The following is a 111,469-nucleotide window of genomic DNA, read 5'->3' as shown; positions in this document are numbered from 1 at the left end:
TCGCCTGCAGATTACCGATGCGGAAGGAGGCACCGTCGGCGAACAGGCGATCGAACTGGCTGCCATCCCGCTTGAATGCAGTACCGGCATTGAAGACCTTGCCGAAGGTTTCCTGGACTGCGGTGATGTGTTCGCCAATAGCTAGCGCGCCTCCCACCTGCTCCTGCAGCCATGGAGCCGCGGACAGGTGGTCGGCATGTGCGTGGGTTTCCAGCAACCATTGCACCTGCAGGCGCTCGGCACGCACGTAGTCCACCAACGCCGATGCGGAGGAAGTGGACGTGCGGCCTGCGGCCATGTCGAAGTCCAGGACGCTGTCGATGATGGCGCACGCTGAAGAAGTTGGATCGCGCACGACGTGGCTGGCAGTGAACGTAGCAGGATCAAAGAACGTCTTCACGGAAGGCGAGGGAAGCAGGCCGGCACGCGCATCGCGGACCAGGCGCACAGCCTGCTCCAGGGGGGCGTCTACCGCTACGGATGGGATCATGACTGGCTCCAGGAGGCTTCGCGGCCTAACTATTACATCGTTACGTAAGCTATGCAACTATTGAAGCATGCTAGATTGCACGGGTTACCCATGGTGTTCGCATCACATCAGCCGCCCAAGTTGCCATTGCCTGTGACCAGCCCCCCATTCAGCCCGTCAGACCTAGCCACGATGAAGGAGCGCGTGCCCGAAGTCGCCGAGCTGCTGCGCTTCATGGCTACTCCTTCGCGCCTGTTGCTGCTATGCCAGCTCGCGCAAGGTGAAATGACGGTGGGGGGACTGGAGGAAGCCACCGGCATTCGACAGCCGGCGCTCTCCCAGCAACTGGCCGAACTCCGTCAGCGAAAGCTTGTAGCGACCCGACGGGAATCACGGTCGATCATCTACCGCATGGCAGACCCGCGCGTTGCAGCACTGCTGGGCGCGATGCATGGGATCTTCTGTGCGGACGATACATCAACTTGAAGTGGCCTAAGGCGTCTAGATGGGACGGGCTAGACTCACTGACCTAGGGGAATTTAGGCCATCGGCGTAGTCTGCCCCAAAACCAATTGACCGCAGCAGGCTCGAGGTCTGCTGCGGCCTAGGGATGTTTATCAGGGATGGGGTGGATGTCTGCTTATGGCCGCTAGAGGACATTGGCAAGCGAATCGACAGGGATGCTGCCGTCCAACTCTTGGATTAGGAAAATTTATCGGGGTTGGGGAAAGGTGACAGGCCCGGTGGCTTCTCATAGCTAATGTCTGCCGCCAATTTGGAGCCAGCTCGACGGTTGGTTTTATCAGAAGAACTGGAAACTGATCAGTGCTTCCCTAGAGGAGATGGGGGGCAGATGCCCAGTTGTGCAGAAAATCCTCTTGCTCCAATGTCTCAACGGCGCCAGGGCGTACCTCTCTCACGCGCCTGATCGCATCCTCGCTGCTCAGAGAAGTCTTGGTAGCGAGGAGAAGCATGCCGGCGACAGTGCCTGCTCTGCCCAGCCCACACTTGCAGTGGACGACAATCCTTTTTCCGTCAAGTAGCGCGTTGCATATGGGCGTCTCCACTTCCTTCCATAACTGGAGGAACCCGAAGTCGGGTGCAGCGCCATCCACAATCGGCAGTCCGTACCACCGTAGACCATGGGCTGCTGCACGCTCCGGCAGAGCGGCGATCCGAAGATCCCCGAACTCCCAAGGCTCGATTAGACTGATGAGATGACCTGCACCCCATGAGCTTATAGCTTGAAGGTCCATATCCAAGTCTCGTGACCACGATCCGGTCATAGCTACGTCTTGATGCTTGCCTGGGGCGAACGTCACTCCGATGGCCCCGCCGCAATGGCCAACCGGGAGAGTCGCTATCTGAAGAGGGTGGGAATGACTGGTCCTAGTCACGCTGTCTCCGGCTATAGAGTGGGGCGCTCTGTCAGGCAGAGTATCTAGAGTTTGCTTCGCCTGCGGCTCTCGCGCGATGGTTGCGAGCAATGCTTAGTCAGGCGAGCCAGAATGCAGCGACAGTCTCTCCCCTATGCGTCTCTGAGCGACCTGCAAACCACTGTCATTAGTAAGGTACGGTGATGCGAATAGGGGGGCTTCAACCCAGAACTTAAGTTGATCTGGGTGGATGTAGGGGCGATGGTCGTCAAGCAGAAGAGCTTGGCCAAGTAGTGGAGAAACGAATCGAAGGTCCTTGATAGAACCAGTCCATTCGACGTAGCGGACCTCTGTAAACCATCCAGGTACATTGCCTTCCTCAGTCAGAAGTGATGCGATTCTCAGCGCTATATGCCGAGGCACCGTCGTGAACAGCACAAGCTCATCAAAGGAAGTTCCAGCATAGTTCAGGAAATCCCGAAGTCCTGGTCGAGGAATCTGGCTGACTGCATTGGAGATGAGGGTTCCCTCAAGATCGAGGGCGAGGATACTGGGGCGCATGCGATAGGACCTATCTACGTTTGAGTGCGTCGCAGAAGACGCGATCTGAGTTCTGGCCCCTCTTGCTGCGCAACCAAGATGGGAGGGGCGAGCCAGTAGTTGTCGCCAATGGGTAGCAGACTCTCTAATGCAACATCGACCATCAGCGGTCGCCGCCACATAGGGTCTGGCAGGAAGCAGTAGTCAGACTTGCTTAGCGTTCCTGATGCTTGCTTGTGAGAGAGCCAGTTTGCTCGACTGCGTATCTCGCGGCTCAGCACGGTCAATGCTGCGGATTCGTCGCCGCCGGTGCTTAAGAACTCACTGGCAGCTCCTCGGACTGATGACCAGATCACGTATCGCTTGCGTCCCAAGATCAGGTCACGCCACTCTCTTTCCTGTACACATAGAATCTCCTCGGCGTGTTGAATGCCGATCCGATGCTTGCGTAGCAATGAAACGAGATAGGCAGTAGCTTCGCGGTCGGAAAGCTGACGCCAAAGCCACTGTCGGTCCTGTGCTCCAAGCGAGGGGTGCCAGGCTCTCAGCGCATGGGTCAGTGAAGTGCTCAGATCGCCAGGCAGCTGACTGCTCTCCCGATAACTCCAGCTAATGGGGTCGTAAAGAGATCGCTTTGTAGAGCCATTTGACGAGCCCGTCTTAGCTAGAACCCCTGCTGTCTTAAGGAACAGCAGCAAGTGCTGCACGGTCGCTGTGTCAGCGGCTACAGGTGCGGAAATCGAAGTGGAGCGCTCGAGCGCGCACCACGCGCACGCGTAGAACGGCCCAAGCGATGCGAGCAGCGCATCGAGGTCTGGCCACGGAGGGATGAGGGTCTGTTGGTCACGACCATAGATCACTCGATCCCCGGCAGTTCAACCGGCTCTGATGCTAGCAAGCCACCGGAAGGTCGTCTACACAATTTTCATGTAGGCCCCGGCTCGGCCATAGATTTCGTTCCGCTCCTCTAGGCGGACCCGATGGCTACCAAAACGATCTACCAAAGTGCATACCTTCGGTTGGTCGGCCTTCTCCGCGAGCGACGCGAGTCGTTGGGTATCAGTCAAACCAGGCTAGCCTCTCACTTGGGGTGGCCTCAGCAGAGAATCTCTTCCGTTGAGTCTGGAGCGCGGCGCCTGGACGTGATGGAGTTCTGCCTCATCGCCGCTGCCTTGGGATTCTCTCCCGCCGAGGTCTCTGATCAGGTCTTGAAGATGCTACAGAGCGTGCGCGGCAATCAGATCAAGGACAGGCAGTAGCGAACGATCGCAGCAGTCGCGCTAGGCCTGATGACTGGCGCGGGCTTTTCCGAGGTGCGCGACGTGCCGCTGCCGATGTTTGGCCTTGGGTCAAGCGAAGGCCGTCCTGCTGATCGACTCGCTCGACGCCTTGCGCGATCACTTCCAAGCTGCTTCATGGCGGCTCGGGGCCAGTCCAAAGAGAGCATACGTCCGTGGGTCGAACGATTGAGGTCCTCCTACTGCCTCTTGGTCCATTTCCCGGGGAGATGACCTGTCATGGAGACCGGGGGGGCTACTCCCCGCCATTTATGTACACTCAATTTTTGCTCAGGCCCCTGTATTCTTGCGCGAAATTTGCTATTTCTATCGCTTAGTTTCGTTTATGTACATTCTTCACGATAACTTACTACCGTTCTGATCGAGCGCTCGTTCGCAGCAGAAAGAAAGCCCCGCTGATGCGGGGCTTTTCTTTTTGCGCGAAGTCATCTGCGTTGTGCTTCGCAGCATCAGTTTTCGTGCACCGCGACTTGCAAACAGACAATTTCCTCCCCTATGGTGCAATCGATTGCATTGCAGTGAATCGTTGCGTTTGATACCGGTTGGGAGGCCGGCAGGTGGATGTCCGTCCATTCGATCAGACCGGCCCCGGCGACGGGGCTCACGCGGCGCGATGCGCTGCGCATCGCAGTTGCCGGCAGCATTGGCCTGGGGGCCGCGACAATCGCGGGCACGCTGCCCGCATTCGCCGCCACCGCGCCGCTCAAAGGCAACCTGAAGCACTCCGTCGCCCGCTGGACCTTCCCGCAGCTGTCCGTCACCCAGCTCTGCGCGACGGTGAAGGACATCGGCTTCGCCGCGATCGACCTGGTCGGCCCGGAAGACTGGCCCACGCTGAAGGCCCATGACGTCTACAGCTCGATGTGCAACGGCGCGGAGCTGGGCCTGACCAAGGGCTTTGCCGGCCGTGAGTTCCACGACCAGCTGGTGGAGCGCTACACGCGCCACATCGATCTGGTCGCCGATGCTGGCTACCGCAACCTCATCTGCTTCTCCGGCAATCGCAACGGCATGGATCCCCGCGACGGCATGGCCAATGCCGAGGCTGGCCTCAAGCGCATCCTCGGGCATGCCGAGAAGCGCGGCGTGGTGCTGGTGATGGAGTTGCTGAACTCCAGGGTCGATCACCACGACTACCTGTGCGATCACTCCGCCTGGGGCGTGGAGCTGTGCCAGCGGCTCGGCTCGGACAACTTCGGCCTGCTGTACGACATCTATCACATGCAGATCATGGAAGGCGACATCATCGCCACCATTGGAAAACACCACGCCTGCTTCAAGCATTACCACACCGCAGGCGTGCCCGGCCGGAACGAGATCGGAGACCAGCAGGAGCTCCACTATCCGGCCATCTGTCGCGCAATCCGCGACACCGGTTTCAAGGGGTATCTGGCGCAGGAGTTCACGCCTGCAGCGCCCGATCCCGTTGCCTCATTGCGCGAGGCGATCCGCCTCTGCGACGTCTGAAACGATATCCACCCAGGTGAGAAACCCATGGCAGATAATCACTACGACGCCATTGTTGTTGGCTCGGGAATCAGTGGCGGTTGGGCAGCGAAGGAGCTGACCGAGAAGGGCCTGAAGGTCCTGATGCTGGAACGCGGACGCAACATCGAGCACGTCAAGGACTACGTCAACGCGATGAAGGAAGCGTGGGACTTCCCGCACCGCAACCGGCCAACGCAGGCGATGAAGGCCGACTTCCCGGTGCTGATGCGCGACTACGGCCTGGCCGAGAATCTGGAAGGAATGTGGGCCAACGAACAGGACTCACCCTACATCGAGACCAAACGTTTCGACTGGTTCCGTGGCTACCACGTCGGCGGCCGCTCGCTGCTGTGGGGGCGGCAGAGTTATCGCTTCTCCGATCTGGATTTCGAGGCGAACCTCAAGGATGGGATCGCTGCTGACTGGCCGATCCGCTACGCCGACATCGCGCCGTGGTACGACTACGTGGAAAAGTTCGCCGGCATCGCCGGCACGCGCGAAGGACTGGACGTGCTGCCGGACGGCGAGTTCCTGCCGCCGATTCCCTTGAACATCGTCGAGAAGGATGTGGCCGCGCGTATCAAGAAGGCCTTTGGCGGAACGCGCCACATGATCCACTCGCGCACCGCCAACATCACCAAGCCGATGCCCGAGCAGGGGCGCGTCAACTGCCAGTACCGCAACAAGTGCATCCTGGGTTGTCCCTTCGGTGCCTACTTCTCGACCCAGGCGGCGACGCTGCCAGCGGCGATGAAGACCGGCAACCTGACCTTGCGTCCGTTCTCGATCGTCAAGGAAGTGCTCTATGACAAGGATCGCAAGCGTGCCCGCGGCGTGGAGGTCATCGACGCCGAGACCGGGCAGACCTACCAGTACACGGCCAAGGTGATCTTCCTCAATGCGTCGTCGTTCAACTCGACCTGGCTGCTGATGAACTCGGCCACCGATGTGTGGGAGGGCGGGCTGGGGTCATCGTCGGGCGAGCTCGGGCACAACGTGATGGACCATCATTTCGGTGCGGGTGCCTCGGGCCGGGTCGAGGGCTACGAAGACAAGTACTACTTCGGCCGCCGTCCCTGCGGTTTCTACATTCCGCGCTTTCGCAACGTCGCAGCCGACAAGCGTGGCTACCTGCGCGGGTTCGGCTACCAGGGCGGTGCCAGCCGAAACGGCTGGTCGCGCGAGATCGCCGAGCTGAACATCGGCGCCGACCTGAAGGAAGCGCTGACCGTGCCGGGTGACTGGCGCATCGGCATGACCGGGTTCGGTGAAATGCTGCCGCACCACGACAATACAATCCGCCTGGACCACGACCGCAAGGACAAGTGGGGGCTGCCGGTGCTGGCGATGGACGTTGCCATGCGTGCCAACGAACTGGCGATGCGCAAGGACATGGCCGCCGATGCTGCCGAGATGTTGGAGGCGGCCGGCGTCAAGGACGTGAAGATGCACGACAACGACTATGCCCCGGGCAAGGGCATCCACGAGATGGGGACCGCGCGCATGGGACGTGATCGCAAGAGCTCGGTACTGAACCAGCACAACCAGGTCTGGGATGCCCCCAACGTCTATGTGACCGACGGTGCCTGCATGACCTCCAGCGCCTGCGTGAATCCCTCGCTGACCTACATGGCGCTGACCGCGCGCGCGGCCGACCACGCGGTACGCGAACTGAAAGCGGGGAACCTCTGATGGATCGTCGCGAACTGCTGAAGATGATCGTCGCCGCCACCGGCGCGGCCATGGTTGGATTGCCTGCGCTTGTGCAGGGGCAGGCACCGGCACCGGCGGGCGCCACGAAGATCCATTTCTCCGATGCCGATGTCGGCACGCTGGACGAGATCGCCGAGACCATCCTGCCGCGGACCCGGACACCTGGCGCGAAGGACGCCGGTGCCGGGTTGTTCATGGCGACATTCGTCAGCGATTGCTACACCGCCCGGCAGCAGGCGGCGTTTCGTGCCGGCCTGGCCGACATCGACAAACGCGCAGGTGGCCGCTTCGTATCGCTCACACCGGAAGCCCGCACCGGGTTGCTGCGAACGCTGGACGCCGAAGCCAAGGCACGCCCTGCCGATGTGACCGAGACCGGCACGCCTGAAGAGGGCGAGGCGATGCCGCATTACTTCACGATGATCAAGCAGCTGGCCATCTTCGGCTTCTTCACCTCCAAGGTCGGCGCGACCGAGGTGCTGCAGTACGTCGCCGTGCCGGGGCGCTACGACGGCGACCTGGCCTATGTTCCCGGCACGCCTGCGTGGGGGACCAGTTGATGGACACCACCCTGATGATCCGTCCTGCGTTGATCACCGCCAGCCTGCTGGCCGCTGCAACTGCATTCGCCCAGGACAGTGCCGACGCTGCGCGTGACCCGAAGAAGACCGAGGTGTGGACGCCGGTGCCTGCAGTCGTGGAAACGCCCGCGGGCAAAGCGCCGTCAGACGCCATCGTGCTGTTCGATGGCAAGGACGTCTCGGCGTGGGAGGCAGAGCAGGGCGGGCGCGTGCCCTGGACCGTCGCCGATGGCGCGATGACCGTGGTGCCGGGCAGCAAAGGCATCCGCACCCGACAGCGCTTCTGCGATGTCCAGCTGCATGTCGAATGGCGTACCCCCACCGAGACGAAGGGCTTCGACGGCCAGAACCGCGGCAACAGCGGTATCTTCCTGCAGGAACTGTATGAACTGCAGGTGCTCGACAGTTACAACAACCCGACGTATGCCAACGGCCAGGCGGGTTCGATCTACAAGCAGGCCATGCCACGGGTGAACGCCTCGCGTGCACCGGGCCAGTGGCAGGTTTACGACATCATCTGGAAGGCGCCGCGGTTCTCGCAGGGCGGCGGCCTGACGTCGCCCGCGCGCATCACCGTGCTGCATAACGGCGTGCTGGTCCAGGACGACACCGTGCTGGCAGGCAAGACCGAGTACATCGGTGCGCCTTCGTACGCGCCCCATGCGTGCGCGCCGCTCTATCTGCAGGAGCATGACGCCAAGGTCAGCTACCGCAACATCTGGGTGCGCGAACTGTAGCGCCCACCCGCTATTTCGCCAGGTAGCTGGCGATGTCATCGATTTCCTGTTGCGACAGTTGCGGGAAGGGCGGCATCAATCCGCCGCCCTTCCTGATCTTGTCCTTGATCTGCGCGGGCTGCAGTCGTTTGCTGATGTCGGTGAGCGCGGGAAACGCGCCCGGCATGCCAGCGCGATCGGCACCGTGGCAGGCCGTGCAGTTTGCGCTGTAGAGCTTCGCACCGGCCGCAGGGTCGTCCTTGCACCAGGCCGTGGTCGCAAGCATCGCGCCGCACAGGACCGCGGTCAGGGTGAAGCTCAATTTCAGGCGAGTGTTCAAGCGAGGCTCCTTCGCATCAGCGCGGTGCGCGAGCAGGTTGGTCGATGGCCAGGTGTTCACGCAGGTAGTCCGCGCCGGTCTGGATGACCTTGGCCGGGTTGCGCGGCTGGTCGTGCTCGATGATGTACCAGTGCACGCCCGCGGCGGCCGCGGCTGGCAGGATCGCGTTCCAGTCCAGTACGCCCTGGCCGACGGCGGCGAATCCGCCTTCGTCTTCAGCCTGGCCCTTGGGCGCATTGTCCTTGGCGTGCACCGCGAACACGCGATCACGGAATTTTCCCAGCATCACGGCCGGGTCCAGGCCTGCACGTGCGACCCAGGCCAGGTCCAGCTCGGTCTGCAGGTCGGGGCCGGCCGCTGCGAACAGCAGCTCCAGTCCAGTGCTGCCATCGAAGTCGACCAGCTCGAAGTCGTGGTTGTGATAGGCCAGGCGCATGCCCTTGGCTCGTACCTGTTTCGCGATCCTGCCCAGCTCCTGGCCCAGTGCGGTCCAGCCCGCGGCGTCTGTCGGCCGATCCTTCGCATCCAGGTACGGCACCACCAGCGTGGTGTTGCCGATCGACCGGTTGAACGTCACCACGCCGTCCAGATCATTGCGCAGCTCGGCCAGCGGCACATGCGATGAAATGGCCTTGATCGAGTACCGGTCCAGCAGCTGCTTGAGTTCGGCGGCGCTGGTGTTCTGCGTACCGACTGTTTCCACCGCGTGGACGCCCGCGTCGTGGACGATCTTCAGCTGCTGGTCGAGCGACCCGGCGTTGCGCAGGGTATACATCTGCACCGCGATCGGTTTCTGCGTGCTGGCGGCTTCGTCTGCGAAACCCGGCAGGGCAGCGAACAGCAGGATGAGGCTTGCACTTCTACGGAAAAGGGCTTTCATCAACAGATCCTCCCGGGTTTCAACCGATGACGGTCCAGGCACGCGACCTGGCCGATGCAATGACACGGTCAACGATCTGCGCCGAGCGCAGGCCGTCTTCGAAGGTGGGCAGGCCCTGCGGCCGCTCGCCTTCAATGGCGCGATAGGTGTCGGCGACAAACGCTTCGAAGCACTGGGCGTAGCCCTGTGCATGCCCGGCCGGCAGCACGGAAAGGCGGCGTTGTTCGGCACTGCCGGCGGCTGGCCCGCGCACGAAGATCTCCTCGCGCTGGTCGGGTCTTCCGATCCACAGCCGTTCGGCATCCTCCTGGTTGAAGGCCACGCTGGCCTTTGCGCCATCGATCTCGAACCAGAGGCGGTTGTGGCGTCCGGCCGAGACCTGGCTGACCGTCAGTGACGCCAGCGTGCCGGCGCCGGTCCTGAACATCGCCGCGGCCACGTCCTCGCTCGTGACGGCCTGCATCGTGCTGGCGGCCGTTGGCGTGCTGAAGCTCTGTCCGCTGACGGCGCCGCGCTCGGCGATTACCGTGGAGAACGCCGCGCTGACCTCGGCGAAACGCTCGCCGCTGATCCACTCCACCAGGTCGCACCAGTGCGAGCCGATGTCGGCGAACACACGCGAAGTGCCTCCCAGCGCGGGGTCCACGCGCCAGTTGTTGCTGGCCGGGTCCAACAACCAGTCCTGCAGGTAGCTGCCGTGGATGAGGTGCAACGGCCCCAGTTCACCGTGGGCGATACGGGCGCGCGCCTCGCGCACCACCGGGTGGTAGCGGTAGACGAAGGGCACCGTGGCCACAAGGCCGCGCGAGGCCGCCAGCGCAGCCAACGCCTGTGCATCTTCCAGCGAGGTGGCCAGCGGCTTCTCGCAGATCACGTGCTTGCCGGCTTCCAGCGCAGCCTGGGCCATCGCGCGGTGCAGGTGATTGGGCGTGCACACGTGCACGACCTGCACCTGCGGGTCGGCGATGACCTCCTCGATATCCCGATAGGCACGCGCGACATTCCAGGACTGCGCTGCCTCATGTGAACGCTGCGGTGACGAGGCGGCCACGCCGCGTACCTCGGCACCCGCCAGCAGTGCCGCACGACGATGCACTGCGCCGATCATGCCGGCGCCGACGATGGCGATTCCAAGCTTGGGCATCGACTGGGATCCTCAGGGCGTGGAGGGCGCGGCCGTGGCCGCCGGCCGGTCGCGGAACAGCAGCAGGAAGGCGACCAGCACCACCAGTGCAACGCCTGCCGGGAACAGCCAGATCTGCTGCCAGTCGGGGCCGGCCGCAGTGGTGAAGTGCTCCACCACCGCGCCGGACAGGAAGGTGCCGATCAGCATGCCCACGCCGTAGGTGGCCAGGGTGATGAACCCCTGCGCGCTGCTGCGCGCGGCGGGACCGGCATGTGCATCGGTGTAGATCTGGCCGGTGACGAAGAAGAAGTCGTAGCAGATGCCGTGCAGCACGATGCCGATCACCAGCAGGGAGAAACCGCCGCCCGCATCGCCGAAGGCGAACATGGCGTAGCGCACCACCCATGCGGCCATGCCCACCGCCAGCATCGTCTTCACCCCCAGCCGCACGAACAGGAACGGCATGGCCAGCATCAGCAGCACTTCAGAGACCTGGCCCAGCGACTGCAGGCCCGCGGCGCCGCGCACGCCCAGGTCGTTGAGGTACGGGTTGGTGAAGTTGTAATAGAACGACAGTGGGATGCAGATGGCGATGGAGGCCAGGAAGAACACCAGATAGGCGCGCGACTTCAGCAGCCGCAGCGAATCCAGCCCCAGGATCTGCCCGAGGCCGGCATCGCGCTGCTGCGCCAGCGGCGGCGTGTGCGGCAGGGTGAAGGCATACAGGCCCAGCAGCAGTGATGCCAGCGCCGCCATCCGGAACGTCAGTTCAAGCCGATGCGCCTGTTCCCAGCCCAGCCAGCCGATCAGCACACCGGCCACGATCCAGCCGACGCTGCCGGCCACGCGCACCAGCGGGAACTGCTTCTCCGGCGACTGCATGTGCCGCATCGCCACGCTGTTGGCCAGTGCCAGCGTCGGCATGAACAGCAGCATGTAGCCCATCACGCAGGCGGAGAACGTGCTGAAGCTGTCTGCTGTGGAGGCCAGCCACAGCAGCACCGCACCGGCCAGGTGCAGCACCGCCAGGATGCGCTGCGCGGCGAAGTAGCGGTCCGCGATCAGGCCGACCAGGAACGGCGCGACGATGGCGCCGATGGACTGGCTGAGGAACGCCGTTGCCACCTGGCTGGCGCTGGCCTGCAGCGGGCCCTGCACCAGGTAGGTTCCAAGGGTGACGAACCACGCCCCCCAGATGAAGAACTGCAGAAACATCATCGCGCCCAGGCGCGACATGGCGTGCGTCATGGCTTGCCCTCCCGGGGCGGTCTTGGCTCAGATTCCCAGCATGCGGTGCAGTGATCCGGCGTCCGTGCCGCTGTCGGCAAAGTCGTCGAAGGCGCGTTCGGTCACGCGGATGATGTGGTCGCGGATGAAGGCGGCGCCCTCGCGCGCGCCGTCCTCGGGGTGCTTCAGGCAGCACTCCCATTCCAGCACCGCCCAGCCGGGGAAGTCGTACTGCGCGAACTTCGAGAAGATCGCCTTGAAGTCGATCTGGCCGTCACCGGGTGAACGGAACCGGCCCGGACGATCGATCCAGTCCTGGTACCCGCCATATACGCCGCTGCGCGCGCTGGGGCGATACTCCGCGTCCTTGACGTGGAAGATGCCGATGCGCGCGTGGTAGCGGTCGATGAAACCGAGGTAATCCATCTGCTGCAGCAGCAGGTGGCTGGGGTCATACAGGATCTTCGCGCGCGGGTGGTGATCAACCACGTCGAGGAAGCGTTCGAAGGTCGCACCGTCGTGCAGGTCCTCCCCCGGGTGGATCTCGAAGCACAGGTCCACGCCGCAGGCGTCATACGCATCGAGGATGGGACGCCAGCGGCGGCCGAGTTCGGCGAAGGCTTCTTCCACCAGGCCGGGCGGGCGCTGCGGCCAGGGATAGAAGTAGGGCCACGCCAATGCGCCGGAGAACGTGGCATGCGCGGTCAGCCCCAGGCGCTGGCTGGCCTTGGCCGCCAGCAGCAGCTGCTCCACTGCCCAGGCCTGGCGCGCGGCGGGGTCGCCGCGCTTGTCCGCTGGCGCGAAGCCGTCGAACAGGCCGTCGTACGCCGGATGGACCGCGACCAGCTGCCCCTGCAGATGGGTGGACAGCTCGGTGACCTGCACGCCGTGCCCGGCCAGCATGCCGGCGAGGTCGTCGCAGTACGCCTGGCTGCGTGCGGCCTCCGCCAGATCGAACAGGTGGGGCGCCGTGGTGGGGACTTGTACGCCAGAATAGCCCAGGCCCGCGGCCCAGCCGGCCAGCGTGTCCAGCCGATCAAAAGGAGCTGTGTCGCCGATGAACTGCGCCAGGAACAGCGCTGGACCCTTGAGCGTCTTCAACGTGATTCGCCCTCGATGCAATCGATTGCATTATCCTAGCAGGGGCTCACGCAGGACCTGTTGTGCACTGCACAGCGGGCAGGAGATCTAACGCCATGGCCACCATCTACGACATCGCAAAGCACGTCGGCGTCTCCGCAGGCACAGTGTCGCGGGCGCTTTCGCGGCCGGACAAAGTCCTGCCGGCGACCCGCGCGCGTATCGAGCAGGCTGCCGCCGCGCTGGGCTATGTGCCCAACACGGTGGCCCGCACGCTCAAGACCCAGCGCAGCGGCAAGATCCTGGTCACCGTCCCGGACATCGCCAATCCGTTCTTCGCCCAGATCCTGCAGGGTGCGGAGGACGCCGCGCAGGCCGTTGGCTACGCGGTCCTGCTGGGGGACACCCAGCATCAACCGGATCGCGAGGAGCGCTATGCGCAGATGCTCCGGCGCAACGAGGCCGACGGCATGATCGTGCTGGGGCATCGCCTGCCACCGACGGCGCGTGACATCGTCGAACAGCGGGGTGCCGCCGCGCCGGTGGTCAACGGCTGCGAGTTCGATCCTTCGCTGGGCATCCCCAGCATCCACATCGACAATGCCGCCGCCGCGCGCGCGGTGATGGAACACCTGTATGGGCTGGGACACGAACGCATTGCGGTGGTCGGTGGCCCCCCCGACAATCCGCTGCACCAGCAACGGCTGGAAGGGGTGCGGGCGGCCGGCAAGGCGCGTGGACGCCTGCGCCAGCTGAACATCGTGCCGGGTGACTTTTCGGTGGAGTCCGGCCATGCCGCCGCGATGGCGATGTTGGCCGCCGCGCCGGTACCGACTGCCGTCTTCTGTTTCAGCGACCAGATGGCGCTGGGTACCCTGGCAGCCTGCCGGGAGCTGGGCATCCGCGTGCCGGAGGACCTGTCCATCGTCGGCTTTGACGACCTGGCCTCCTCGCGCTACCTCACGCCGCCACTGACGACGATCAGACAGCCGATGCGGGAGATTGGTGAGCGCGCGGTCAACCTGCTGCTTGCCATCATCGAACACGTGGATGTGCCGCTGCAGCAGACGCTGGATTTCAGCCTGATGCTGCGAGGCTCGACGGCTGCACCCAGGGCCGGGTGAGGGCAGGACAGAGCGCGCTGCCTTACTGATTGTCGCCAGATGGCTTCTGCAACCTTGATCCCGAATTGACGCAGAGCTGTCAGACTCACCGCAGGCAGCCCGGCAAGGGCCTTGGTGGCAGCTGCGATCGCTCAAGGGGGTCGGCAATGCCGTTCTTGACGGACTCGACCGAGGTCTCGGTCGAAGGCATCGGCGCGGCACGGCGCATCGGCTGGATGCGTTTCGTGGGCAACGGGTTGGGGGCGATCCCCATTGCTTCGATCATGCTCGAACGCCAGGACGGTGCGCTGGCGTGGAGCCTGCTGCTGCTCAATGCGCTGGCCTGGCCGGCGCTCGCCCTCGTGCTGACCCATCGCTCACGGCAGCCCGCGGTGGTCCAGTTCCGCTGCATGGTGATCGATTCCTTCTTTGGCGGTGGCTGGATCGCCTTCATGGGACTCAGCGTGATGCCCAGTGCGTTGTTCGCCGCGCTGCTGGTCGCCGACAAGATCGCCGCCGGCGGGGTGAAGCTGGCGGTACGGGCCACACTGGCGCTGGCAGTCGGGTTCGCGCTCACCTGGTGGGTACTCGGGTTTCCCTATCAGCCGGTGTCATCGCAGCGCACGATCGTACTCAGTGTGCCGTTCCTGTTCGTCTACGGCATCGGCCTCAGCATCCTCAGCTGGCAGCTGGCGCGGCGGGTGAAATCGCAGAACCGCCAGTTGAAGCGGCTGAGCCGGATGGACCCGCTGGTGGAGCTGGCCAACCGCAGCTTCCTGATCGTCCGCGCGCAGCAGGCACTGGACAAGGCGCAGGGGCAGGGTGGTTTCGCCTGCCTGCTGATGCTTGATGTGGATGACTTCAAGCGCATCAATGACTCGCATGGTCATCGTGCCGGGGACGAAGTGCTGCGCCATATCGCCTCCACCTTGCGCGCCTTCGCCCGGCCCGGCGATACCCCTGCGCGGCTGGGAGGCGACGAGTTCGTCGTGCTGCTGCAGGACTGTGCGCCCATCGATGCGATGCATGTGGCAGAGCGGGTTCGTCTGCAACTTCTGGAAGCAGCACGGCAGGCAACGCCGGGCATCGAGTTCAGCGTCAGCATCGGCATTGCTGCCACGCCGCGGGGCGGCAGCGTCGAGGACTGGCTGGCATTGGCCGACCGCGCGCTCTACCACGCCAAGCGCCAGGGCAAGAACAACGCCAGCTATGGCGAATGAGTCGGCGCGGGCTGCAGCAGTGCTGTCGCAGCACGAGGCCTGATGCCCGTTCATCCTGCACCCGGAATCGTCGTCGCCAATCCTCTACCATGGGCCACCCCGCCCGGACGCGCCGCCCATGCAAGACGCCCTCTTTGCCCAGCCCAAGCCCCCCGTTCCGAGGATCGCGGCCTGGCTGATGATGCTGCTGGGCATGTGGCTGGCGTTGAAGCTGGGCCTGGTGGTGACCCTGCTGTCGGGGCTGCTGGTGTTCCAGCTGACCCACGTGCTGGCGTCGACCGTGGAAGGCAGGCTGCCGCCGGGAAGGGCGCGGGCAATCGCGGTGATCGTGCTGTCGGCGATCATCATCAGCGGACTGGTGCTGGCCGGCATTGGCGTGGCGTCGTTCTTCCGCAACGAGACCGGCGGGCCGGACGCGCTGCTGGCGCGGCTGATGGACATCCTCAATTCTTCGCGCCACCAGGTACCGGCGCTGCTGCAGCCGTATATCCCCGAAGACATGCCGGCGCTGCGTGCGGCGCTGAATGACTGGGCCGCCGAACACCAGCGCCAGCTGGGCGTGGCCGGCACGTCGGTGGTGCAGGTGGGCGTGCGCGTACTGATCGGCATGGTGCTGGGGGCGATGATCGCGCTGTATGACGAACTTCCGCTGCCGAAAATGGGGCCGCTGGCGCAGGAACTGATCGGGCGCACCAGCCGCCTGGCCACCGCGTTCCGCCAGGTGGTGTTCGCGCAGGTGAAGATCTCGCTGCTCAACACCGTGTTCACCGCCATCTTCCTGCTGGGCGTGCTGCCGCTGTTCGGCGTGCATCTGCCGCTGTCCAAGACGCTGGTACTGATCACCTTCATCGCCGGCCTGCTGCCAGTGGTGGGCAACATCATCTCCAACACGATCATCACCATCGTCGCGCTGTCAGTCTCGTTCTACGTGGCCGTGGCCGCGCTGCTGTACCTGATCGTGATCCACAAACTGGAATACTTCCTCAACGCGCGCATCGTCGGCGGTGAAATCCATGCCCGCGCATGGGAGCTGCTGCTGGCCATGCTGGTGATGGAAGCGGCGTTCGGCCTGCCCGGGCTGGTGGCGGCACCGGTGTTCTACGCTTACGTGAAACGCGAACTGGTCGACCAGCGCTGGATCTGACCCGGCGTGACCTGTCGCATCTGACCGGCTGGACGGGGGGCGCCGGCGTTGTCGGCGCGTTCGCGCGCGCTGCGCTATATCCACCCCGGCGGATCGTACGGCGCTGGCTTGGCGCCGCCGGAGCCGCTCGCTACAGTGAGCCGCACTTCAGGGGAATTCTGCATGGCCGGCAAGGCATCGCCCATCAGGTTGCGGACCTGGGTCTGGATCCTGGCTGGGCTGTTCGTGGTGTGCACGCTGCCGTTGATGGCCATCGCCCTGGTCCAGGGCACGCTGCGCTACACCGGCGCCGAAGACAACCTGACCAGCCTGCGCCAGCTGCGGCAGACCTTCGATCTCGCCAACCTGGCTTCGGCCGAGCGCGGTCCGGCCAACAGCCTGCTGGGGGCTGACCCGGCCGCCGCCGCCGAACAGGCGCGGCTGGCCGCGCAGCTGGCGGCCGCGCGCAAGCGGGTCGACACCGCCATGCTGCAGCTGGAGACCGAGTTCAAGAACGACCCGGGCGTGCTGGATGAGCGTGGCCTGCTGGCCGACGCGCAACGTCGCCTGCAGTCGGCGCGGGCTGCGGTGGACCGGGTGGCGGCGCAACCGCACGATGCGCGCCGGGTGGAGGCGGTGGAGCGTGCGATCAGTGGCATGTTCGCCGTGGTTGATCGCCTGCACCTGCTGACCTCGGCACAGATCAACGTGCTGGTCAGCGCCGACCGTGAAGCGGCGATTCCGGCGATGCAGGGCCAGGTGCTGATCGATCTTCGCGAACATGGCGGCCGCCTGGCCTCGAACGTGATGGCGCCGGTCGCGGTACCGGGGGCATGGCGCGAGGAGCAGGTACGCGCTGCACTGCAGACCGAGGGCCGCCTGCTGGAGCTGTGGCGGTTGGCGGGCAGCCATGAGTCGGTGTTCCGCAGCGACCCGGAACTGTCATGGCACTGGGACATGGCACGACGGCAGTTCTTCGGCGAATCGCTGCCGATGATCGAGCAGTTGATCGAGGATGGCCGCCGTGGTGTACCACCGCCGTGGACCGCTGCCGAATTCACCACGCGCTACGTGCCTACCCTGCAGTCGCTGGAAGCCCTGCGTGATGGCTACCTGAGCGTGTCCATCGCCCGCTACGAACGCACCCGCAACCGCGAGGCCATGCGCCTGGCTGTGCTGGTGGCGACCGCGCTGGGCACGCTGGTGGTGCTGGGCGTGGCCCTGCGCATCGCCCACCTGCAGATCCTGCAGCCACTGCTGCAGGCGCAGAAGCAGGTGATCCAGCTCGCCACGGATGCACCTGGCCCGGAGCAGCATGTCACCCATCCGCTGGCCGAGATGCAGCGCCTGTTCGACGCCATCGAAGTACTACGTGAGAAATCGCGCGAGCGCTCGGCACTGACCAGCGAGCTGCGCCAGCTCGCCGGCACCGACGAGCTGACCGGACTGTTGAACCGGCGCGCGCTGGATGAGGTGGTGCAGCAGAGGCACGCCGGAGGCGATGCAAGCGCCGTGGTGATCCTGCTGGATGTGGATCGCTTCAAGGCGATCAACGATGGCCATGGCCATGAAGCCGGCGACGAAGTGCTGGTGCAGGTGGCGCAGTTGCTGCAGCGCCACCTGCGCCGCAGCGACAGCATCGCCCGCTATGGTGGTGAGGAGTTCCTGGTGCTGCTGGCCGACGGTGATCTGGCCGGTGGCCGCCAGCTGGCCGAGTCATTGCGATTGGCCCTGCAGCAGATGGACATCGAGCTGGCCGGTGGCACCGTGCTGCGGGTGACCGCCAGTTTCGGCGTGGCCGAGGGCGGCACCGACGCGCTCGGCTGGCGCACCCTGCTGCGTGCCGCCGATGCGGCCATGTACCGGGCCAAGGCGCAGGGGCGCGATCGGGTACGGGTGGCGGGGGGCGGTCGCATCACGCGCTGATGGCACGCGTCAGCCAATGCGTGCATGCACCCGTCGCAGCGTCTGCAGGATCGCCCGGCGCGCGATGGGGCGTGCAGCTGCTGCAAACGCAGGTGGGGTGGTGAGCAGCGCGTCACGCACGCGCCACGCGCCCTATCTCGCTTTCTGTGAAGAAGCCGACATTGACCTTCCACGCTTCGGTCACCACTCTGCGCAGACGCTGGGATTCCACTTGATGAAGGACGACACCATGACCCAGCTCACACTGCCCGAACTGGCCAAGAAGATGGCCGACATCGATTTCACCATGCTGCAGACCCGCGCCGGCGGAGAAATTGCCGGTCGTCCGATGAGCAACAACGGTGACGTGGACTACGACGGTGACAGCTGGTTCTTCACCACAGAAGACACCGACATGGTGCACGAGATTGAGGCTGACCCCGCCGTTGCGCTGGGTTTTTCCGGCAGCAGGTCACTGCTGGGCAAGCCGCCGTTGTTCGTGCACGTGCAGGGAAGGGCGGCGCTGGTGCGCGATCGCGCTGTGATGCGCGAGCACTGGGTGAAGGATCTTGAGCGCTGGTTCGAGCAGGGCGTGGATACACCGGGGCTGGTACTGATTCACGTGCGCGCCAGCCGCATCCACTATTGGGATGGCGAGGACCAGGGCGAAATGGCAGTCTGACCCGGCAGCGGGAGGCTGGTGGCCATCGCGGCCATTGCGCGGCGCGCCAGGCCTTTGCCATCCTCCCTGCTGTTTTCCGTAGCGTGGAATCCCGATGCGTCCTGCGTTCTTCTGGCTGGCTTTGGCCCTGCTGCCCACCCTGGCGGTGGCGCAACCCGCGCGTACGCCCAAGGCCAAGGCCCCGGCGCAGGATCCCTTCAGCGAGCTGTTCGATACCGCCTGCATGCAGCACATCGGTGCGCCGGCGCGGTTGCAGTCGTTGATGGAATCCAACGGGTTGTCGCCGCTGCAGCCCGCCGAAGCCGCCACGCTGTTGCAGGGGCAATCGGGCGTGGCGTGGATGGTGCCTCTGGCCAGTGGCCGCTATGCGGTGAGCTGGGCTGACGATGGCACGTGTACGGTCTACGCCGAAAAGGCCGACGCGGCGGTCGTGCAGAAGGGATTCGCCCGGTTGGTGCAGGCCGCACCCAAACCGTTGCAGGTGCGATCGCTGCCAGGGCGTGGGCCACTGTCGGCCGATCAGGTGGCCATCCAGTACGGCTGGGCCACGCCGGGGCAGGGCACGCTGCAGGTGCGCTTCCGCCTGGTCACGCGGCAGGCGGCCGATGCAGGCGTGCAGGCGATGGCCTCGGCGGCCCCGGGCGAAGCGATGCTGGAGCAGGGCGCGCCTGGGCCCTGACAGGGGCCACGCGCGCGATTCAGCCTTTCACGCGGCGTGTGGTATATCGTTTATCGATAAATCCACTCCGGGGCGGCGAGGCCACCCCAATGCCGGAGGCCGCTTGACCGCTCGTCCCGCCCGCGCCAGTCCCGCGCGAGGCCTGTTCACCCTGGCCCAGGCCGCCGTACAGGCCGTCCGGGCGATGTGCTGGCTGGGCATCCTGGCCGCACTGCTGGCCGTGCCGCTGGTCGCCCATGACCGCCGCTGGCTACTCGACAGCGTCCATGATGCCGGTGCTGTTGCCGCGCACGGCAACGACCTGTTCCTGCACTTCTGCCTCGGCCTGGGCGCGATCGTCGCGCTGCTGGTGCTGTGCCTGCTGTTCCTGCGCCATCTGCTGCGGCTGCTGAAGTCGGCGGCGCGCGAGCGGCCGTTCACCCACGCTAACGCGCAGCGCCTGCAACGCATGGCGTGGTTGATGCTGGCGATGGAGCTGCTGTCGATCCTGATCGGCGCTTACGCGGCCTGGATGGGGCCCGACTTCACCTGGATGGAGGTGGGCGGCGGCATGTCGATCACCGGCCTGGTGGCGGTGCTGATGCTGTTCGTGCTGGCGCGCGTGTTCGCCGTGGGCGCAGCGATGCGCGATGACCTCGATGGTGTCATCTGATGGCGATTGTCATCACCCTGGACCGCATGCTGCAGGAACGGGGCATGACCCTGTCCGAGCTGGCCGGGCGCATCGACATCACCCTGGCCAACCTGTCGATCCTGAAAACCGGCAAGGCGCGTGCCATCCGCTTTTCCACCCTGGATGCGATCTGCCGTGAGCTGCAGTGCACGCCCGGTGATCTGCTCGGGCATGACCCGACGCAGGCGCAGGACGCTGACTGAGTGCTTTCCCTTTTTCCCTACCTACTGACGAAACGGACCTGAAATGGAATGGTTGGCTGACCCCTCGATATGGATGGGCCTTGCAACCCTGGTCGTGCTGGAGATCGTTCTCGGCATCGACAACCTGGTGTTCATCGCGATCCTTGCCGACAAGCTTCCGCCGCACCAGCGTGACCGCGCGCGGGTGATCGGCCTGGCGCTGGCCCTGCTGATGCGGCTGGTGCTGCTGGCCGCGCTGGCCTGGATCATGAAGCTGACCGAGCCGCTGTTGACGCTGTTCGACCACAGTTTCTCCGGACGCGACCTGATCCTGCTGGGTGGCGGCCTGTTCCTGCTGTTCAAGGGCACCATGGAACTGCATGAGCGGCTGGAAGGCCGCCAGCACGAGGACAATGGCAAGAAGGTCTACGCCAGCTTCGCGATGGTCGTGGCACAGATCGTGGTACTCGACGCGGTGTTCTCGCTGGACTCGGTGATCACTGCGGTCGGCATGGTCGACAACCTGGGCGTGATGTACGCCGCGGTGACCATCGCGATGGCATTGATGCTGGTGGCCAGCAAGCCGCTGACCCGCTTCGTCAACAAGCATCCCACGGTGGTGGTGCTGTGCCTGGGCTTCCTGCTGATGATCGGTTTCAGCCTGGTGGCCGAGGGCCTGGGCTACAAGATCCCGAAGGGCTACCTGTACGCGGCCATCGCTTTCTCGATCCTGGTCGAGGCATTCAACCAGTGGGTACGTTTCAACCGCGAGCGCAACGAGCGCCGCCAGCCGTTCCGCCAACGTACTGCGGATGCGGTGCTGCGCATGCTGGGCGCGCGCCCGACCAATGGCCACGACGACGAAAGTGCTGACGAACACGTCGATGCCGAAGAGCGCCTGCAGCCGGCCGAGCACGAGATGATCCGCAGCGTGCTGGGGCTGGCGGATCGCCCGGTGTCGAGCGTGATGACTGTGCGCGCCGACGTGCAGTGGATCGACCTGGCGCGTGGACAGGACGACGTGGTGGCACGCCTGGTGGCATCGCCGCACACCCGCCTGCTGGTCGGCGACGGCGACCTGGACAGCCTGCGAGGCGTGGTGCAGAGCCGCGACCTGCTGGCCGACCTGCTGCAGGGCAAGCCGCTGCAGCTGGAAGGCAACCTGCGTGAGCCGCAGTACGTGCTGTCCAGCGCCAGTGCGCTGCAGGCGCTGGAACTGATCCGCCAGCACCCGGTGCCGCTGGCGGTGGCGGTGGACGAGTACGGCAGCGTGGAAGGCCTGGTGACCGCCAACGACCTGTTGGCGGCCATTGCCGGTGACCTGGTCGACACCCAGGACGAGCGCTATGGCGTGGTCATGCAGGGGGAAGGCCAGTGGGAGGCCGACGGTGCGCTGACCCTGGACGATCTGCAGCGCCTGGCGGGCGTATCGCTGCCGCGCAGTGCCGACTACATGACCATCTCCGGCCTGGTGCTGGAGCGCCTGGGACGCCTGCCGGACATCGGTGACGCAGTGGAGATCGCGGATGTACGCATCACCGTACTGGCGATGGAGAAGCGTCGCATTGCCCGCCTGCGCGTGCAGCGCCTCGACGGAATGGCCTGACCCGCCTGTTGATGTAGAGCCGAGCCCATGCTCGGCTGCATGTTGAGAAGCCGAGCATGGGCTCGGCTCTACACAACACGGCCCGCAACCGTCACCATGGCGGGCCCGCTTTCTGTCATGGATGGTTGCAGTGCTGAGTACGATCGGTTTGTTGATGGGCCTGTATGTGGCCTGGCGCCTGTTCTGGCCACTGCGCATGCCCACCTGGATGAAAGTCGTGCTGTCACTGCTGTTGGTGGGCGTTGCCGTGCAGCTGCGCATCGTCGCCATGTTCTGGGGCACGATGGCCTCGCCCGAGATTCCGAAACTGGCCATCGCCACGCTGGCCACCGGCTCCACGGCGGTGTTGCTGCTGGCGTTGCTGATGCTGGCGCTGGACGTGAGCCTGCTTGCTTCCCGCCTGCTGCGCTGGCCACGCGCGGTAGCCGCATTGCGCACGCGGAGTCTGCGACCGGCGGCCGGCTTGCTGGCCCTGCTGGTCAGTGGTTATGGCATCAGCCAGGGCATGGCGGTGCCCCAGCCTCGGCAGATCGACGTGGCGATCAAGGATCTGCCGGCCGCGTTCGACGGCTATCGCGTGCTGCAGCTGACCGACATCCACGCCAGCCGCCTGCTGACCGGTGACTGGGTGCGCAGGGTGGTGGACCAGAGCAACGCACTGACGCCGGACCTGATCGTGATCACCGGCGACCTGATCGACGGCAGTGTCGAGGCCCGCCGTGACGACGCGCGTCCACTCGTGGACCTGCGGGCGCCGGACGGCGTCGTCGCCATCACCGGCAACCACGAGTATTACGCGCAGTACCAGGCGTGGATGCAGGCGTTTCGCGCGCTGCACATGCAGGTGCTGGAGAACAGCCACATGCAGGTGCGGCGTGGCGATGCGGCGCTGACCATCGCCGGTGTCACCGACCCGGTGGCGGCACGCTACGGCCTGCCGCTGCCGGATATGGACGCTGCATTGGCTGGCGCCGATCCCTCCGCGCCGGTGATCCTGCTCGATCATCGCCCACGCAATGCGCGTGAGGCCGCTGCGCGCGGTGTGAAGCTGCAGTTGTCCGGGCATACCCACGGCGGCCAGATCATCGGCATGGACCAGCTGGTGAAGCGGGCCAACGGTGGCTATGTCTCCGGGCGTTACGAGGTGGACGGGATGACACTGTACGTGAGCAATGGCGCTGGCCTGTGGGCCGGATTCCCCGCGCGCATCGGCGTGCCGTCGGAGATCACCCTGATCACCCTGCGCCGCGCCCCGTGACCTGAAGTGGGGTCAGATCCCTTTCCGCAGGGAATTCGCTGCCTTTCGTGCTGGGATCCCTCTGTAGAGCCGAGCCCAAGCTCGGCTGAACCAGAGGCAGCCGAGCATGGGCTCGGCTCTACAGGTAACCGCCTCCTCAAGAACTCCGCAGCGGCGGCCGCGCATGCGCATCGCGCCGCAGCGACTGCGCCCGCTTGGCGATCGCACGCACCACGACGGCGGTGAAGAGCAACGCGGAGGGCACCGCGTACCAGAAGTTGCCGGGCACGCGCTTGAAGTACGAATAGGTGAACACTGCGGCGATGATCCACATGCCGGTCACGTGCAGGCGACGCCACGCAGTGGGACCCATGCGGCGGGCGATGCCACGATGCGAGGTGATGGCCAGGGCGAGGATGGCTACATAGCCGATCGTGCCCGGCAGGTTGGCCAGGGCTGAGCGCGCCGGCCAGAACGCGGGGTTGAGGATGCCGAAGGCGGTGATCGCCACCGCATGCAGCAGGTGCGAGAACGCGAACGACAGGCCGACGATGCGACGCTCGCGCAGCAGGAAGCGGGTGAACGGGCCGGGCAGCAGGCTGGCGAACGAGGATGCGGTGAAGGCGACCAGGAACAGCAGGAACGATGTGCGTGCCGTCACCCGGATCGCCGCGCGGCTGCCCTCGACCACGTCGGGCTGCAGGGTGAACGCCGCCAGTGCGAAGGCGATCAGGACCACGGCGATGGCCACGAACAGGCGCCAGCCGTGCAGGGAGGACGTATTGGAAACAGCCATGATCAAACCTCGAATCAGGAAATGGGTGGCACCGGCCTCTGGCCGGCCAAGGAATGGGGAGTACCGGCCGCTGGCCGGCGCCTTCAACAGTCGTTCGGCACAACCAGCACGCCGGCCGCGCACAGCTCGCCCAGCAGCGGAATGCAGGCTGTGCGTAGTTCGTCGGCGGCCACGCCATGCAGATCGGCCAGTACCTGCAGCGCGTCTTCCGCACGGGCGCCGTCATCGCCGAACGCCGACAGCAGCGCATATGCCAGCGGTGAAAGTTCCTGCACCTGCAGGCTGAAGTCACCCAGGCGTCGCAGCAGCAGCAACGTCGGCATCGCGGTAGGCGCACCGTTCTGGCCGGCGTCCTCATGCACAGGCCACTGGTAGCCCAGCACCCGCACCAGTGGAGACAGCGCCAGCACGCTGCCTGCCTGTGGCGCATGCAATGGCTGCTGGCCGGTGTCCCGCGCTTCAATGTGCAGTGCCTGCTGCGTGCTTTCGTAATGCGCCAGTTCCGCCACCCAGCCCGGCAGCGCGAGGTCTGCCTGCACGCCCAGCCACGCGGCGAATTCGCCGGCGATCTGCGGGAACAGTGGGGTATGGCAGGCATGCCGCGCGTAGTAGTGCTCCACGGTGTCGCGCCAGCAGGCATCACCCAGTTGCGCCTGCAGGCGCGGCAGGCTACCTGCCAGCAGGCTGTCCAGGCTGTCGATGCAGAGGCGGCGGTAGACCGCCATCCGCCGTGCATCGATGCCCTCAGGCGCGGGCATCGATGGGTCGCGTACATGGTCGGCCCAGCGCTGCTGCAGGGTGGCCAGCGGCTCAGCCATGGGCCACCTCGGGCAGCAGCACATCGGCCTGTGCGTGGCGGATCTGCTCCACCTCGGCCAGCAGCTCGGCCAAAGGCGGGAAGTTGAAATCGCGCTCCAGCAGGGTGGGGCGCACGCCGACACGCGCATAGGCCTCACCCAGCAGCGCCCAGACCACGCCCTTCACCGGCGCGCCGTGGGTGTCGATCTTGAAGCCATCGTCTTCGTCGAAGTGGCCGGCCACGTGCAGCGAGGCGACGCGATGCGCCGGCACGCGTGCCAGGAAATCGAAGGCGTCGTAGCCGTTGTTGCAGGCGTTGACGAAGACATTGTTGACGTCCAGCAGCAGGTCGCAGTCGGCCTCGGCCAGCACTGCAGTGATGAAGTCGATCTCGCTCATGTCCGCGCCTGGCACGGCGTAGTAGGAGATGTTCTCCACGGCGATGCGCCGGCCCAGTGTGTCCTGCACCTGGCGGATGCGACCGGCAACGTGATGCACGGCCTCGGTGGTGAACGGCAGCGGCAGCAGGTCATAGACATGGCCGCCGGCGGCGCAGTAGCTCAGGTGTTCGCTGTACAGCTGCACCTGGTGCAGGTCGAGGAACGCGCGGGTCTGCGTCAGCAGGGTGCGGTCCAGCGGGTCCGGCCCTCCCAGCGACAGCGACAGGCCGTGGCAGGTCAGGCGGTGTCGCTCACTCAGCTGGCGCAGCGCGGCGCCGTGGGCACCGCCAACTCCGATCCAGTTGTCCGGCGACACTTCGAGGAAGTCGATGGCATCGGCCGGCATCGCCAGCAGTTCATCGATCAGGCCACGGCGCAGGCCGAGACCGGCACTGGCGGAAGGCAGGGGCAAGCGCATGCGACGGTACTCCAGGGCAGTGGCGCCGCCGTGGCGGCAGCGCCGGGGGGGCGATCAGTCGTTGACGCGGGAGAACAGGCCCTTCGGCATCGGTTTGCCGTTGGCGGTGTAGACACTGCGCAGGTAGTCGTGCGCCTCCTGTTCGCTGATGTAGCCGTCGTGGTCGGTGTCGATGCGGTCGAATTCAGCGGCGCGCTTGGCCGCCACGGCGTTGAACTCGGCACGCGAGACCCGGCCGTCGTGGTCACGGTCGGTGCGGGCAAACGAAGCGTCGCCGCACTTGCCTTCGCCACACTGGCCTTCGGCCACCTTGGCCTTGGCGGCAGGCTTGCCAGTGGCGGCCTTGTTGGCGCCGCACTTGCCTTCACCGCACTTGCCTTCGGCGGCGGCGCTCATGGCCACGGCACCGATGGCCAGTGGCTGGATCGCGGCCGCCTGGCCGGCCAGCAGCAGGCCACCGGCCAGGGCGATGCCGATGGCGCCGATGCGCGGCAGACGGGAAGCAGCGGTGTTCTTGGTCGAGACGGACATGGTGATGACTCCTTGGATGGGCACGCAGGGCGTGCGGGATGGACGCCGCTTGAAGGCGACGGAAACGAAGGGAAGAAGCGCGGGAAGGGGTTAAGCGGATCAGGCGTTGCGGCGACGGCGCAGTCGGTAACCCAGCAGCAGGGCGCCGCCGAGTAGTGCGCCACCGAAACCGATACCGGGCAGCAGCGCGGCGACCGGCAGCAGCAGGGCGATCAGGCTCACGCCCCAGCCGAGGCCGTCGTTGCCCGCCGCGGCGCGCTGCGGGCCGGCCAGCAGGCGGTCCAGGCTGAGTGCACCGCCGCCGTTGAGGATCAGCGGCAGCAGCATGGCCAGGAACAGCAGCGGCAGCTTGAAGTTGCCGTAGCCCTGGTCGGTGATTGCGTAGCCCTGCCACAGCTCACCCAGGCTGTTCCATTGGTCCGGCCAGTGCACGGCAGCGATGGCAACAAGGGTCAGCACCCAGAAGATGTAGGCCACCGAGCGCGTGGCCAGGCCCAGCAGCAGCATCACCGCGCCCACCAGTTCCAGCCAGGTGGCCAGCTGCCAGTTGAGTGACGCAGGCAGGGTGGAGAACGGGAACGGGAAACGCCCTTCCAGGTCGGCGAACCAGTTCTGTCCGCCCAGCTTCTCGCGGCCCGATTCAAAGAACTCCCAGGCCAGCAGGGCGCGCAGCGCCAATGGCGAGAGCCAGCGGCCGACGGCGTCCAGGCGGGGTGTATACACGGAAGAAGCGGAGCTGATCATGGGAGTGTCCTGCGGGCCAGTGGTCGATGGAGGCCATTCCGAGCCACGCAGGTATCGGCAACGTGTGCTGTTGCCCGGGGTTTTGTCAGCGACTGTGGCTGTGTCAGGGGTTCGTACAGTCAGATACAAAGACGCCGCGTCGGGCGTTCGCCGGGCCATGCCCAGCGGCCGAATGTATCCAACTGTAGAAATCTGCCGCCGCCCTACAGTCCGGTACAACTCTGCCTCGCAGCGAAACAGCGCCGATACACCCCCAGGCGGAAATGGCCACTCCCAACACCGGAGTGCCACCCATGATCCGCACCACCCTGCTCGCCGCTGCCCTCGCCCTTGCCGGCGTCGCGACGCCGGCATTCGCCGCCGAGGCCGATGCCGGCGCCACGCCCACCGTCATCCTGGTCCACGGTGCCTTCGCCGATGGCTCCAGCTGGAACAAGGTCATCACCACCCTGCATGACTGGAAACTGCCTGCGGTGGCCGTGCAGAACCCGCTCACCTCGCTGGCCGACGATGTGGCCGCCACCCGTCGCGCGATTGCCGCCGCACCGGGCAAGGTCGTGCTGGTCGGCCACAGCTGGGGCGGCACGGTCATCACCGAAGCGGGCAACGATCCCAAGGTGCAGGCGCTGGTGTACGTGGCCGCATTCGCACCGGATGCCGGGCAGTCATCGGCACAGCAGGGCGAGGGCTATCCGGTCGGCCCGGGCCTGACGCGCCTGCAGGAGAAGGACGGCTACCTGACCCTGCCAGCCGACGCCATCGCCCAGGACTTCGCACCGGATGTGATGAAGAAGACCGCTGCACTGTTGTACAGCACGCAGGTGCCATTGAAGGCCAGCGCGCTGGGTGAGTCCGTCACTGTGGCCGCGTGGCGCAGCAAGCCGAGCTGGTACGTGCTCAGCCGTGACGACCGCATGTTGTCGCCGCAACTGCAGGCGGCCACCGCAAAGCGCATTGGCGCGCAGCTGCGATCGATCGGCAGCAGCCATGTGTCGCTGCTCTCGCACCCGGCTCAGGTGGCTGACAGCATTCTGGAAGCCGCAGGCGTGAAGCCGGCCGAACTGCCGCTGGCCGAGCAGGGAGGCTGAACGATGGGCGCGCTGCGTGTGTATGTACTGCCGTTGCTGCTGGGCCTGCTGGGTGGGGCGGCGCTGCTGATGGCCTGGCCCAGCCCGGAGGCCGGTGCGCATCCGGCGCAGGCCGCTCCTGCTGCCGGGTTCGATGGCGGCGGGCCCTGGCACAACAGCCCACCGCTCGCGTTGAATCAACTGCGTGGGCAGGTGGTGCTGGTCGAGTTCTGGACCTACGCCTGCAGCAACTGCCTCACCGTGGCACCGCATGTGCACCAGTGGCATGCACGTTACGCGCGGCAGGGGCTGCAGGTGATCGGCGTGCATACTCCGGAGTTCGCCTACGAAGGCCTGCCCGGCAATGTGCGCAAGGCCATCGCGCGGCTGGATATCACCTGGCCGGTGGTGCAGGACAACCAGTACCGGATCTGGAACGCCTGGGGCAACCGCTTCTGGCCGGCGCTTTACCTGGTCGACCGGCAGGGCAGGGTGGTCTACCGCCACTACGGTGAGGGCGACTACGCACGTACCGAGAGCGAGATCCAGCGCCTGCTGGCCAGCCCCTGAGCCGCGCTACCATGGCCGCGCCGCGCGGCCTTGACCTCCGTCTTCATCGAGAACGCAATGAACCACGTACCGCACATCCTTGTCGTCGACGATGACAGCGAGATCCGCCAGATGCTGGCCGACTACCTGCAGCGCAACGGCCTGCGCGTCAGCCAGGCCGATGGCGGCCGTGCGATGCGCGCGCTGATGGACACCCACGCGGTGGACCTGGTGGTGCTGGACGTGATGATGCCCGGCGAGGACGGGTTGAGCCTGTGCCGCAACCTGCGTGCCGGCAAGCATCGCGCGGTGCCGGTGGTGCTGCTGACCGCCCGCGACGACGAAACCGACCGCATCATCGGCCTTGAAATGGGCGCCGATGACTACGTGACCAAGCCGTTCTCCTCACGCGAACTGCTGGCGCGCATCAATGCGGTGATCCGGCGCACGCAGATGCTGCCGCCGAACCTGCAGGTGAGTGAAGCCGGCCGCCAGTTGGCCTTCGGCGACTGGCGCTTGGATACCACTGCCCGCCATCTGCTGGATGCGCAGGACACCGCCTATCCGCTCAGCGGTGCGGAATTCCGACTGCTGCGCGTGTTTCTCGACCACGCCAACCGTGTGCTCAGCCGCGACCAGCTGCTCAGCCTTACCCAGGGCCGTGATGCAGAACTGTTCGATCGTTCCATCGATCTCCTGGTCAGCCGCGTGCGCCAGCGCCTGGGCGATGACGCGCGTGAGCCCACCTACATCAAGACCGTGCGCAGCGAAGGCTACGTGTTCAGCGTGCCGGTGCAGCTGCTGGGGCCGGAGGAATGAACGCCCGCGCGCGCCGCCTGCCGTGGCCGCGCACGCTGTCGGCGCGCCTGCTGCTGGTGCTGCTGGGCGGTTTGATCCTGGCCCATGCGCTGTCCTTCGGCCTGTTGTTCTACGAACGCTACCAGTCCACCCGCAGCATGATGCTGCGCAACCTGGACGAGGATGCAGCAGTGAGCGTGGCCCTGCTGGAACACCTGCCGGCCGACCAGCGCCAGGCCTGGGTGCCGCGGTTGGAGCGGCGCACGTACCGTTACCTGTTGCGCCCGGCACAGGCCGGCCCGGCGTTGGAAACCGATCGTGCGCGCCAGGTCACCGCCATCATCGATGACAGTCTGGAACACCGCTATCCGCTGCAGGCGCGGCAGGTGGCACGGCTGCCGGAACGTTTTGAAGTGGAGCTGCGCCTGCACGACGGTTCACCGTTGACCATCGAAGTCACACCGTCGGGCCTGCCGCTGGCGCGCTGGCTGCCGGCCGTGCTGCTGGTGCAGCTGGCCCTGCTGCTGGTATGCGCCTGGCTGGCGGTGCGGCTGGCATTGCGCCCGCTGCGGCAGCTCTCGCACGCCGTCGAGCAACTGCAGCCTGGCAAGGACGCACCGATGCTGCCCGAAGACGGCCCCGCCGAAGTGGGCACGGCCGCAGCCGCGCTCAATGCACTGCAGGCGCGGATCCGTGGCCATGTCAGCGAGCGGCTGCAGATTCTGGCGGCCATCTCGCACGATCTGCAGACGCCGATCACGCGCATGAAGCTGCGCGTGGAAACCCTGCCCGAAGATGCCACCCAGCAGCGCCTGCTGGATGACCTGGACCACCTGGGGCAACTGGTGCGCGAAGGCGTGGCCTACGCGCGCAGCAGCCACGTGGCCAGTGGCGCGCCAGTGGCGATGGATCTTGGCGCGTTCCTGGCCAGCGTGGTGGGCGACTATGAAGACATGGGCAAGGCGGTCAGTGGTGGCGCACCCACAGGCCTGACCGTGCAGACCTGGCCGCAGCCGCTGCGGCGGGTGGTCGGCAACCTGGTCGACAACGCGTTGCGCTACGCCGGTAGTGCCGAGATCGAGGCGGGGCGCGATGCAGCAGGCCGGCCGTGGATCAGCGTGTCCGACCGCGGCCCCGGCATCCCGGAGGACCAGCTGCAGGCGGTGCTGGCACCGTTCCATCGGCTGGAAAGCTCACGCAACCGCGATACCGGCGGCACCGGGCTGGGTCTGGCCATCGCCGTGCAGCTGGCGCAGTCGCTGGGCGGCTCGCTGCGGCTGCACAACCGTGAGGGCGGTGGCCTGCGGGCCGAATTGCAGCTGCCGGGGTAACTGGCGGGGTCAATACATCCACGCACCTGCATGGCCTCGGGATCGGCGATCATCTAGCGGGTGTCGAAACCAGGAAACACGCAATGCAGGGAACGCAGCATTCAATCCAGCGTGCGCGCCACGTCGCGCTGCTGGTCGGTCTACTCGTGCTGGCCGCATGTCAGCGCACACCGGATGCGCTGACCGGGACACCCGCAGCGGGCACATCGCTTGCCGCCCCGGCCACGGCAACAGACCTCTCTCCGCTCCTCGATGCCTTGCCGACCTGCGCGCTGGACGGCTGGTACATCGATCATCAGACTGGGCGTCCGGCCCATCCCTGGCTGGCCGAGGACGCGTCGACACCCTGCAAGGTGGATGAGGAAAACGAGATCGCCACGTTCTGCGTGCGGGGGCAATGGAAAGGATTGCCGGTGGAGGAGGTGATCCTTCCGACGATGACGTTCGTTTCATTCCGTGGTGCGAAGATCGGCCTGCCGCTGGAGAGGGCACGCTCGATTGTCCGCCATCAGTTCGGGCAGGATTTCCCGGGTGGTGCGGCCTACGAGGCGGGACGCGAGCCGAAATTGATGGCCGATCCCGAGGATGCACAGCGCTCGTGGCTGCTGTGCAGCACGCCGGAACCGGGAGACGACCTGGACAACCAGGCAGGCGTGAGCTATTCCGGCATGAACCTGCCCTACGACCACGACGGATGCAGCTATCGCTACAGCCCGATCGATTTCTGCGATGCGCAGCACGTGGCGCGCATCGAGGAAGCCCTCAGGAACGAAAAGCCCAACTTCAACCAGCACTACCTGCTGGTGCAGGCCGATGATCGCCCCGGGTTCTTCCAGCGCTCGGTGGTGCTGGTCGACACGCGCACCGGACGCGCCACGCCATTGCCGATCGATGCCTTCACCGGGCCAGCGGAGAAGGGCGGAGACGCCATCCGCTACGGAACCCTGGAAACGGGTGTGGACCAGCAGCAGTTCTGCCTGGATGGCGCGCTGCTGGTCTACCGCGTGTTCGAGGAAGGGCGATTCTGCTTCGGCTTTGACGGTGAGCGCTTCACCGGCCATGAAACCCAGTACATGCAGGCGACGGATAGTCGATGACCCGTATTTCACTCCGGCCATGACATCCTGCCAGGAACCTGCACCCACGGGAACGAGGCTGTTGAAGGCGAACAAGCAATGACCGCGGCGCGGCAGCGCTCGATGTGGGTGGCCGGCCTGTCCACGGTGGTGGAGTGGTACGACTTCACCCTGTACCTGTACTTCGCCACGGTGTTGTCGCGGGTGTTCTTCGGTGGTGGCGAGCAGGCGCTGCTCGTCACGCTTGCCGGCTTCGCGGTGTCCTACCTGATGCGTCCACTGGGCGCGCTGTGCTTCGGCCACCTGGGCGACCGCCTGGGCCGGCGCTGGATGCTGCTGGCTTCGATGGCGTTGATGGCGGCGGCAATGCTGGCCACTGCGCTGCTGCCAACCGCGGCCACCGCAGGCACCACGGCGGGCGTGCTGCTGCTGGTACTGCGCTGCGTGATGGCGTTTTCGGTGGGCGGCGAATACACCGGCGTGGTGGCCTACCTGCTGGAAAGCGCACCCGTGCGGCGACGAGGCCTGGTGACCTCGCTGGCGTCGGCAGCCAGCGAAGTGGGGGCGCTGCTGGCGGTGGCGATTTCCGCGCTCACGGTCGCGCTGCTGCCCATCGCGCAGCTGGACAGCTGGGGCTGGCGCATTCCGTTCTTCTTCGGTGCCGCGCTGGCACTGGTGATCCTGGTTGCGCGGTCGGGCATGCGTGAATCGCCTGAGTTCGAGCGCCAGCAGCGCGAGGGCAGCATTCCCGCCACGCCGCTGCGGCATGTGCTCCGCAACCATCCCGCAGCAGTGGCGCGCACCTTCGCGATCTCGGCGCTGGGCTCGATCACCTACTACGTGGGCATCACCTACGTGCCGTCGTTCCTGCATGCGCAGGGTCATGACGAAGCCGATGCGCTGTGGCTGTCGACGATTGCGGCAGTGGCGGTGATCGCGATCACGCCACTGTGCGGCGCATTGTCCGACCGCGTCGGACGACGGCCGGTGCTGCTGGGCCTGACCGTGCTGGCAGCGCTGCTGCCGCTGTCCCTGTTCGCGTGGATGGCGCAGGCGACGGCGCTGGGCATCGCGCTGGCCGCCGTGCTGCTGGCCTGCGTGGCCGGTGGTGTCAGTGCGGTCGCGGCCCCGGCCACGGCCGAGCAGTTCCCGGGCGAAGGCCGGGTCAGCGGGTTGGCACTGGGTGTGACCATGGCCACCGCGGTGTTCGGCGGCGCGACGCCTTGGCTGGCGCAATGGTGGGTGGAACGCAGCGGCTGGGCGGCGGCACCGGGCGCGATGATCGCGCTGGTGGCAGTGCTGGTGCTTCCGGTGCTGTGGACCCTGCCCGAGACCGTCCCAGGCAGGGCCAGACGCTAGCCGATCAGACCTTCAGGGTCTGCTCGATGTCGGCCAGTACCGCGGCCGCATCCACGCCGATGGCGACGGACTGCAGCACGTGGCCATCCCACACGCTGGGGCCGAAGCCCATGCCTTCCGGCTTCGGAATGGTCATGCCACGGGCAACGCCGTCGGTGGCCACGCGCACGCTGGCACGCTCGAACTGGAACAGCTCCGGACGGGTCAGGGCAATGCAGGCGCAGCAGTCGTGCACGACCATGCCCTTGTGGCCGGCCTGCAGGTAGAAGTCCACGTAGTCCTGCGACAGTGCACGGACCAGCTCGGCGTCGGCGCCGCCGAGTGCGGCCAGTTTATCCAGGCCGTCACGGTCCATTTCCACGCGGGTGGTCACGTCCAGGCCGATCGCGGTGACCGGCCAATCGGTGGTGAACACCACATCGGCTGCTTCGGCATCGCCCCAGATGTTGGCCTCGGCGGCCGGGGTGATGTTGCCGTTGACGTGGAAGGCGCCGCCCATCAGCACCACGCCGCGCACCAGGCCGGCGATGTCCGGTGCCTGCTGCAGGGCCAGGGCCAGGTTGGTCATGCGGCCCACGGCGACCAGGGTCACCTCGCCCGGATGGGCGCGGACCAGGTCGATGATCAGCTGGTGGGCGGGGCGCGCGTCGGCGGTCACGTCCAGTTCGGCCGGCACCGGGTGGTTGCCCAGGCCGTTGTGGCCGTGGATGTGCACCGGCCAGGCTTCCGGGGTGGCTTCCGGCTGCAGCGGGCCACCGGCACCGCGCGCGACCGGGGCGGCAAAGCCCCAGGCCTGCTTCAGGTACAGCGCATTGTGCGTGGTCGACTCCACCGAGGCATTGCCGAAGGTGGTGGTGACGCCGATCAGGTCGATCTGGGCGTGCTTGTGCAGGTACAGCAGGGCCAGGGCGTCGTCGACGCCCGGGTCGGTATCGAAAATGACTTTCAGCATGTTGTTGTTCTTCTTCTTCCGTGTGGTGCGGGGGGCGCCGGCGGCCCGGAGACAGGCCGGCGCGCCCTACATTGTCCCATCTTCATGACAGGCAGGGCCAATGCCGGCGCGGCGGGCCATAATGCCCCCAGTCCAGGCACGGAGTCGCCGCATGCTGATCGTTGCCCTTCTGCTGGTCCTGCTGGTGCTGGGCCTGAACGTGGTGGCTACCGTGGTGATCGTCAAGCGTGATGGCCTGTCGGCGGGCGGCCGGACGGTGCAGTTGCTGCTGATCTGGCTGCTGCCGCTGGTGGGCGCAATCCTGTGCATGGCGGTGGCCACGGCCGATGGCTCGGGAAGCCGGGGGGACAACGGTCTCGGCGGTGCCTACGATTACTCGGGCGGGTATTCCGGCGACAACTACAGCCAGCACAACCACAGCAGCTCCGACTGTGGAAGCGACGGCGGCAGCAGTGACGGTGGTGGTGGCAGCTGCAGCGATTGAGGTCTCTGTAGAGTCGAGCCTTGCTCGACTGCACTTCGCTCCAACGCCGCGGTGCCTGATTGAACAGCAGTCGAGCATGGCTCGACTCCACAAATGCGACGACGGCCTGCTCAGCCGCCGCCTTCGGTCGGCAGCGGCGCCGGCACATTCAACAACCCGCCTGCCGCGACATAGGCGGCCAGCGCCTGGCCCTGGCTGAGCAGGTGGCGCTCCATGGTGCGTTCGGCGGCGGCGGCATCGCGCCTGCGGAAACACTCCATCAGTTCGCGGTGCTCGGCCAGCGACTGCGCGGTACGGCCCGGAGTCAGCAGCTGGCGGCCACGGTGCATCTTCAGGATGCGGTGCAGGTCGTGGGTGATCCGGATCAGCCACGGGTTGCCGGCGTAATGTTGCACGGTCTCGTGAATGAGGTAGTTGTTGCGGTAGTACTCGGCGATGTTGCCTTCGGCCGCTGCCGTCTCCATTGCTGCATGCAGGTCTTCCAGCTGCTGCACACCGGCATCGTCGATGTGCTTCACCGCCTCGTGCGCGCAGCGGCCTTCCAGCATAGCCATCACCGGAAACAGCTGGTTGAGGTCTTCCAGCGTCAGTCGCGTGACCCTGCTGCCACGACCCGCATCGATCTGCACCAGGCCTTCAGCGGCCAGCAGCTTCAGCGCCTCGCGCAGCGGTGTGCGGCTGATGCCCAGTTCTTCGCACAGCGCGGGCTCGTCGATCCACTCGCCCGGCGGCAGGCGATAGTCATAGATGCGTTCGCGCACGTGTTCGGCCACCTCTTCGTACAGAGGTGCGCGCTTCTTCGGTGACCGCGGGGCAGGGGCAATAGCCATGCGCAGAGTGTAACGCCAGGTCGTGCCGACCAGTGGCCGGCACGACCGTTCGACGGTTACATCCAGCCGGGCACCACGAACACCAGCCAGGCCAGCAGCGGCCCCAGCGCGACCACCAGACCGCTGTACACCAGGAAGCGGCGGAACAGGGTCTCGCGCTCTTCCTTCGCGGCCGAGGCCACCACCAGTGCGCCATTGGTGGAGAACGGGCTGACATCGACGATGGTGGACGACACCGCCAGCGCGCAGATCACGCCGGCGGCGCTGAGGTGGCCCTGCAGCAGGAACGGCACCGCCAGCGGAATCGTGGCGCCCAGTACCGCCGCCGAGGAAGCGAATGCGGAGACGATGCCGCCGACGTAGCAGACCAGCAGCGCGCCCAGCAGCGGAATGCCTATGTCGGACACGCCGTTGCCGATGAAGTCCACCGCGCCGGCATGTTCCAGCACGCCGATGTAGGTCACCACGCCGCAGATCAGCAGCACGGTGGACCAGCTGATGCCATCGACCGCACCCTTCTGGCTTTGTGGCGACAACAGCGCCAGCGCCACCGCCACGGTGATCGAGACCAGGCCGACGTTGAGGTTGTAGATCAACGCGGCCACGCCCAGGCCGAGCAGGCCGATCAGGGTGAACAACCGCTCGCGGGTCAGGCCCACCGCGTCCAGTGCCGCCGGATCATTGCTGAGCGTGCCGCCGCCTGCTGCGACCAGCGCGCCATGGCCTTCGATCGCGAACTGGCGCGACGACGCCTGCGGGCCGCCGGCCATCGCCAGTTCGGCAGTGCCGATCGTTCCTGCTGCGGTGATCGAGCCACGCCGCAGCAGGGCGACGCCACCGAAAGCGAAGAAGCAGATCGTGGCCATCATGAAGTTGAAGCCCAGGCTGGTCAGGAACACCGCCATCTCGGTCACTTCCAGCCCGGCCTTCTGCACCACGCCGTTGGTGATGCTGCCGTACACGCTGATGGGCGAGAAGCCGCCGGCCTGCGCACCGTGGATGACCAGCAGGCCCATCATCAGCGGGTTGATGTTGTATTGCTTGGCAAAGCGCAGCGCGACCGGCCCGATGATCGCCACCGCGGCGGGGCCGAGTGCGCCGAAGGCGGTGAGGACCGCGGTGATGACGAACATCACCCACGGAATGGCCACGATATGGCCGCGTACCGCTTTCACCGCCCAGTGCACCAGCAGGTCGATGGTACCGTTCTTCTGCGCGATGGCGAACAGGTAGGTGATGCCGACCAGGGTCAGGAACAGATCGCCGGGAAAGCCGGCCAGGACCTCCTTGCCGCCCATGTCGACCCACAGCCCACCGATGATGAAGGCCAGCGCGAAGGCGACGGCGCCCATGTTGATCGGCATCGCCGTGGCGACGATGAACATGATCACCAGACCGATGATCGTTGCGATTTGTGGACTCATGCGCCCTCCCAGACACGTGACTCACGTACAGCGCGGATGGAGACCCGCCATCCCGGGGTAAGGCGACGTACTGCGTGTTGCGTACTGCTCGAACCCGTTACTGCAGCCGCTCCAGCGCGTTGCGGACCCAGCCCGCCGCGCCGTCGAGGCTCTGGAATTCCTCCACCGCGCGCACCTCGCAGCACGGATAATCGGACGCGACCATGCGGGCCAAGGCATTGCCCGGGCCCAGCTGCAGGAACACCCGCGCACCGCGCTCGTAGGCCTGGCGCATCACCTGCGCCCACTCGATGGTCTGCGCCAGCTGCAACGACAGCGTGTGGACCGCCGTTGTGCGATCCCGCACCGGACGCGCATCGATGCCGGCCAGCAGCGGCAGGCGCGGGGCCTGTAGCGCGGAGGCATCGAGGGCCGCAGCGAACGGTGCGACCGCCGCTGCCAGCAGCGGTGTGTGCGCCGGAACGTGCACCGGCAGCGGCCGGATGCCTGCACCGCGTGCACGCGCTGCATCGGCCAGGCCCTGCAGCGACGCGTGCGTGCCGCCCACGATGAAATGGTCGTGCCCGTTGGCGATGGCCACGTACGCACCGTGCAGATCGCACAGCGGCTGCAGTACGTGGCGTTCCAGGCCAAGCACCGCCTGCAGACCTGCATCGGCGGGGCTGGCGCTGTCCATCAACCGCGCGCGCCGAGCGGCGAGAGCCAGGCAGGTGGCGGCATCAACGCTGCCGGCGATCGCATGCGCGGCCAGTTCACCGATGCTGTAGCCGGCCACCAGCACCGGTGCTTGCACCGCTTCGCGAAGTCCCTGCCAGTGCGCGAGGCTGGCTGCACACAGCAGGGGCTGCGCGAGTGCATTGCCGAAGCGCGATTCGTCAGCGGCCGCCGCGAACACATCGCGTCCAAGCACTGCGCTGGCAGCCTCCAGGACGTTGCGCGCGGCAGGCAGATCGCGCACGTGCTCGAACATCGCGGCGTGCTGCGCGCCTTGCCCGGGGCAGAGCAGGGCAAGGCTCATACGCCCTCCTGCTGCAGCAGGAACCAGCTGCAGGCAAGCAGATCAGCACTGCCACCAGGGCTCAGGCGGCGTGCGACGAAGCGCTCACCGATGCCGTGCAGGCGTGCCTGCCAGCCGGGTACGAAGGTACCGCCGCCCTGCAGAAAACGGCGCGCCTGCCGCTGGGCCCAGCGCAGGCCGTCGGCGCCGCCACGGTGCAGCAGGTTGAGGTCATCCACGCACGCGATCAGCTGCATCAGGGTCTGGCACATCGCGGCCTCGCGTGGCAGGCCGCTGGCCAGTGCGTGGCGCAGGGTAGGCAGTGCCACGTCGCGCAGCAGCGGGTAGCCGGTGGCCGCTTGTTCGCGCACACCTTGCACGCCGTGCCGCGCGCGCGCGCGCTGGCCAGGGCTGTTCGCATCCAGAGGTGCGCCGGCGAGCTCGGCAGCCCAACGGCGCACTTCCTGGCAGACCTGCTCACCCGTGGCGGCATGGCCCAGGTGGGAGCGACAGGCCGCGGCGGCCGCCACCAGCAGGCCGAGACTGAAGACCGCGCCACGGTGGGTATTGATGCCGGCGGTCGCGCGCAGCATCGCGGTTTCGGCGGCGATGCCACACCGGCGCAAGGCGTCGAAGTCCGCCCCGGCTGCACCGAGGTATGCCACGGCGGTGAAATAGTGGCGCAGCGCGAACAGGCTGCGCAGGAACGTGCCGGCGTCCATGTCGTGATGGCTGCCGGTGTCGAAGGGGGTGACCAGTCCGGGCTTGGGCGCCAGCGCCAGCTCCGCATGCAGGCTGGCGACGGCGAGGCGCCCCAGACGCGCGGTGTCCACGGCAGCTGCCGGCCTGACCGCCGGTTGCACGACGGCGTTCATGCGCTCACCCCGGCGGAGGCGAACAATGCCTCGCGTGGTTCCAGTGCGGCACCATCGAGGCGCTTGACCAGTACCTCGCGGCTGCGTCCGGCGTACTCGCGCCAGTTCACGGCGGCATCGCCGCCCAGGCACAGCTCGCCATCGACCCGCCGGTCGTGTTCGGCTTCCCATGCCTGTAGCCGTGCAGCCAGGGCATCGGCCTGCGCGGTGGTGTCGATCGGCCACAGCAGATCGACGTCCGAGCGCGCGTGCACATAGCGCAGGCCAGTGAGGTGCTGCCACGCGAAGGCACCGATTACGCGCGCCCCAGCGATGTTCTGCAGCACTTCAAGGGGCCGCTGCCAGTCCTGTGGAACGTCGCCTTCCAGCACCGTCTGAAGTGTCGGCGGCGGCGCGGTGCGCAGCACATCGTGTGCTGGTACGCGCAGGGGCAGGCGCAGTTTGCCCTCGACGGGCGGTAGCGGCACGCCCAGACGCAGGCGGGGGTCCGCATCATCGGCGGCACGTCGCGCGACGATGGCCGGCCGGCCCTGCGCAAACCAATCGGCCAAGCGCGACTCATGCGCGGCAATGTCCGCCTGCCAGCCGGCGTGCGCTGACAGCCAGACCAGCGTATGGCGGGGCAGCCGCTCAGGCATCGCCCTGGCTCACGGCAGCAGCCACGCGTGCGGCCAGCATGCGCCCGCCACGTTCGGCTCCGCGCACGGCGCGGCGGTCGCCATCGGCGGGCGTGCGCAGTGCCTGCAGCAGGTGGGCGGCCAGGTTGCCGTTCCAGATCGAGTCCACCGCACCCATCGCTACGTAGTTTTCCACGCCCGGTGCGAACACCGGTGAGGTCTGGCTGAGCGACTGCAGCTTCTCCAGCGGCTGCTTGGTCACCCGTGCCATCGCGCGCAGGTCCATCACCCGCACCTGTGCATCGGGCAGGGCGTGGATGTGGTCGGCCATCAGACCGAATGAGAGGAAGCCGCCACTGACGGATTCACCGTAGACCAGCGTGACCAGTTGCGCACCACGGCGGCGTGCCAGATCGAGCGTCTGCGCGAGATGCGCAAAGTAACCATTGATGCCAAGCAGTTCGTCGCGCCGCGCCAGGCGCTGGCCGGCGGTATCCACCAGCATCACGATCGGCCGCTGAGGATGTGCGCGGGTGCTGGCCAGCACCATCCCGGCCAGTGCCAGTGCGTGGTCCACGCCGACTTCGAGTTTGTCGGCGGTACCGATCACGGTCACCTCGCCGTCCTCGGTGGTAGCGCTGCCGGTCAGCACCGAATCGTTCACCGCAATCGCATGCCCCTGCGGGAACAGGGCATCGAGCAGGCTCTGCAGTTGCATGCTCATGGCAGGCTCCGGTCGGCGGTGGCGATGAGGAACTCATCGGTGTCGAGCAGTGGCAGGCGTTCGGGGTGGGGAATGCCCAGCCGCGCCCAGATCTCCAGGCCATCGCGGCAATCGCTCCAGGCCTGCACGCGCGCCTTCAATGCCACATGGCGTTCCTGCAGCGCGGCCAGTGCAGTAACTGGATCGATGCTGCGGGTATCGGGCTGCAGCGCATCGAATGCCGCATGCGCGAAGGCCTCGATGGCATCGGGTACCAGCACCTGTGCCTGGTCGATCAGGTAGCGGTGCTTGCCACCGGTCACGCGCCAGACCAGTGCGCGGTCGCGGGAATCGAACTCTTCCACGCCACGCACGGTCTCGATCACTTCCGGCCCGGACAGCGACAGGCGTCCTTCTTCGGACATGATGACCGTGCTGCAGCAGCGGGCCACGATGCCCATGCCGCCGAAGGCGCCGTTACCGCTGCCGATCAGCGCGATCACCGGCACGCCCGCTGCACGCGCGGCCAGGGTGGCGCGCATGATCTCGGAAATGGCGATGAGCCCTGCATTGGCTTCGTGCAGGCGCACGCCGCCGGTGTCGAGCAGGAGCAGCACACCGTCAGGGCGGGTTGCCGCCGCACGGCGCAGCAGCCCGGTCAACTTGGCGCCATGCACCTCGCCCACGCCGCCGCCCATGAATTCACCCTGCTGTGCGGCCAGCAGCACGCGTCTTCCCTGCAGCGTGGCTTCGCCGACGACGATGCCATCGTCGAAGGCCGCAGGCTGATCGAGCTGCGCCAAGTGGGGGCTCATCATCCGCCGCGCCGGGCCGAGGAATTCGCTGAACGAACCCGCGTCGATCAACCCGGCGATGCGCTCGCGCGCATCGGCTTCGTAGTAACTGTGGCGCTGCGTCCGGTTCATCGTGCATCTCCACTGAGCAGGGTTTCCACGGCCTGGTCCAGTCGCAGGCTGACCACCGCCGGAGTTGCACCCGCATCGTTGATCGAGATGCGTACATCGCGCAGCGGATGACGCTCTGCGAAGTCGCTGATCACCGCTTGCCACACGTTGCCGAAGCCCTGTGCGGCGGTGATGATGCGCACCGTCATCGCGCCGTCCTGCGCCGCCGGCTCCAGCAGGATTTCCAGGTTGCCCGAGGCCAGCACGCCGACCAGCACCGCATCGCGCGGAAACTGCACCGCAGTGTGTCCTTCGAATCGATAGACGAGGGTTTCCATGCTCAGCCCTTTACCAGTTGCGGAAGCGCTTGGGCGGGTCGTACAGTCCGCCGGACCAGCGCACCAGGTCCTTCACCGAACGCGCCGCCAGCAGGTCACGGCTGGCATCGCGCACAGAGATGCCCAGGTCATCGGGGCGGCGGATCACGCCGCGGTCGCGCAGGTTTTCCACCATCGCGCGGTCGCGGCCGAGGCCGACGGCGGTGTAGCCGGCCACGCCGCGGATCGCCTGCTCGCGTTCTTCCGGCGTGCGGCACAGCAGCAGGTTGGCGATGCCTTCCTCGGTCAGCACGTGGCTGACGTCGTCACCATAGATCATCACCGGCGGCAGCGGCATGTCCGCGCGCTCGGCCAGTTCCCAGGCATCAAGACGTTCAACGAAGGCCGGCGCCATGTGCTCGCGGAAGGTCTCCACCATCTGCACCACCAGCTTGCGCCCGCGCGGCATCTCGCCCGGGCGCGCGGCCTGCTGGCCGGCCTTGATCCAGGCGTCGCTGGCATGGCGGCGACCACGTGCATCCGAGCCCATGTTCGGTGCACCGCCGAAGCCGGCGATGCGATCGCGGGTGGCGGTGGAGCTGTTGCCCTGCAGGTCTATCTGCAGTGTGGAACCGATGAACATGTCGCAGGCATACAGGCCGGCGGTCTGCGAGAACGCGCGGTTGGAACGCATCGAGCCATCGGCGCCGGTGAAGAACACATCGCCTCGCGCAGCGATGTATTTCTCCATGCCCAGTTCCGAACCGAATGAGTGCACCGACTTCACGAAGCCCGATTCAATGGCCGGAATCAGCGCCGGATGCGGGTTCAGTGCCCAGTGCTGGCAGATCTTTTCCTTCAGGCCGAGCGATTCGGCGTAGGTGGGGAGCAGCAGTTCGATGGCCGCCGTATCGAAGCCGATGCCATGGTTGAGGCGGTTGACGCGGTACTCGGCATAGATGCCCTTGATGGCCATCATCGCCATCAACACCTGGATCTCGGAGATCTGCGCCGGGTCGCGGGTGAACAGCGGTTCGATATGGTTCGGCTTCGGTGCCTGTACCACGAAGTTGACCCAGTCAGCGGGAATGTCGACGCGGGGGAGGGTGTCGACGATTTCGTTGACCTGGGCAATGACGATGCCGCCACCGAAGGCGGTGGCTTCGACGATCACCGGCGTGTCTTCGGTGTTCGGGCCGGTGTAGAGGTTGCCGTGGCGGTCTGCGGCCTGCGCGGCGACCAGGGCCACGCGCGGGGTCAGGTCGATGAAGTAGCGGCCGAACAGTTCCAGGTAGGTGTGGATGGCACCGATCTGGATGCGCCCTTCAGCCACCAGGTTGGCCAACCGCACCGATTGCGGACCGGAGAACGAGAAGTCCAGCTTCGAAGCGATACCACGCTCGAATACATCCAGGTGCGAGGGCAGGGACAGCACCGACTGCACCATGTGCAGGTCATGCACTCGTGCCGGGTCGAGGTCGGCCAGGGCCTGGGCGAGGAAGTCGGCCTGCTTCTGGTTGTTGCCCTCCAGGCAGACCTTGTCGCCTGGCTCCAGCAGTGCGTGCAGCAGCTCGCCCACATCGGTGGCGGCGACCTCGCGTCCCCGGGCCCACGGCGCGGCACGTTCCAGGCGGGCCTGGCGGCTGCGTTCCAACGTATCCCAGCTCGGGTTCATCGACCGGCTTCCGATTGGTGTCGAGGTAATTACGGCATAATTATGAAAAGGGGTGCAACCTGCAGTGCAGCAAAAAGAAGGGCCCGCACGAAGGCGGGCCCATTCAGGATTGCGGTGTGCCGACCAACGGTCAGCACCCACCGGTTTGCGGGTGGCTCAAAACTTCCAGCGCAGGCTGGCCGACACGAAGCGCGGTTCGCCGTAGTTGTTGTAGTCCAGATTCGCCCAGTAGGTCTTGTCCAGTGCGTTGCGCACGCTCAGCGTTGCGGTCCAGCTGTCGCTGATGCGGTAGTTGGCATTGAACTGCACCAGCATGTAGGCCGGCTGGTTCAACGTGACCGTGCCGCCCAGCGGGTAGGCGATGTTGTAGCCCTGCACCTTGCTCTGCCACTGCAGGCCGCCGCCAACGCTCAGGCGTTCCAGCGCGCCGCGCAGCTGCAGCTGGGTGTTGAGCTGCAACAGATCCTTCGGCGGATTGGCGTACAGCAGGTCGGTAGCCGCTCGGGTGACCTTGACGTGGGTGTAGCCGGCATTGACCGTCCAGCCCGGCAGGATCTCGCCGTTGACGTCCATCTCCCAGCCGCGCGCCTTGGTGCCGTTGACGCCGACGTAGGCGGAGGTGCCATCGCTGAGCGAACCTTCCGGCACGCCCATGTCGCGCACCGCGTAGTTGTCCTGCTTGGCCTCGAACACGGCGGCATTGGCGGTCAGGCGGCCATCCAGCCACTGGGTCTTGATGCCTGCTTCCAGGTTCGAGCCCTGCACCGGTGCCAGCAGGTTCTCGTTGCGGTCCTTGAAGTTCTGCGGGTTGAAGATCTCGGTGTAGCTGGTATAGGCCGACACGTTCGGGGTGATGTCGTAGACCAGGCCCACGTACGGGGTGACTTCATCGCTCACCTTGTACGCACCGCTGGTGCCGGTGTAGGCGCCTGCGGCGTTGTACGAGCGGCTGAGGGTTTCCCAGCGGCTCAGGCGCGCGCCTGCAATCAGCGACAGCGGATCGGCCAGGCGCAGGCGGGTGGCCAGGTAGACACCACTCTGCGTGGTCCTGGCCACGCGGCGCGCGCCGGTGCGGCGGTAGGTCACTTCGGAGATGTCGCCGTTCCAGCTGTACACATTGGGGATGTAGTAGCAGCGTTCGCTGCCACAGCGCGCCCAGTCGGTCGGGTAGTTCAGCGCGAGGGTATTCGTCGTGCCTTCCAGGTCCGACCACTGCGCGCCAACGGTGAGGTCGTGCTCGCGGCCGAACAGGTCGAAGCTGCCGGACAGGTAGGCATCGACATTGCGACGGGTGTCCTTGGAATCGCCGGCGGCCGCGCGCAGGAAGATGCCCGAGCCGGTCACCGGGTCCGGGTTGCCGGTGCCGTACAGGCGCACGTTCTGCACGTTGCCACGGGTGTAGGCGGTGTTGATCTTCAGCAGCCAGTTGTCACCGAAGCGCTGTTCCAGGTTGGCGAACGCGGTGTTGCTCTCGCGCTTCCAGTAGCTCCACTTCGGCGACAGGTTGGTCGAACGCGGCAGGTGGGCGAAGTTGCCCTGGTTGTCGAAGAACGGCACGGTGCCCCAGGTTGAACCGGTGGGGTTGTTGTCCTGGCTCTGGTAACCGAGGGTGATCGTGGTGCTGTCGGTGACGTCGCCTTCCAGCACCGCCATGCCGGCCATCTTGTTCTCGTCGTAGCGGTCGTAATACAGGCCCCGATCGGTGTAGGCGGCGACCACGCGGCTGCGGAAACGGCCGTCGGCGGTCAGCGGTGCGGTCACGTCGGCTTCCATTCGGCGGTAGTCCCAACTGCCGGCACTGACCGCGAACGATGCGTCGAATTCCTTGCCCGGACGCTTGCGCAGCAGGTTGACCGTGGCCGACGGCACGCCGGCGCCGCTGAGCAGGCCGTTGGCGCCGCGGATCACTTCGATGCGGTCGTAGAAGGCGGTGTCGTATTCCTGGTTGGTGGAGCCGCTGTAGGTGGGAATGCCATCGACCTGGAAGTCGGTGATGGCAAAGCCACGCGCGTAGTACAGCGGGCGCTGGGTGTCATAGAAGGACACGCTGACGCCGGTGACGTTGCGCATCACGTCGTTGATGCTGAACAGCGATTCGTCCTGCAGGCGCTTGAGGCTGATCGCCGTGGCCGACTGCGGGGTTTCCTGCAGCGTGATCGGCAGGCGGGTGGTGCTGGATGGCGGAGCGGACTGCTCGGCACGGACGCTGACCCGGTCCAGGGTCTTGGCATCGGCGGCGCCATCGGCGGCGGCGAACGCGCTGGGCGCGGCCAGCAGGGACAGCGACGAAAGCAGGGCAGCCGGCAGCAGCGCGCGGCGGGGCAGGCGGTTACGCAGGGTCAGGGACATGGTGGGCTCGAGGCTTGGAAGCGGGGAAGGGCGGCAGCAGTCGTCCAGTACCCGGGGCGGCGGCTTCGGGCACATCAGGTCCATCTGGGAGCGGGCGGTCACTGCGTAGGACGCAAATGTAAATAATTCTTAACAACATTACAATTCGCGTCATCGTGCATCGGCTTTCCGGCACCAGGCATCGCCTTCTGTAGAGCCGAGCCCATGCTCGGCTGCTTTTTTGCTGGAGCCGAGCATGGGCTCGGCTCTACAGCAGGGAGCCGCCCCAAAAACGAACGGCCACCCAAAGGTGGCCGTCCGTGTGCGTCGAAAGGAAACGGCGGGCTTACAGCGCCTGCAGTTCCTCGTTGGCGTTGCGCTTTTCCTTGACCGGAGCCGGAGCCGGAATTGCGGCCGGTGCAGGTGCTGCCGCGTTGGCATCCACCGGCACTTCCAGGTAGGGAAGGTGCAGGGTCTGGCTGGTCAGCGTGCGGATCTCGTTGACCAGCGCGGCACTGTCGTTGAGCTTGCGCCCGTACGACGGCACGATTTCGCGCAGGCGGGTTTCCCAGCCGGCCTTCATCTGGTCCGGGAAGGCCTTGGCCATCAGGTCCAGCATGATCGGCGGCGAGGTCGACGCACCCGGCGAGGCGCCGAGCAGGGCCGCGATGGTGTGGTCCTTGTCGGTCACGATCTCGGTACCGAACTGCAGCACCGGGCCCTTCAGCGGATCACGCTTGATGATCTGCACGCGCTGGCCGGCGGTGACCAGCTTCCAGTCACCCGGCTTGGCATTGGGGAAGTACTTGACCAGCTCGGCCTGGCGGTCGGCATCGTTCAGGCGTGCCTGGCCCATCAGGTACTGCACCAGGTCCAGGTTGTCCTTGCCCACTTCCAGCATCGGGCCGACGTTGTTGTGGGTGACCGAGGAATACAGGTCCCACCACGAGCCGTGCTTGAGGAACTTGGTGCTGTACAGCGCGAACGGCCCGAACAGCACCACCGGCTTGCCGTCCAGCTTGCGCGCATCCAGGTGCGGCACCGACATCGGCGGCGAACCGGTCTCGGCCATGCCGTAGGCCTTCACGCCATGGCGCGAGGTCACGTCCTGGCCCTGGAAGGCGAGGAACTGGCCACCGACCGGGAAGCCGGCGTAGTCCTTCGATTCCGGAATGCCGGACATCTGCAGCAGCTTGAGCGCGGCGCCACCGGCACCGATGAACACGAAGCGGGCGTGGGTGGTGGATTCGGTGCCGGCCTTGAGGTCCTTCACCGTCACGTTCCAGCTCTTGTCGGCGTTCTGCCGCAGCGCGCTCACTTCGTGGTTGAGGTGCAGGTTGAAGTTCGGGCTGCGCTGCAGGCCGGTGGTCAGCTGGCGGGTGATCACACCGAAGTTGACGTCGGTGCCGAGCGGCATCCAGGTCGCGGCGACCTTCTGCTTCGGGTCACGGCCTTCCATCAGCAGCGGGGCCCACTGCTTGATCTGCGCCGGATCCTCCGAGTACTGCATGCCGTAGAACAGCGGATTCTTCACCATGGCCTGCTGGCGCTTGTGCAGGTAGGCGATGTTGTCATCGCCCCAGACGAAGCTCATGTGCGGGGTCGGGTTGATGAAGTCGCTGGGCTGGCTCAGCCGGCCTTGCTTGACCTGGTGCGACCAGAACTGGCGCGAGACCTCGAACGATTCGGCGATGCCGACCGCGCGCTTGGTCTCGATGCTGCCGTCGGGCAGTTCCGGGGTGTAGTTCAGTTCGGCGAACGCCGAGTGGCCGGTGCCGGCGTTGTTCCAGCCATCGGAGCTTTCACCGGCGACGCCGTCGAGGCGTTCGTAGACCTGGATGTTCCAGTCCGGCTGCAGTTCCTGCAGGTAGGTGGCCAGGGTGATGCTCATGATGCCGGCGCCGACCAGCACAACGTCGACGGGCTTGTCGTTGCTGGCGGCGGGCACCGAGCGCTGGGTCAGCGGCCAGTACAGGAACAGCGCGGCGGCCAGCAACAGCAGCACGAGCAGGGCGAGCAGGGCCTTGCCAAATTTCTTCATGGGGGCGGGATCGTTGGCGGAGGGGAGGAGGTCAGGATGCGCATGAAGCAGGGAAAGGGCGTGAAGAAACAACGCCTTGCAACATCCTGGCGCGATTCTAACCGGTTCCGGTCCTTTTTTGATGCAACGCAGCATCCGACCTTTCGCGGCCCCGTCACCCATAGCGCCAGGTCATGCCTGGCGACGCCTTCAATCAGACCAGCTCCAGAATCTCGTCTCCGGCGTCGTCGAACTCGCCGGTCGGGCGCCAGCCCAGGCGGCGGTAGAAGCCGTGCGAGCGCGATCGCGGGTCGGCCGAGCAGGCCAGGAACAGCCGCCGGTGGCCGGCATCGCGGGTCAGGCTCACCACGTCCTGCAGCAGTTGGCGGCCGATGCCGCGGCCTTCGTAGTCCGGCAGCAGGGCCAGCACCAGCACCTCGCCGCTGTCGCGGTCGGCGAAGCAGTAACCGGCCATGCGCTCGCCCTCCCAGGCGACGCGGCCGATCGAATCGCCTTGGGCGATGCCGGCGGCCCAGCTGTCCTCGGTGATGCCCAGTTCCGCCAGTTGGGCGGCACTGAAGGCGTTCTCGCGGGTGCGCCCGCGCAGGTCGATGCAGGCGGCGGCATCTTCGGGGCGCGCATCGCGGACGAATACAGGCATGCAGGGCATCCTTGCAGTGATCGGCCGACCAGTATCCGCATCACGCATGGACCCGGTGTGGAGGTTGCGTGGAGATTGGATGGAGCAAAAAGGGGACGGAGGGGATTAAGTCGTCTTTGCCCGATATGTCGTTTGGTTCTTGAACGACTTAATCCCCTCCGTCCCCTTTTCAGCGCTTGCGCCGGATCAGCGCGGAGGAGGCGTCCAGCACCGCGCGGGTCAGCAGGGCCATGGTCTGCACGTCGCCCTTCCAATGCTGCCAGTACAGCGGCACGTCTTCCCACGCGCGCTGGCGCACGTAGCCCAGTCGCCCGGCGTCCAGATGCCGCTTGACCAAGGGCAGGGGGTTCATGGTCCAGCCCATGCCGCCCAGGTTGGCCTGCACGAAGGCGCGGGTGGACGGAATCCACCAGGTCGGCGCGGTGCTGGGCAGGTCGTCGCCCGCCATGCGCCGGGCGAAGCGCGACTGCATGTCGTCCTTGCGGTTGAATACCAGCACCGGGGCCTGCGCCAGCGCCTGCGCGGTTACGCCCTTGGCGAAATGGCGCTCGCGGAACTCGGGGGTACAGGTCGCCGCGTAGCGGATGCTGCCCAGCGCGTGGATCTGGCAGCCCTGCACCGGCTCATCCAGGGTGGTCACCGCGCCCAGCACCGTGCCCTGGCGCAGCAGTTCGACGGTGTGGTCCTGGTCTTCCACGCGCAGGTCCAGTGTGGTGCCGGTGCTCTGCGCAAACTGCGAGGCGGCCTGCGGGAACCAGGTCTCCAGGCTGTCGTGGTTCACCGCCACCGGGATGCTTGCCTGGGGCAGGTCCTCGTCGGCCAGGCCCATACGGTGCAGGGCATCGTGTTCGAGCAGGGCGGTCTGCTCGGCCAGCTGCACCAGCACCTGGCCCTCGGCGGTGGCGGTGGCCGGAGTGCCGCGCTTGACCAGCAGGCGGCCGACCCGGTCCTCCAGCGCCTTGACCCGCTGCGAGATGGCCGAGGGCGTGACATTCAACGACTGTGCGGCGCGGTCGAAGCTGCCTTCGCGGATCACCGCGGCCAGGGCGCGCAGCTGGGCATGGTCGATACGCATCGAATTAAGTTCCGCTAATGTTGGTTTAGGAAGTTTAGCTCGTCTTTTTCATGTTGCGGCGCGACAATGGCGCCCGTTCCGGTGCTGTCCGCCTTCGCGAGGCACCGTCCCCCCAAGCAAGTAAAGGCAGTGAATCCCATGTTCTCGGTCATCTCCGCCAGCACCGGCCTCGGTGCCTGGTTCTCTGGTGCAGCTACCGGCATCGGCCTGTTCGCCGTGGTCGGGGCCCAGAGCGCCTTCATTCTGCGCCAGGGCATCCTGCGCAAGCACATCGTGCCGGTGGTTGCCACCTGTGCGGCCATCGATGCGATCTTCATCTTCGCCAGCGTGGCCGGCCTGCGCACGCTCACCTCGGCACTGCCGTGGCTGACCACCGCCGTGCTGTGGACGGGTGTCGCGTTCCTGGCCTGGTACGCAATGAAGTCGGCACGCCGTGCGATCGCCGGTGGCGGTGGCATGGGCGAGGCCGACAGTGACGACGGCAGCCGCCGCGCGGTGCTGATGGCCGCGGTCGGCTTCTCGCTGATCAACCCGCACTTCTGGCTGGACATGATGGTGATCGGTTCGATCGCCGAGAACTTCGGCAACGCCCGCATGGCCTTCGCCGCTGGCGTGGTCACCGCCAGCTGCCTGTGGTTGACCGCGCAGGGCCTGGGTGCACGCCTGCTGGCGCCGCTGTTCACCAAGCCCAGTACCTGGCGCGTGCTCGACGGCACCATTGCCGTGATCCTCAGCATCCTGGCCCTCACGTTGGCGGTGCGCGGGGTCCACTGACCCGGCGCACGCCCCCCGAACCCACGTCCTGACTCTCTCTCCAAGGTAGTGGTAACGACGGCACCGGCAACGGTGCCGTCGTTTTTTCTGCCGATGTGGCGCGGCAATCGGTCACGTGCCTAGAATCGTGCATCCGGACAGGGTGTCCGGTTTTCCATGGGGGAAGGATGCGCAGGATTGTGCTGGCTGTACTGTTGGGAGCGGTTGTGGGTGGGGCATCGGCCGCAGCGCTGGACCTGGATCGCTATCTGCGGCAGGAGTCGTTTACCGACATCAAGATTTCGCCGGGGGGCGAGTACATCGCCGCGACGGTTCCGCTGGAGGCGGGAACCGCCTTGGCGATCTATCGCATTGCCGACATGAAGATGGTCGGCAGCTTCCGCCCGCCCCGCAACGATCACGCCCACACCTTCGACTGGGTCAGCAACGAGCGGCTGCTGGTGGGCATGGCACAGAAGTTCGGCGTGCTGGACCGGCCGACGCCGACCGGCGAACTGTTCGGTATCAATGCCAACGGCAAGGGCGGCGAGCTGCTGGTGGGTTACCGGGTTGCCGACCAGAGCCTGGGCACCAACATCAAGGTCAAACCGGCAGGCCTGGTGGCCGCGTACCTCAGCGACGAACTCAAGGATGACGATCGCAACGCACTGGTGACGGTGATCCCGCTGGTCGGCAGTTCGCATGCCCAGGTCGAGCGCATGGATGTGATCACCGGTCGCCGCAACGCGGTGGCACGGGCTCCCATCCCCGATGCGGACTTCACGATCGATGAGCAGGGTGAGGTGCGTTTCGCGCGCGCTGTCGTTACCGATGGCACGCAGAAGCTCTACTACCGCACAGGCAGCAACAGCGACTGGATCCTGCTCAACGATGAATCCCTGAGCAAGCGCATCGAGCTGCCCCTCGGCTTCTCGGCCGACGGTCGCCTGGCGTACCTGCAGGTCGAGCAGGCAGACGGACCCGATGCCATTGTCAGCTGGGACCCCCAGAGCAATGAACGACGCACCGTGCTGCGCGATGAGAGCGCCGACCCGGCGCGCATCATCCGGCGCCCCGGCAGCCGCGTGCCGGTCGGGGCACTGTTCCTTGGCAGTGCGCCGCGAACGGCATTCTTCGATGACGCCTCGAACGAAGCCCGCCTTTACCGCAGCCTCGAAGCGGGCCTGGGCGGAGCGGCCTACATCACCTCCAGCACGCGCGATGGCAGGACGGTGCTGGTGGAAACCTGGTCAGGCAGCAATCCGGGCGATTTCTATCTCTATGACACGGTTGGCAAGAGTGCACGGCACCTGATCAGCCGCAGCGACTGGATCGACCCCGCGCTGGCGGCGGAGGTGCGTCCGATCAGCCTGAAGGCGCGCGATGGGCGTCCGCTGCATGGCTTCCTTACCGTCCCGCACGGCCGCGAGGCCCGTGCGCTGCCGATGGTGGTGGTGCCGCACGGAGGTCCGATCGGTGTTGCCGACGACGGCGCCTATGACGCCGAGGCGCAGATGCTGGCGGCGGCAGGTTACGCGGTATTGCAGGTGAATTTCCGCGGCTCTTCCGGTTATGGCCGGGCCCACATGCAGGCCGCGCGCAAGCAATGGGGACTGTCGATGCAGGATGACGTCACCGATGCCACGCGCTGGGCGATCGAACAGGGCGTGGCCGACAAGAACCGCATCTGCATCTACGGGGCAAGTTACGGTGCCTATGCGGCCATGATGGGGGCGGTGCGCGAGCCGGGCCTCTACCAGTGCGCGGCAGGCTACGTCGGCATCTACGACCTGCCGTTGATGTACGCCCGTGGAGACATCCAGAGTGATGAGTCAGGCCTGGCCTACCTGCGCAACTGGCTGGGATCGCCCAAGGATCTGGCAGAGCGTTCCCCGGTGAATCTGGCCGCGCAGGTGCGGGTGCCGGTATTCCTGGCCGCGGGAGGGCAGGACCAGCGTGCGCCGATCGTGCACAGTGAACGCATGGAAGCTGCGTTGAAGAAGGCCGGCTCGCCGGTGGAAACCCTGTTCGTCAAGAACGAAGGGCATGGTTTCTATTCTCCTGCCAATCAACGCACGTACTACAGCAGGTTGCTGGCCTTCCTCTCGCGCAGCCTGGGGGGACAGGTGGCCGCGCAGGCCACGCCTGCGGAAAAGAGCAGCGCGCCCTGAACAAGCCGGGGGCGGCGGATGATCGATCCGCCGCCCCGGATTTCGCCTGCAGCGGGCTTACTTGACCCCGTGCATCATCTTCTTCAGCAGCGGCGCGGCAATGAAGGCGGCCAGCGCACAGCCCAGGCCGATCCACATCAGCAGCCAGAACAGGTGCGCATAGGCGCCGGCGGCGGCCACCATGTCCAGCGATTCGCCTTCCGGCACCTCGATCGCGGCCAGCTTGCCGAACAGCGCGGCCAGCGTCTCCGAGAATGCGGTGGCCAGGAACCAGGTGCCCATCATCAGGCTCATCACCCGCGGCACGGCCAACTGGGTGACCGCCGACAGGCCGACCGGCGACAGGCACATCTCGCCACTGGCCAGCAGGACGTAGGCCAGCACCAGCCACCACACACTGGCCATCTCGCCGGTAGCGCCGACCTGCTGTGCGGCCAGTGCCAGCGGCACGAACGACAGCGCGCCGATCACCAGACCCCAGGCCGATTTGACCGGCTTGCCCGGTTCCCAGCCGCGGCGGTCCATCCACGTCCACAGTGCGGCGAAGGCCGGTGCCAGCAGCACCAGGAACAGGCCACCCAGGTAGGTCAGCGAGCCTGCGGTCTGCGGGATCACCAGGCAGTCGCGCACCAGCAGCACCAGCATCAGCACGACGATGGCGGCGAAGAACGTGCGCGGCGCAGCCGAACCCGGGCGCCGTTCGGACAGGCGCGCGCTGACCACGAAGCCCAGCGGTGCCAGCAGCAGCGAGATGATCGACCACGGCAGCGGCGTACCGCCGGTGATCACCAGCGAGGGCACGATGTCCTTGGTCAGCAGGCGGTCGGTGAAGGTCACCCACGAGCCGTAGGACTGCTCGTACATGGTGAAGAACACCAGCGCCATGAAGATCAGCACCATCAGCGCGATCATCTGCTGGCGCTGCACCGGCGTGCACTTGCTGCCGGTGAACCAGGCGAACCAGACCAGCACGCCGCCCAGCACCACCAGCATCAGCATCAGCGCCAGGCTGATTTCACCGCCCAGCGCGAATGCGCCATTGCCGGCGGCCCACATCAGCCACGCCACCGGCAGCACACCGAGCACCGCGCACAGATAGATGAGCCATTCGCGCGGCAGGCCCAGCACCTTCTGCTTCAGTGCCGCCGGTTGCGGCGGTTCGGCATGGCCCTGCAGGTACTTCTGGCCCCACAGGAACATCGCCAGGCCGGCCAGCATGCCGATACCGGCTGCTCCGAAACCGTACTTCCAGCCATAGGCCTCGCCGAGGAAGCCGCACACCAGCGAGGAGAACAGCGCGCCGAGGTTGATGCCGGCGTAGAACAGCGAGAAGCCCGAATCGCGGCGCGGATCGTCCTTGGCGTACAGCTTGCCGACGATGGTGGAGATGTTCGGCTTGAGGAAGCCGACGCCCATGATGATCAGTGCCAGCGACAGGTAGGTCACCGCCAGTGCCGAGGTGTCGCGCACCACTTCGCCGTTCACCCGGTACGCGGCGTGGCCTTCGAAGGCCATGCCAAGGTGGCCGAGCACCAGCAGGATACCGCCGAACAGCACCGCCCGGCGCATGCCCAGCCAGCGGTCGGCCAGCATGCCGCCGAATACCGGGATGCAGTACACCAGGCCGCCGTAGGCACCGAGCAGGTCCAGGCCGGCCTTGTCGCCGAACAGGTGGTATTTGGTCAGGTACAGCAGCAGCAGCGCCTTCATGCCGTAGAAGGAGAAGCGCTCCCACATTTCGGTGAAGAAGCAGACGTAGACGCCCTTGGGGTGGCCTAGGAAATCGTCGGAAGCGATAGCGGTGGAATTCATCGCGGAATTATAGGCGCGTGCCGCAGGCACGCACCGGGTAGCGCCGGGCCATGCCCGGCGGCATTACGCTGCGCCGGGCATGGCCCGGCGCTACCGCTCAAAGGTACCGCAACCACGCCAGGTCACGCCTTCGCGCCTTGAACCGCGCGAACGCCCGCGTCGGCGGGTACAGCACCACCGCCAGCGCACAGGCCACCAGCAGCAGGCCGGCCACCGAATCCAGGGCGTACAGGTCACCGTGCGTCGGTCCCCCGATCGCCAGCGCGGCCAGGTACAGCCCCTTCAGCACATACAGGTGCAGCAGGTAGAAGAACATCGGCGCGGCGCCGATATCGGCCAGCGGGCGCAGTGCGCGCGCCAGTGGCGGCCATTCGTACAGGCGCAGCAGCAACAGCCCCACGCCCAGGGTCAACAGCAGGAACTGCAGCGACGGCGGGTACTTGGTGATGTTGAACACGCTCATCCATGTGCGCAGCGTGCTGCTTTGGTACTGCCACGGTGCATCCCCGTACTGGTTGGCGAATCGCAGCAGTGCGAACAGGGCCAGTGCGCCGATGCCTGCCCACAGCAGCCATCGCTGGCGCTGCTCTGGCGCGCGCTCGCGACCGAACCACGGCCCCATCAGGTAGCCCAGCGCAATCACCCCGATCCAGGGCAGCAGCGGATAGGACGTGCGCAGGCGCAGCGCACCGGCCTCGATCCAGTCGCGCTGATGCAGCACTTTCCACAGCACCGGCAGCAGGCCATTGCCCTGCAGCCGTACGCTGTCGAACAGGTTGTGCCCGGCCACCACCGCGACCGCGGCCACCAGCAGGACGGGACGGGGCAGCCACAACAGGCCGCCCAGCGCGATCATGCTCAGGCCGATGGCCCAGATCACCTGCAGGTACAGCGTGTCCGGTGGCAGCTGGAAGGTCCAGGCGAAGTTCACCAGGGTCAGTTCCAGCACGACCAGGAACAGGCCGCGCTTGAGCAGGAAGGCGGACGTGGCCCGACGCGGATCCGCCTGGCGCTGGCCGTACAGCCAGGCCGAAAGACCGGTCAACAGGACGAACACGGGCGCGCACAGGTGGGCCAGCAGACGGCAGGCGAACAGCGCAGGGGAGACCGTCGCCGCGTCCATCGGGTCGCTCACCTGGTGCTGCAGGAAGAAGGTCTCGCGCACGTGGTCCAGCAGCATCAACAGCATCACGGTGCCGCGCAGCTGGTCGATGGAGGCCAGGCGAGGGGAGGGGGAAGGGGGCATGCGATGCAGTAACAACAAGGTAGCATTAAGATATAACATATCATTTGCTGCGTGCCCAACCGGACTTTGCCGGGTCGGTCGATTGCCGGTCCACGTACTGGCCCATTGCGCTGCAGCACACGCCCCCATCCTTTGGCACGCTGGACTTGATCTGTCCTGAACGCTAGCGTGGCAGGGATTTTTTGCCAGCAGGGGCTTCCATGAACCACGACGCTGCGCCCAAGCAGCTCACCTTCCGCGCAGTGGCCCTGGCCATCGTGCTGGCGGTGGTGCTGTCGGCCGCAAACGCCTACCTCGGTCTGTTCGCAGGCCTGACCATCGCCACCGCCATTCCCGCCGCGGTGATATCCATGGGCGTGCTGCGCCTGCTGGGCGGTGGCTCCATCCTTGAAAACAACATCGTGCAGACCGGCGCTTCGGCCGGCTCGTCGATCGCCGCCGGTGTGATCTTCACCATCCCGGCGCTGGTGATCATGGGCTACTGGCCGGACTTCAAGTACTGGTGGGTGCTGGGCATCGCCGGCCTTGGCGGCCTGCTGGGTGTGCTGTTCTCGGTGCCGCTGCGCCGTTCGATGATCGTCGAAGACCCGCTTCCGTTCCCGGAAGGCAAGGCCGCGGCCGAAGTGCTCAAGGCCGGTGAGAATCCGGGCCCGGGCCTGAAGATCCTCGGCCTGTCGGCGGTGATCGGCGCCTTCGTCAAGCTGGCCGCGGAAAGCGGCATGCGCCTGATTCCCGATGCCTGGGCCACTTCGGCCTACGTCGGCAGCTCCAAGGTCACCGCCTTCATCGGCACCAACCTGTCGCCGGCACTGCTGGGCGTGGGCTACATCGTCGGCCTCAACGTCGGCATCGTGGTGGTGTCCGGTTCGATCCTGACCTGGCACATCGCCATTCCGATCTACCAGGCGTTCTTCATGAACACCGATCCGGCACTGGCCGCGTCGGTCGCCACCGCTTCGTCCACCGAAGCCGCATTTGCCATCTGGGGTGCGAAGATGCGCTACCTGGGTGTCGGCGCGATGCTGATCGGTGGTATCTGGACCCTGATCTCGCTGCGCAAGTCGCTGCTCAACGGCGTCAAGAGCGGCTTTGCCGCCGCCCGCAAGAGCGGCGGCCCGGTGCTGGCGCACACCGAGCGCGACCTGCCGATGAAGTGGATGCTGGTGGCCCTGGTGGTCTTCGTGCTGCCGCTGCTGGCCCTGTACCAGGCCATCGTCGGCCAGTGGCACGTGTCGATCCCGATGACCCTCATCATGATCGTCGCCGGCTTCCTGTTCGTGTCGGTCTCGGCCTACCTGGCCGGCCTGATCGGTTCGTCCAACAACCCGGTCTCGGGCATCACCATCTCCACCATCCTGTTCGCCTCGGCCGTGCTGGTGGTGCTGCTGGGCGCCGATGGCCTCAAGCCGGTCGGTGCCGGCGGTGCGCCGCTGGGTGCGGTGGCTGCGATCATGATCGGCGCGGTGGTGTGCTGCGCTGCGGCGGTCGGCGGTGACAACCTGCAGGACCTCAAGGCCGGCTACATCGTCGGCGCCACCCCGTGGAAGCAGCAGTTGATGCTGGGCATCGGTGCGTTCTCGTGCGCGCTGATCATGGCCCCGGTGCTGAACCTGCTGGCAACCGCCTACGGCATCGGCGTGAAGTCCGAGCTGCACCCGAACGCGCTGGCTGCACCGCAGGCCAACCTGATGGCCTCGGTGGCCAAGGGCCTGTTCGGTGGCGAACTGCCGTGGACCTTCATCGGCATCGGTGCCGTGGTCGGCGCCGCCATCATCGCCTTCGACAGCTGGCTGAAGTCGCGCAACGCACGCTTCCGCGTGCCGGTGCTGGCCGCCGCCATCGGTATCTACCTGCCGCTGGAACTGATGGTGCCGATCTTCCTCGGTGGCCTGATTGCCCACCTGGTGGAGCGCTTCCACAAGGTGCGCGCCGATGACGAAGAAGGCCGCGACCGCGTGCACAAGCCGGGCGTGCTGTTCGCTGCCGGCCTGATCACCGGCGAGGCGCTGATGGGCATCGCCATCGCGATTCCGATCGTGGTCAGCAGCCGCGCAGACGTGCTGGCCGTGCCGTTCCACCTGCCGGGCGCACAGTGGATCGGCCTGGCCGTGCTGTTCCTGGTCGGCTGGCTGATCTACCGCACTGGCAAGTACGCCAAGGCGTAATGCAGGGGGGCGGATCCCTTCCCGGAGGGAAGGGCTCTGACCCCACGCTGACAGCGTCTGGGATCAGAGCCGATTCCGCCGGAATCGGATCCGACCCCCGTGTCCCCACAAACCGCGCTACGGCGCGGTTTGCTGTTTCTGGCGATTGCCCGCCCGCAGGCATGACCGATGGCCTTGGCAGCCCCGGCCGCACGGGCCTAACATCGGTTTTTTGCCGTCCTGCGGAGACCCCGATGAAACTGCGTCATGCCCTGCTGCCACTGAGCCTGCTGGCCGCCCTGCCCAGCGTTGCCGCTGCCCGTGGCCTGGAAGTCCGCGACATGGTGGCCATGGACCGCGTCTCCGCGCCGGTACTGACCGCTGACGGCGGCACCGTGGTGTTCGCCAAGCGCAGCGTCGACGCCAACCTGAAGGCCTCCACCGCGCTGTTCGCACGCAACCTGCGCACCCGCGATGCGGCGCCGCCGAAGCAGATCACCCCGGCTGGCTGGAATGTCAATTCCGCTTCACTGTCGGCCGATGGCCAGACCGTGTACTTCCTCAGCGCCAAGAACGGCAGCCAGCAGCTGTACGCGCAGCCGATCAGCGGCGGTGCTCCGCGCCAGCTGACCGACTTCCCGGTGGACGTGGACAGCTACCACGTGTCGCCGCAGGACGACCGCGTGTTGTTCAGCGCCGGCGTGTTCCAGGCCTGCGCCTCGGATCTGGCGTGCACCGAGAAGAAGCTGAAGGACGTGGCCGGCGCCAAGGCCAGCGGCAAGGTCTTCGATTCGCTGTTCGTGCGCCACTGGGATACCTGGAACGACGGCCGCCGCAATACCCTGTTCGTGGCGCCGCTGCCGTCGGCCAAGGCCGGCGCGGTCAAGGGCGCTTCTGCACTGAGCGCGACCATCGATGGCGACGCGCCGTCCAAGCCGTTCGGTGGCAACGATGATTTCGCGTGGTCGCCGGATGGTGCCAGCGTGGTGGCCAGCATCCGTGTGGCCGGCAAGCAGGAGCCATGGTCGACCAACTTCGACCTGTACCGCTTCGACGCCGCAGGCAAGCAGGCACCGGTCAACCTGACCGCGTCCAACCCGGCCTGGGATGCCGGCCCGGTGTTCAGCGCCGACGGCAAAACCCTGTTCTACCGTGCGATGAAGCGCCCGGGCTTCGAAGCCGATCGCTTTGGCCTGATGGCAATGGACGTTGCCAGCGGCAAGACGCGCGAGATCGCCCCGCAGTGGGATCGTTCGGCTGGCGGCATCGCCCTGTCCGCCGACGGTGCCAGCATCTACACCACTGCCGATGACCTCGGCGAACACCCGCTGTTCCAGATCGACGTGGCCAGCGGCAAGGCCACCAAGCTGATTGGCGATGGCAGCGTTACTGCTGTCGACGTGGCCGGCAACAGCGTGGCCATCACCCGCAACAGCCTGAAGAGCAACGACCAGGTACTGGTCGGCCTGCTGCCGGCCGCGGGCGAGGCCATCGGCGAACTGCGCGCGCTGACCCCGGCTGCTGGCGACGTACTGAAGGACGTGACCTTCGGTGACTACGAACAGTTCGAGTTCAAGGGCTGGAACAACGACACCGTGCACGGCTACGTGGTCAAGCCGCACAACTACCAGGAAGGCAAGTCGTACCCGGTCGCGTTCCTGATCCACGGCGGTCCGCAGGGCAGCTTCGGCAACGGCTGGAGCTACCGCTGGAACCCGCAGACCTACGCGGGCCAGGGCTACGCGGTGGTGATGATCGATTTCCACGGTTCCACCGGCTATGGCCAGGCCTTCACCGATGCGATCAGCCAGCACTGGGGCGACCGCCCGCTGGAAGACCTGCAGAAGGGCTGGGACGCGGCGCTGAAGAAGTATTCCTTCCTCAACGGTGACAAGGCCTGTGCGCTGGGCGCGAGCTACGGTGGCTTCATGGTCAACTGGATCGCCGGCAACTGGAACAGCCCGTTCAAGTGCCTGGTCAACCATGACGGCGTGTTCGACCAGCGCATGATGGGCTACGCCACCGAAGAGCTGTGGTTCACCGAGTGGGAGCAGGGCGGTACCCCGTACCAGAAGGCCGCGAACTACGAGAAGTTCAACCCGGTCAACCACGTGGCGGACTGGAAGAAGCCGATCCTGGTCATCCACGGCCAGCAGGACTTCCGCATTCCGGTCGAGCAGGGCCTGGCTGCGTTCACCGCTGCACAGCGCCAGGGCATCGAATCGAAGTTCCTGTACTTCCCGGACGAGAACCACTGGGTGTTGAAGCCGAACAACAGCATCCTGTGGCATGACACCGTCAATGCCTGGCTGAAGCAGCACATCGGCAACTGATGACTGCAGCGCCGCCCTTCGGGGCGGCGCTTTTGTTTTCGACGGTGGGTGCCGATGTTCCCGCCGGTGGGTGCCGACCGTTGGTCGGCACACCTTCGCCAACAGCAGCCGAGCATGGCTCGGCTCTACAAGAGCACCTGCATGATCCAGAACGACATCGTCGTCTTCGGCTTGATCGCCGCCACCCTCGGCGCCGTGTTCTGGACCGCCTCGCGCGAGCAGGGCCTGTGGAAGCGCTTCTACACGTTCGTGCCAGCGCTGCTGCTGTGCTATCTGATTCCCGGCATCTACAACACCGTCGGCCTCATCGATGGCCAGAACACCAAGCTCTACAACCCGATCGCACGCGACATCCTGCTGCCGGCGGCGCTGATCCTGCTGACGCTGGCGGTGGACATCAAGGGCATCCTGCGGCTGGGCCCGAAGCTGGTGCTGATGTACCTGGGCGCGTCGGCCAGCATCATGCTCGGCGCGGTGGTGGCGTTCCTGTTGATGCGCGCGGTGCATCCGGAAACCGTGGCCGGTGACACCTGGGCCGGCATGGCCGCCTTGGCGGGCAGCTGGATCGGCGGCGGTGCCAACATGCTGGCGATGCGCGAAGTGTTCGACGTCAACGCCACCACGTTCGGCCAGTTCGCGGTGGTCGACGTGGGTGTCGGCTACGTGTGGATGGCCGCGCTGATCTTCCTGGCCGGACGCGCCGCGAAGATTGATGCACGCAGCGGCGCCGATACTTCGGCCATCGATGAACTGAAGGAGCGCATCGCGCGCTTCCAGGCCGAGCACGAGCGCATTCCCAGCCTTACCGACCTGATGCTGATCGTGGCGGTGGCCTTCGGTGGCGTGGGCCTGTCGCACGCCATCGGCGCGCCGCTGGCGGCGTGGTTCAAGGCCAACGTCAGCTGGGCTTCGCAGTTCAGCCTGGATGCGCCGTTCGTGTGGGTGGTGGTGCTGTCGACCTCGCTGGGCCTGAGCCTGAGCTTCACCCGTGCACGTACCCTGGAAGGGGCGGGCGCCTCGCGGCTGGGCTCGCTGCTGCTGTATTTCCTGATCGCCTGCATCGGCATGCAGATGGATCTGCTGGCGCTGCTGGATCGCCCGTGGCTGTTCCTGCTCGGCCTGATCTGGATTGCCGTGCACATCGTGCTGCTGTGGTGCCTGGGCAAGCTGCTGAAGGTGCCGTTCTTCTATTTCGCGATCGGTTCGCAATCGAACATCGGTGGCCCGGCCTCGGCGCCGGTAGTGGCGGCCGCGTTCCATCCGGCGCTGGCGCCGGTGGGCGTGCTGCTGGGCACGATGGGCTATGCGACCGGCACGTACCTGGCCTACATCGTCGGCATTACCCTGCGCGCGCTGGCCGGGCAGGGGTGATCCTGTAGAGCCGAGCCCATGCTCGGCTGCTTCTGGCTTTGCATTCGCGCTCGTGACAGCGAAGAGCAGCCGAGCATGGGCTCGGCTCTACAGTAGATCCACGCCATGCGTGGATGGCGGTTACGCCGCCTGCAGCAACCCGCGTTCGATCAACCACGCCCGCGCATCCTCGGCGTCCTGTTCAAACCACGCCTTGGTGGATCCCAGCCGATACGTATACCCCCAGGCATCCATGTCGGCCATCAGCCGCGCAGTGCCAACACCCGGCAGCTGCCCGGCCAGCACGATCTGCAGGTAGCAGGTGGCATCTTCCTCGGCCACCGAGTCGGTGGCGTCGGTATGCACCTGCGCACGCCGCTCCGGCGGCAGCACGATCAGGTGGCAGGCTTCGTGCAGCATCGAATGTACGGGAGTGTCGTCGCGCACATACACGTTGCTGGCGATGATGCCGGCCTCGGGCTCGCCCCAGTAGCTGCCGGGAATCGGTTCACCGGCCGCGACGTGGTGCAGCCGCAGGCCATGCGCGGCGAGCAGGCGCTGCGCATCGGCGAAGGCGATGTCGCCCACGCAGGTGATGTCCACGGCGGTTGTCGTATCGGTCATGCGGTTGGGCAGCCCCGCCCATGCAGGCACGGGCGGGGCAGGAGATCAGGGTTTGTCCGGGCCTTCAGGCAGCGCCACGGAGATGTCCAGCACGTCGTGCTGGCCATCTTTCACCAGGTCGACCTTCACCGCATCGACGTCGATGTTCACGTACTTCTTGATCACTTCCAGCAGCTCACGCTGCAGCAGCGGCAGGTAATCGGGGCCGCCACGGTTGCTGCGTTCCTGCGCGATGATGATCTGCAGGCGGTTCTTGGCGGTTTCGGCGGTGGTCTTCTTCGCTTTGAGGAAATCAAACAGGCCCATGCTTACCCTCCGAACAGCTTGCTGAAGAAGCCCTTCTTCTCGACGTTGGTGAAGCGCATCGGGCGTTCTTCGCCGAGGATGCGCGCGACGGCGTCGTCGTAGGCCTGGCCGGCAGCGGACTCGACATCCAGGATGACCGGCTCGCCCTTGTTGGAGGCGTTGAGCACGTCACCCGACTCGGGGATCACGCCAATCGCCTTCAGGCCGAGCACTTCCTCGACGTCGGCGATGCTGAGCATCTCGCCACTTTCCACGCGCAGCGGGGTGTAGCGGGTCAGCAGCAGGAAGGCCGGCACGTCCTGGCCGGACTCGGCCTTGTGGGTCTTCGAATCGAGCAGGCCGATGATGCGGTCCGAGTCGCGCACCGACGACACTTCCGGGTTTACCACCACCACGGCGCGGTCGGCGAAGTACATCGCCAGGAAGGCGCCCTTCTCGATGCCGGCCGGGGAATCGCAGATGATGTAATCGAAACCGTCGGCGGCCAGGTCCTTCAGGACCTTGCCCACGCCTTCCTGGGTCAGTGCGTCCTTGTCGCGGGTCTGCGAGGCGGCCAGCACGTACAGGTTCTCGAAGCGCTTGTCCTTGATCAGGGCCTGCTTGAGGGTCGCTTCGCCGTGCACGACGTTGACGAAGTCGTACACCACGCGGCGTTCGCAGCCCATGATCAGGTCGAGGTTGCGCAGGCCGACGTCGAAGTCGATCACCGCCACCTTCTTGCCGCGCCGTGCCAGGCCGCAGGCCAGGCTCGCGCTGGAAGTGGTCTTGCCGACGCCGCCCTTGCCGGAGGTGACTACGATGATTTCAGCCAAAGGACTTCTCCTGGTTCTGCATGAGTTTGGAGCTGCGTCAGTCCAGCGCAGCGATCTTGATCTGGTCCTGTTCCAGCCACACCTGCACGGCTTTGCCGCGCAGGTTGTCCGGGACATCGTCCAGTACCTTGTAGTGGCCTGCAATGGCCACCAGTTCCGCATGGAAATCACGGCAGAAAATGCGTGCCGCGGTGTTGCCCTGGGCCCCTGCCAGCGCGCGGCCGCGCAGGGTGCCGTAGATATGGATGCTGCCGTCGGCGATGACTTCGGCGCCGGCACCGACGGTGGCCATCACGGTCAGGTCGCAGTTCTCAGCGTACAGCTGCTGGCCCGAACGCACGTTGCCCAGCTGCATGCGGCCCGGCTGCGGTGCGGCAGCGTCGGCGACCTTGGCCACCGGCGTGGCCGGCGCCGGCTTCGGTTCGGCACGGGCCGCGCGACGCGGTTCCGGCGCGGGCGGCGGCGGAGCCGGCTCGGCCTCGGCACGCTCGTACTGGGCGCGGAATTTGGCCAGCAGGGGCAGCCCGAGCTGTTGCGAGAGCAGGTCGACCGCGCTGGTGCCATAGGCCAGCGCCACCGGCAGCACGCCGGCACTGCGCAGGCCATCGACCAGCGCCTGCGCGGTGGCCACGTCCGGCACCTGGCTCAGGCCGCCGAAGTCGAGGATCACCGCGGCGCGGCCGAACAGTTTCGGCGCACGGGTGACGCGTTCGCGCATTTCCTGCACGAGGCGTTCGACATCAAGGGTACGGATGCGCAGGTTGGCGATGCCCACCTGGCCGATCTTCAGTTCACCGGCCTGTTCGTAATCGAAATTCACCGCCACGCTCAGGTCCCCGTCGGCCGCTGTGCCTGCGCCGGCAGCTGCCGGGCACGTGTCCATGCCACATCCGGCAGCTTGCCGCCGTAGGTCTCCTGGACCCACGGGTAGCTGCACAGTTCCTTGGCCAGCATGCTGGCGCGCACATCGACCTGCGGCATGGTGTTCTGGCCCAGCTCGCGGAAGCCGAAGCTGCCGTGGAAGAGCAGGGCGGCATCGGCGCCATGGTCGAGGAAGACTTCGCAGGTCATCTGCGGGTAGCGCAGCTCGGCGAAGCTCTGCGCGTCGGCATAGAACGCACGGCCGACGCCACCGCCACGACGGCGGCTGGCGACCACGATGCGGTCGATATAGAAGAACGGGGTGTCCAGCTGCTGCTTGAACCAGGCGAAGTTGCTGCTGTCGTGCTGGCTGTCGCTGCCGAAGCCGATCAGGAAACCGGCCAGGTTGCCGTCGCGCTCGGCGACGCGGAAATACTCAGCGGTTTCGTAGAACAGGCGCAGGCGGGCCGCATCCAGGGGAAGGATGGCCAGGCCAGCGTTGTTGTTCAAAGCCAGGACGGAATCGAGCTCGTGCTCGCGCACGTCGCGGATGACAATCGACATTGTGACTCCGTGGGGTAACGCGGTTGGTCCGTCAAATTGGACCCTGCGCACGATTATTGCATGCCCGGGGTGGGCTGCGGCATGAACAGGGGGCCGCAGATGCATGACTTCCGTGGGAGTGCGCGACGCAGGCCGGGCCCGTAGAGTGCTGGCATGTTGGGAGTCCTCAGCCATACCCGCGTCCTCCGTCTGGCCGGCCTGTTTACCTGGGTCATGGTCGGCCTGCCACTGGCGTACTCGCAGTTCGAGAACCTGCACAGCCGCAGCGATATGGGCAGCTGGGCGATCCTGCTGTTCGTCGCCTACCTGTCCTTCGGCGCCGCGTACTACTGGCTGACCCGCCTCCTGCGCAGCGACAGCGACAGTCACACCACTTGGCTGGACCGCGGCCTGCTGCTGCTGCTGACGGTTTCGGCGCTGGGCGTCAGCTACCTCAGTGGTTCCGGCCTTGGCAGCATCCTGATGATGGTGGCTGCCGGCGTCATTCCGTGGATGCTGTCGGCGCGCCTGTGCGTGCTGTGGCTGCTGGTCAGCCAGCTGGCGGTGGCCCCGGTCTATTACATGCTGCTGCACTTCCCGCTGTTCGAAGCCGTGATGCAATCGCTGCTGTATGGCGGCTTTTCCATGTTCATCTTCGTGACCAGCCTTGTCGCGCGACAGCAGACCCAGGCCCGCGACGAGCAGCGAAGGCTCAATTCGGAGCTGCGCGCCACCCGCGCCCTGCTGGCCGAAAGCGCCCGGGTCAATGAGCGAACCCGCATTTCGCGTGAGCTGCACGATCTTCTGGGGCATCAGCTGACTGCGCTGACCCTGAACCTGGAAGTGGCCGGCCACCTGGCCGAGGGCCAGGCGCTGGACCATGTGAAGCGCTCGCACGCCCTGGCCAAGCTGTTGCTGGGCAACGTGCGCGAGGTGGTCAGCCAGCTGCGTGAGACCGGCGCTATCGATCTGGCCGCGGCACTGCGCCCGCTGACCGAGAATGTGCCTTCGCTGGACATCCAGCTGGACATCGAGGATCCGCTGAACGTGGAGGACCCGCAGAGGGCCCACGTGCTGCTGCGCTGCACCCAGGAGATCATCACCAACGCGGTGCGCCACGCCGGCGCCCGCCACCTGTGGATCAAGGTGTACCGTGAAGCCCCCGACCGGGTGGTGGTGGAGGCCCGCGACGACGGTGTCGGCGCGGATATGGTCAATGTGGGCAATGGCTTGCGCGGCATGCGCGAGCGCCTGCAACAATGTGGTGGCCAGCTGCAGGTCGAAACCCGGCCCGGTGAAGGCTTCCGGTTGCGGGCGACGGTGCCGGCAACGGTGCTGGTGGCCGCCCTTACCAAGGTTCCTGAAGGAGTGCGTTGATGATTCGCGTCTGCCTGGTCGACGACCAAACCCTGGTGCGGCAGGGAATCCGCTCCCTGCTGGCGCTCGACGACGGTATCGAGGTGGTGGCCGAGGCCGGCGATGGCCGGCAGGCGGTCGAGCTGATACCGCAGGTGCGTCCCGACGTGGTGCTGATGGACATGCGCATGCCGGTGATGTCCGGGCTGGAGGCGCTGCAGGTGCTGTCGCGCCAGGAGCAGCTGCCGCCGACCATCATCCTCACCACCTTCGACGACGACCAGCTGGTGCTGGCCGGGCTCAAGGCCGGTGCCAAGGGCTACCTGCTCAAGGACGTGACCCTGGCGCAGCTGGTCGGTGCCATCCGCACCGTGGCCGAAGGCGGTTCGCTGGTGCAGCCGGCCGTGACCCAGCGCCTGCTGTCCGGCCTGGAGCACATGCGCAACGAGTTCGTCAGCCTGGACCGGCCGGACCCGTTGACCGACCGCGAGACCGAGATCCTGCGCCTGATGGCCAGTGGCTTCTCCAACAAGGAGATCGCCAATTCGCTGGGTGTGGCCGAAGGCACCATCAAGAACCACGTGTCCAACATCCTGTCCAAGCTGGGCGTGCGCGACCGTACGCGTGCCGTACTGAAGGCGTTCGAGCTTCAGCTGGTCTGAGGAAAACCTTTTCAGGACAATGACTTGAGGCCCAGGCATGGCCCTCGGGTGGGGTTGCCCCCTACTTCACGGGTATCGGTATGCGGTACCCTTCGAATTCTTTGTCCATACAAATACGCAGCCGGCAGGGAAACCGGTGCGCCAATCCCGATAAACAATGCCCGCGAAGCCTGCTAGGATTGGCGCTTCGCTTCAATCAACCCGGCCGTGGGATCGGCCCCGGAGACTCTCTGAATGACCCGTATTATCGAGTTCCTGATCGCCTTGGGGATCGTGGCTGGCCTGTTCGTCATCATTGGCGTATGTCTGCCGGGCGAGCGTCACATCACCGAAAGCATCGAGACCAACCGCAAGATGACGATCGTGTACGACACGGTCAGCAGCCTGCGCCGCTTCAAGGACTGGAACCCGCTGGTACTGCGCGATCCCGCCGTTGAACTGAAGCTGTCCGGCCCGGCCTCCGGCGTCGGTGCCACTCTCGACTTCACCTCCAAGGACCTGGGCACCGGTTCCTGGAAGATCACCGAAGCCGAAGAGAACAAGCGTGTTGCGATCGCCATCGATGACGCCACCAAGGGTCACGACAAGATCACCACCTTCACGCTGGAGCCGACCGGCAAGGGTGGCCGCAACGTCAAGATCACCCAGGACTACTCGGTGAAGTACGGCTTTGACCTGTTCGGCCGTTATGCAGGCCTGTATGTCAGCCGCCAGATCGGCGACGACATCAAGATGGGTCTGTCGCGCATGGCCAACATGCTGGCCACCGTCCCGAACGTGGACTACCGCACCCCGGAAGCCCCGCTGACCGATCTGGGCATCGTCGACGTGCCGGCTGAAGACCTGCTGGTCGTCAACGCCGGTAACGTGGACCGTGGTCAGGACACGATCACCAAGTCCATCAAGGACAACCAGGAGTGGATCAAGCGCGTGATGGAGGCCAATGGCCTTGAAGCCGCCGGTCCGTTCCGCATCATCACCACCGACTTCGGTCAGGAAAAGTACGCCTTCGACATCGCCCAGCCGGTGAAGAAGAAGGGTGCTGAAGGTGCCACCGCTGAAGAGCTGACCGTCAAGATCGACGGTGGCGCTCCGGTCAAGTACGTGCATGTGGCTCCGCACCGTTCGGCGCATGCCGCCTACACCGGCCACATGGCGGGTCTGGACGTGGCCCGCAACGGTCTGCGTGCCTGGGCCGTGACTTCCGGCAACGAAGTGATCGACCGTCCGTACGAAACCTGGAAGGACGGCATCGACAAGTCGTTCACCCCGGAAGGTACCTACGACATCTACTGGGCCGTCAAGTAAGCTTCGGCTGACCCATGTAGTGTTGGACACGAAAACGCGCCGCTCATTGCGGCGCGTTTTTTTTCATCTGGCGCCCGGCAAGGGCGCTGCGCAAGGAGCCCACATGTTCAATCTCGAACGTCGCGCACGTAAGCCTTCGCTGCTGGCCTGCCTGGGTGCGCTGCTGGCCGCCGCCTCGATCGGCCTGTCGGCCTACGCCTCGCACGGTGTGGCCGACCCGCTGGCGCAGCAGCATCTGAACATGGCGGCGCTGTATGCGTTCGCGCATGGTGCGGTACTGGTGGCGCTCGGACCGCGCGCGCAGGGAGCGATCGCGCACCTGGCGCTGTACGTGCTGCTGCTGGGTGTGCTGCTGTTTTCCGGCAGCCTGGTGGGCGGCGCGTTGTGGCAGTGGCCGACGCGGATGGCACCGATTGGGGGCACCAGCATGATGGCCGGATGGGTGTTGCTGGGGATCAATGCGTTGAGGCGGTGACGGCAGCGGAGATCGGCCAAGCACGACACCGCTGCGCCGTCAGCTTCTGTAGAGCCGAGCCATGCTCGGCTTCGAGCGAAGCGACCCGCTTTTGTCTTTGCTCTCTTGTTCCATCCTGCGGCCATGCACTGATTGCCCCAAGCTTTCGCCACGAGGGGCTCAGCCGTTGGCCGGCTTCCAGCACCAGTGCCACGGTTCGTAGACGATTCCGTGCGGGTTGTCGCGGGGGTAGCTCAGATGGAAGCCGTGCTCACCGGCATGGGCCTGCAGCCACGCGAACGCGTCGGTGGCTTCGAACGATTCTTCGGCCGGCGCGTCGCCCGGCGTGCCGATGTCCAGCGCGTGGCCGCTGTGGTGTTCGCTGAACCCCGGTGCGGCATTCACCTTCAGGATCTCTGCCACGCTCAAGCCGCGCGCCAGCTTCCGTTCGAAGATGCCCAGCTGGTAGGCATGGCTGCGGAAGCCGGAGATCGCGTCCAGCGCAATTCCGTCCTGTGCCGCGTGCAGTTGCATCCGCCGCCAGCCCTGCGCGGCGCCACGGCGCAGCCACAATGGGCGGGCGAAGCGGTCGCGACCGGCGAAGTGCAGCAGGCACGGTTCGGATTCCAGCGGCAAGCCGCTGCCGTCTGCGTAGCGCTGTGCATCCAGGCCAAGCTGCTGCAGGCGCTGCTGCAACCCGGCCAGCGGCAGCCATTGTTCTTCCAGCCCGGCGGCGAAGGGCCGCGCTGCCGCGGCATCCAGCAGCGCCAGTGCTTCCTCGACCCCGGGCTCGCGTGGCAGGCGCGGCGCCATGGCGTGCACACCCTGCGCCAGTACCGCCGCCAGGTAGCGGCCATCGCGCTTGCGCCGCAGCACCCAGTGCGCCTGCGACAGCAGGCGTGCATCCAGGTTGCTGCGTGCACGCAGCAGGTGGGCGGGCCACAGCTCGATGGCCTCGGTATTGATCAGCAGGGGGGCGCGTCGTTGCATCGCCGCAGCTTACTGCCGTGGCGCCGACGCGGCCACCTTGCGCAGTGCATCGAGTAGGGCCTGCGGCCGGTCCACGCTGAGCAGCAGCGTGCTGCCATCACTGACCGGCAGGGCGAGGACGCGCGCACGGTCGGTGACCAGGGCGAAGCCCTTGCCGCCGCCCTGCAGGCGGAAGTGGCCCGAGTAGAAGCCCGGCATTGAATAGCCATTGGTTTTGACACGGATGCCGTAGCGGCGGTCACGCTGCAGGTCGACCACCTCGGCCTGGTCCAGCCGCAGCTGCGCCACCGGCACGCGCCGCCGATACATCGTCGAGTGCACGTCCAGCACGTTGCCGGCCAGCGCCACGCGGCGGCGGAAGAATGCGGCTCCCAGCCCGACAGCGAGTACAGCGATGACGATCAGGCTCCATGCCGCACTGCCGCCCATCCGGAACCAGGGCGGCGACAGCGTCACTTCGATCCAGGGGGCGCCTGCCGGTGCCTTGTACAGCTGTGCGTACAGGCAGGCCACGAAGGCAGCCAGCAGCGGCAGCACGATCCAGAGCACGCGCAGCGGCGAGCTCTCGGCCACGTCAAAGGGTTTGGGGTCGCTGCCGCCCATGGTTCAGGCCTCCTTCTTGAACACCAGCATCGCCGGGCGCATCGGGGCCGGGATGATGACGTTGACCAGTTCCCAGCCAAGCTGGCCCTGGCGGGTCAGTTCACTCTGGATGTCCTCGGCCTTCAGGGTGCCCATCATCGTGGTCTTCACTTCGATGGTCTGGTAACTCCAGCGCGTGCTCATTCCTTGTCCTCCGGCGATGGCGTGGGTTTCGGCAGGCGTCCTGCCCTGCGCAGGGCGTCGCGCAGCACGTATTCGATCTGCGCGTTGAGGCTGCGCAGCTCGTCGTCGGCCCAGCGCTGCGCCGCGGCCAGGACCTCGGCGTTGATGCGCAGCGGATAGGCTTTCTTCTCACTCATGGGGGCTCCTGGCGGGGCGGTGGGGCGCCCCGTTGCGAGTGTGGCTCAATACAGCGAACCGGCATTGACGATCGGCTGGGTGCCGCGGTCCGAGCACAGCACGGTCAGCAGGTTGCTGACCATGTGCGCCTTGCGCTCCTCGTCCAGCTCAACCACGCCGTTCTTCTGCAGTTCGGCCAGAGCCATCTCGACCATGCCGACCGCACCGGCCACGATGCGCGTGCGCGCGGCGATCACCGCGTTGGCCTGCTGCCGCTGCAGCATCGCCTGGGCGATTTCAGCGGCGTAGGCCAGGTGGCTGATGCGCGCGTCGATCACCTGCACACCCGCATCGGCCAGGCGCTCGGCCAGCTCGTTCTTCAGGTGCTGGGAGATCTCGTTGGCATGGCTTCGCAGGGCCAGCTGGCCGTCCTCGTGCTGGTCGTAGGGATAGCTGGTGGCCATCGCACGCAGCGCGGATTCGGACTGGATGTGCACGAAGCTCTCGTAGTCGTCCACGTTGTAGACCGCTTCGGAGGCGTCGATCACCTGCCAGACGATCACGGCGGCGATCTCGATCGGGCTGCCGTCCAGCTCGTTGACCTTCAGCTTGCCGCTCTCGAAGTTGCGCACGCGCTGGCTGACCCGGCGCTTGGCATAGAAGGGGTTGTTCCAGCGCAGGCCGTTGTCCTTCACGGTGCCGACGTACTTGCCGAACAGGCTCAGCACGGCCGCCTGGTTGGGCTGGATGGTGTACAGGCCGGCCAGGATGAACACCGCGGCGGCGATGACCAGCACGCCGGCCAGCATCAGCAGCAGGTTGGGCGAGCCGGTGCTGGCCTTGGCCGCCACCCCCAGCACGAACAGCGCGCCGCCGGCCAGCGCGGCCAGCAGGGATCCGGCCAGGGTGCCGAGGCCGTTGAGGGAGGCAAGCGACTTCTCTTTCATGGCGGTACGTCCTTGAGGGTTCGAAGTGAAGATATCAAAGTGATATCACTTGTCGACTACCGTTCGTCGGATGCCATGGCCGGGGTGCCCGGCCAGCTAGAATGCCCACCCGCCTTCACATCGCTGCTGGAACCGCCATGGCCAAGCTTGGAACCCCGTTGTCTCCCTCCGCCACCCGCGTGCTGCTGCTGGGCTCGGGTGAACTCGGCAAGGAGGTGGCCATCGAGCTGCAGCGGCTGGGCGTGGAAGTGATCGCGGCCGACCGCTACGCCGATGCGCCGGCCATGCAGGTTGCGCACCGCGCGCACGTGATCGACATGCTGGACGCGATGGCGCTGCGCGCGCTGATCGCACAGGAACAGCCGCACCTGGTAGTGCCGGAGATCGAGGCCATCCACACCGAGACCCTGGTGCAGCTGGAACAGGAACAGGGCCTGCGGGTGATCCCGACCGCGCGCGCCGCGCGCCTGACCATGGACCGCGAAGGCATCCGCCGCCTGGCCGCCGAAACCCTGGGCCTGCCGACCTCGCCGTACCGCTTCGTCGATACCGAGGCCGAGTACCGTGCTGCCGTGGCCGCCATCGGCCTGCCGTGCGTGGTCAAGCCGGTGATGTCGTCCTCGGGCAAGGGCCAGAGCACCCTGCGCAGCGAGGCGGACATCGCCCCGGCATGGGAGTACGCGCAGACCGGCGGCCGTGCCGGTGCTGGCCGCTGCATCGTCGAAGGTTTCATCGATTTCGATTACGAGATCACCCTGCTGACCGTGCGCCACGCTGGCGGGACATCGTTCTGCGCACCGATCGGCCACCTGCAGAAGGACGGTGACTACCGCGAAAGCTGGCAGCCGCAGCCGATGTCGAGCGCGGCACTGGCGCGCGCGGAAGAGATCTCGCGCGCGATCACCGACGACCTCGGTGGCTGGGGCCTGTTCGGTGTGGAGTTGTTCGTGAAGGGCGACGAAGTGTGGTTCAGCGAGGTGTCGCCGCGCCCGCATGACACCGGTCTGGTGACGCTGGTATCGCAGGAACTGAGTGAGTTCGCGCTGCACGCGCGCGCCATCCTCGGCCTGCCGATCCCGGTGATCCGCCAGAGCGGTCCGTCGGCCTCGTGCGCGCTGTTGGCACACGGCGAGGGCGTGCCGTACTTCAACAACGTCGCCGCCGCATTGCAGGTGCCGGATACCGCCGTGCGCCTGTTCGGCAAGCCGAGCGTGCACGGCCATCGCCGCGTGGGCGTGACCCTGGCGCGCGCGGAAACCATTGACGAAGCACGCGCCATCGCGCGTGATGCCGCCGACGCCATCGGCGTCGAACTGCGCCCGTAAAGCAAAAAAGGGGACGGAGGGGATTAAGTCGTTTGTGGCACAAACGACTTAATCCCCTCCGTCCCCTTTTTATTACTTCACATCCACCCACACCAGGTGGTGGTCGCTGCCGTCGGCGATCTTCGCCTCCGGGCTTTCATTGGCCGGCCAGAAGATGCCGCTGCCGATGTACTCGAAACCGGTCGAGGGCAGTACGTAGTCCAGGCGCATGGTGCCGGACTTCGGGCCGAAATCGCCGGTGGCGTGGAACGGCGCGCCCTTGCGCTCGATGCCCTTGGCCGCATAGGCCAGGCTGGTCTGCTCGCCGCCGATGCTGCGCGGGGTGGGGTAGCGCAGCACGCGGGCATTCTCGATCAGCTCGACGATCGCCTCATGGCGGCCATCGCCATCGACAGGGTCGTTGTTGAGGTCGCCGAGGATCACGAAGCGCGCGTCCTGCGCCAGGCCGCCGCACTGGCCCTTGTCGTCGCACAGCCACGGCTTGTCACCCTTGGACAGGTATTCCTGCCACAGGCGCAGCTCGTCGTGGTTGCGCGCCGCGTTGCGCTTCTCCGGGCCGTCGAACACCGGCGGGGTCGGGTGCGAGACCAGCGCATGCACCACGCCGGCCGAGGTCTTCACCGGCACGTCCCAATGCGACTTCGACGACAGGCGCAGCTGCGACCACACCTGGTCGTTGTAGAAGCTCTGGCCGGTGCGCGGATCCACCGGGCGGATCGCGCCGGGCATCGCGCTCCACTTCAGCAGCTGGAAGCTGCGCACCTTGGCTTCATCGATCGGGTAACGCGACAGCACCAGCATGCCGTACTGGCCCGGGTGCAGGCCGTAGCCCCAGGCATCGTTGCCACGGCTGCGGCCTTCGCCGCCGACCACGCCGTTGTTGTCCAGGTCCAGGCCGCTGGGCACGCCGGTATTGACCGGGGCCAGGTAGCGGTAGGCGAAGTGCAGCGGCTTGCCGCCGCCGGGCTGGGCCACTTCCAGGTAGCGCTTCTGGAACAGGTCGGCGGCGCGATGGGCGTCGTCGAAGTCGAATTCGTTCAGCAGCACCAGGTCCGGGCGAACCTGCTGCAGCACCGCAGCGATCTTGCGCGCGTGCTCGCTGTCGCCTTCCAGCTCCTTGATCAGGCCACCGGCGTCGTCGGAGTACAGCGAGGTGTTGTAGGTGGCCAGGCGCAGTGCTGTGGACGGCTTTTCGGTCATCGCGGGGGACGTGGCGAAGGCGGGGGCGGTGGCGCCGCAGAGCAGGGCCAGGGCGAGGATCAGGGGTTTGGCGTTCATCCCCCTATTCTGCACCCGGCCCGGTGTCAGCGGTTTGTCAGCGCCCGTCCAGTTCGTTGTCGAAATCGTGCCAGCGGCGGCCATCGTAGGCCTCCAGCGGATGGAAGCGACGCTTGTAGTCCATCTTCTGGTGGCCGCGGATCCAGTAGCCCAGGTATACGTGTGGCAGGCCCTCGCGACGCGCCCATTCAATCTGCTGCAGGATCGCGAAGGTGCCCAGCCCGCGCGCGGCGTGATCCGGGTCGAAGAAGGTATAGACCGCCGACAGGCCGTGCTCGGTGACGTCGGTCACCGCCACCCCCAGCAGTTGGCTGGGCTGGCCGTCGTGGCCGGGCAGGCGCATTTCCATGAAGCGGGTGTGCGACCAGCTGCCGATCAGGAACTGCTCGAACTCGTGCGGGCCATGGTCGTCCATGCCGCCGTTGGCGTGGCGGTGGGTGAGGTAGCGGTGGTACAGCGCGAACAGGTCGTCACGGGCGGTGGCGGCGGTGATCCGCACCTCCAGGTCGTCATTGCGGGCGGCACAGCGGCGCTGGCTGCGGTCCGGGGCGAAGCGGGCCACCGGGATGCGCACTGCCACGCAGGCCTGGCAGTGCGCGCAGTGCGGCCGGTAGACCAGGTCGCCGCTGCGGCGGAAGCCCCAGCTCAGTGCCAGCGGATAGAGCGCACCGAGGCGGCGGTCGTTCGGGTCCAGCACCAGGTCGCGTGCCACCCGGTCCGACCAGTACCCGCAGGGGTGCTCGCCGGTCTGGAAAAGTCGCAGTTCGTCGTCTCTGTCGCCATGCATCGCCATGGGCACAGCATAGCCCCAGCCTGTCGCAGTGGCGGCGACTGTCCGCCGGATGAATGGAACTGGCGGCGGCGTCAACCGATGTCGCGTCCGGGCGTTGTTGTCCCCCGAGGGTGAAGTGATCACCCCGACGCTGTTCCCATCCCCAGGAGTGACCTCATGATCCGTACCCCCCTGCTGCTGGCCCTGCTGCTCGGCACCTCCGCTTCCGGTATCGCGCTCGCTGCCGACACCCCGACCACGCCCGCGCAGCGTCCGGCCAAGCTGGACACCAACGGCGACGGCGTCATCGACCGTGGCGAAGCCGCTGCCAACCCGCGCCTGGCCGTGAAGTTCGACGAGCTGGACAAAAACAAGGACGGCAAGCTCTCGCGCGATGAGCTGCCGCGCTGGAAGCATGGCCGCCGTGGCCACGGCGGTGAGCGCTGGGCCAAGCTGGACGTCAACAAGGACGGCCGCATCAGCCGCGAGGAAGCCAAGGCCGATCCGCGCCTGGCCGCGCGCTTCGACCAGCTTGATCTGAACAAGGACGGCTATCTGGACAAGGCCGACCGCGAGCTGCGCATGAAGCAGCATCGTGATGCCTGGTTCGCTGCAGCCGACACCAACAAGGACGGCCAGCTGAGCAAGGCCGAGTTCGACGCCGCCAAGGGCCCGATGCACGGTGGCCCGCGCCATGGCGGTCCGCGCGACGGTGGTGCACCGGCGCCGCAGCGCTGAGGGTCGACGCAGTGAATGATGACAACGCCGGCAGACTGCCGGCGTTGTCCGTTATACGTTTCCGCTGCGCATCAATGCATACACCACCAGGGCGATCACGAAGACGTTCGCGCCGATGATGCCGGTGCGCCCGTAGACGGATTCGTATTGCCAGTTGGTTCCGCTGCGGCCGCGCCGCGCTGAATCACGCGCGATCATGGGGGCCATCACGCGCTGCAGCGGCACCAGGCACTGGTAGTTCACCGTACCCAGGCCGATGACGAGAATGGCAAGTTGCAGCCACAGCGGCACCTGCAGCATCAGCGAAACCAACAGGCTGGTGCAGACGACCATCGCAGTGAACGTATTGAGGTGCACGAACCGTCGCACGGCCGCCCGTTCCTGCGGGGTGTCTGCGAAGCGCAGCAGGAAGCGGCCCCCCAGATAGCTGCCGATGATGCCACCGACGACGCCCCCGGCAACGGCGGCCCAGTTGCTGGCGGGTATCAGGTGCAGCTGGCTGGCGGCGGCCGTCAGTGAACCCATGGCTGCGCCGCCTGCGGCACTGACGCCGCCCAGGCCCAGCTTGCTGCCGCCCACGCCGACGCCGGTGCCGAGCAGCACCGCAGCACTGGCGGTGCCGGGCGCGGCCACCAGCACCATCGACACCACGGCGGTAGCGAATGCGGCACTGGGTGCGCTGCTGCGCGCGAACTCACCGAAGCGCTGCAGCAGGCCGTCGCGTACCAGGGCGCGGGCACGCGACAGGCGCTTGCGCACGGCTGCATCACTGAGCCCGAGCAGGTCGGCGACCTGCTGCGAGCGCTGGCCTTCGCGGTAGTACAGCAACAGCACTTCGCGGCTGTCGGCCGGTAACGCGGAAATGATGTCCTCGGCGGCGATCTCTTCCTCCACCCGCTGCAGGCGGTCGGCTGCGTCCGGCGACGGGTCGGCGGCCATGCCCAGCGCCACTTCGGCCGCCTCGCCGGTCAGCGGCCGGCCACGTTGTGCACGCAGCCAGTCGCGGGCCAGGTTGCGGGTGATCTGCCGCAGCCACGGTAGGAAGCTGGTCGCGCTGCGCAGCTGGTGCAGCTGCTGCCAGCCCTTCACAAAGGCTTCCTGGGCAATGTCCTCGCTGGCCTGGCGGTCGCGGGTGATGGCCAGCGCGATGGCGGTGACCGTGTTCTGGCAGGCCAGCACGATGCGGCCGTAGGCGTGCTGGCAACCGCTGGCGGCAGCGGGCAGTTCGCGTTCCAGGGTCTGGTCGATCGATGCGGCGAACGTCGTCATGGCGGCGGCTCTCCTGCGGGGATTGTGTCCCATGACGGAGCTGCGCGCCCAATGTGACCGCAGATGCTGATGCATCTGCGGTCCGCGCATTCCACCTCATCCCCGCGCCGTTGGCGCACCCCCTTGAACAACAAGGGGGCTCCAATCCTGAGGGGCTACGGTGAAATCGCGGCCCCGCTGCCAGGTCGCTGTGCTCGCCGGACATGGCCCGGCGCTACCGCCTCTTACTTGGAGGGCTGGATACGGACCCGGATTTCTTCCTCTTCCGGCGCGGCCTGAGGGGCCGGTTGCGCCTGCTGCGGCTGGGCCTGCGGGGCAGGGGCCGGTGCGGCAGGTGCCGGGGCGCCGCGATGGCGCAGGCCGATCACCAGCGCCACGCCGGCGATCACCACCAGCAGGGCGATGCGGATGCGCCAGGCCCAGCCGCGGCCGCTGCCGCTCGTTTCGGCGGTGTCGCGGAAGGCGAACTCGGCGGTTGGGTGGTCGCGGCGGGTGGTGTCGAGCAGGCGGGCCTCGCGCAGGATTTCGCGTGCGCGCGGCTGATCGTCGGCGCGCACGATCCAGACTGCCGGGTAGGCGTTGGCGTTGCCCAGGTCGGTATAGCTGAACTGACCGCGGCGGCGGGTCTTGTACGAGCGCCCGTTGGTCACCTTGACGTCGATGCCGTGCTCGCGCAGCAGGTCGGCTACGCCTTCGACGGTTTCCACGCGCTGGCTGCTGAAGATCTGGCGCATCGGTTTACTCCTTGGCCGGCACGGCGGCGGCCGCGGCCTGGTCGGGAACCACGCGGATCAGGCCCTCCTGCGCGGTACTGGCCACCAGCACGCCGTTGCGGGTGAAGAACTGGCCGCGGGCCAGGCCGCGCGAATCCTGCGCGCTGGGGCTGTCCAGCGAGTACAACAGCCAGTCGTCGGCACGGAACGGGCGGTGGAACCAGATTGCATGGTCGAGCGAGGCCATCTGCACGTGCGGGTGGTAGTAGCTGATCCCATGGGGGAACGTCGCCGTGCCCAGCAGATGGAAGTCGGAGGCGTAGGCCAGCAGCGCCTGGTGCAGCTCCGGGGCATCGCCTACCGGCTCGCTCAGGCGCAGCCACACCTGGTGGTAGGGCGGGCGCTTGGGCGGGTTCAGTTCGTCACGCGGGTAGACGTGGCGGAACTCGAACGGGCCGCCGCGCGACAGCCAGCGCTGCACCTTGATCGGCAGCCGCTCCAGCACTTCGGCCGGCAGCGGACGGTTCGGTTCGATGTCTTCCGGCTGCGGCACTTCGGGCATCTTGTGCTGGTGCTCGGCGCCGGTCTCGGCCTGCTGGAACGAGGCCGCGCAGAAGAAGATCACCTTGCCGTGCTGGATCGCAGTGACCCGGCGTACCGAGAAGCTGCCGCCGTCGCGGGTGCGGTCCACGTCGTAGACGATCGGGTGGTCGATGTTGCCGGCGCGCAGGAAGTAGGCGTGCAGTGAGTGCACGTGGCGGCCGTTGTCGACCGTGGCCTGGGCCGCGGCCAGCGCCTGGCCCAGCACCTGCCCGCCGAACACGTACTTGGTGCCGATGTCGCGGCTCTGCCCGCGGAACAGGTTGTCCTCCAGCCGCTCCAGGGTGAGCAGGTCGATCAGCTCGGAGACGACGGGTTCGGGCGTGTCGTTCAAGGGGGCGGCCACGGCAGTGAAAGAGGGCCTGATTATACCGGTCAGGGGTCAGTTCCCTTTCGCCCGGCGAAAGGGATCTGACCCCGGGCGAGGCAACCGCTATTTGCCGAGGCGGGCCACGAGCGCCTGCAGGGCGTTCTGTGCGTCCGGCGCAAACCAGGCCTCGACGAAGCGGTCGAGCTGGATCAGGTCCGGTTGCAGCGCCACGTGCAGGTCCGCGCGGGCGATGGCGCGGGTCAGCAGCATCGGCTGGCGCGGCTGCTTGAGCAGGTTCTGCAGCCAGGCCACGGCACGCGCGACCACCAGGTCACCTTCGGCCAGTTCGTCGACCAGGCCGATCTGCAGCGCCTGTTCGGCCGGCACCAGCGAACCGGTGGTCAGCAGGACACCGGCGCGGTGCACGCCCACCGCACGGCGCAGCAGGCGCTGGATGCCCTCCGGTGCGATCAGGCCGACCTGCACTTCGTTCAGGCCGATGGCATACGGTCGCGACGGATCGGCGCTGCGCGCCATGACGCGGTAGTCGCAGCACAGGGCCAGCACGCAGCCACCCGCCGGGGCGTGGCCGGTGATCGCCGCGACCACCGGAATGCGGCTCTCGGCCAGCGTGCGCACGGCGCCAAAGAAGGCGTTCCAGGTGTCCAGCAACTTGTGCTTGTCATCGCCGTGCGAGAGCAGGTGCGGCACGTCCATGCCGCCGGTGAAGATGCGCTCGCTGCCCGACAGCACGATGCCGTGCGCGTCTTCGGCCATGGCCAGCTCGATGGCATGGATCAACTGCCGGCACAGTTCGGTGTCCAGTGCGTTGACCGGCGGCCGCGCCAGGCGCAGTTCGCGAATGGGGCCATGGTTGATCACCTCGATGAGCGTCGTCATGCTGCGGTCTCGTTGCGAAGAAGGAACCTGGACGATGATAACCAAACCATTCGTTGGCGTACTGTTGGTTCTGTGTGCGGCCGCAGCATCGGTTTCGGCGGCGGAACCGGCCTGCGTCACGGTGGAGCAGGGCTGGGCGCGGTTGCCACCGAATCCGGCGATGCCGATGACCGCCGGCTACGGCGTGATCCACAACGGCTGCAGCAAGGCGGTGGTGATCACCGGCGCAGCCAGCAGCAGCTTCGATGATGTGTCGCTGCACGAGACCACGATCGTTGATGGCGTCAGCCGCATGCGCGCGATCGAGCGCATGCCATTGGCACCGGGCGCGCGTGCCGAGCTCAAGCCCGGTGGCCTGCACCTGATGCTGATGCAGGGCAAGGGCGCGCTGAAGGAGGGGCAGGCAGTGCCGCTGCGGCTTCAGCTGGAGGGCGGTGGCGAGGCCAGCGCGACACTGACCGTGCGCAAGGCCGCGCCGTAACGCGGCGCCGGTTCCGCCGGGCATGGCCCGGCGAGCGCGCAGCGCTGTGGGGCTTACGACCAGTCGTACGAGAACAGCACCGTGCGGCTCACCGGCTCGTACAGCATCACGATGGCATCGGCGCCGGCCGCACACCAGTTGTAGCCGGCCACTTCGGCCACGGCGAAGAATTTCCTGCCGTCACGGGTGATGATGGCCCGTTCCGTGTCCTCCGGTGCATCCCAGTCGTCGGCCGCCGCCGTGAATTCCAGTGCGAAGGCCGGCGGAACGTCGGTCGTTTCGATCCAGTTGCCGGTCGAGATCTGCCCACCCAGCGTATCCAGCCACGCCTGTTCGCCCGGCTCGCCATCGCCATAGCGCGAGTAGCTGGCCAGCTTGCCATGCTGCTGGAAGAACGCCCTGGCCTTGGCATGGCTGTCGCGCATCTCGGCGATGTGCGCACGCGCGTCTTCGTCTTCTATTGCGTTGCCCTGGAAGTAGCCCTCGTTGCCGAGGAAGCGCATGCGGTTGTCCGCAGTCAGTTCGAAGGCAATCCAGTTGGTGGCGGTGAGCTCGTTGTGGTGCGCTCCGGTGCACTCACCGATCAATCCTTCATAGGGTTCGATCGGGCACAGCATGGTCGCCAGCTGGCCGGCCAGTTCCGGGCGCAGCAGGCCGAGGTCGATCTTCAGCAGCGGCAGCAGATGCTGGCCGAGCCAGGCCTGGTCGGCAGGGAAGACGTCGGTGGGGAAGGGGACCATGCCGGGTAGCAGGTCGCGCAGTTCAGTCTGGTGGATCATGTCAGTCCTTTGCACTTGTGCCGGCCATGAATGCCAGCGGCGTGCAGCAAGGATAGACCACCGCTGCACTAATGCGGATGGAGCCGGGACGTACAGTGGACGCCCCGGGTGGTGCCTTACAGCAGCCCTTCGAAGGTCATGGCCTCCTTCACCGCAGGCCGTTCACTGACTCGCTGCAGAAGTGCCTGGGTAAAGGGCCAGGGGGTGAGATCGATACCAAGATGCCCTGTCCAGTTGACCACTACGAACAGGTAGATGTCGGCAATGGAAATGGACGAGCCCAACAGGTATCTGCGGCCATCGGACAAGCCGGATTCGACAATGTCCAGCTTCCGGTAGAGTCGCTGCTTGGACCGTTCCAGCACTGTATCCGACTCGGAATGGAACAGCGGACCAAATGTCGGGTGTAGTTCGGCGGCGATGTAGACCAGCCATTCGTGCAAGCGCGCCGCGCCGATTGCACTCACCGGAACCGAAAATTCAACACCCGCCACATCGGCAAGGTAGAGAAGGATCGCGGCGCCTTCGGTCAGGACTTCACCATTGTCCAGCCGCAGCGCGGCAACGTAGCCTTTGGCGTTGATCTTGAGGAAATCCTCGCCGCTTTCGGTGCGCTTGGTGGCGTGGTCGACTCGATCCATATCGAACTCGATTCCCAGTTCGCGCAGCAGGATATGAGCAGCCAGCGAACACGTTCCCGGTGTGTAGTAGAGCTTCATCGTTGTTTCATCGTGGGGGAGGGGCTGGCCAGTATGCTGGCGACTGCAGGGCGCAGGAGCTCCCGGCAGCAACGCGACGCGAGAATCGGGTTTCCAACTGGAAACCACTTGGAGCAAATGACATGGGCTTGAAGGTGCGAAAAAGCCAAGCGCAGGATCCGGGCAGCATCTGTCCGTTGACCAAATGCATGGCACTGTTGGCGGGTGCCTGGACGGCCGAGATCGTGTGGTCGCTGAGCGCGGGGCCACGACGCTTTGGAGAGTTGCGCATCGATCTGGCGCCGGTGACGGCCAAGACATTGACGGCGCGCCTGCGCGACATGCAGCTGAAGGGGATGATCACCCGGCACGAGCGCGATACCTCGCCGCCTTCGATCGAATACGCACTCACCGCCCTGGGGGCGCAACTGTTGCCGGCGATCCACGCCATCGCACGCGTTGGCAATGCACTGAAGTTTGGAGAGCCGGAGGTGGGCTGAGTTCCTGTGCGGAATGGCAAGGAAAAAGCCGCTCGAGAGCGGCTTTTTCCAAGGTGCGGCAGCGTTGCTGTTCAGCTCGACGCGTTGCGGATCGCCTCCGGCAGCGGTGCGCTCTTGCCGGTCTGCGTATCCATCCAGACCACCACCACGTTACCGTCGGAATACAGCTTCGAATCGTCCTGCTGGTCGACGATGCGGTGGCCGATGGTCACGCTGCTGTTGCCCAGGCGCTCGACGAACAGCTCGACCAGGATGTCGTTGGGCCACACGATCGGCAGCCGGTAGTTGACGTTGGTCGCGGCCACCACCGGTGCGATGCGGTCGGTCATCGACACGCCTTCAACGCCCAGCATCCAGCGCACGCGCGCTTCCTCCAGGTAGGAAATGTACTTGGCGTTGTTGACGTGGCCCATGCTGTCCATGTCACGCCAGCGCACGCTAATCGGGATGCGGGCCAGGATCTTGTGTTCGCTGCTCATCAGGCGTCCTTCTTCTTCGTCGTGCTCTTGCTGGCCTTGCCGGTGCTCTTGGCGGCGGCGGCCTTCTTCGCGGGCTTCTCAGGCTTCACCTTGCGCGGCGGGCGCGCATCGGGCTTGTTGGCCACGGCGGCCGGTTGTTCCGGGCGTGCGTTGGTGGAGGGCAGCATGCGCGCCAGGAACTGGCCGGTATACGACTGCGGGCAGGCCGCCACGTCTTCCGGCGTGCCGGTCACCAGGATCGTGCCACCGCGGTGGCCGCCTTCCGGGCCAAGATCGACGATCCAGTCGGCGGTCTTGATCACATCGAGGTTGTGCTCGATCACCACCACCGTGTTGCCTTCGTCGCGCAGCTTGTGCAGCACGCCCAGCAGCGCTTCGATGTCGTGGAAGTGCAGGCCGGTAGTCGGCTCGTCCAGGATGTACAGGGTGCGGCCGGTATCGCGGCGCGACAGTTCCTTGGACAGCTTCACGCGCTGCGCTTCACCGCCGGACAGCGTGGTCGCGCTCTGGCCCAGCTTGATGTAGCTCAGGCCGACGTCGACCAGCGTTTCCAGCTTGCGCGCGATCGACGGCACCGGCTCGAACAGCTTCAGTGCATCCTCGACGGTCATTTCCAGCACGTCGTTGATGTTGAAGCCCTTGTACAGGATCTCCAGCGTCTCGCGGTTGTAGCGCTTGCCATGGCACACATCGCAGGGCACGTACACGTCCGGCAGGAAGTGCATCTCGACCTTGATCAGGCCGTCGCCCTGGCAGGCCTCGCAGCGGCCACCGCGCACGTTGAAGCTGAAGCGGCCCGGCGAGTAGCCGCGCGCACGCGCCTCGGGCACCTGTGCGAACAGTTCGCGCAGCGGCGTGAACAGGCCGGTGTAGGTGGCCGGGTTCGAACGCGGGGTGCGGCCGATCGGCGACTGGTCGATGTCCACCACCTTGTCGAACAGGTCCAGGCCATCGATCTCCTTGTAGGGAGCGATCGGGTGCGAGGCGCCGTTGATCTCGTTGGCGGCCAGCGAGAACAGGGTGTCGTTGATCAGGGTCGACTTGCCCGAGCCGGACACGCCGGTCACGCAGGTCAGCAGGCCCGACGGAATCGCCAGGTCCACGCCCTTCAGGTTGTTGCCGGTCGCCCCGCGAAGGTGCAGGGTCATCTTCGGGTTCGGCGTGTGCCGGCGCGCCGGGATCTCGATCGCGCGCTTGCCCGACAGGTACTGGCCGGTCAGCGAGCGCGGGGCTTCCAGGATGTCCTGCAGGGTGCCCTGGCCGACGATCTCTCCGCCATGCACGCCCGCGCCCGGGCCGATGTCCAGCACATAGTCGGCCAGGCGGATCGCATCCTCGTCATGCTCGACCACGATCACCGTGTTGCCCAGGTCACGCAGGCGGGTGAGGGTGCCGAGCAGGCGTTCGTTGTCGCGCTGGTGCAGGCCGATCGACGGCTCGTCGAGCACGTACATCACGCCGACCAGGCCGGCGCCGATCTGGCTGGCCAGGCGGATGCGCTGCGCCTCGCCACCGGACAGGGTGTCGGCCTTGCGCTCCAGGGTCAGGTAATCCAGGCCGACATCGACCAGGAAGCCGAGGCGTTCGCCGATCTCCTTGACGATCTTCGCGGCGATCTCGCCGCGCCAGCCCGGCAGGCTCAGTTCGCTGAAGAACTTCAGTGCCTCGTCGATCGGCAGCACCACCAGCTCCGGTAGCGGACGATCGGCCACGAACACGTTGCGTGCCGCCTTGTTCAGGCGCGCGCCGTTACATTCCGGGCACGGTTGTTCGCTGATGTACTTGGACAGCTCCTCGCGCACCGCCGGTGACTCGGTTTCCTTGTAGCGGCGTTCGAGGTTGGGAATGATGCCCTCGAAGCGGTGCTTGCGCTGGGTGCGGCCACCGGCTTCGGTGAAGTAGGTAAAGGTGATCGTTTCGTCGCCGCTGCCGTACAGCACGGCCTGCTGCACCTTGGCCGACAGCGAGTTCCACGCGGCGTCCACGTCGAACTTGTAGTGCTTGGCCAGCGAGGCGATCAGCTGGAAGTAGTAGGCGTTGCGACGGTCCCAGCCACGCACCGCACCAGCGGCCAGCGACAGCTCCGGGTGCACCACCACGCGCGAAGGGTCGAAGAACTCGGCGATGCCCAGGCCATCGCAGCCGGGACAGGCACCCATCGGTGCGTTGAACGAGAACAGACGCGGTTCCAGCTCCGGCAGCGAGTAGTCGCAGACCGGGCAGGAGTACTTGGAGGAGAACAGTGCCGGCGTGGCGTCGGCGGCGTCCAGGCTCTGCACCGAGGCCATGCCATCGCCGAGCTTCAGCGCGGTCTCGAAGCTCTCGGCCAGGCGCTGCTTGATGTCCTCGCGCGGGCGGAAGCGGTCGATCACCGCCTCGATGGTGTGCTTCTGGCGCAGCGCCAGCGGCGGCACCGCATCGATTTCATGCAGCTCGCCGTCCACGCGCACACGCACGAAGCCCTGCGCGCGCAGCTGGTCGAACACCTGGGCGTGTTCGCCCTTGCGGTCGCGGATGACCGGGGCCAGCAGCATGTAGCGCTGTTCCGGGTCCAGGGTCAGTACCTGATCGACCATCTGGCTGACCGTCTGCGCTTCCAGCGGATAGCCGTGGTCCGGGCAGCGCGGAGTGCCGACGCGGGCGTACAGCAGGCGCAGGTAGTCGTAGATCTCGGTGATGGTGCCGACCGTCGAACGCGGGTTGTGCGAGGTCGACTTCTGCTCGATCGAGATGGCCGGAGACAGGCCTTCGATGTGGTCCAGGTCCGGCTTTTCCATCACGCTCAGGAACTGGCGCGCATAGGCCGACAGCGATTCGACGTAGCGGCGCTGGCCTTCTGCATAGATGGTGTCGAACGCCAGCGAGGACTTGCCCGAACCGGACAGGCCGGTGATCACGATCAGCTTGTCGCGGGGCAGGTCGAGGTCGAGGTTCTTCAGATTGTGCGTCCGCGCGCCGCGGATGCGGATGAAATCCATCGCCATGGGGGATCCGGTTGTGGGGGCGTTGGCTGGGTGCCGGGCCAGCAGGGAACGGCAATCGGTCAGCCTACCGAGGTGACCAGATGGGGGCAATGGGCGACAATGCCAGCCCGATGTCTCACCTGATGAGACAGGCCGACAGCTTTGTGTAGAGCCGGGCCATGCCCGGCTGCCTGGGCCCCGGACCGTTCAGCCGGGCATGGCTGGGCCCTACAGGGCCGGCCCCGGGCTGTGCAGGGGTTGACTTGACCCGCGCCCGCTGATCTGCGTACAATTCCGCTCCTGTCCGCCCTCGATGGCGGCAGCTCAGACCACAATAACTACAGAGGAAGGCCTGGTCATGTACGCAGTACTGGTCACCGGCGGTAAGCAATACCGCGTGGCGCAGGGCGAAAAGCTCCGCATTGAAAAGCTCGAAGTCGAAGTCGGCAGCGAGATCAAGTTTGACAACATCCTGATGCTGGGTGACAGCGACGGCGTGAAGCTGGGCGATGCGCTGAAGGGCGCTGCCGTCACCGCCAAGGTCCTGTCCCAGGGTCGTGCTGACAAGGTCCGGATCATCAAGTTCCGTCGCCGCAAGCACCACATGAAGCGTCAGGGTCACCGTCAGTACTACACCGAAATCGAGATCACCGGCATCGCCGGCTAAGCATCAGGAGAAGCAGTCATGGCACATAAAAAGGGCGTAGGCTCCTCGCGCAACGGTCGCGACTCCAACCCGAAGTACCTGGGCGTCAAGATCTTCGGCGGCCAGGCCATCGAAGCCGGCAACATCATCGTGCGTCAGCGCGGCACCCAGTTCCACCCGGGTTCGGGCGTTGGCCTGGGCCGTGACCACACCCTGTTCGCCCTCGTGGACGGCAAGGTGGAGTTCTCGGTCAAGGGCGCCAAGAAGCGTCGCACCGTCAGCATCGTCTCGGCCGACGCCTGATCCAGGCATCGCCGGCACCCGTGCCTCGGCATGGGGGTGCTGCATGAAGAGCCCCGCTTCGGCGGGGCTTTTCGTTAGAGTGAAAGCAAGACCGGCCAGGCCGGGTTGCCGGCCAGCGGCTGGCATAACATTCAAGGCGACGGCTGGCAGGCCGCGCCCATCGCAGGCATCGAAACAATGAAACTGGTAGACGAAGCAGAAATCGAAGTGTTCGCCGGCAACGGCGGCAACGGCTGCATTGGCTTCCGTCGCGAGAAGTTCATTCCGCTCGGCGGCCCGGACGGCGGCGACGGCGGTGCGGGCGGCAGCGTGTACATCCGCGCCGACGAAAACCTGAACACCCTGGTCGACTTCCGTCATGACCGCATCTTCAAGGCGCAGCGTGGCGAGAACGGCATGGGCCGCCAGGCGTATGGCAAGGGCGGCGAAGACCTGACCATCACCGTGCCGGTCGGCACCGTGGTGATCAACGTTGCCACCGATGAAGTCATCGGCGACCTGACCCAGCACGGCGACCGCCTGCTGGTGGCCAAGGGCGGTCGCGGTGGCCTGGGCAACATGCACTTCAAGAGCTCGACCAACCGCTCGCCGCGCCAGGCGCTGCCGGGCGAGCCGGGCGAAGAGCGCACGCTGAAGCTGGAGCTGAAGCTGCTGGCCGATGTCGGCCTGCTGGGCTTCCCCAACGCGGGCAAGAGCACCCTGATCCGTGCCGTTTCGGCGGCAACGCCGAAGGTGGCCGATTACCCGTTCACCACGCTGTACCCGAACCTGGGTGTGGTGAAGGTGGAGAATTACCGCAGCTTCGTGATTGCCGACATTCCCGGCCTGATCGAAGGTGCCGCGGATGGCGCCGGCCTCGGTGCGCAGTTCCTGCGCCACCTGCAGCGCACCCGTCTGCTGCTGCACCTGGTGGACATTTCGCCGATGGAAGGCGGTGTGGAAGGCATTTCCCCGGTCGAGCAGGTGCGTGCGATCGAGCGCGAACTGGAAAAGCACGATCCGGAGCTGCTGCAGAAGCCGCGCTGGCTGGTGCTGAACAAGGCTGACCTGATGTTCGAAGACGAAGCGAAGGCCGCGGCCGAGCAGATCGTCGCCGAGCTGGGCTGGAAGGAGCCGTGGTTCCTGGTCTCGGCGCTGGGCCGCGAAGGCACCTTCCCGATCATGAGCCGGATCATGGCGTTCTTCGATCGCCAGAAGGAAGACGAGCTGGAAGCCCGCAACGCGCAGTGATGCCGTTGTGGTTCCGTGCAAAAACCCGGCTTCGGCCGGGTTTTTTGTTGGGACTGCTTTTGCTGTAGAGCCGAGCCATGCTCGGCTTTCCGCGCAGACGGCAGCCGAGCGTGGGCTCGGCTCTACATAAGCTGGATCGCAGGCAACAAAAAACCCGGCCGAGGCCGGGCTTTTGTCTGCAGCCCAAACCCCGAAGGGCAGGGCGGCAACGCCGGATCAGGCGGCCTTGAGGGCCTTGATGCGGTCGTTCAGGCGGCTCTTATGGCGAGCAGCCTTGTTCTTGTGGATCAGGCCACGCGCGCTGAAGCGATCCAGGATCGGCTGGGCAACGGCGAAGGCGGCTTCGGCGCCGGCGGCATCGTTGGCGTCCAGCGCCTTGATCACTTTCTTGACAGCGGTGCGCAGCATCGAGCGCTGAGCCACGTTGCGCGCGTTGCGCACGACGGTCTGCTTGGCGCGCTTCTTGGCGGACTTGATATTGGCCACGGTGGTGGTTTCCTGAAAAAATCGGTGTTATGGGAACAGCAAGCTAGCTAGTATGATGGCCCGAGAAATGCACGTCAAGTCGATTGTCAAGAGGGACGCTGAGTGAGTTCACCGAAGATGTTGCGAGGCCTGCTGTCGTTCAGCAGCATGACCATGGTCTCGCGGGTGCTCGGACTTGTCCGGGACCAGGTGATCACCACCACGTTCGGCACCAATGCGGTCACCGATGCGTTCTGGGTTGCCTTCAGGGTACCCAATTTCCTGCGCCGGTTGTTCGCCGAAGGCTCTTTCGCCACCGCTTTCGTGCCGGTGTTCACGGAAGTGAAGGAAACCCGCAGCCACGCCGAACTGCGTGAGTTGATGGCCCGCACCGCCGGTACCCTGGGTGGGGTGCTGATGCTGGTCACCGCCGTGGCGCTGATCTTCGCACCGCAGCTGGCCTCGGTCTTCTCAAGCGGCGTTGATACCGACCCGGTGAAGCAGGGCCTGCTGATCGACCTGTTCCGCCTGACCTTCCCGTTCCTGTTGTTCGTCTCGCTCACCGCGCTGGCCGGCGGCGCGCTGAACAGCTTCCAGCGCTTCGCGATGCCGGCGCTCACCCCGGTCATCCTCAACCTGTGCATGATCGCCGGTGCGCTGTGGCTGGCCCCGCGGCTGGGCGGCACTCCAGAGAAGCAGATCCTGGCACTGGGCTGGGCGGTACTGGCCGCCGGTATCCTGCAGCTGCTGTTCCAGCTGCCCTCGCTGAATGGCATCAACCTGCTGACCCTGCCGCGCTGGGGCTGGAGCCACCCGGGCGTGCGCAAGGTGATGACGCTGATGGTGCCGACCCTGTTCGGCTCGTCGGTGGCGCAGATCAACCTGCTGCTGGACACCGTCATCGCGGCCAAGCTGACCGATGGCTCGCAGTCCTGGCTGTCGCTGGCCGACCGCTTCCTGGAGCTGCCGCTGGGCGTGTTCGGCGTGGCGCTGGGCACGGTGATCCTGCCGGCGCTGGCCCGCCACCACGTGAGTACTGACCGCGAGGGCTTCTCGCGCTCGCTGGACTGGGGCCTGCGCATGACCCTGCTGATCTCGGTGCCGGCCATGCTGGGCCTGCTGCTGCTGGCCGAGCCGCTGATCGCGACCATCTTCCAGCACGGCCAGTTCAGTGCCTTCGATACCCGCATGACCGCGTTGTCGGTGTACGGCCTGAGCTTCGGCCTGCCGGCATTCGCCCTGCTGAAGGTGGTACTGCCGGCTTTCTACGCCCGCCAGGACACCAAAACGCCAGTGCGCGCCGGTGTCGCCGCGCTGGTGGCCAACATGGTGTTCAACTTCGCCCTGCTGGCGGTGCTGTACCAGGTGATGGTGCCGGACGAGCTGAAGGCGCAGGGCGTGATGGCGGCCATCGGCAAGCAGCCGGGCCTGCACCTGGCGCTGGGCATTGCCAGTGCGCTGTCCAGTTACCTGAACCTGGGCCTGCTCTGGTACTGGCTGGGCAAGACCGATGTCTACCGCCGCCGGCCGGGCTGGGCTGGCTATCTGCTGCGGCTGCTGCTGGCCTGCGCGGCCATGGTCGGGGTGCTGCTGGCCCTGCTGCACTGGCTGCCAGGCTTCTCGGCGATGACTGTGTGGGAGCGGATCGGCGCCCTGGCGCTGCTGGTCGGTGGCGGTGGCGCGACCTACGCGGTTGCCATGGTGGCGATGGGCTTCCGCCCGCGCGACCTGCGTGGGCATTGATCGTGCGCCGTGACGGCTATACTTCAGGGTTACACCATTGAAGCGGCGGCCCCGGTCGGGCCGGAACGAGAGTTGATGAGCAGGCTGTTCAGAAGCGTCGAGGGCGGGGAGCTGTTCCCGAACGGAAGCGTGGTCTGTATCGGTGCATTCGACGGCCTCCACCTGGGTCATCGTGCGCTGGTCCGCCACGCGGTTGCCCGCGCGCGCGCCTTGGGCGTGGCCGCGGTGGCCGTGGCGTTCGAGCCGCTGCCGCGTGAATTCTTCGCCCAGGGCACGCCGCCGCCGCGGCTGACCCTGGCCCGCAGCAAGGTCGAGATCCTGCGCGAGCTCGGTGTCGATGCGATCGGCCTGCTGCGTTTCGACGCGGCAATGGCGGCGATGCCGGCCGAGACCTTCGTGCACCAGCTGCTTGTCAATCGCCTGAGTGCGCGTGAGGTCTGGATCGGGCCGGAGTTCTGCTTCGGCAACCGCCGTCGCGGCGACCTGGCCCTGCTGCAGAAGATGGGCGCCGAACTGGGCTTCACCGCGGGTGAAATCGAAGCGGTCGACCTGCATGGCGAGCGCATCTCCAGCACCCGCATCCGCCAGCTGCTGCAGGAGGGCGACTTCGCCCGCGCCAACGATCTGCTGGGCCGACCGTACGCGATCAGCGGCCGGGTGGTGCGCGGGCGCCAGCTCGGCCGTACGCTGGGCTTCCCCACCGCCAACCTGCGTTTCCCGAAGACCCCTGCGCTGTCGGGCATCTACGCGACCTGGGTGCACGGCGTGTTCGACCAGCCGTGGCCGTCGGTGTCCAGCTTCGGCACGCGGCCGACGGTGGAGGGCGTGGAGCCGCTGCTGGAAGCCCACCTGTTCGATTTCCAGGGCGACCTGTACGGTCGACACATCGAAGTGGAATTCGTCGCCAAGCTGCGCGACGAAGAGAAATTCAATGATCTGGCGGCCCTGACCGACCAGATGCACCGCGACGCCGAACAGGCGCGCGCCATCCTTTCCGAACATAGATTGCGAGCCACTGCGTGAGCCAGGACTACAAGACCACCCTGAACCTGCCAGCCACCGAATTCCCGATGCGCGGCGACCTGCCCAAGCGCGAGCCGGGCATTCTGGCGCAGTGGGAAGCGCAGGGGCTCTACCAGCAGCTGCGCGACAACGCCGCCGGCCGCCCGCTGTTCGTGCTGCACGATGGCCCGCCGTACGCCAACGGCCGCATCCACCTCGGCCACGCGGTCAACAAGATCCTGAAGGACATCATCGTCAAGTCGCGCTACCTGGCCGGCTTCGATGCGCCCTACGTGCCGGGCTGGGACTGCCATGGCCTGCCGATCGAGATCGCGGTCGAAAAGAAGTGGGGCAAGGTCGGCACCAAGCTCGACGCCGTTGAATTCCGCCAGAAGTGCCGCGAGTTCGCCGAAGAGCAGATCAACATCCAGCGCGTGGACTTCAAGCGCCTGGGTGTGACCGGCGACTGGGACAACCCGTACAAGACCCTGAGCTTCGACTTCGAAGCCAACGAGATCCGTGCGCTGGCCAAGGTCGTGGCCAATGGCCACCTGGTCCGCGGCGCCAAGCCGGTGTACTGGTGCTTCGACTGTGGCTCGGCGCTGGCCGAGGCCGAGATCGAGTACCAGGAAAAGGAATCGCCGGCGATCGACGTGGCCTATGCCGCGCGTGATGCGCAGGCCATCGGCCAGGCGTTCGGCGTGAGCGTGCCGGCCGACGTCGAAGTGGCGGTGCCGATCTGGACCACCACCCCGTGGACGCTGCCGGCCTCGCTGGCGGTATCACTTGGTGCGGAGATCAACTACGTCCTGGCCGAAGGCCCGGCGCACAACGGCAAGCGCCGTTGGCTGGTGCTGGCTGCCGCGCTGGCCGAGCGCGCACTGCAGCGCTACGGCGTGGACGAAGTGGTGCTGCACGGTGAAACCACCGGCGCGGCGCTTGAAAACCAGCTCCTGGCGCATCCGTTCTACCCGGACCGCGGGATCCTGGTGCTCAACGGCGACCATGTGTCCGACGAGGACGGTACCGGTGCGGTGCATACCGCCCCCGGCCATGGCCAGGAAGACTTCGTGGTCAGCCAGAAGTACGGCCTGCTGGACAAGTACAACGCCGGCCAGGTGACCCCGATCGACGGCCGTGGCGTGTACCTGGAATCGACCCCGCCGGCCGGTGACGTGGTGCTGGCTGGCCAGCACCTGTGGAAGGCGCAGGAGGCCATCGTCGGCGTGCTGCGCGACAACGGTTCGCTGCTGGCGTTCCATCCGATCCGCCACAGCTACCCGCACTGCTGGCGCCACAAGACGCCGGTGGTGTTCCGCGCCACTCCGCAGTGGTTCATCTCGATGGACAAGGCCAACCTGCGCAACGATGCGCTGGCCGCCATCGACACCGTCGGCTGGTTCCCGACCTGGGGCAAGGCGCGCATCCAGAGCATGGTCGACGGTCGTCCGGACTGGACCATCTCGCGCCAGCGCACCTGGGGTGTGCCGATCGCACTGTTCACCCATCGCCAGACCGGCGAGATCCACCCGCGTTCGGTGGAACTGATGCAGCAGGTCGCCGACCGCGTCGAAGCCGAGGGCATCGACGTGTGGTATTCGCTGGATGCTGCCGAACTGCTGGGTGCCGAAGCGGCCGACTACGAGAAGGTCACCGACATCCTCGACGTCTGGTTCGATTCGGGCGTGACTCATGAGGGCGTGCTCGCCGCGCGTGGCTTCGGCAAGCCGGCCGATCTGTACCTGGAAGGTTCCGACCAGCACCGTGGCTGGTTCCAGTCTTCGCTGCTGACCGGCGTGGCCATCGACAAGCGCGCCCCGTACAAGCAGTGCCTGACCCACGGCTTCACCGTGGACGAGCACGGCCGCAAGATGTCCAAGTCGCTGGGCAACGGCATCGAGCCGCAGGACATCATGAACAAGCTGGGCGCGGACATTCTGCGCCTGTGGATCGCCTCGGCCGACTACAGCAACGAGATGTCGCTGTCGCAGGAGATCCTCAAGCGTAACGCCGACGCCTACCGTCGCCTGCGCAACACCGCACGCTTCCTGCTCGGCAACCTGGACGGTTTCGATCCGGCCCAGCACCTGCAGCCGCTGGATCAGATGGTCGCGCTGGACCGTTGGATCGTGCATCGCGCGTGGGAGCTGCAGGAGAAGATCAAGGCGGCCTACGACGGCTACAACATGGCCGAGATCGTGCAGCTGCTGCTGAACTTCTGCAGCGTGGACCTGGGCTCGCTGTACCTGGATGTGACCAAGGACCGCCTGTACACGATGCCGACCGATTCGCACGGTCGCCGTTCGGCGCAGAGCGCGATGTACCACATCGCCGAAGCGTTCACCCGCTGGGTCGCACCGATCCTGACCTTCACCGCCGACGAGCTGTGGGGCTACCTGCCGGGCGAGCACGCCGGCCACGTGCTGTTCACCACCTGGTACGACGGCCTGGCGCCGCTGCCGGCCGATGCGCAGCTCAACGCCGCCGATTTCGACCAGCTGCTGGCTGTGCGCGAGCAGGTGGCCAAGGTGCTGGAACCGATGCGCGCCAACGGTGCCATCGGTGCCGCGCTGGAAGCGGAAATCACCATCGCCGCCAGCGAAGAGCAGGCCGCGCGCTGGCAGCCGCTGGCCGATGAACTGCGTTTCCTGTTCATCAGTGGTGACGTGCAGGTGCGTCCGGCGACCACCGACGAGGTGTTCGTCAGCGCCCAGCCGACCACCAAGGCCAAGTGCGTGCGTTGCTGGCACCACCGCGCCGACGTCGGCAGCAATGCCGATCATCCGGAGCTGTGCGGTCGCTGCGTGAGCAACATCACCGGTGCCGGTGAAGTGCGGAGCTGGTTCTGATGGCCGCGCCCCGTCCACATCCGAACGCCCTGGTCTGGCTGCTGCTGTCGGCAGCCATCATCGGCCTGGACCAGTGGTCCAAGGCCTGGGTCCTGTCGAGCCTGCCGGAGTTCCAGCCGGTGGTGGTCATCGACGGCTTCTGGAACTGGTACCGCACCTACAACACCGGTGCGGCGTTCAGTTTCCTGAGCGACGCCGGTGGCTGGCAGAAGCACTTCTTCACCGTGCTGGCGATCGTCATCAGCGGCCTGATGGCCTGGTGGCTGCGCGGCACCGCCCGTGGCAACTGGAAGGCGGCCGTGCCGTATGCGCTGATCATCGGCGGCGCGATCGGCAACGTGATCGACCGCCAGGTGCATGGTCATGTGGTCGATTTCATCCAGTGGTACGTGGGCAGCTACACGTGGCCCTCGTTCAACATTGCCGATTCGGCCATCGTGGTCGGTGCCATCGGCATCGCCCTGTTTGGCCTGTTCGACGGCAAGTCCGCCAAAAAGGCGGATAATGCCAATCCGAAACCGTAAGCCGGCCGCTGCCGGGAGATTGAACTGATGGATGTGCTGCTCGCCAACCCGCGTGGTTTCTGTGCCGGTGTCGATCGTGCGATCGAGATCGTCAAGCGCGCGATCGAAACGCTGGGCGCGCCCATCTACGTCCGCCATGAAGTGGTGCACAACCGCTTCGTGGTCGACGACCTGAAGCAGCGCGGCGCGATCTTCGTCGAAGAACTCGATGAAGTGCCGGACAACAACACGGTCATCTTCAGCGCCCACGGCGTGTCCCAGGCGGTGCGCCAGGAAGCCGAACGCCGTGGCCTGAAGGTGTTCGACGCCACCTGCCCGCTGGTGACCAAGGTCCACTTCGAAGTCGCCCGTCACTGCCGTGCCGGCCGTGACGTGGTGCTGATCGGCCACGCCGGTCACCCGGAAGTGGAGGGCACCATGGGCCAGTGGAACCGCGAAGCCGGCACCGGCCAGATCTACCTGGTGGAGGACGTGGAGCAGGTTGCCACGCTGCACATCAACCAGCCGGAAAACTTCGCCTACACCACCCAGACCACGCTGTCGGTGGACGACACGCGCGGCATCATCGATGCATTGCGCGAGCGGTTCCCGGCGATGCAGGGCCCGAAGAACGACGACATCTGCTACGCCACGCAGAACCGCCAGGACGCTGTGCGCGACCTGGCCAAGCGTTGCGACCTGGTGCTGGTGGTCGGTTCGCCGAACAGTTCCAACTCCAACCGCTTGAGCGAGCTGGCCCGCCGCGAAGGCGTGGAGTCGTACCTGATCGACGGTGCGCACGAGATCGACCCGGCATGGGTGGCAGGCAAGCAGCACATCGGCGTGACCGCAGGTGCCTCGGCGCCGCAGGTGCTGGTCGATGGCGTGCTGGCGCGCCTGGCCGAGCTGGGCGCCAGCGGCGTGGGCGAGCTGGACGGCGAACCGGAATCGATGGTGTTCGCGCTGCCGAAGGAACTGCGCCTGCGCCTGGTCGACTGACCGGGAAGCGCCTCATCCACGCATGGCGTGGATCTACTGAAACTGCTCTGGTGGGTGCGAACCTTGCTTCGCACGCTTTTTGGCATGCGTGGATGAGCGGCCCGCCCATGACCTTTGGCCATGGGGCGGGGCACTTTACAGGCCTAGCATCGGAAGATTCTCCGTTGTTGGAAGTTGCCCGATGAAGACCCGAGCCTTGGCGATGTCGTTGCTGTTCGCGCTGGCGGCCACGCCTGCACTGGCGCAGACCTCGCCACCGGCGAACGCGGCGGCTGCCGGCCTGCTGCGCATCGAGGTCGACGCGCGCGATCTGGCCCGTCGCATCTTCAAGGTGACCGCCACGGTGCCGGCCAAACCCGGCCCGATGACCCTGCTGTACCCGCAGTGGATTCCCGGCAACCATTCGCCCACCGGCCCGATCGATAAATTGGCCGGCCTGCGCGTGACCGCCAACGGCAGGCCGCTGGCCTGGCAGCGCGATCAGTACAACGTCTATGCGTTCAAGGTGAACGTGCCGGAGGGCGCCAGCGAGATCGTCGCCCACTTCGATTTCCTGTCTTCGCAGGGTGGCAGCCAGGGGCGGGTGGTGATGACTCCGGAGATGCTCAACCTGCAGTGGAACGCCAACTCGCTGTATCCGGCCGGCGTCGATGCGCGCCAGCTGCAGGCGCAGGCCAGCGTGACCTTGCCCAAGGGCTGGTCATTCGCCACTGCGCTGGAAACCGCGCGCCGCGACGGCGACACCGTGGTGTTCAAGCCGATCTCCTACGATCACCTGGTCGATTCGCCGCTGTTTGCCGGCGAGCACTATCAGCGCATTGATCTCGATCCGGGCGCGAAGGTACCGGTGCACCTCAATGTGTTTGCCGACGACGCCAAGTCGCTGAAGCCGAGCGAGGCGCAGATCATGATGCACCGCGCGCTGGTGCAGCAGGCCGACAAGCTCTACGGTGCGCGCCACTACAACCACTATGAGTTCCTGCTGGCATTGACCGACCGCCTCGGTGGCATCGGCCTGGAGCATCACCGTTCCAGCGAGAACAGTGCCGATCCGGGCTACTTCACCGAGTGGGACAGCAACGCGTGGATGCGTGACCTGCTGCCGCACGAGTACACCCATTCCTGGAACGGCAAGTACCGTCGCGGCGCCGACCTGGCCACCGCCAACTTCAACGTGCCCATGGGCGACAGCCTGCTGTGGGTGTACGAAGGGCAGACCCAGTTCTGGGGGCAGGTGCTGGCAGCACGCTCGGGGTTGTGGTCGGCTGCGCAGGCGCGCGACATGCTGGCCAATGTGGCCGCGACCTATGACCGTGGCCGCCCGGGCCTGGCCTGGCGTCCGCTGCAGGACACCACCAATGACCCGACCATCGCCCAGCGTCGCACGCTGCCGTATCGCAACTATCAGATGAGCGAGGACTACTACTCCGGCGGCCAGATGCTGTGGCTGGAAGTGGAGGGCAAGCTGCGCGAACTGAGCGGCAACCGCCGCAGCCTGGACGACTTCGCGCGCGCCTTTTTCGGCGTCGGCAATGGCGACTGGGACGTCAATCCGTACACCTTCAATGACGTGGTCGCGACCTTGAACGGCATCGCGCCGTACGACTGGGCCACGTTCCTGCGCGGGCGCCTGGACGGCCACGGTTCGTTGACTGGCGGCCTGGAGCTGGCGGGTTGGAAGCTGGTCTACCGCGATACCCCGAACGATGCCTACAAGGCGCAGGAGAAGCGCGCGAAGGCGGCGCTGCTGGCGTACTCGCTGGGTGCGACCGTGCTCGACAACGGCACGGTCGGTGATGTGATCTGGGACAGCCCGGCCTTCAACGCCGGTCTTGCACCTGGCATGAAGGTGATCGCGGTGGGCGGGCGCGAGTACAGCAGCCAGCGCTTGAAGGACGCGGTGGCTGCGGCAGCGAAGGACAAGGCGCCGATCATGTTGCTGGTGAAGCAGTTCGACCGCATTGAAACCATGAGCATCGCTTACCACGGTGGCCTGCAGTACCCGGTGCTGGAGCGCATCACCGGCAAGCCCGACCGCCTTGCAGATCTGTGGAAGGCGCGATGAAATCGCGCGCCCGCGATGGCGTGGTCCTGTTGATGGCGATCCTCGCCATCGTCGGCGCGTTCCTGCACGGCGATGGGCGATGGCTGCACTGGCTGGCCAAGCCCGCGACCACGCTGCTGATCGCGGCCATCGCCTGCCGTGTGCATGATCCGGCGCAGCCGTTCTACCGCCGTGCGGTGCTGGCCGGCATGCTGCTTTCGTGCGTGGGCGACATCGCGCTGATGCTGCCGATGGATGCGTTCGTGCCGGGACTGGTCGCGTTCCTGCTGGCGCATGTCTGCTACATCGTCGCCTTCCGCGATGGCCTGCGTGCCGGGCGTGGGCTGCTGGCCGCCAGCGTCCTGCTGGCGGCCTTTGCCGTACTCAATGTGCTTGGCCTGTGGCCGCACCTGCCGGTGCCGATGCGTGTGCCGGTGCTGGCATACGTGGTGGTGCTGGCATCGATGGCAGCGCTGGCCCTGGCACGGCAGTGGCGCAGCCCGCAGCCCGATGCCGTGGACGCCCGAAGCGCCCGCTGGGCCGCGGCAGGTGCATTGCTGTTCGTGGCCAGCGATTCCCTGCTGGCCTGGGACCGCTTCGCCGGTGGCCTGCCGTTGGCCAGCCTGCTGGTGTTGTCCACGTACTACGGCGCGCAGTACGCCATAGCCCGTTCAGTTTTTCCTGGTCATCGCTAGCCTGGCCTCGTTATGATTTTCTGATGGCTAGGGGAATCAACGCGCTGTTTGCAGTTATCGATGCCATCCGGGCGGAGTGGTCAAAGCCTCGGGTCGCCATGCATCAGCATGGGGCGTGTCCTTTCCTGCTTCGATCCTTCTTCGTAGAACGTGGTGCTGCAATATCAGAAGACCGGCGATTACAGGGCTGCCCAGCGCAGTTGCTCGCATTCTGGAAGGTGTACGCTTCGGCGGAATTGTTCAAGGACGAGCAATTCGGTCAATGGGGCATGGAGATGCTCAGCGTCGAGGATGCACACGTTCAGACGACCTTCCTCGCTGGTTCGCGTCCGTTGGATTTCCGGAGCGGCGATGTCGTATTTGGCCGCTTCTACGGCGATTCAGATCTACTGGTGATGAACGCCTTTGGTACGGTGCTGGTCTGCCTGCCTTTGGACGAGCGAAAAGATTGGCCTGAAGCATCGGACTCGCTTGCAGGCTTCCTATCCCGGCTGCATGAAACCCAAGGTTCCAAGTACTGGGAGTTGTGATCCATCGAGGCTATCCGCATTGGCTGCCGGCTGGTTCAAGTCTTCTCGTCAGCGAACAAATGGCCTTGCTCTACCTGCTGGAGTAACGGCTGCCAGAGCTGGATGGGTCGCGTTGCCTACTGACGGCTTACGCCGCGGGCGTTGCCCTGTGCGTCGAACTGCAGCCGCACGGATTCGCGATCACCGGCCACTTCGTCCGGCAGCCATACCAGTTTGCCGGCTTTGCGCACGATCACGTAGACATGGCCGACTTCGGATGCGGGGTTCTGCAGCGCATTGCGCTGTTCCTGCAGCGCTTTGGCCACGCGTGGCACGGCATCGAAATCAACGTTGGCCAGAGGCGTGCTGCTGCGCTGCAAGCTGATGGTCGGCGCGAACTGCTGCGGGTTCACCGGATTGCCCTTGCGCCACTGGCCACGTTCAAAGTGATAGCTGTCGACGTGGCCCGGCTGTTGCGGATCGATCAGATCCAGGTTGATGCGGCCATCGTCGTAGAAGTGGATGCTGTGGAAGACCGTCAGCCGCTGGCCGGCCAGTGCCGGCAGCTGCTCCAGTGCCTGACGGGCAGCCAGCAGGTAGTCCGCATCGAACAGGCGATTGTTGCGCTCGGGCGCCGCAGCGGTACTCGCCGCGGGGAAGGGCGCCGGGGACGGCACAAGCGATACGGGTTGTTCGCGCTGTGACTGAGACGGGACGGAGGGTGGCAACCGGTCCGGCTGTACCGAATGCCCCAGCGTTTCGCTGATGGTCTGCACTGCGCCGCCGGCAATGGCCGCGCCCGCCAGAACCAGCAGCAGTATCAGGAACACCGTGCGGGTGGAGGGAGGCTGCTTCATATTCCCTCCAGCCGCACGTTGCTGCGGTCATCCGGGTCGTACAGCAGCGTCACGTGCTCGCGCGGGATGTTGGCCAGTTCAATCAGCGGGATGAAGCGGCGCACGCGGGCCTGCTGTACGTTGCCTTCGCGGTCGATGTATTCCAGCTGGAACTCCACCTGTGGTTGTTCGTTGAGGTAGGTGCCGGTCTGACGGACCTTCAATACCCGGGCCTCCACGCCGATGCCGCGATACTTCAGCGCATCACCGCGGGCATCGGCGTGCAGCAGGCGGCCGAGCAGGCGCAGCCCCAGCGCATAGCCACACAGCACCAGCGGGCATACCAGCAGCGGGTGACCGAACGACAGGAAGGTCCAGCCCAGCCCCTCGTTCTGCAGCCGGTAGGCCAACACATAGGCAGCGGCAACGGCTGCGATGCCGAGTGCTGCACCGATGCCACGCCGCCACAGGCTGGCAACATTCAGTTCGGGCTGGGCGCCGTCCAGCACGATGTTGGGGAATGCCCCGGGCGTCCGGCCCAGGCGCGCATCGATGTGCCTGCCCACCTCGAAGCGATGCAGCTGGGGTTTGCTGTCGACCACCAGCATCTGTTCGCGGATCGGCGTACCTGACAGGTTCTTGAAGGACAACTGAAGTTCCCACTGCGCGAAGCCGCGCACCTGTACGCCGGTCTGTTCGGCCTGTTCGATCAGCGCACTGCGCGGTTCACCGTCGGCCAGGATCGACTGCACCCGGTGCAGTGCGCGCGGTGGCCCCAGCAACAGGTAGTGCAGGAAGGCGAACAGCAGCGTCAGCCACAAGGCCAGCGACAGTGCGAGCAGCAACAGTGCCGGCCACGGCGCGCTGCGGTCGACCAACGCCACCGGCCACGAAGTGCCGAAATAGAGAATGCAGGGAAAAGGCAACGCGAAGAACAGCAGGAACGCGCCCCAGAACCAGAGATAGGCTTTCATGGGGGAAGGGGACCGCGGTGGAACAGGGCGCGTAGATTACTACGCTTCAGCGGAACTGCAGGGTAAGCAGGTAGTAGCGGCCGAGCGGATCGTCCAGGCCCGGCATCTGTCCGCCATTGCCGACCAGATAGTTCACCGGTTGCGCATCGAGTACGTTGTGCACATCCAGCGCTGCAACGAGGCGCGGCCCCAGCCGACGTGCGAGGTGCAGGTTCCAGCGCAGCTGGCGTGGATTCATGCACTGGTTCCGATCGACCTGATCCTGCGGGCACTCGGCCCCGGGCAGCCAGGCACGGGTGCGCCCGACCTGGTTGCCGCGCAGGGCGATGTCCCAGTTGCTGTTCTGCCATTGCACGTTCAACACCGCAGCCAGCTCGGGTGTCACGTGGCCGCGCAGGTCCACGGCGGCCTCGTGGTCACGGCGGCGGCGCAGCTCCTGCTGTTTCAGCGCATCGAGCGAAAACAACCACTGGCCGTTGCTGCCGCTGTCGATGCGGTACTCGCCACGCAGCACCCAGTTGCGGGAGGTGGTGCGGCCGATGTTGTCGAACGACAGGCGCAGGCTGCTCAGGTGGCCGTCTTCATCCAGTTCCCAGGTACTACGATTCCACACCGCATCGCTGGGCTGCAGGGCGAGGATCTCGTTGCGCAGTTCCACGATGTTGTGGGTCAGCGACAGCGAGAACGTGTCGTTGGGTGTCCACGTGGCTGCCAGCGAATGGCTGCGCGATCGCTCGGCCTTCAGTGCATCGTTCTCTACGACGTTGGCCGTGACGCTGCAGCCGCCACCGCGGGTGGCGATTGCACATTCCGGAAGGGCATTGGACACCGGAAGCGTGATCGAGCCGAAGTAGCCGGGAGGCCGCCGTTGCTCGAACAGGCTCGGTGCACGGTAACCGCGCCCGCTGGCCAGCAGGAACGACCAGTGCGGCGTCGGGCTCCAGCGCAGCCCGGCACGAGGCGAGAACGCCATGAAGCCGCCGTCGCGGTCCCAGCGTGCAGCCAGGTCCGCGCGCAGCGTGGGTGCCAGCGGCAGGCCCAGCTCGGTATAGACGCCACTGCTTTGTCGCGACAGGCGGCGTTGCTGCTGCGGCAGGCCCAGCGCAAGGTCGCCCTGGCTCAGCAGCACATCCGGACGCGAGACCCAGCGTTCATGGCGCAGGTCGATGCCGGTGGCCAGCTGCGCATTGCCCCCGGGCATTGCCATCAGTTCACGCTGCACACCCCACCAGCCCTGCCATTGTGCGGTGCTGCCGCGGTTGCGGATGGACGGAAACAGCGTGTCCGCCTCGGCCGCCGGCGGCGCGTCGAAACCGGGGGTGAACCTGCGCGCCTGCGTTGCTTCAAGCAGGCGCGTCGTGCGCACGGTGCCGGCAGTGGACAAGGTGACTTCGCTGCGCTGCGCGCTGATGCCCGCCTCCCAGCTGCGCCGGCCCTGGTCACGGCCGATGCCGAGGGTGACGTCCGCATCGGTGGCGCGGACGCTGGGGCGCACGTTGCCGGCCTCGCGCAGCACACTGTTGAAGGTGATTCCGCGCGAGACTACGGCAACGGCAGTCGGGCCCAGGTCGAAGCGCTGACGGTTGTGACTGGCCCGTGCCTCGACATAGGCATAGCGTCCCTCGCCACGTTCATGCCGGTAGTGCAGGTAGGCCGACGCGGTATCCGAGGCGGGCTGCAGCGAACGCGGGCGCGCGCTGTCAAACCAGCAGCCATCCTCGCGCCGCTTCAGGGGCGGCTCGCAGCGTCGGGCGGGCACGTACCAGTTGCCGAAGATCGCGCCGATCGGATACAGCGAGGTTTCCGCATGCCAGTCACGCTGGTCACCGGCGACATGCTCGACACGGTGCAGATCCAGGCCGGCAAACCAGCGGTCCCCATTGCCACGCGCGCCGCCCGTGGCGGCCTGCAGGCGGTACTGGCCCGCATCGCCGCGGCTGCTGAGTCCGGTCTGCAGCATGGCTTCGGGCCCATCGGCCTGGTCGCGCAGGATGATGTTGACCACGCCGGACATGGCATCGGCCCCATAGATGGCCGAGGCACCGCCGCGTACCAGTTCGATGCGGTCGACGAAGCTCAGCGGAATGCCGCCGAGGTCGGTGAGCCCGCCCTGTTCCAGCGACACCATGGGATAACGCGGCAGGCGCCGGCCGTTGACCAGGAACAGCGTCGCCCGCGGGCCCATCCCGTCCAGGCTGGTGGTGGCCGCTGCACCCACCGGCAGGTACTGCGAATCGCCGCCGCGCGAGGTACTCATGGCGGGATGGCCGTTCATGCCGGGCAGGTGCCGCAGCAGGTCGAACAGATTGCCGTAGCCACTGCGCAGGATGTCGTCGCGATCGATGGTGGTGACCGGCAGTGTGGTCTGCACCGAAGAGCGCGGCAGCCGGCTGCCGGTGACGTGGATGGGTGCCAGTTCCACCTGGTGTGGCGTGTCGGCGGACCTGGGAGCCGGGTGCGGCAGGCGCGGGGCTGCGACCGCTTTCGGTGGCGTGGCAGGTGGCTCGGGATGGACACGTCGCACGACAAAGGCACCCGAGGACGTGCGCAGGATGTTCACCGGCAGGCCGGCGACCAGCAGCTTCAGGGAGGCCCCGGTATCGCGTTGGCCACGTGTGCCAGTGGTGCGCAGATCATCCAGTTCACGTGCGTCGAACAGCAGGGCGGTGCCACTCTGCCGGGCCCATTGCTGCAGTGCCGGCACCAGTGGGCCCGCGCCCACGTCGATCTCCAGCGTGCCGGCGGGCTCGCCGGCATCGGCCATCGGTAGTGCGGCAACACCCAGTGCAAGGCATAGCAGGGCGCGGAGCAGCCCCCACTGCAGCGCACCCGGACCTGCCGTCACTGCCGGTCTCCTCAGTAGGTGCGGCGCAGTTCCAGCGCGCCATCCGGACGCGTCTGGCCAGCCACGGACCAACCCAGTTCCAGCGCCGACAGCAGCTCCTGTGCATCACCGGCGCGGAAGGTGCCGCTTACAGCCAGGTCGGTGATCTCCGGATCGACGATCACCAGCGGCGTGCGGCCATAACGGTTCATGCGCTCGACCACGATCGACAGGGGCGTGGCATCGAACACCAGTTGCCCCCGCAGCCAGCCTTCAGCGGCTGCGTTGGACGAGAGGGCAGGGCCCGGCTGGATGCGGCCGGAGGGCAGTACCTGCAGCTGTTGGCCAGGCGCCAGCGTGTGCTGCGCTGCGCCGTTGCTGACTTCCACGGCACCTTCCAGCAGCGCGACCTCGACCAGGCCGTCGCGCAGGCGTTCCACCTGGAAGGTCGTGCCGATGTCACGGATCGTACTGTCGCCGGCGTGCAGTTTCAGCGCCTTGTTCGACGGTGCGACCTGCAGTTGCAGCCGGCCCCGCTCCAGCACCAGATCACGATGGCGCCAGCCGAAGCGGGCGTGGAGGGTGGTGCCGGCATCCAGCATGGCGACGCTGCCATCGGCCAGCGTCTGCTGCTGTGGCTGGTGCGAATCATTGGCGTAGACCTGCGGCGTCGGGTTGCCGTCGACGGCAACCATCCAGCCGATGCCGATCGCCATGCAGACACCGGCGGCAGCGGCCACGCCCGGCAGCCAGCGCCGGCGCGGCGGACGCGCCGCCCGTGCCGCGGCGGTGCGCAGCCAAGGGTCAGCCGCAAGCGCCGAACCCTGCTGGAACAGGGTTTCGGCCTGCACCCAGGCTTTGACGTGGGCCGGATCTTCGGCCAGCCAGTCCTCGAACGCCTCGCGTTCGACCGACGTGCAGTCCGGGGCTTCCAGGCGGGCTACCCAGGCGCTGGCGCGTTCAAACAGCTGTGCATCATCCCTGTGCGGGGTGCCACTCATTGGCCGTCCCTGTCGTTGTGCAGCGGATCCGATCCCAACTCCTGACGCAGGCCCTGCAGGGCCCGGGCGATATGTTTTTCCACGGTCTTGGCAGTAATTCCACAATGCCGCGCGATCTGCGTGTAGCTCATGCCGGTGATGCGGTTGAGCAGATAGACCTCGCGTGCGCGTTCGGGCAGCTTGAACAGGGCCTGCCGCAGCAGGGACAGCATCTGCCCTGACTCGGCCTGGCGCAATGGATCGGGCGAGGAACTGGACGGTTCGTCGCTGCCATCGTGTTCGGCCAGCGGCAGATGCGGCCGCGACTGCGGCGAGCGGCCGCGGTCTGCCAGGCGGTTGCGGGCGATACGATACAGCAGCAGGCGCAGTTCGTCCGGGCCCTGTGCGCGGTAGCGGATCAGCCGCTCCATGCAGTCCTGCGCGATATCCTCCGCATCCTCAGGCCCGACCCCCCGCGTGCGCAGGAACGCGCACAGCGGTGCGCGCTCTTCGCGTACGAACGCGATGAAGGCATCCGCAGGTGCGGGTAGCTCCGGCGCGCGATGGATCAGGGGAGACGGGGTGGACAGGGCTGGCCTCGACTGTCGGTGGCGAATGCGTCATCGAGTTTTACGCGACGATGACCGGATGGGGAAGAGTGTGCATCGATCGGATTCTCATTGTGAATGTATTCATTTTTCAGGATCCGTTCCACTGGGGGAGATCACCCCGCTGTGGCGTTGATCGTTCTACCCGCGTGTTGCGGGTGGAGAGAGAACACATGAAGTATTCGAAGTTGAGCCTGGCCCTGGCCGGGCTGATGGGCGTTGCCGCCATATCCGTGGTGGATGACGTCATGGCAATGAATTATCACGTGCAGGGCGATCGCATCTTCCTGAGTGGCGATGTGACCTACGCCGACGTGGTGTCCCTGCCGGCACTGCTGGCCAAGGCGCAGGCCGAAGGCCGGCCGGTCCGTGAGGTGGTGCTGCGCACGTCCAATGGTGGTGCGTTGATCGCCGGCGAGTGGCTGCAGGGCATCATCCGCACCTCCGGACTGAACACCATCGTGTCCGGCAATTGCATCTCGTCCTGCTCGATCATGCAGTCTGGCGGCGTCGAACGCTATCTGGCCGGCGATCTGCCGCTCATCGACTCGGTGCAGATCCACGCGGCCAGCAGCGGCGGCAAGGTGATCTACACGCCGTCGCCGCGCATGACCCAGATCTACACCGGCAACTACGGTGGTGGCATGGATGCCGGGCTGCTGCACAAGGCCATGTACGAAGTGGTGAAGCCGAACGGCCTGCTGGTGTTCCGCGATCCGGCACGCAGCACCGGTTCCTCGGTCACTTTCGACCCCGATGGCAGTGGCAGCAAGCTGGAGTCGTTCCCCGGCCAGGACATCTACAGCAACAGGATCATCACCGCGAACGGGTACCGCGATCCGGGCGACACCTTGAATGTCACCGCCAACGTGACCGGCGACATCAACCCCGGCTACCTGCGTACCGGACGCCAGTTGCAGGCGTTCGTCGATGATGATTTCGCGCGCTGGAATACCGACTGGCGATCCACCTACATCAATCTCGCGCAGAGCATCTACAACGCATCCAGCAAGGGTCCGCAGGGCATCGGTGCGCTGTCGGTGCAGGGTTACCTCAGTGACCCGGACATCCAGGACCTGTTGCTGTCCAAGCTGCGGCTGGCTGATCTGGATGTCTCCACGCTGGACAACGCCATGGGCGTGATCCGGGTGACCAACGGCGCCACCTGGCGCACGTCCGCGACGACGGGTGCGGATTTCATGCTGGTCGACAATGGCACCATCGCGCTGGAAGGCGGTGCCCTGCGCGCATCGGAAGTGCGCGTGCTCGGCGCAGGCATGCTGGTCGGCCATGGCGACGTGGCGGGTACGGCGATGGACCGCGCTGCATTGCTGGACGGCACCGGCCCGTCGTACCGCGAAGACGGTTTCAACCGCCTGCGCGTGTTCGGCACGCTGATGCCGCGCGGTGGCGACCTGGTCACCCATGGCTACGTCAACATCATGCCGGGCGGCAAGGTGCTGTTCGACGTTACAGAGAATGGTGGCACCACCGCCGGCCGCCTGCGCGTGGGCACCTTCTTCGATGACGAGCAGACCGAGGGGGCACTGGTGATCTCCAAGGGTGCCTTCCTCGAACTGAACGTGGCGCAGGGCTACTACGGCCAGGACTTCCGTCGTGACCTGGTTGAGGGCCCGATCTACCAGGGCGGCTTCGAAGAGGCCGTGCGCCTGGGCGACACCAGCTACAGCGCCAGCATCAGCGGTGATGTGTTCCGTCCCCGCCACAATTCGCTGTTGAGCTTCAACGTGAAGCAGACGGCCGATGGCCTGTGGCTGACTGCCAACCCGGGCTTTGACCAGCTGGGCCTGTTCGCCAACGGTACGTCCGGCGACGGCCTGGGCCGTGCGCTGGCGACTGCTTCCGATCGCCAGGACAAGGGACTGAGATCGCTGCTGGGCGCACTGCAGTTCGCCGACCGCGATGTGATCGCACAACAGGCCGGTGCCCTGCGCGGTGATGCGCACGCCAGCCTGCGCCTGGCCGACACCGCGCTGGTGGGCAGCATCGGCAACGTCGTGCAGCAGCACCAGTCGGCCATGCGCAGCGGCGGCGATGCCGATGGCCTGGCCTCGCAGGTGGCGCAGTCGGTCTCCTCCCAGCCGGGCATGCGCCATGGCAGCCTGTTCAACCAGCTGGCGATGCACCTGGTCGAGCCGGCGCCGGGCAGCGTTGCGGGTAGCGGTGATGCCGGACGCAGCCATGGCATCTGGGCACGTGGTTTCGCCAGCCATGGCCGCATCGATGCCGACGGTGGCGTGGCCGGCCTGAGCCACACCATTGGTGGCATCGTGATCGGTGCAGACACCCGCGTGGCCGATGACCGCGTGACCCTGGGCGTCAGCGTGGCCGCGGCGGACATGTCGACCAAGGCCAGCGATGGCTCTGGTTTCACCGGTGATGTGCGCGCGCTGGACGTGGGCGGTTACCTCGATGCGACGTACGCGCGCGGCTATCTGTCGGCGGCCGTGCGCTACACCGATCTGCGGCATGACACCCGTCGCAGCATCGGCGGTATCGATGGCCTGCAGCAGCCCCTGCGCGCGAAGTACAGCAACGATGCGATCTCCGCACGTGTTGAACATGCGTTCTCGTTCACCACCGGCAAGGGCCTGGTGATCCAGCCGTTGCTGCCGGTGGTGGACTACGCGCGCACGTCGGCCACCCGCTTCAACGAAGGGCAGGGCGCCGGTGCGCTGGTTGGCCGCAGTGGCAGCCTGGAGAGCATCCGCGTGGGTGCGGGCCTGCAGCTGTTCAAGACCTTCGAAGGCAACAACGGTGAGCGCATCACCCCGCGCGCCCGGGTGGTCTGGCAGAAGGAGCTGGGCGATTCGCAGGCCCGCTACAGCACCGGCTTCGCCGCAGCTCCGGATCTGGTGTTCGGCGCCAGCAGCCAGGCGGTGGGCGAGCAGGTGCTGGCCTGGAACCTGGGTGTGACCAGCCGTGCCAGCGAGCGGCTGTCGATCATGGCCGATTACGTGGGCGAGCGCCGCGACGGGCAGATCCAGAACGGCGTGATGCTGGGCCTGGGCTACAGGTTCTAAGTGGCACCCGGCACCGGCGATGACGGCATCGCCGGTGCCATCCCAACGCGGGCGCTGCTGCGGTATGGTCGGTATGGCATTCCACCCAGGCCCATCCATGCAGATCGCCGTCTTCAGTGCCCGTCCCTACGACCGCCGCTTCCTTGATGAGGCGAACCAGCGCGATGCGGCTGGGGACGGCTTTGCGTTCGTGTACTTCGATGTGGCGCTGGACGTGCACACGGCGGCGCTGGCGCAGGATTGCGCAGCCGTATGCGTGTTCGTCAACGACCGCCTGGATGGGCCGGTGCTGCACACCCTGCATGCGATGGGGGTGCGGGCCGTGCTGCTGCGATGCGCAGGTTTCAACAACGTGGATCTGGCGGTTGCAAAAGCGCTGGATCTGTTCGTCGCACGCGTACCGGCCTATTCGCCGGAGGCGGTGGCCGAGCATGCGCTGGCGCTGGTGATGACCCTCAACCGGCAGACCCATCGCGCCTACAACCGGGTGCGCGAAGGCAACTTCATGCTCGATGGCCTGCTCGGGCGCACCCTGCATGGCCGCACCGTGGGCATCGTCGGTACCGGCAAGATCGGCCTGGCCACTGCGCGCGTCTTCAAGGGCATGGGCTGCATCGTGCTGGGACACGACCCGTATCCGTCGGCTGCGTTCGGCGGAATCGGCGATAGGGTCGGGCTGGATGAACTGCTGGCACGCGCCGACATCGTGTCGCTGCATTGCCCGCTGACGCCTGAGACCCACCACCTGATCAATGATGCGTCGCTGGCGCGGATGAAGCCGGGCGCGATGCTGGTCAACACCTCGCGCGGCGGGTTGGTGGATACCCATGCAGTGATCCGCGCGCTGAAGGCGCGCCGGCTGGGTCATCTGGCCATCGACGTGTACGAGCAGGAAAGCGCGCTGTTCTTCCAGGACCTGTCCGGCGAGATCATCGACGACGAGGCCTTCCAGCGCCTGATGACCTTCCCCAATGTGCTGGTGACCGGCCACCAGGGCTTCTTCACCGTGGAGGCGCTGCAGGAGATCTCGGCGATCACGCTGGGGAACCTGCAGGATTTCGCGGCCGGGCGGGTGTGCGCCAATTTGGTGGGGACTGGCTGAGCCGGCGACATCGTGACTGCGACGCCTGTTCTGTCGCGCACCACATCTCCGGATCCACACCAACGCGAAGTGCAGCCGGAGGTGGCGCTGGGTGCGCTGGTGCTGGTGGCGGACGGCGATGCCGGCTTCAATGATGGCTTCAACGGCGTCCGGAACGAATGCGATGTCGTCGAGCGGTCGTGCTGTGACGCAACGCGACAGGTTGGGATGTGATGCGTACCACCAAGGCGGCCAAGGGGGGCGCCGACGATTCCTGTACCTATGAGTAAAACGACGTTCCGAGCCACCATGAAGTGGGTCAACCTCGCGGCGGCGGCTTCAATTGACCTGCTGACCGGCACCCTCTAGAATTGCCTGCTAAGCCGGAATAGCTCAGTTGGTAGAGCGGCGCATTCGTAATGCGTAGGTCGCAGGTTCGACTCCTGTTTCCGGCACCAGTTGCATGAAAAGCCCCGGCCTTTGCCGGGGCTTTTTGTTTGGGCGGATGTGGGAAATCATGGGCGCGAACCCCTATCAGGTTCAAGCGCCCGCACCGGCTGCCGCAGCACGGTCTTCAACCGCGCAGCGTCGGTCCTGCGCGGGTCGCCCAGGTAGATCTCGTGATGGGGGCCGGCGAAGGTGTAGCCCAGCGAAGGCATCAGTTCGTCGTGCAGATGGGCCAGGGCCGGACCCTCGTCATCGTAGGCGCCTACATGCAGGGTCTGCAGGCAGATGCCCTCCTCAATCACCTGATGGCGAAGACTGGCCGGTGCGTCGCCCAGTTTTTTCGCCGCCTTGGCGATGGCAGCCTCCAGCTGCTCTGGACGGATCCCGTCCGGCGTACGGATCATCACCGTCCACCTCCACTCATCCTTGCGGCGTTCCACAAAGCTCGACGGATCCTCTGCGGTCCAAAGCGCTTCCAGCGGTGGCACCACGTAGTCCCGGCCCTTGGCCTTCAGCGCGAACTTCAGTGCATAGCTGACCGAGTAGAGCCACTGCACCGCCTGCACATACGCGGGGGCGGTATTCGGATCCCCGTGGCCGTCGACCATCAGGTAGGGCAGGGGCGGTACGTCCACCGTCACGAACCGGCCCACCGGGGGCTGGTACAGCGCGCGATCGCGCTTCTTGAAGTCGATCTTGTCCATGGGCTTCCTCCAGCGCCGAGCATCCCATGCCGGGCACCCGTCAGCACGCCTGAACAGGTTCAGATGACTTTGCCGAACGAGGGCGGACCGCGGGCCAGCACCCGATGCTAGGATGCCGCCCTCGGGTGTTCTGCCCGCCGCGCCCGTGCGGTGCGACAACGTGTCGCAGCCAGAAACGGGCCTTTCCTGCGCTCGATCATTGTCAATGCCTTTCTTAAATGGTGGGTGACGGCCTAAAATTGAAAGGCTGACTCGACCCCACCTCCCTGCCTGTCTTCCGGACCGGTGGGACCGGCTTTGGCCGGAACAGGCAGGACGGGGAACGGCATTCCCTCGCAATTGGATCGACCGATGATTCCGTTGAAAACCCTTGGGCGCTGGTTGCGCCCGGGCCTGCTGCTGTCGTTGCTGGTGATGCTCACCGGCTGCGATGCCGTGGCCATCCTCAGTCCGAAGGGCCAGATCGGCCAGGATGAGAAGACCCTGCTGATCACGGCCACCGTGCTCATGCTGCTGGTCGTCATCCCGGTCATCATCATGACCCTGACCTTCGCGTGGAAGTATCGCGCCTCCAACACCAAGGCCCGTTACGAGCCGAAGTGGTCCCACTCGACGGCGATCGAGGTGGTGGTGTGGTCCATTCCCTGCATGATCGTGCTGGTGCTGGCGGTCCTGACCTGGCGTTCGTCGCACGCACTGGACCCGTACAAGCCGCTGGATTCGGACGTCAAGCCGGTCACCATCGAGGCGATCTCGCTGGACTGGAAGTGGCTGTTCATCTATCCGGAAGAGAAGGTGGCGGTCGTCAACGAAATCAAGTTCCCGGTCAACACGCCGCTGAACTTCAAGATCACGTCCGATTCGGTGATGAATGCCTTCTTCATCCCGCACCTGGGCAGCATGATCTACTCGATGGCTGCGATGGAGACCAAGCTCCATCTGATCGCCAACGAGACCGGTGAATTCCCGGGCATGTCCTCGCACTACAGCGGCGCGGGCTTCGCCAAGATGCACTTCACCGCCTACTCGGTCACCGATGCCGAATACCGCCAGTGGCTGGACCAGGTCCGTGCCGGCGAGCAGACCCTGGACAAGACCTCGTTCAAGGCGCTGGGTGAAGCACGCAACGCCGAGTGGTACCCGGTCACCTACTTCGGCAAGACCGAAGAAGGCCTGTTCGACTGGGTCATCGCCAAGCACATGGGCGACAACAAGCACTACGGCATGAAGCACTCGCACGCTGGTGCCGCCGCTGCCGATGCCGCCAGCCATGAAGCGCACGAGGGCCACGCCCCCAGTGACGCACATGATTCCAAGGAATCGGGTGAAAACCTGGATGCCAACGAACACGAACACGCGGGCCATGCCGGCCACGCGGGTTCGGGAGAATGAACATGTTGGGAAAACTCTCTCTTGAGTCGATCCCCCACGATCCAATCGTGCTGACCACCCTGGTCGGCGCGGTGCTGGGTGGCCTGGGCGTCATGGCCCTGATCACCAAGTTCAAGCTGTGGGGCTATCTGTGGAAGGAGTGGTTCACCTCGGTGGATCACAAGAAGATCGGCGTGATGTACCTCATCGTCGCCTTCGTCATGCTGCTGCGTGGCTTCTCCGACGCCATCATGATGCGTACCCAGCAGGCGCTCGCCGTCGGCGGGTCCGAGGGTTACCTGCCGCCGCACCACTACGACCAGATCTTCACCGCCCACGGCGTGATCATGATCTTCTTCGTGGCGATGCCGCTGATCACCGGCCTGATGAACCTGGCCGTGCCGCTGCAGATCGGTGCGCGCGACGTCGCGTTCCCGTTCGTCAACTCGCTCAGCTTCTGGCTGTTCGTGTCGGGCGCTGTGCTGATCATGCTGTCGCTGTGGATCGGTGAGTTCGCTGCCACCGGCTGGCTGGCGTTCCCGCCGTTGTCGGGCATCGAATACAGTCCAAGCGTCGGCATGGACTACTACATCTGGGGTCTACAGGTCGCAGGCCTGGGTACCACGCTGAGCGGTATCAACTTCTTCATCACCATCCTGAAGATGCGTACCCCCAGCATGAAGCTGATGCAGATGCCGGTGTTCACCTGGACCGCCCTGGTGACCAACGTGCTGATCGTGGCTGCCTTCCCGGTGCTGACCATCACCCTGGTGCTGCTGACCCTGGACCGCTACCTGGGTACGCACTTCTTCACCAATGATGGTGGCGGCAACGCCATGCTGTACATCAACCTGATCTGGATCTGGGGTCACCCGGAGGTGTACATCCTGGTCCTGCCGGCGTTCGGTGTGTTCTCCGAAGTCATCGCGACCTTCTCGCGCAAGGCGCTGTTCGGCTACAAGGGCATGGTCTACGCCACCGCCTGCATCGGCGTGCTGTCGTTCATCGTGTGGCTGCACCACTTCTTCACCATGGGCTCGGGTGCCAACGTCAATGCCTTCTTCGGCATCACGACGATGATCATTTCGATCCCGACCGGCGTGAAGATCTTCAACTGGCTGTTCACCATGTTCCGCGGCCGCGTGCACTTCACCACCCCGGTGCTGTGGACCATCGGCT

Annotated in this window: 108 protein-coding genes and 1 tRNA gene (2 of these 109 only partly in view); 53 read left to right on the top strand and 56 right to left on the bottom strand. The window is 66.1% G+C overall.

What is annotated here, in order from left to right; all coding sequences use genetic code 11:
- Positions 1 to 490, bottom strand: the 5' portion of a protein-coding gene (locus N5D20_RS03245; RefSeq protein ID WP_258010364.1) for an MBL fold metallo-hydrolase. Its footprint begins 452 nt before the window's first position; the window shows 490 of its 942 coding nt (coding positions 1–490); it begins with the start codon at positions 488 to 490; its stop codon lies beyond the left edge, outside the window.
- A gap of 171 nt (positions 491 to 661) precedes the next feature.
- On the opposite strand from N5D20_RS03245, the gene N5D20_RS03240 reads away from it, so the two are divergent.
- A complete protein-coding gene (locus N5D20_RS03240; RefSeq protein WP_188218411.1) occupies positions 662 to 955 on the top strand; it encodes a metalloregulator ArsR/SmtB family transcription factor in 294 nt (97 codons plus the stop codon).
- A 347-nt stretch (positions 956 to 1,302) separates the two neighbouring features.
- On the opposite strand, the gene N5D20_RS03235 is transcribed toward N5D20_RS03240, so the two are convergent.
- On the bottom strand, positions 1,303 to 1,866 hold the full coding sequence (locus tag N5D20_RS03235; RefSeq protein ID WP_180866826.1) for a cyclin-dependent kinase inhibitor 3 family protein: 564 nt from the start codon (positions 1,864 to 1,866) through the stop codon (positions 1,303 to 1,305).
- A gap of 93 nt (positions 1,867 to 1,959) precedes the next feature.
- Positions 1,960 to 2,406 carry an NIF family HAD-type phosphatase gene (locus N5D20_RS03230; RefSeq protein WP_180866827.1) on the bottom strand — a complete coding sequence of 149 codons (447 nt, stop codon included), beginning with the start codon at positions 2,404 to 2,406 and terminating at the stop codon, positions 1,960 to 1,962.
- Between the two features lie 959 nt (positions 2,407 to 3,365).
- Between N5D20_RS03230 and N5D20_RS03225 the strand changes: the two genes are divergently transcribed.
- The 5 genes from N5D20_RS03225 to N5D20_RS03205 all read left to right on the top strand — a co-directional run bounded on the left by N5D20_RS03225 (position 3,366) and on the right by N5D20_RS03205 (position 8,202).
- Positions 3,366 to 3,644, top strand: a complete 279-nt coding sequence (locus N5D20_RS03225) for a helix-turn-helix transcriptional regulator (RefSeq protein WP_180866829.1) — start codon at positions 3,366 to 3,368, stop codon at positions 3,642 to 3,644.
- A 600-nt stretch (positions 3,645 to 4,244) separates the two neighbouring features.
- Positions 4,245 to 5,150: a TIM barrel protein gene (locus N5D20_RS03220; RefSeq protein WP_054171203.1), complete on the top strand. Its 906-nt coding sequence runs from the start codon at positions 4,245 to 4,247 to the stop codon at positions 5,148 to 5,150.
- 27 nt (positions 5,151 to 5,177) lie between these two features.
- Positions 5,178 to 6,863: a GMC family oxidoreductase gene (locus tag N5D20_RS03215; RefSeq protein WP_180836281.1), complete on the top strand. Its 1,686-nt coding sequence runs from the start codon at positions 5,178 to 5,180 to the stop codon at positions 6,861 to 6,863.
- Positions 6,863 to 7,444 carry a gluconate 2-dehydrogenase subunit 3 family protein gene (locus tag N5D20_RS03210; RefSeq protein WP_279914265.1) on the top strand — a complete coding sequence of 194 codons (582 nt, stop codon included), beginning with the start codon at positions 6,863 to 6,865 and terminating at the stop codon, positions 7,442 to 7,444. Before N5D20_RS03215 ends, N5D20_RS03210 begins: the two co-directional genes overlap by 1 nt.
- A complete protein-coding gene (locus N5D20_RS03205; RefSeq protein ID WP_279914266.1) occupies positions 7,444 to 8,202 on the top strand; it encodes a DUF1080 domain-containing protein in 759 nt (252 codons plus the stop codon). Before N5D20_RS03210 ends, N5D20_RS03205 begins: the two co-directional genes overlap by 1 nt.
- A 10-nt stretch (positions 8,203 to 8,212) precedes the next feature.
- On the opposite strand, the gene N5D20_RS03200 is transcribed toward N5D20_RS03205, so the two are convergent.
- From N5D20_RS03200 to N5D20_RS03180, 5 genes are all read right to left on the bottom strand, one after another.
- On the bottom strand, positions 8,213 to 8,467 hold the full coding sequence (locus N5D20_RS03200; protein WP_049480174.1) for a cytochrome c: 255 nt from the start codon (positions 8,465 to 8,467) through the stop codon (positions 8,213 to 8,215).
- Between the two features lie 70 nt (positions 8,468 to 8,537).
- A complete protein-coding gene (locus tag N5D20_RS03195; protein ID WP_049480139.1) occupies positions 8,538 to 9,401 on the bottom strand; it encodes a sugar phosphate isomerase/epimerase in 864 nt (287 codons plus the stop codon).
- 19 nt (positions 9,402 to 9,420) lie between these two features.
- Positions 9,421 to 10,545 (bottom strand): Gfo/Idh/MocA family oxidoreductase, encoded by a 1,125-nt coding sequence (locus tag N5D20_RS03190; protein ID WP_191862940.1) that lies wholly within the window; start codon positions 10,543 to 10,545, stop codon positions 9,421 to 9,423.
- 12 nt (positions 10,546 to 10,557) lie between these two features.
- A complete protein-coding gene (locus N5D20_RS03185; protein ID WP_019337061.1) occupies positions 10,558 to 11,775 on the bottom strand; it encodes an MFS transporter in 1,218 nt (405 codons plus the stop codon).
- A 27-nt stretch (positions 11,776 to 11,802) separates the two neighbouring features.
- Positions 11,803 to 12,855, bottom strand: coding sequence for a sugar phosphate isomerase/epimerase (locus N5D20_RS03180; RefSeq protein ID WP_279914267.1), 1,053 nt, complete (start codon positions 12,853 to 12,855; stop codon positions 11,803 to 11,805).
- 95 nt (positions 12,856 to 12,950) lie between these two features.
- Between N5D20_RS03180 and N5D20_RS03175 the strand changes: the two genes are divergently transcribed.
- From N5D20_RS03175 to N5D20_RS03130, 10 genes are all read left to right on the top strand, one after another.
- Positions 12,951 to 13,958, top strand: coding sequence for a LacI family DNA-binding transcriptional regulator (locus N5D20_RS03175; RefSeq protein ID WP_057502661.1), 1,008 nt, complete (start codon positions 12,951 to 12,953; stop codon positions 13,956 to 13,958).
- Positions 13,959 to 14,104: 146 nt separating this feature from the next.
- Positions 14,105 to 15,157 carry a sensor domain-containing diguanylate cyclase gene (locus N5D20_RS03170; RefSeq protein ID WP_279914269.1) on the top strand — a complete coding sequence of 351 codons (1,053 nt, stop codon included), beginning with the start codon at positions 14,105 to 14,107 and terminating at the stop codon, positions 15,155 to 15,157.
- A gap of 118 nt (positions 15,158 to 15,275) precedes the next feature.
- Positions 15,276 to 16,301 carry an AI-2E family transporter gene (locus N5D20_RS03165; protein WP_279914270.1) on the top strand — a complete coding sequence of 342 codons (1,026 nt, stop codon included), beginning with the start codon at positions 15,276 to 15,278 and terminating at the stop codon, positions 16,299 to 16,301.
- Positions 16,302 to 16,463: 162 nt separating this feature from the next.
- Entirely contained in the window at positions 16,464 to 18,206 is a 1,743-nt protein-coding gene (locus tag N5D20_RS03160; RefSeq protein WP_248854436.1) for a GGDEF domain-containing protein, read from the top strand.
- A gap of 229 nt (positions 18,207 to 18,435) precedes the next feature.
- The gene (locus N5D20_RS03155) at positions 18,436 to 18,867 is read left to right on the top strand and encodes a pyridoxamine 5'-phosphate oxidase family protein (protein ID WP_029379872.1); all 432 of its coding nucleotides are present in this window, start codon (positions 18,436 to 18,438) and stop codon (positions 18,865 to 18,867) included.
- A gap of 94 nt (positions 18,868 to 18,961) precedes the next feature.
- A complete protein-coding gene (locus N5D20_RS03150; RefSeq protein WP_049413497.1) occupies positions 18,962 to 19,546 on the top strand; it encodes a hypothetical protein in 585 nt (194 codons plus the stop codon).
- Between the two features lie 184 nt (positions 19,547 to 19,730).
- Complete coding sequence (locus N5D20_RS03145) at positions 19,731 to 20,198, top strand: DUF2975 domain-containing protein (RefSeq protein ID WP_010483460.1); 468 nt, start codon at positions 19,731 to 19,733, stop codon at positions 20,196 to 20,198.
- Positions 20,198 to 20,422: a helix-turn-helix transcriptional regulator gene (locus N5D20_RS03140; RefSeq protein WP_010483459.1), complete on the top strand. Its 225-nt coding sequence runs from the start codon at positions 20,198 to 20,200 to the stop codon at positions 20,420 to 20,422. The genes N5D20_RS03145 and N5D20_RS03140 overlap by 1 nt, the downstream gene beginning before the upstream one ends.
- Positions 20,423 to 20,465: 43 nt before the next feature.
- Entirely contained in the window at positions 20,466 to 22,007 is a 1,542-nt protein-coding gene (locus N5D20_RS03135) for a TerC family protein (protein WP_029379871.1), read from the top strand.
- 121 nt (positions 22,008 to 22,128) lie between these two features.
- Positions 22,129 to 23,265 (top strand): metallophosphoesterase, encoded by a 1,137-nt coding sequence (locus tag N5D20_RS03130; protein ID WP_032952464.1) that lies wholly within the window; start codon positions 22,129 to 22,131, stop codon positions 23,263 to 23,265.
- Between the two features lie 136 nt (positions 23,266 to 23,401).
- On the opposite strand, the gene N5D20_RS03125 is transcribed toward N5D20_RS03130, so the two are convergent.
- From N5D20_RS03125 to N5D20_RS03105, 5 genes are all read right to left on the bottom strand, one after another.
- Positions 23,402 to 24,040, bottom strand: a complete 639-nt coding sequence (locus N5D20_RS03125) for a ferric reductase-like transmembrane domain-containing protein (protein ID WP_049413541.1) — start codon at positions 24,038 to 24,040, stop codon at positions 23,402 to 23,404.
- 83 nt (positions 24,041 to 24,123) lie between these two features.
- Positions 24,124 to 24,858: a putative DNA-binding domain-containing protein gene (locus tag N5D20_RS03120; protein WP_057502669.1), complete on the bottom strand. Its 735-nt coding sequence runs from the start codon at positions 24,856 to 24,858 to the stop codon at positions 24,124 to 24,126.
- Positions 24,851 to 25,696 carry a DUF692 domain-containing protein gene (locus N5D20_RS03115; protein ID WP_049413507.1) on the bottom strand — a complete coding sequence of 282 codons (846 nt, stop codon included), beginning with the start codon at positions 25,694 to 25,696 and terminating at the stop codon, positions 24,851 to 24,853. The genes N5D20_RS03120 and N5D20_RS03115 overlap by 8 nt, the downstream gene beginning before the upstream one ends.
- A 54-nt stretch (positions 25,697 to 25,750) precedes the next feature.
- Positions 25,751 to 26,227 (bottom strand): EF-hand domain-containing protein, encoded by a 477-nt coding sequence (locus N5D20_RS03110; RefSeq protein WP_010483445.1) that lies wholly within the window; start codon positions 26,225 to 26,227, stop codon positions 25,751 to 25,753.
- A gap of 99 nt (positions 26,228 to 26,326) precedes the next feature.
- A complete protein-coding gene (locus N5D20_RS03105; RefSeq protein ID WP_010483443.1) occupies positions 26,327 to 26,971 on the bottom strand; it encodes a DoxX family protein in 645 nt (214 codons plus the stop codon).
- A gap of 293 nt (positions 26,972 to 27,264) precedes the next feature.
- On the opposite strand from N5D20_RS03105, the gene N5D20_RS03100 reads away from it, so the two are divergent.
- The 6 genes from N5D20_RS03100 to N5D20_RS03075 all read left to right on the top strand — a co-directional run bounded on the left by N5D20_RS03100 (position 27,265) and on the right by N5D20_RS03075 (position 33,151).
- Positions 27,265 to 28,059, top strand: a complete 795-nt coding sequence (locus tag N5D20_RS03100; RefSeq protein WP_279914271.1) for an alpha/beta hydrolase — start codon at positions 27,265 to 27,267, stop codon at positions 28,057 to 28,059.
- Positions 28,060 to 28,062: 3 nt separating this feature from the next.
- The gene (locus tag N5D20_RS03095) at positions 28,063 to 28,608 is read left to right on the top strand and encodes a redoxin domain-containing protein (RefSeq protein ID WP_049455590.1); all 546 of its coding nucleotides are present in this window, start codon (positions 28,063 to 28,065) and stop codon (positions 28,606 to 28,608) included.
- 57 nt (positions 28,609 to 28,665) lie between these two features.
- Positions 28,666 to 29,406: a response regulator transcription factor gene (locus tag N5D20_RS03090; protein WP_010483437.1), complete on the top strand. Its 741-nt coding sequence runs from the start codon at positions 28,666 to 28,668 to the stop codon at positions 29,404 to 29,406.
- Positions 29,403 to 30,716 carry an ATP-binding protein gene (locus N5D20_RS03085; protein WP_010483435.1) on the top strand — a complete coding sequence of 438 codons (1,314 nt, stop codon included), beginning with the start codon at positions 29,403 to 29,405 and terminating at the stop codon, positions 30,714 to 30,716. Before N5D20_RS03090 ends, N5D20_RS03085 begins: the two co-directional genes overlap by 4 nt.
- Before the next feature lie 83 nt (positions 30,717 to 30,799).
- On the top strand, positions 30,800 to 31,813 hold the full coding sequence (locus tag N5D20_RS03080) for a hypothetical protein (RefSeq protein WP_279914272.1): 1,014 nt from the start codon (positions 30,800 to 30,802) through the stop codon (positions 31,811 to 31,813).
- Between the two features lie 78 nt (positions 31,814 to 31,891).
- Entirely contained in the window at positions 31,892 to 33,151 is a 1,260-nt protein-coding gene (locus N5D20_RS03075) for an MFS transporter (RefSeq protein WP_019336973.1), read from the top strand.
- A 4-nt stretch (positions 33,152 to 33,155) separates the two neighbouring features.
- Here N5D20_RS03075 and N5D20_RS03070 read toward each other — a convergent pair whose 3' ends face one another.
- The gene (locus N5D20_RS03070; RefSeq protein ID WP_049413510.1) at positions 33,156 to 34,103 is read right to left on the bottom strand and encodes a nucleoside hydrolase; all 948 of its coding nucleotides are present in this window, start codon (positions 34,101 to 34,103) and stop codon (positions 33,156 to 33,158) included.
- A 151-nt stretch (positions 34,104 to 34,254) separates the two neighbouring features.
- On the opposite strand from N5D20_RS03070, the gene N5D20_RS03065 reads away from it, so the two are divergent.
- Positions 34,255 to 34,587: a hypothetical protein gene (locus N5D20_RS03065; RefSeq protein WP_049413512.1), complete on the top strand. Its 333-nt coding sequence runs from the start codon at positions 34,255 to 34,257 to the stop codon at positions 34,585 to 34,587.
- A gap of 110 nt (positions 34,588 to 34,697) precedes the next feature.
- Here the strand turns inward: N5D20_RS03065 and N5D20_RS03060 are convergent, their stop codons facing one another.
- From N5D20_RS03060 to N5D20_RS03000, 13 genes are all read right to left on the bottom strand, one after another.
- Entirely contained in the window at positions 34,698 to 35,417 is a 720-nt protein-coding gene (locus tag N5D20_RS03060) for a GntR family transcriptional regulator (RefSeq protein WP_019336976.1), read from the bottom strand.
- Between the two features lie 56 nt (positions 35,418 to 35,473).
- Complete coding sequence (locus N5D20_RS03055; RefSeq protein ID WP_279914273.1) at positions 35,474 to 36,841, bottom strand: SLC13 family permease; 1,368 nt, start codon at positions 36,839 to 36,841, stop codon at positions 35,474 to 35,476.
- Between the two features lie 97 nt (positions 36,842 to 36,938).
- Positions 36,939 to 37,859, bottom strand: a complete 921-nt coding sequence (gene mdcH, locus N5D20_RS03050; RefSeq protein WP_049413516.1) for a malonate decarboxylase subunit epsilon — start codon at positions 37,857 to 37,859, stop codon at positions 36,939 to 36,941.
- The gene (gene mdcB, locus N5D20_RS03045) at positions 37,856 to 38,713 is read right to left on the bottom strand and encodes a triphosphoribosyl-dephospho-CoA synthase MdcB (RefSeq protein ID WP_279914274.1); all 858 of its coding nucleotides are present in this window, start codon (positions 38,711 to 38,713) and stop codon (positions 37,856 to 37,858) included. Before mdcB ends, mdcH begins: the two co-directional genes overlap by 4 nt.
- Positions 38,710 to 39,351 (bottom strand): malonate decarboxylase holo-[acyl-carrier-protein] synthase, encoded by a 642-nt coding sequence (gene mdcG, locus N5D20_RS03040; protein ID WP_279914275.1) that lies wholly within the window; start codon positions 39,349 to 39,351, stop codon positions 38,710 to 38,712. Before mdcG ends, mdcB begins: the two co-directional genes overlap by 4 nt.
- Positions 39,344 to 40,048: a biotin-independent malonate decarboxylase subunit gamma gene (mdcE, locus tag N5D20_RS03035; RefSeq protein WP_049413545.1), complete on the bottom strand. Its 705-nt coding sequence runs from the start codon at positions 40,046 to 40,048 to the stop codon at positions 39,344 to 39,346. Before mdcE ends, mdcG begins: the two co-directional genes overlap by 8 nt.
- A 2-nt stretch (positions 40,049 to 40,050) precedes the next feature.
- A complete protein-coding gene (locus tag N5D20_RS03030; protein WP_049455597.1) occupies positions 40,051 to 40,959 on the bottom strand; it encodes a biotin-independent malonate decarboxylase subunit beta in 909 nt (302 codons plus the stop codon).
- Entirely contained in the window at positions 40,956 to 41,276 is a 321-nt protein-coding gene (gene mdcC, locus N5D20_RS03025; RefSeq protein WP_279914276.1) for a malonate decarboxylase acyl carrier protein, read from the bottom strand. Before mdcC ends, N5D20_RS03030 begins: the two co-directional genes overlap by 4 nt.
- A gap of 10 nt (positions 41,277 to 41,286) precedes the next feature.
- The gene (gene mdcA / locus N5D20_RS03020) at positions 41,287 to 42,930 is read right to left on the bottom strand and encodes a malonate decarboxylase subunit alpha (RefSeq protein WP_279914277.1); all 1,644 of its coding nucleotides are present in this window, start codon (positions 42,928 to 42,930) and stop codon (positions 41,287 to 41,289) included.
- Positions 42,931 to 43,086: 156 nt separating this feature from the next.
- Entirely contained in the window at positions 43,087 to 45,279 is a 2,193-nt protein-coding gene (locus N5D20_RS03015) for a TonB-dependent siderophore receptor (RefSeq protein ID WP_279914278.1), read from the bottom strand.
- A 325-nt stretch (positions 45,280 to 45,604) separates the two neighbouring features.
- On the bottom strand, positions 45,605 to 47,299 hold the full coding sequence (gene mqo / locus N5D20_RS03010; protein ID WP_279914279.1) for a malate dehydrogenase (quinone): 1,695 nt from the start codon (positions 47,297 to 47,299) through the stop codon (positions 45,605 to 45,607).
- Between the two features lie 193 nt (positions 47,300 to 47,492).
- Complete coding sequence (locus N5D20_RS03005; RefSeq protein WP_010483402.1) at positions 47,493 to 47,939, bottom strand: GNAT family N-acetyltransferase; 447 nt, start codon at positions 47,937 to 47,939, stop codon at positions 47,493 to 47,495.
- A gap of 169 nt (positions 47,940 to 48,108) precedes the next feature.
- A complete protein-coding gene (locus N5D20_RS03000) occupies positions 48,109 to 49,014 on the bottom strand; it encodes a LysR family transcriptional regulator ArgP (RefSeq protein WP_279914280.1) in 906 nt (301 codons plus the stop codon).
- Between the two features lie 138 nt (positions 49,015 to 49,152).
- On the opposite strand from N5D20_RS03000, the gene N5D20_RS02995 reads away from it, so the two are divergent.
- Together N5D20_RS02995 and N5D20_RS02990 are read left to right on the top strand one after the other, a co-directional pair.
- On the top strand, positions 49,153 to 49,788 hold the full coding sequence (locus N5D20_RS02995) for a LysE family transporter (protein WP_005408523.1): 636 nt from the start codon (positions 49,153 to 49,155) through the stop codon (positions 49,786 to 49,788).
- Between the two features lie 167 nt (positions 49,789 to 49,955).
- Positions 49,956 to 51,938 (top strand): S9 family peptidase, encoded by a 1,983-nt coding sequence (locus N5D20_RS02990; protein ID WP_019336989.1) that lies wholly within the window; start codon positions 49,956 to 49,958, stop codon positions 51,936 to 51,938.
- Between the two features lie 57 nt (positions 51,939 to 51,995).
- Here N5D20_RS02990 and N5D20_RS02985 read toward each other — a convergent pair whose 3' ends face one another.
- Positions 51,996 to 53,750, bottom strand: a complete 1,755-nt coding sequence (locus N5D20_RS02985) for an oligopeptide:H+ symporter (protein ID WP_171954014.1) — start codon at positions 53,748 to 53,750, stop codon at positions 51,996 to 51,998.
- A 97-nt stretch (positions 53,751 to 53,847) separates the two neighbouring features.
- Positions 53,848 to 54,996: a heparan-alpha-glucosaminide N-acetyltransferase domain-containing protein gene (locus N5D20_RS02980; protein WP_043396768.1), complete on the bottom strand. Its 1,149-nt coding sequence runs from the start codon at positions 54,994 to 54,996 to the stop codon at positions 53,848 to 53,850.
- A gap of 200 nt (positions 54,997 to 55,196) precedes the next feature.
- Between N5D20_RS02980 and N5D20_RS02975 the strand changes: the two genes are divergently transcribed.
- From N5D20_RS02975 to N5D20_RS02965, 3 genes are all read left to right on the top strand, one after another.
- Positions 55,197 to 57,161 carry an oligopeptide transporter, OPT family gene (locus tag N5D20_RS02975; protein ID WP_010483387.1) on the top strand — a complete coding sequence of 655 codons (1,965 nt, stop codon included), beginning with the start codon at positions 55,197 to 55,199 and terminating at the stop codon, positions 57,159 to 57,161.
- A gap of 233 nt (positions 57,162 to 57,394) precedes the next feature.
- Entirely contained in the window at positions 57,395 to 59,473 is a 2,079-nt protein-coding gene (locus tag N5D20_RS02970) for a S9 family peptidase (protein WP_279914575.1), read from the top strand.
- Between the two features lie 141 nt (positions 59,474 to 59,614).
- Positions 59,615 to 60,844, top strand: a complete 1,230-nt coding sequence (locus tag N5D20_RS02965) for a DUF819 family protein (RefSeq protein ID WP_029550672.1) — start codon at positions 59,615 to 59,617, stop codon at positions 60,842 to 60,844.
- Positions 60,845 to 60,964: 120 nt separating this feature from the next.
- Here the strand turns inward: N5D20_RS02965 and N5D20_RS02960 are convergent, their stop codons facing one another.
- Genes N5D20_RS02960 through N5D20_RS02940 form a run of 5 tightly spaced genes read right to left on the bottom strand, consistent with a single transcriptional unit; the run spans position 60,965 to position 63,990 of the window.
- Positions 60,965 to 61,447 carry a hypothetical protein gene (locus N5D20_RS02960; protein ID WP_010483381.1) on the bottom strand — a complete coding sequence of 161 codons (483 nt, stop codon included), beginning with the start codon at positions 61,445 to 61,447 and terminating at the stop codon, positions 60,965 to 60,967.
- A 45-nt stretch (positions 61,448 to 61,492) separates the two neighbouring features.
- On the bottom strand, positions 61,493 to 61,753 hold the full coding sequence (gene minE, locus N5D20_RS02955; RefSeq protein WP_004148073.1) for a cell division topological specificity factor MinE: 261 nt from the start codon (positions 61,751 to 61,753) through the stop codon (positions 61,493 to 61,495).
- 2 nt (positions 61,754 to 61,755) lie between these two features.
- Positions 61,756 to 62,565, bottom strand: coding sequence for a septum site-determining protein MinD (minD, locus tag N5D20_RS02950; protein WP_010483375.1), 810 nt, complete (start codon positions 62,563 to 62,565; stop codon positions 61,756 to 61,758).
- A 37-nt stretch (positions 62,566 to 62,602) separates the two neighbouring features.
- Entirely contained in the window at positions 62,603 to 63,448 is an 846-nt protein-coding gene (gene minC, locus N5D20_RS02945; protein ID WP_049434598.1) for a septum site-determining protein MinC, read from the bottom strand.
- Positions 63,394 to 63,990: a GNAT family N-acetyltransferase gene (locus N5D20_RS02940; RefSeq protein WP_010483371.1), complete on the bottom strand. Its 597-nt coding sequence runs from the start codon at positions 63,988 to 63,990 to the stop codon at positions 63,394 to 63,396. Before N5D20_RS02940 ends, minC begins: the two co-directional genes overlap by 55 nt.
- A 153-nt stretch (positions 63,991 to 64,143) precedes the next feature.
- On the opposite strand from N5D20_RS02940, the gene N5D20_RS02935 reads away from it, so the two are divergent.
- From N5D20_RS02935 to N5D20_RS02920, 4 genes are all read left to right on the top strand, one after another.
- Positions 64,144 to 65,346 (top strand): sensor histidine kinase, encoded by a 1,203-nt coding sequence (locus N5D20_RS02935; RefSeq protein ID WP_043396763.1) that lies wholly within the window; start codon positions 64,144 to 64,146, stop codon positions 65,344 to 65,346.
- Positions 65,346 to 65,987, top strand: a complete 642-nt coding sequence (locus tag N5D20_RS02930; protein ID WP_005408537.1) for a response regulator transcription factor — start codon at positions 65,346 to 65,348, stop codon at positions 65,985 to 65,987. The genes N5D20_RS02935 and N5D20_RS02930 overlap by 1 nt, the downstream gene beginning before the upstream one ends.
- A gap of 234 nt (positions 65,988 to 66,221) precedes the next feature.
- Positions 66,222 to 67,295, top strand: coding sequence for an SRPBCC family protein (locus N5D20_RS02925; protein WP_021203110.1), 1,074 nt, complete (start codon positions 66,222 to 66,224; stop codon positions 67,293 to 67,295).
- Positions 67,296 to 67,398: 103 nt separating this feature from the next.
- Positions 67,399 to 67,770: a DUF423 domain-containing protein gene (locus tag N5D20_RS02920; RefSeq protein WP_010483366.1), complete on the top strand. Its 372-nt coding sequence runs from the start codon at positions 67,399 to 67,401 to the stop codon at positions 67,768 to 67,770.
- Positions 67,771 to 67,929: 159 nt separating this feature from the next.
- Here N5D20_RS02920 and N5D20_RS02915 read toward each other — a convergent pair whose 3' ends face one another.
- From N5D20_RS02915 to N5D20_RS02895, 5 genes are read right to left on the bottom strand one after another with little or no spacing between them, the layout of a single operon-like run.
- Positions 67,930 to 68,739: a M15 family metallopeptidase gene (locus N5D20_RS02915; RefSeq protein WP_279914573.1), complete on the bottom strand. Its 810-nt coding sequence runs from the start codon at positions 68,737 to 68,739 to the stop codon at positions 67,930 to 67,932.
- 9 nt (positions 68,740 to 68,748) lie between these two features.
- Entirely contained in the window at positions 68,749 to 69,342 is a 594-nt protein-coding gene (locus N5D20_RS02910; RefSeq protein ID WP_043396750.1) for a PH domain-containing protein, read from the bottom strand.
- 3 nt (positions 69,343 to 69,345) lie between these two features.
- A complete protein-coding gene (locus N5D20_RS02905; RefSeq protein WP_010483360.1) occupies positions 69,346 to 69,525 on the bottom strand; it encodes a DUF4177 domain-containing protein in 180 nt (59 codons plus the stop codon).
- On the bottom strand, positions 69,522 to 69,701 hold the full coding sequence (locus N5D20_RS02900) for a hypothetical protein (protein WP_010483358.1): 180 nt from the start codon (positions 69,699 to 69,701) through the stop codon (positions 69,522 to 69,524). Before N5D20_RS02900 ends, N5D20_RS02905 begins: the two co-directional genes overlap by 4 nt.
- Positions 69,702 to 69,746: 45 nt before the next feature.
- On the bottom strand, positions 69,747 to 70,628 hold the full coding sequence (locus N5D20_RS02895) for an SPFH domain-containing protein (protein WP_279914572.1): 882 nt from the start codon (positions 70,626 to 70,628) through the stop codon (positions 69,747 to 69,749).
- A 137-nt stretch (positions 70,629 to 70,765) separates the two neighbouring features.
- Here N5D20_RS02895 and purT point away from each other — a divergent pair, with 137 nt between their 5' ends.
- The gene (gene purT / locus N5D20_RS02890; protein WP_279914571.1) at positions 70,766 to 71,953 is read left to right on the top strand and encodes a formate-dependent phosphoribosylglycinamide formyltransferase; all 1,188 of its coding nucleotides are present in this window, start codon (positions 70,766 to 70,768) and stop codon (positions 71,951 to 71,953) included.
- Between the two features lie 72 nt (positions 71,954 to 72,025).
- Here the strand turns inward: purT and N5D20_RS02885 are convergent, their stop codons facing one another.
- Both N5D20_RS02885 and N5D20_RS02880 read right to left on the bottom strand, forming a co-directional pair.
- The gene (locus N5D20_RS02885) at positions 72,026 to 73,231 is read right to left on the bottom strand and encodes an endonuclease/exonuclease/phosphatase family protein (RefSeq protein WP_279914570.1); all 1,206 of its coding nucleotides are present in this window, start codon (positions 73,229 to 73,231) and stop codon (positions 72,026 to 72,028) included.
- 37 nt (positions 73,232 to 73,268) lie between these two features.
- Positions 73,269 to 74,024: an arginyltransferase gene (locus N5D20_RS02880; RefSeq protein ID WP_049434612.1), complete on the bottom strand. Its 756-nt coding sequence runs from the start codon at positions 74,022 to 74,024 to the stop codon at positions 73,269 to 73,271.
- A gap of 156 nt (positions 74,025 to 74,180) precedes the next feature.
- On the opposite strand from N5D20_RS02880, the gene N5D20_RS02875 reads away from it, so the two are divergent.
- Positions 74,181 to 74,741 carry an EF-hand domain-containing protein gene (locus N5D20_RS02875; RefSeq protein WP_217015430.1) on the top strand — a complete coding sequence of 187 codons (561 nt, stop codon included), beginning with the start codon at positions 74,181 to 74,183 and terminating at the stop codon, positions 74,739 to 74,741.
- 51 nt (positions 74,742 to 74,792) lie between these two features.
- Here the strand turns inward: N5D20_RS02875 and N5D20_RS02870 are convergent, their stop codons facing one another.
- From N5D20_RS02870 to N5D20_RS02855, 4 genes are all read right to left on the bottom strand, one after another.
- Positions 74,793 to 76,010 carry an RNA polymerase sigma factor gene (locus tag N5D20_RS02870; protein ID WP_279914569.1) on the bottom strand — a complete coding sequence of 406 codons (1,218 nt, stop codon included), beginning with the start codon at positions 76,008 to 76,010 and terminating at the stop codon, positions 74,793 to 74,795.
- Between the two features lie 224 nt (positions 76,011 to 76,234).
- Positions 76,235 to 76,744: a pathogenicity-like protein gene (locus N5D20_RS02865; protein WP_099560427.1), complete on the bottom strand. Its 510-nt coding sequence runs from the start codon at positions 76,742 to 76,744 to the stop codon at positions 76,235 to 76,237.
- Between the two features lie 4 nt (positions 76,745 to 76,748).
- On the bottom strand, positions 76,749 to 77,657 hold the full coding sequence (gene tesB, locus N5D20_RS02860; RefSeq protein ID WP_005412623.1) for an acyl-CoA thioesterase II: 909 nt from the start codon (positions 77,655 to 77,657) through the stop codon (positions 76,749 to 76,751).
- A gap of 99 nt (positions 77,658 to 77,756) precedes the next feature.
- Positions 77,757 to 78,533: an enoyl-CoA hydratase/isomerase family protein gene (locus N5D20_RS02855; RefSeq protein ID WP_010483336.1), complete on the bottom strand. Its 777-nt coding sequence runs from the start codon at positions 78,531 to 78,533 to the stop codon at positions 77,757 to 77,759.
- Positions 78,534 to 78,567: 34 nt separating this feature from the next.
- Between N5D20_RS02855 and N5D20_RS02850 the strand changes: the two genes are divergently transcribed.
- Positions 78,568 to 79,014 (top strand): copper chaperone PCu(A)C, encoded by a 447-nt coding sequence (locus N5D20_RS02850; protein ID WP_054171246.1) that lies wholly within the window; start codon positions 78,568 to 78,570, stop codon positions 79,012 to 79,014.
- 53 nt (positions 79,015 to 79,067) lie between these two features.
- Here N5D20_RS02850 and N5D20_RS02845 read toward each other — a convergent pair whose 3' ends face one another.
- Together N5D20_RS02845 and gstA are read right to left on the bottom strand one after the other, a co-directional pair.
- Positions 79,068 to 79,793: an enolase gene (locus N5D20_RS02845; protein ID WP_279914568.1), complete on the bottom strand. Its 726-nt coding sequence runs from the start codon at positions 79,791 to 79,793 to the stop codon at positions 79,068 to 79,070.
- A 116-nt stretch (positions 79,794 to 79,909) separates the two neighbouring features.
- Entirely contained in the window at positions 79,910 to 80,512 is a 603-nt protein-coding gene (gstA, locus tag N5D20_RS02840) for a glutathione transferase GstA (RefSeq protein WP_279914567.1), read from the bottom strand.
- Between the two features lie 122 nt (positions 80,513 to 80,634).
- On the opposite strand from gstA, the gene N5D20_RS02835 reads away from it, so the two are divergent.
- On the top strand, positions 80,635 to 80,991 hold the full coding sequence (locus tag N5D20_RS02835; protein WP_049434627.1) for a helix-turn-helix domain-containing protein: 357 nt from the start codon (positions 80,635 to 80,637) through the stop codon (positions 80,989 to 80,991).
- Positions 80,992 to 81,062: 71 nt separating this feature from the next.
- Here the strand turns inward: N5D20_RS02835 and N5D20_RS02830 are convergent, their stop codons facing one another.
- Positions 81,063 to 81,470: a thioesterase family protein gene (locus tag N5D20_RS02830; protein WP_279914565.1), complete on the bottom strand. Its 408-nt coding sequence runs from the start codon at positions 81,468 to 81,470 to the stop codon at positions 81,063 to 81,065.
- A complete protein-coding gene (gene uvrA, locus N5D20_RS02825) occupies positions 81,470 to 84,454 on the bottom strand; it encodes an excinuclease ABC subunit UvrA (RefSeq protein ID WP_197643586.1) in 2,985 nt (994 codons plus the stop codon). The genes N5D20_RS02830 and uvrA overlap by 1 nt, the downstream gene beginning before the upstream one ends.
- 337 nt (positions 84,455 to 84,791) lie before the next feature.
- Here uvrA and rplU point away from each other — a divergent pair, with 337 nt between their 5' ends.
- The 3 genes from rplU to cgtA all read left to right on the top strand — a co-directional run bounded on the left by rplU (position 84,792) and on the right by cgtA (position 86,612).
- A complete protein-coding gene (rplU, locus tag N5D20_RS02820; protein WP_005408557.1) occupies positions 84,792 to 85,100 on the top strand; it encodes a 50S ribosomal protein L21 in 309 nt (102 codons plus the stop codon).
- A gap of 18 nt (positions 85,101 to 85,118) precedes the next feature.
- Entirely contained in the window at positions 85,119 to 85,382 is a 264-nt protein-coding gene (rpmA, locus tag N5D20_RS02815) for a 50S ribosomal protein L27 (protein ID WP_005415704.1), read from the top strand.
- A 177-nt stretch (positions 85,383 to 85,559) separates the two neighbouring features.
- Positions 85,560 to 86,612, top strand: a complete 1,053-nt coding sequence (cgtA, locus tag N5D20_RS02810; RefSeq protein ID WP_010483324.1) for an Obg family GTPase CgtA — start codon at positions 85,560 to 85,562, stop codon at positions 86,610 to 86,612.
- 216 nt (positions 86,613 to 86,828) lie between these two features.
- Here the strand turns inward: cgtA and rpsT are convergent, their stop codons facing one another.
- Positions 86,829 to 87,098: a 30S ribosomal protein S20 gene (rpsT, locus tag N5D20_RS02805; protein WP_005408560.1), complete on the bottom strand. Its 270-nt coding sequence runs from the start codon at positions 87,096 to 87,098 to the stop codon at positions 86,829 to 86,831.
- Positions 87,099 to 87,215: 117 nt separating this feature from the next.
- Here rpsT and murJ point away from each other — a divergent pair, with 117 nt between their 5' ends.
- The 8 genes from murJ to N5D20_RS02765 all read left to right on the top strand — a co-directional run bounded on the left by murJ (position 87,216) and on the right by N5D20_RS02765 (position 97,442).
- The gene (gene murJ / locus N5D20_RS02800; RefSeq protein WP_279914563.1) at positions 87,216 to 88,820 is read left to right on the top strand and encodes a murein biosynthesis integral membrane protein MurJ; all 1,605 of its coding nucleotides are present in this window, start codon (positions 87,216 to 87,218) and stop codon (positions 88,818 to 88,820) included.
- 75 nt (positions 88,821 to 88,895) lie between these two features.
- Positions 88,896 to 89,843, top strand: a complete 948-nt coding sequence (locus N5D20_RS02795; RefSeq protein ID WP_010483316.1) for a bifunctional riboflavin kinase/FAD synthetase — start codon at positions 88,896 to 88,898, stop codon at positions 89,841 to 89,843.
- Entirely contained in the window at positions 89,840 to 92,671 is a 2,832-nt protein-coding gene (gene ileS, locus N5D20_RS02790; RefSeq protein ID WP_279914562.1) for an isoleucine--tRNA ligase, read from the top strand. Before N5D20_RS02795 ends, ileS begins: the two co-directional genes overlap by 4 nt.
- Complete coding sequence (gene lspA / locus N5D20_RS02785) at positions 92,671 to 93,195, top strand: signal peptidase II (RefSeq protein WP_010483311.1); 525 nt, start codon at positions 92,671 to 92,673, stop codon at positions 93,193 to 93,195. The genes ileS and lspA overlap by 1 nt, the downstream gene beginning before the upstream one ends.
- A gap of 27 nt (positions 93,196 to 93,222) precedes the next feature.
- A complete protein-coding gene (gene ispH, locus N5D20_RS02780; protein WP_019337505.1) occupies positions 93,223 to 94,173 on the top strand; it encodes a 4-hydroxy-3-methylbut-2-enyl diphosphate reductase in 951 nt (316 codons plus the stop codon).
- 181 nt (positions 94,174 to 94,354) lie between these two features.
- Positions 94,355 to 96,238: a M61 family metallopeptidase gene (locus N5D20_RS02775; RefSeq protein ID WP_019337506.1), complete on the top strand. Its 1,884-nt coding sequence runs from the start codon at positions 94,355 to 94,357 to the stop codon at positions 96,236 to 96,238.
- Positions 96,235 to 96,912 (top strand): lysoplasmalogenase, encoded by a 678-nt coding sequence (locus N5D20_RS02770; RefSeq protein WP_279914560.1) that lies wholly within the window; start codon positions 96,235 to 96,237, stop codon positions 96,910 to 96,912. The genes N5D20_RS02775 and N5D20_RS02770 overlap by 4 nt, the downstream gene beginning before the upstream one ends.
- Positions 96,913 to 96,935: 23 nt before the next feature.
- Positions 96,936 to 97,442 (top strand): hypothetical protein, encoded by a 507-nt coding sequence (locus tag N5D20_RS02765; protein ID WP_019337508.1) that lies wholly within the window; start codon positions 96,936 to 96,938, stop codon positions 97,440 to 97,442.
- 116 nt (positions 97,443 to 97,558) lie between these two features.
- Here N5D20_RS02765 and N5D20_RS02760 read toward each other — a convergent pair whose 3' ends face one another.
- Genes N5D20_RS02760 through N5D20_RS02740 form a run of 5 tightly spaced genes read right to left on the bottom strand, consistent with a single transcriptional unit; the run spans position 97,559 to position 103,562 of the window.
- Positions 97,559 to 98,278: a hypothetical protein gene (locus N5D20_RS02760; protein WP_262102445.1), complete on the bottom strand. Its 720-nt coding sequence runs from the start codon at positions 98,276 to 98,278 to the stop codon at positions 97,559 to 97,561.
- A complete protein-coding gene (locus N5D20_RS02755) occupies positions 98,275 to 99,231 on the bottom strand; it encodes a hypothetical protein (protein WP_019337510.1) in 957 nt (318 codons plus the stop codon). The genes N5D20_RS02760 and N5D20_RS02755 overlap by 4 nt, the downstream gene beginning before the upstream one ends.
- A gap of 46 nt (positions 99,232 to 99,277) precedes the next feature.
- Positions 99,278 to 102,076, bottom strand: coding sequence for a TonB-dependent receptor (locus N5D20_RS02750; RefSeq protein ID WP_071305673.1), 2,799 nt, complete (start codon positions 102,074 to 102,076; stop codon positions 99,278 to 99,280).
- An 11-nt stretch (positions 102,077 to 102,087) separates the two neighbouring features.
- On the bottom strand, positions 102,088 to 103,056 hold the full coding sequence (locus N5D20_RS02745; protein WP_125437069.1) for a FecR domain-containing protein: 969 nt from the start codon (positions 103,054 to 103,056) through the stop codon (positions 102,088 to 102,090).
- Entirely contained in the window at positions 103,053 to 103,562 is a 510-nt protein-coding gene (locus N5D20_RS02740) for an RNA polymerase sigma factor (protein WP_029379863.1), read from the bottom strand. The genes N5D20_RS02745 and N5D20_RS02740 overlap by 4 nt, the downstream gene beginning before the upstream one ends.
- A gap of 254 nt (positions 103,563 to 103,816) precedes the next feature.
- On the opposite strand from N5D20_RS02740, the gene N5D20_RS02735 reads away from it, so the two are divergent.
- From N5D20_RS02735 to N5D20_RS02720, 4 genes are all read left to right on the top strand, one after another.
- Entirely contained in the window at positions 103,817 to 106,687 is a 2,871-nt protein-coding gene (locus N5D20_RS02735; protein WP_279914556.1) for an autotransporter outer membrane beta-barrel domain-containing protein, read from the top strand.
- A 97-nt stretch (positions 106,688 to 106,784) separates the two neighbouring features.
- The gene (locus N5D20_RS02730; RefSeq protein WP_279914555.1) at positions 106,785 to 107,789 is read left to right on the top strand and encodes a 2-hydroxyacid dehydrogenase; all 1,005 of its coding nucleotides are present in this window, start codon (positions 106,785 to 106,787) and stop codon (positions 107,787 to 107,789) included.
- Positions 107,790 to 107,801: 12 nt separating this feature from the next.
- Positions 107,802 to 108,002, top strand: a complete 201-nt coding sequence (locus N5D20_RS02725) for a hypothetical protein (protein WP_149866597.1) — start codon at positions 107,802 to 107,804, stop codon at positions 108,000 to 108,002.
- Between the two features lie 148 nt (positions 108,003 to 108,150).
- A tRNA-Thr gene (locus N5D20_RS02720) sits at positions 108,151 to 108,226 on the top strand.
- Positions 108,227 to 108,283: 57 nt separating this feature from the next.
- On the opposite strand, the gene N5D20_RS02715 is transcribed toward N5D20_RS02720, so the two are convergent.
- A complete protein-coding gene (locus N5D20_RS02715; RefSeq protein ID WP_010483289.1) occupies positions 108,284 to 108,919 on the bottom strand; it encodes a GyrI-like domain-containing protein in 636 nt (211 codons plus the stop codon).
- 351 nt (positions 108,920 to 109,270) lie between these two features.
- Here N5D20_RS02715 and cyoA point away from each other — a divergent pair, with 351 nt between their 5' ends.
- Positions 109,271 to 110,311 (top strand): ubiquinol oxidase subunit II, encoded by a 1,041-nt coding sequence (gene cyoA / locus N5D20_RS02710; protein ID WP_010483288.1) that lies wholly within the window; start codon positions 109,271 to 109,273, stop codon positions 110,309 to 110,311.
- A gap of 2 nt (positions 110,312 to 110,313) precedes the next feature.
- Positions 110,314 to 111,469 carry the 5' portion of a cytochrome o ubiquinol oxidase subunit I gene (cyoB, locus tag N5D20_RS02705; protein WP_005408582.1) on the top strand. 842 nt of this gene lie beyond the right edge of the window, so only the first 1,156 of its 1,998 coding nucleotides appear in the window; its start codon is at positions 110,314 to 110,316; the stop codon falls past the right edge of the window.

The organism is Stenotrophomonas sp. GD03877 (genome assembly GCF_029840555.1).
Lineage (GTDB): Bacteria > Pseudomonadota > Gammaproteobacteria > Xanthomonadales > Xanthomonadaceae > Stenotrophomonas > Stenotrophomonas geniculata.
Note: the sequence above shows the minus strand (reverse complement) of the source record. Positions and strands in the feature narration are given on the sequence as shown.

Excerpts from the sequence above, each read along its gene's own strand:
- N5D20_RS02995 (WP_005408523.1), top strand. The coding sequence starts at position 49,153 with ATGTTCTCGGTCATCTCCGCCAGCACCGGCCTCGGTGCCTGGTTCTCT.
- N5D20_RS02990 (WP_019336989.1), top strand. The coding sequence starts at position 49,956 with ATGCGCAGGATTGTGCTGGCTGTACTGTTGGGAGCGGTTGTGGGTGGG.
- N5D20_RS03165 (WP_279914270.1), top strand. The coding sequence starts at position 15,276 with ATGCAAGACGCCCTCTTTGCCCAGCCCAAGCCCCCCGTTCCGAGGATC.
- N5D20_RS02970 (WP_279914575.1), top strand. The coding sequence starts at position 57,395 with ATGAAACTGCGTCATGCCCTGCTGCCACTGAGCCTGCTGGCCGCCCTG.
- N5D20_RS03240 (WP_188218411.1), top strand. The coding sequence starts at position 662 with ATGAAGGAGCGCGTGCCCGAAGTCGCCGAGCTGCTGCGCTTCATGGCT.
- N5D20_RS02855 (WP_010483336.1), bottom strand. The coding sequence starts at position 78,533 with ATGACGACGCTCATCGAGGTGATCAACCATGGCCCCATTCGCGAACTG.
- N5D20_RS02930 (WP_005408537.1), top strand. The coding sequence starts at position 65,346 with ATGATTCGCGTCTGCCTGGTCGACGACCAAACCCTGGTGCGGCAGGGA.
- N5D20_RS02765 (WP_019337508.1), top strand. The coding sequence starts at position 96,936 with ATGGCTAGGGGAATCAACGCGCTGTTTGCAGTTATCGATGCCATCCGG.
- N5D20_RS03000 (WP_279914280.1), bottom strand. The coding sequence starts at position 49,014 with ATGCGTATCGACCATGCCCAGCTGCGCGCCCTGGCCGCGGTGATCCGC.
- N5D20_RS02935 (WP_043396763.1), top strand. The coding sequence starts at position 64,144 with ATGTTGGGAGTCCTCAGCCATACCCGCGTCCTCCGTCTGGCCGGCCTG.
- N5D20_RS03135 (WP_029379871.1), top strand. The coding sequence starts at position 20,466 with ATGGAATGGTTGGCTGACCCCTCGATATGGATGGGCCTTGCAACCCTG.
- N5D20_RS03160 (WP_248854436.1), top strand. The coding sequence starts at position 16,464 with ATGGCCGGCAAGGCATCGCCCATCAGGTTGCGGACCTGGGTCTGGATC.
- N5D20_RS03175 (WP_057502661.1), top strand. The coding sequence starts at position 12,951 with ATGGCCACCATCTACGACATCGCAAAGCACGTCGGCGTCTCCGCAGGC.
- N5D20_RS03200 (WP_049480174.1), bottom strand. The coding sequence starts at position 8,467 with ATGCTTGCGACCACGGCCTGGTGCAAGGACGACCCTGCGGCCGGTGCG.
- murJ (WP_279914563.1), top strand. The coding sequence starts at position 87,216 with ATGTTGCGAGGCCTGCTGTCGTTCAGCAGCATGACCATGGTCTCGCGG.
- rpmA (WP_005415704.1), top strand. The coding sequence starts at position 85,119 with ATGGCACATAAAAAGGGCGTAGGCTCCTCGCGCAACGGTCGCGACTCC.
- N5D20_RS02735 (WP_279914556.1), top strand. The coding sequence starts at position 103,817 with ATGAAGTATTCGAAGTTGAGCCTGGCCCTGGCCGGGCTGATGGGCGTT.
- N5D20_RS02755 (WP_019337510.1), bottom strand. The coding sequence starts at position 99,231 with ATGAAAGCCTATCTCTGGTTCTGGGGCGCGTTCCTGCTGTTCTTCGCG.
- N5D20_RS02885 (WP_279914570.1), bottom strand. The coding sequence starts at position 73,231 with ATGAACGCCAAACCCCTGATCCTCGCCCTGGCCCTGCTCTGCGGCGCC.
- N5D20_RS03130 (WP_032952464.1), top strand. The coding sequence starts at position 22,129 with ATGGTTGCAGTGCTGAGTACGATCGGTTTGTTGATGGGCCTGTATGTG.
- ispH (WP_019337505.1), top strand. The coding sequence starts at position 93,223 with ATGGATGTGCTGCTCGCCAACCCGCGTGGTTTCTGTGCCGGTGTCGAT.
- cgtA (WP_010483324.1), top strand. The coding sequence starts at position 85,560 with ATGAAACTGGTAGACGAAGCAGAAATCGAAGTGTTCGCCGGCAACGGC.
- N5D20_RS03210 (WP_279914265.1), top strand. The coding sequence starts at position 6,863 with ATGGATCGTCGCGAACTGCTGAAGATGATCGTCGCCGCCACCGGCGCG.
- mdcA (WP_279914277.1), bottom strand. The coding sequence starts at position 42,930 with ATGAACCCGAGCTGGGATACGTTGGAACGCAGCCGCCAGGCCCGCCTG.
- N5D20_RS02880 (WP_049434612.1), bottom strand. The coding sequence starts at position 74,024 with ATGGCGATGCATGGCGACAGAGACGACGAACTGCGACTTTTCCAGACC.
- N5D20_RS03140 (WP_010483459.1), top strand. The coding sequence starts at position 20,198 with ATGGCGATTGTCATCACCCTGGACCGCATGCTGCAGGAACGGGGCATG.
- N5D20_RS03090 (WP_010483437.1), top strand. The coding sequence starts at position 28,666 with ATGAACCACGTACCGCACATCCTTGTCGTCGACGATGACAGCGAGATC.
- mdcC (WP_279914276.1), bottom strand. The coding sequence starts at position 41,276 with ATGGAAACCCTCGTCTATCGATTCGAAGGACACACTGCGGTGCAGTTT.
- N5D20_RS02960 (WP_010483381.1), bottom strand. The coding sequence starts at position 61,447 with ATGACCGATACGACAACCGCCGTGGACATCACCTGCGTGGGCGACATC.
- N5D20_RS02925 (WP_021203110.1), top strand. The coding sequence starts at position 66,222 with ATGACCCGTATTATCGAGTTCCTGATCGCCTTGGGGATCGTGGCTGGC.
- N5D20_RS02905 (WP_010483360.1), bottom strand. The coding sequence starts at position 69,525 with ATGAGCACGCGCTGGAGTTACCAGACCATCGAAGTGAAGACCACGATG.
- mdcB (WP_279914274.1), bottom strand. The coding sequence starts at position 38,713 with ATGAACGCCGTCGTGCAACCGGCGGTCAGGCCGGCAGCTGCCGTGGAC.
- N5D20_RS02730 (WP_279914555.1), top strand. The coding sequence starts at position 106,785 with ATGCAGATCGCCGTCTTCAGTGCCCGTCCCTACGACCGCCGCTTCCTT.
- N5D20_RS02795 (WP_010483316.1), top strand. The coding sequence starts at position 88,896 with ATGAGCAGGCTGTTCAGAAGCGTCGAGGGCGGGGAGCTGTTCCCGAAC.
- minE (WP_004148073.1), bottom strand. The coding sequence starts at position 61,753 with ATGGGCCTGTTTGATTTCCTCAAAGCGAAGAAGACCACCGCCGAAACC.
- N5D20_RS03100 (WP_279914271.1), top strand. The coding sequence starts at position 27,265 with ATGATCCGCACCACCCTGCTCGCCGCTGCCCTCGCCCTTGCCGGCGTC.
- N5D20_RS02865 (WP_099560427.1), bottom strand. The coding sequence starts at position 76,744 with ATGCGCCAGATCTTCAGCAGCCAGCGCGTGGAAACCGTCGAAGGCGTA.
- N5D20_RS03215 (WP_180836281.1), top strand. The coding sequence starts at position 5,178 with ATGGCAGATAATCACTACGACGCCATTGTTGTTGGCTCGGGAATCAGT.
- N5D20_RS02715 (WP_010483289.1), bottom strand. The coding sequence starts at position 108,919 with ATGGACAAGATCGACTTCAAGAAGCGCGATCGCGCGCTGTACCAGCCC.
- N5D20_RS02920 (WP_010483366.1), top strand. The coding sequence starts at position 67,399 with ATGTTCAATCTCGAACGTCGCGCACGTAAGCCTTCGCTGCTGGCCTGC.
- N5D20_RS03205 (WP_279914266.1), top strand. The coding sequence starts at position 7,444 with ATGGACACCACCCTGATGATCCGTCCTGCGTTGATCACCGCCAGCCTG.
- N5D20_RS02775 (WP_019337506.1), top strand. The coding sequence starts at position 94,355 with ATGAAGACCCGAGCCTTGGCGATGTCGTTGCTGTTCGCGCTGGCGGCC.
- gstA (WP_279914567.1), bottom strand. The coding sequence starts at position 80,512 with ATGAAGCTCTACTACACACCGGGAACGTGTTCGCTGGCTGCTCATATC.
- N5D20_RS03030 (WP_049455597.1), bottom strand. The coding sequence starts at position 40,959 with ATGAACCGGACGCAGCGCCACAGTTACTACGAAGCCGATGCGCGCGAG.
- uvrA (WP_197643586.1), bottom strand. The coding sequence starts at position 84,454 with ATGGCGATGGATTTCATCCGCATCCGCGGCGCGCGGACGCACAATCTG.
- N5D20_RS03230 (WP_180866827.1), bottom strand. The coding sequence starts at position 2,406 with ATGCGCCCCAGTATCCTCGCCCTCGATCTTGAGGGAACCCTCATCTCC.
- N5D20_RS03060 (WP_019336976.1), bottom strand. The coding sequence starts at position 35,417 with ATGGCTATTGCCCCTGCCCCGCGGTCACCGAAGAAGCGCGCACCTCTG.
- N5D20_RS03065 (WP_049413512.1), top strand. The coding sequence starts at position 34,255 with ATGCTGATCGTTGCCCTTCTGCTGGTCCTGCTGGTGCTGGGCCTGAAC.
- N5D20_RS03225 (WP_180866829.1), top strand. The coding sequence starts at position 3,366 with ATGGCTACCAAAACGATCTACCAAAGTGCATACCTTCGGTTGGTCGGC.
- N5D20_RS02900 (WP_010483358.1), bottom strand. The coding sequence starts at position 69,701 with ATGAGTGAGAAGAAAGCCTATCCGCTGCGCATCAACGCCGAGGTCCTG.
- N5D20_RS03195 (WP_049480139.1), bottom strand. The coding sequence starts at position 9,401 with ATGAAAGCCCTTTTCCGTAGAAGTGCAAGCCTCATCCTGCTGTTCGCT.
- N5D20_RS03015 (WP_279914278.1), bottom strand. The coding sequence starts at position 45,279 with ATGTCCCTGACCCTGCGTAACCGCCTGCCCCGCCGCGCGCTGCTGCCG.
- mqo (WP_279914279.1), bottom strand. The coding sequence starts at position 47,299 with ATGAAGAAATTTGGCAAGGCCCTGCTCGCCCTGCTCGTGCTGCTGTTG.
- N5D20_RS03095 (WP_049455590.1), top strand. The coding sequence starts at position 28,063 with ATGGGCGCGCTGCGTGTGTATGTACTGCCGTTGCTGCTGGGCCTGCTG.
- N5D20_RS03085 (WP_010483435.1), top strand. The coding sequence starts at position 29,403 with ATGAACGCCCGCGCGCGCCGCCTGCCGTGGCCGCGCACGCTGTCGGCG.
- N5D20_RS02895 (WP_279914572.1), bottom strand. The coding sequence starts at position 70,628 with ATGAAAGAGAAGTCGCTTGCCTCCCTCAACGGCCTCGGCACCCTGGCC.
- N5D20_RS02910 (WP_043396750.1), bottom strand. The coding sequence starts at position 69,342 with ATGGGCGGCAGCGACCCCAAACCCTTTGACGTGGCCGAGAGCTCGCCG.
- N5D20_RS03220 (WP_054171203.1), top strand. The coding sequence starts at position 4,245 with ATGTCCGTCCATTCGATCAGACCGGCCCCGGCGACGGGGCTCACGCGG.
- N5D20_RS02965 (WP_029550672.1), top strand. The coding sequence starts at position 59,615 with ATGATCCAGAACGACATCGTCGTCTTCGGCTTGATCGCCGCCACCCTC.
- N5D20_RS02975 (WP_010483387.1), top strand. The coding sequence starts at position 55,197 with ATGAACCACGACGCTGCGCCCAAGCAGCTCACCTTCCGCGCAGTGGCC.
- N5D20_RS02745 (WP_125437069.1), bottom strand. The coding sequence starts at position 103,056 with ATGAGTGGCACCCCGCACAGGGATGATGCACAGCTGTTTGAACGCGCC.
- N5D20_RS03070 (WP_049413510.1), bottom strand. The coding sequence starts at position 34,103 with ATGCTGAAAGTCATTTTCGATACCGACCCGGGCGTCGACGACGCCCTG.
- mdcH (WP_049413516.1), bottom strand. The coding sequence starts at position 37,859 with ATGAGCCTTGCCCTGCTCTGCCCCGGGCAAGGCGCGCAGCACGCCGCG.
- lspA (WP_010483311.1), top strand. The coding sequence starts at position 92,671 with ATGGCCGCGCCCCGTCCACATCCGAACGCCCTGGTCTGGCTGCTGCTG.
- N5D20_RS02940 (WP_010483371.1), bottom strand. The coding sequence starts at position 63,990 with ATGTCGATTGTCATCCGCGACGTGCGCGAGCACGAGCTCGATTCCGTC.
- N5D20_RS02835 (WP_049434627.1), top strand. The coding sequence starts at position 80,635 with ATGGGCTTGAAGGTGCGAAAAAGCCAAGCGCAGGATCCGGGCAGCATC.
- N5D20_RS03105 (WP_010483443.1), bottom strand. The coding sequence starts at position 26,971 with ATGATCAGCTCCGCTTCTTCCGTGTATACACCCCGCCTGGACGCCGTC.
- N5D20_RS03075 (WP_019336973.1), top strand. The coding sequence starts at position 31,892 with ATGACCGCGGCGCGGCAGCGCTCGATGTGGGTGGCCGGCCTGTCCACG.
- mdcG (WP_279914275.1), bottom strand. The coding sequence starts at position 39,351 with ATGCCTGAGCGGCTGCCCCGCCATACGCTGGTCTGGCTGTCAGCGCAC.
- N5D20_RS02845 (WP_279914568.1), bottom strand. The coding sequence starts at position 79,793 with ATGATCCACCAGACTGAACTGCGCGACCTGCTACCCGGCATGGTCCCC.
- N5D20_RS02760 (WP_262102445.1), bottom strand. The coding sequence starts at position 98,278 with ATGAAGCAGCCTCCCTCCACCCGCACGGTGTTCCTGATACTGCTGCTG.
- mdcE (WP_049413545.1), bottom strand. The coding sequence starts at position 40,048 with ATGCAACTGCAGAGCCTGCTCGATGCCCTGTTCCCGCAGGGGCATGCG.
- N5D20_RS03185 (WP_019337061.1), bottom strand. The coding sequence starts at position 11,775 with ATGACGCACGCCATGTCGCGCCTGGGCGCGATGATGTTTCTGCAGTTC.
- N5D20_RS02980 (WP_043396768.1), bottom strand. The coding sequence starts at position 54,996 with ATGCCCCCTTCCCCCTCCCCTCGCCTGGCCTCCATCGACCAGCTGCGC.
- N5D20_RS03120 (WP_057502669.1), bottom strand. The coding sequence starts at position 24,858 with ATGGCTGAGCCGCTGGCCACCCTGCAGCAGCGCTGGGCCGACCATGTA.
- minC (WP_049434598.1), bottom strand. The coding sequence starts at position 63,448 with ATGGACACGTGCCCGGCAGCTGCCGGCGCAGGCACAGCGGCCGACGGG.
- cyoA (WP_010483288.1), top strand. The coding sequence starts at position 109,271 with ATGATTCCGTTGAAAACCCTTGGGCGCTGGTTGCGCCCGGGCCTGCTG.
- N5D20_RS03190 (WP_191862940.1), bottom strand. The coding sequence starts at position 10,545 with ATGCCCAAGCTTGGAATCGCCATCGTCGGCGCCGGCATGATCGGCGCA.
- N5D20_RS02875 (WP_217015430.1), top strand. The coding sequence starts at position 74,181 with ATGATCCGTACCCCCCTGCTGCTGGCCCTGCTGCTCGGCACCTCCGCT.
- N5D20_RS02830 (WP_279914565.1), bottom strand. The coding sequence starts at position 81,470 with ATGAGCAGCGAACACAAGATCCTGGCCCGCATCCCGATTAGCGTGCGC.
- N5D20_RS03080 (WP_279914272.1), top strand. The coding sequence starts at position 30,800 with ATGCAGGGAACGCAGCATTCAATCCAGCGTGCGCGCCACGTCGCGCTG.
- N5D20_RS02850 (WP_054171246.1), top strand. The coding sequence starts at position 78,568 with ATGATAACCAAACCATTCGTTGGCGTACTGTTGGTTCTGTGTGCGGCC.
- N5D20_RS03125 (WP_049413541.1), bottom strand. The coding sequence starts at position 24,040 with ATGGCTGTTTCCAATACGTCCTCCCTGCACGGCTGGCGCCTGTTCGTG.
- N5D20_RS02985 (WP_171954014.1), bottom strand. The coding sequence starts at position 53,750 with ATGAATTCCACCGCTATCGCTTCCGACGATTTCCTAGGCCACCCCAAG.
- N5D20_RS03110 (WP_010483445.1), bottom strand. The coding sequence starts at position 26,227 with ATGTCCGTCTCGACCAAGAACACCGCTGCTTCCCGTCTGCCGCGCATC.
- N5D20_RS03055 (WP_279914273.1), bottom strand. The coding sequence starts at position 36,841 with ATGAGTCCACAAATCGCAACGATCATCGGTCTGGTGATCATGTTCATC.
- N5D20_RS03155 (WP_029379872.1), top strand. The coding sequence starts at position 18,436 with ATGACCCAGCTCACACTGCCCGAACTGGCCAAGAAGATGGCCGACATC.
- N5D20_RS03145 (WP_010483460.1), top strand. The coding sequence starts at position 19,731 with ATGTGCTGGCTGGGCATCCTGGCCGCACTGCTGGCCGTGCCGCTGGTC.
- N5D20_RS03115 (WP_049413507.1), bottom strand. The coding sequence starts at position 25,696 with ATGCGCTTGCCCCTGCCTTCCGCCAGTGCCGGTCTCGGCCTGCGCCGT.
- N5D20_RS03150 (WP_049413497.1), top strand. The coding sequence starts at position 18,962 with ATGCGTCCTGCGTTCTTCTGGCTGGCTTTGGCCCTGCTGCCCACCCTG.
- N5D20_RS02915 (WP_279914573.1), bottom strand. The coding sequence starts at position 68,739 with ATGCAACGACGCGCCCCCCTGCTGATCAATACCGAGGCCATCGAGCTG.
- N5D20_RS03170 (WP_279914269.1), top strand. The coding sequence starts at position 14,105 with ATGCCGTTCTTGACGGACTCGACCGAGGTCTCGGTCGAAGGCATCGGC.
- N5D20_RS03005 (WP_010483402.1), bottom strand. The coding sequence starts at position 47,939 with ATGCCTGTATTCGTCCGCGATGCGCGCCCCGAAGATGCCGCCGCCTGC.
- purT (WP_279914571.1), top strand. The coding sequence starts at position 70,766 with ATGGCCAAGCTTGGAACCCCGTTGTCTCCCTCCGCCACCCGCGTGCTG.
- rplU (WP_005408557.1), top strand. The coding sequence starts at position 84,792 with ATGTACGCAGTACTGGTCACCGGCGGTAAGCAATACCGCGTGGCGCAG.
- N5D20_RS02770 (WP_279914560.1), top strand. The coding sequence starts at position 96,235 with ATGAAATCGCGCGCCCGCGATGGCGTGGTCCTGTTGATGGCGATCCTC.
- N5D20_RS02870 (WP_279914569.1), bottom strand. The coding sequence starts at position 76,010 with ATGACGACGTTCGCCGCATCGATCGACCAGACCCTGGAACGCGAACTG.